Source organism: Halobacillus amylolyticus (genome assembly GCF_022921115.1).
Classification (GTDB): Bacteria; Bacillota; Bacilli; order Bacillales; family Halobacillaceae; genus Halobacillus_A; species Halobacillus_A amylolyticus.
On record NZ_CP095075.1, the window covers coordinates 2,498,357 to 2,613,699 of the forward strand.

A 115,343-nucleotide genomic window follows, 5' to 3' on the forward strand; every position below is an offset into this window, starting at 1 on the left:
CCCCACTTTGAGAAATGTAAACAAACAATGGCTTTTCAGAAAGAAGCGGCATGTTGTAAGAAAACTCACTAGCAACATGAACTTCTACTGGGACATTTGCCAATTTTTCAATAAACTGTTTACCTAAAAGACCAGCGTGGTAGCTTGTGCCTGCTGCAATGATATAAATACGGTCACATGCTTTCATCGCTTCGCGGATCTCTGGATCTAGTTTGATTTCGTCGTTGTCGTTCTGATACTCTTGGATAATTTTGCGAATAACGAACGGTTGTTCATCGATTTCTTTGAGCATGAAGTGAGGATATGTGCCCTTTTCAATGTCTGTGGCATCGATTTCAGCTGTGAACGGTTCACGAGACACCTTTTCACCGTTAGGGTCTAAAATTTCTACTCCGTTACGACGGAGGATGACTGTTTCTTTATCCATCAGCTCAAGGAATTGGTCTGTAACATGAAGTGCAGCCATTGAGTCACTAGCTACGACATTAAAGCCGTCGCCAAGGCCGACAAGCAATGGGCTCTTGTTCTTCGCTACATAAATGGTTTCGCTGTCTTCACTGTCCATAAGGGCAATCGCATAAGAACCTGTCAGCAGTTCAACAGCTTTACGGAAAGCTGCCGCCACGTCGTTAAGGTCGTTATTAAGAACTTCAATCAACTGAACAATAATTTCTGTATCTGTTTCACTTTGAAGTTCCACATCAGCTAGGTACTGATCGCGAACATCCATATAGTTCTCGATTACCCCGTTATGAACGATTGTGAATCGCTCTGTCGTACTTTGATGCGGATGCGCATTCTCTCGGCTGGGAGCACCGTGTGTCGCCCAGCGAGTGTGCCCAATTCCCATCGTTGCATGGACGTTCTCATTTACCGCTTCTCTTAATGCAGCAATCCGCCCTTTCACTTTTGAAACATTTACACCGTCTTTATTAAGTGTTGCAATTCCGGCAGAGTCATAGCCTCGATATTCAAGTTTCTCTAATCCGTTCAGCAAAATTTCCTTCGTATCTTTTTGTCCGATATATCCTACAATTCCACACATAGTTGTTATCCTCCTAAGGAGAAAGGAGTAAACGACAACCTTTAATAAGGGGCAGTCGATTACCCCTTTCCCGTTACCATTTTTTGTTTCACTTTGTACATGTGGTTTGGACAAAGAGTCGCCTCTCTGGTTTAACACATAAACGTGCGGTTGAAGTGAAGCAACCGGGAGATATCCGCCGAAAGATCGATGATTCTCCTCCTCGTCAACTGTGTCTCTTCGCTCGATCACAGCCCTGGCGCTTTATGAACAAATTACCTTACGTTCCTCCTTCATGTAGTTGAATAACGGTCTTGCTTCAATTTAACGAGTACAGGAAACCTGCTTCGCTAAATCTCTCAAGCCAATCTTCATTTTACCCGACATCGGCTGATTTGGTCAATTATTATTTTAGTTGTTGCCCTATTGTTAATCGTATGTAATAAAGTATGCGCAGGAGGTAAACCTGTGCCTCCTGCGCAAGAGCTTTCGTTATTCTTTCATTCCTAATTCCTGTTCAACGACTTGAACAACCTTTTGAACATACCCTTCACATTGTTCTTCTGTCGGTGCTTCGACCATGATACGGACAAGCGGTTCAGTTCCAGATGGACGTACGAGCACACGGCCACTCTCACCCATTTCTTCTTCGACAACTTGGATCGCTTCTTGAATACGTGGATGGGTTTGAACCCGCTGCTTATCAATAACGCGGACATTTTTCAGAACTTGAGGAAATTTCTCCATTTCATTTGCAAGTTCTGATAATGGTTTTCCGGTTTCTTTTATTACATTGACAAGCTGAAGGGCTGTCAGCATGCCGTCACCTGTTGTGTTGTGATCTAGGAAAATGATGTGTCCAGACTGCTCACCGCCAAGGTTATAGCCGCCACGGCGCATTTCTTCCATCACATAACGGTCACCTACTGCTGTTTTATCACTCTTCATACCTTGAGCTTCAACCGCTTTGTAAAAGCCAAGATTGCTCATGACTGTTGAGACTACAGTTGAATGATTTAATGTTCCCTTTTCATTCATATATTTAGCACAAACATACATGATCCGGTCACCGTCAACGATGCTGCCTTTTTCATCGACAGCGATTAAGCGGTCGCCATCGCCGTCAAAAGCTAGTCCTATATCTGCATTCTTATCCTTGACGAGTTGCTGCAGTGATTCTGGATGCGTTGATCCAACATTTTTGTTAATGTTCAATCCGTCTGGAGAGGAACCAATAGATGATATATCTGCTTCCAGATCCGCAAATAAGTGGGAAGCTAGTGATGATGTAGCCCCGTTCGCACAATCAAGAGCAATATGCAATCCTTCAAACTCGAAATCTACGGTTTGCTTCAGATGCTGCATGTATTTCTGACCACCTTCGAAGTAGTCATTGATCTGACCAAGGTCGGCCCCTGATGGACGAGGTAATGTATCCTCTTCCCCATCGATCAGTGCTTCGATCTCCTGTTCCTGAGCATCTGTTAATTTAAACCCGTCAGGACCGAAGAATTTAATTCCATTATCCTCAACGGGGTTATGTGAAGCGGAGATCATGATACCCGCTTCAGCTTGAAGAGCTTTTGTTAAGTAAGCTACTCCAGGAGTAGAAATGACACCCAGGCGCATGACTTCTGCACCAATTGATAGAAGTCCAGCAGCAAGTGCTCCTTCAAACATTTCACCTGAAATACGTGTATCTCGTCCGATTAATATTTTCGGTCTTTGGACGTTTTTAGTCAGTACATAGCCGCCAAAACGTCCCAGTTTAAAAGCAAACTCAGGTGTAAGCTCTTTGTTTGCAACACCACGGACTCCATCTGTTCCAAAATATTTACCCATAACAGCAACCTCTCTTTCCTAATCCCCTATTATTCGTTCTCCATTTATCTATTGCGCTTGTTGGTCTACAATTATTTCAACTTCTATTTTTTTAGGATCAACACTATTGACTCCCTCTGGCAACGGAATTTCAATTTCCGCTGTCTGATCCCCAGAAATCTCTGTCACATCGACTGGTATGTCACTTAAGGTATCTATCTGAGCAAGCACATCCTTAGGACCACTGATCACCACTTCCTCCGTCTCTGTCGTGATAGAATCAATAATAACCCCTTCAGGTGCTCCTCCTTGTGGTGTAACTGAAACCGGTACCGTCTTCTTTGGTTTGGTAAGAGGGACGGTTACCTCAACCGTTGATGGATCTAACAAGACATTCAGCTCATTCCCTTGTGCATCATAGACTTTCACGGGTGCTTCCACATCTTCAATTGTACCCTCAGCTGATCCGACATCAATAATCGTTTGGACAAGAGCAACACGGTCAATCACGCTTGCTGACCCTGTGATGGTGACCTGTTCTGGATCAACCTTGGCTTCCCCTATCACATATTCATTTTCAATCTCATTCTCATTAATATAGTCCACGTTCACCCCAACATCCTTGCTGTCTTTCTCCTCGATTGTCACTTCGACTTCTTTGGGGTCAATATTGACAGTTAGATTGCTCGTTATCCCTGTGTGTTGAAGAGATACTTCGTGTGTACCGGGTCCTAAATCAGTTAAATCAGCATATACCGTGAAGCTCTGTTGCCTGACGACAGGGGTTATGGCACTGTTCGAACCCTCAACAGTGACCACAACGTTCTGAGGCAATCCACTTACAACATATTGCTCGCTATCAAAACGAACTTCAATGGGAACGTTATTCATAATTTCCATCTCGGAAGAACCTTCACCTAACCATTGATCTTCTGAATCCATACTGTCATCAATATTAATAGAAACCCATAAGAGCACGGCTAAGAGCAATGAGATAATTCGAATGAACCACCGATTCCTAAATAAATTATCCATTCTTTTTCCCCCTCCAGTTCCATGATTTTGAGGCAGGGGTTTTGGATCCAAAGTCAAGCTCATTTCTCAGAATACTTTCTAGCGTTTCTTGATTCAAGTCTCTGTGTAGCTCACCACTTTTTGTACAGGAAATCGCTCCGGTTTCCTCTGATACGACAATCGTAAGGGCATCCGTCACTTCACTGATTCCCATTGCCGCCCTATGTCTCGTGCCTAGTTCTTTTGAAATAAACGGGCTTTCAGATAAAGGTAAATAGCAGGCAGCCGCCACAATTTCATTATCTTTAAGTATCACTGCCCCATCATGGAGCGGAGTGTTTGGTATAAATATGTTTGTTAAAAGTTCGTTCGACAAGTGCCCGCCGACAGCAATTCCCGTTTCAACGTAATCACCCATCCCTGTTTCACGTTCAATCGTAATTAAAGCACCAATACGCCGCTTCGCCATATAATTGCACGACTTAATAATCGATTGAATCGACTTTTCCTTATCTTCCTCTTCTGCGGACGTCCGGCTAAAGAAACTGCCGCGCCCTAGTTGTTCAAGAGCTCTCCTTAGTTCGGGCTGAAACAAAATAATAATACCAAGAAAACCCCAAGTCATTGCTTGTGACATCAGCCACCTTAGTGTGGTCAGTCCAGTTAAGTTACTCAATAACCATATACCGAGTATCACGAAGATCCCTTTCAACAGCTGAACGGCCTTCGTTCCTTGGATAAGCATGATTAATTTATATACAACAAACCAGACAAGGGCGATATCAATTGCTATTAATAGATAATCTAATACATCATTTCCCCCATCAAGCATGCCTACACTTCCTTTTATAAAAAATTGCCATAGCCTATGTTATTATATCATACTTTTACTTTTGAAAATATTATAAGACTGGTTGACATAGGAAATTCCGTTAAAATACGGGTAGTGGAAGCCTAACTAAGATCCGCTGGTCACGCTACGACTAAGCCCGAGGCGATGTACCAACACTAAACTACCTCCCCCATACGGTGGACCAGAAAAACCACTATGAGCCATTCATAGTGGTCACTGTCATTGCTTATTCAAAAGAAAAAAGATCTGTTGTGAACTTTTTCATATGATACCACATCCACTCAAACACTTGGTTAACCTCATGTATCTCCCCGCTGACATACGCCTGATATTTCTTCCCGTTCGTAATATCACCAATACCGGTATCCGTTACGATATCACCGTTAATTAATGTGATATCGCCGTTAATTTTACCATCGACTTTGAGATCGCCATTGCGAACGACTAAATCACCATCGACAGTCACTCCATCAGGCACGATAACCGTATTATTTCGAATCACTAAATCATCTTGCTTAGATACGGTAACTTGATGGTCCTGATTCCAGGCGGAGAAGATGCCACTAAACATTAATATAAAAAATACAGCAGCCGCTGTAATCATTGGATGCCTTTGTAACCAGCGTACGTAATTCCTTCTCTTTTTCTCTTTAGGAAGGCTGGACATCACACTGGCAGTGAAATTTGAAGGTGCCGTTACAGGTCCGGCATTTTTCACCAATGTAATCGAACGTTTCAGCTCATGGAAATGGTTCTGACAGGATGGGCAAGCTTGTAAGTGATCACGCAGTCGTCTCTCTTCTTCTTTAACTAAGTCACCATCCAAATATTTATGCATAAGCGCCACAGCTTCTTTATTGCAATTCAATTCCCTCAACTCCTTTACACATGTCGAAGCCTCTTACGCAAGGCTTCCCTGCCCCGGTGAACTCTTGTCTTAACCGTCCCTACAGGAATGTCCAGAATCTCCGCAATCTCCTGAAGCGCCAGTTCATCTAAATATCTTAATACAATGACACTACGGTACTTAGGGGGCAGGGCCAGAATCTCACGGTGAATGTAGCTTTGTAACTCTAAACTCTCCACCTCTTCCTCTGGCGACGCTTGATCAATCGCCAATTGAGAATACATATCTAATCCATCCGTTCCTCTCACCTCAGCATCGAGATAATAGTCAGGCTTCTTTTTCCTAATTCGATCGATCGTTAAGTTAGTTGCGATACGATATAACCAGGTAGAAAATTTTCGCCGCTCATCAAACGTATGAATATTCGTATATGCTCGAATAAAGGCCTCTTGAGCAAGGTCTTCTGCTTCATATGCATTCCCAATCATCCGATAACAAATATAGTAAACTTTATTTTGATAAAAGGATACTATATCCTCGAAAGCTGATTGGTCACCTTTCCTTACTGCTTTAATCTTTTGTCTAATCATCGTTTCCATTTACTATACCTCCGCCATTTGCGGTTGTTTTTCTAATACGAATGACAATACCTAAAGGTTTCAAAAGTTTGATAAAAATTTTCCTTTAACTAATAATATGTTTATTATATATTAAAAAGGGTAGTAGAAAAAATAAATGAAAGTTTTTTCCAAAGGAGGCGGGGAGAATGGGATACGAAGTCAAATTACTTGAAGAAATCGAAGCTTGTAGAAAGGAGATGAGTAGACTGGCCTGTGAAAATTCACTAACCTCTGAAAGTGTTATACGGATTAGTGTAAAGCTTGATTGCTTATTAAATGAGTTTGAGAACATAAAACAAAAGCAACTCACCCCACAAGAGGTAAGCTGCTCCTAATTCCTCAAATTACTTTAAACTCTCTCCAAATAATGACCCCATTAAGCCTACTGCCATATTTGCAGTTTTATTTTTCTCATCCAGAATTGGATTCACCTCTACAAACTCTGCGGATGTGATCATTTCGGATTGGTACAACATCTCCATAGCCAAGTGGCTCTCCCGATAACTTAATCCACCCATTACCGGTGTACCTACACCTGGTGCTTCATCAGGGTCCAACCCATCTAAATCCAAGCTCAAATGAACACCATCTGTATGGTCCTTTAAGTAAGCGATAGATTCTTGAACGACCTGTGTCATCCCCATACGATCTACTTCATGCATGCTATATACTTTAATGCCTTTTTCCTTAATCAGTACTCTTTCTCCCTCATCTAGAGAGCGAGCGCCAATAATCACAATATTTTCAGGTTTAATTTTTGGCTCATAATCAAGAATACCTGTTAGCTTTTCATGACCAATACCAAGGCTGACCGCTAACGGCATCCCGTGAATATTGCCTGATGGTGAGCTGTCACCCGTATTTAAATCTCCGTGAGCATCATACCAAATCACACCTAAATTATCATAATGTTTCGAGAGGCCAGCTAATGTACCCATTGCGATACTATGATCACCGCCTAGGACGAGTGGAAAATTCCCCTTTTCCACTACTTCATCCACAGCAACAGCTAAACGATGGCTGCCCTCTGTAATTTCATTTAAATTACGAAGGTTGTCTAACTTATTATCGTCCTTTTTACTTGGAAGTGGAATATCGATATTGCCTAAATCCTCAATCGTGTACTTTAAATTCTCCAGACGCTCAACGACTCCAGCATAGCGGATGGCGCTCGGCCCCATATCGACGCCCCTGCGCATTTGGCCTAGATCCATCGGTACGCCAATAATTGAAAGTTGTTTATTCATAATAAGTTTCCTCCTTTATTCCTTACTTTAATTGTAGATGGTTTCATATGAATGACTCAACTGAACATCTTTCTGCATATATATACGTTATTTGCCCAGTGTAAGCCAGTCTAATGCATGAATAATATCTTCAGCAATGAAGTTAATGGTCGGACGCTTATCTAATTGCTTCCACTCTTTAAGAGATTCCTTACCCGATCCTGTTTGCACGAGGATACTCATACATCCAGCTTGCCAAGCAGCCATCATATCCTTCAAACGATCGCCAATTACAAAACATTCGCTCGGAAGTAACCCATGATCACGACAAGCCAGCTCAATCATACCTATCATTGGTTTCCGGCAATTGCATTGATCAACCGGGAGGTGCGGGCAGACATATACTCCATCCAGGCCAAACCCATACAACTCTTCACGGAAGCTTTCCATTGTGGCCAGCCCCTTAGCGATGCCAGGCTGATTTGTGAAAGAAAAAAGTTTGATACCTTCCACTTGCACTATCTGTAGTTTCTCCTGCACCCCTGGATATAAACTAAAATCCCCTGGATATTCGATTTGGTCTGAACCGCCGAGGGTACCATCACGATCTAAAAAAATAGCTTTCATTTATGCTTCCTCCCTTGTTAAAGCTATCACACATATGATGAACCATCACAATTATGATATTTTACTCTGGTGTGTGCATAACTTTCAGAAAGTACACGGTTACGTGTAAGATCAGAATCATTCCATATTAAATTGGTTATTTGATAAAGCTAAAGCAGGCTGGGCACTACTGTTGAAAAAAAAAGCTGACATCTATTATGACGTCAGCTTCTAAATTATATGTATTGGTGGAGCCTAGCGGGATCGAACCGCTGACCTCCTGCGTGCAAAGCAGGCGCTCTCCCAGCTGAGCTAAGGCCCCAATGTTATATATAAAAATAAATGTTAAAAAAACGGACGTTGCAAAAAGCAATATCCGTTTTTGATGAGCCATGGAGGGCTCGAACCTCCGACCCTCTGATTAAAAGTCAGATGCTCTACCAGCTGAGCTAATGGCTCTAGTAAAAAGAGCTTTTTGATTTTCTACAAATAAAAAAAGCCTTACTCGCTATTAAAAAATAAAATGGCTGGGCCAGCTGGATTCGAACCAGCGCATGACGGTACCAAAAACCGTTGCCTTACCGCTTGGCTATGGCCCAACATTATATAATCTAGTATGTACCAGTTCACATATCTTATACCTATAAATACTCAATAAAAAAGTAAAATGGTGGAGGGAGCAGGACTCGAACCTGCGAACCCGATGGGAGCGGATTTACAGTCCGCCGCGTTTGGCCAACTTCGCTATCCCTCCACATAATAATGGACGTTTATGGTGCCGGCCAGAGGACTTGAACCCCCAACCTACTGATTACAAATCAGTTGCTCTACCAGTTGAGCTAGGCCGGCAAAAATGGTGGAGGATGCAGGGCTCGAACCTGCGACCCCTTGCTTGTAAGGCAAGTGCTCTCCCAGCTGAGCTAATCCTCCCATTCGAAATTTAAAATGGTGACCCGTACGGGATTCGAACCCGTGATACCGCCGTGAAAGGGCGGTGTCTTAACCACTTGACCAACGGGCCATAAAATACTTCTTCAGAGCTTCCAGCCGGACTTGAACCGGCGACCCCTTCCTTACCATGGAAGTGCTCTACCACTGAGCTATGGAAGCAAGTGGCTCCACCGGTAGGATTCGAACCTACGACCGATCGGTTAACAGCCGATTGCTCTACCACTGAGCTACGGTGGAATAATATGATTTTAAAACTTGACGTGGCCGCGTCCTACTCTCACGGGGATCGACCCGACTACCATCGGCGCTGAAGAGCTTAACTGCTGTGTTCGGCATGGGAACAGGTGTGACCTCTTCGCTCTCGCCACCACATCATAGGTTATGAGGTGAACCCTCAAAACTGGATAAGACATCCAAGACCAACATCATATTCTAACGTTTGACAATCTAGCTCCGACTCCCAAGTCCTCATGTTCTAAGCGATCTCTCTTCAAGGCTGAAAAACCAAAGCCTTTACGTGAGCTCACTTAGCCCAGCGGACGTAAACGGTCGTCTCCGCTTTTTAATATAGATAAGCCATCGATTGATTAGTATCCGTCAGCTTCACGTGTCACCACGCTTCGACCTCGGACCTATCGACCTCATCGTCTCTGAGGAATCTTACTTACTTGGCGTAAGGGGAAATCTCATCTCAAGGGGGCTTCATGCTTAGATGCTTTCAGCACTTATCCCGTCCACACGTAGCTACCCAGCGATGCTCCTGGCGGAACAACTGGTACACCAGCGGTGTGTCCATCCCGGTCCTCTCGTACTAAGGACAGCTCCTTTCAGATTTCCAACGCCCACGACGGATAGGGACCGAACTGTCTCACGACGTTCTGAACCCAGCTCGCGTACCGCTTTAATGGGCGAACAGCCCAACCCTTGGGACCGACTACAGCCCCAGGATGCGATGAGCCGACATCGAGGTGCCAAACCTCCCCGTCGATGTGGACTCTTGGGGAGATAAGCCTGTTATCCCCGGGGTAGCTTTTATCCGTTGAGCGACGGCCCTTCCATACGGTGCCGCCGGATCACTAAGCCCGACTTTCGTCCCTGCTCGACTTGTAGGTCTCGCAGTCAAGCTCCCTTGTGCCTTTACACTCTGCGAATGATTTCCAACCATTCTGAGGGAACCTTTGGGCGCCTCCGTTACTCTTTAGGAGGCGACCGCCCCAGTCAAACTGCCCACCTGACACTGTCTCCGAACCGGATCACGGTCCTGGGTTAGAATGTCCGTACAGCCAGGGTGGTATCCCACCAGCGCCTCCACCGAAGCTAGCGCTCCGGGTTCTCAGGCTCCCACCTATCCTGTACAAGCTGTACCAACATTCAATATCAGGCTACAGTAAAGCTCCACGGGGTCTTTCCGTCCTGTCGCGGGTAATGCGCATCTTCACGCATAGTATAATTTCACCGGGTCTCTCGTTGAGACAGTGCCCAAGTCGTTGCACCTTTCGTGCGGGTCGGAACTTACCCGACAAGGAATTTCGCTACCTTAGGACCGTTATAGTTACGGCCGCCGTTTACTGGGGCTTCGGTTCAACGCTTCGCGCAGAGCGCTAACGCATCCCCTTAACCTTCCAGCACCGGGCAGGTGTCAGCCCCTATACTTCGCCTTACGGCTTCGCAGAGACCTGTGTTTTTGGTAAACAGTCGCTTGGGCCTTTTCACTGCGGCTCCTCGGCAGAGGAGCACCCCTTCTCCCGAAGTTACGGGGTCATTTTGCCGAGTTCCTTAACGAGAGTTCTCCCGCTCACCTTAGGATTCTCTCCTCGCCTACCTGTGTTGGTTTGCGGTACGGGCGCCTCTTTCCTCACTAGAGGATTTTCTTGGCAGTGTGAAATCAGGAGCTTCGGTACTTAAATTCCCTCCCCATCACAGCTTGACGTTGCCGAGCGGATTTGCCTGTCTCGACCGTCTTACTGCTTGGACGCACACATCCAGTGGTGCGCTCTCCTTATCCTCCTGCGTCCCCCCGTCGTTCAAACGGAAAGGAGGCGGTACAGGAATATCAACCTGTTGGCCATCGCCTACGCCTTTCGGCCTCGGCTTAGGTCCCGACTAACCCTGAGAGGACGAGCCTTCCTCAGGAAACCTTGGGCTTTCGGTGAAAGAGATTCTCACTCTTTTTTCGCTACTCATACCGGCATTCTCACTTCTAAGCGCTCCACCAGTCCTTACGGTCTGACTTCGCAGCCCTTAGAACGCTCTCCTACCACTGATCCGTTCGGATCAATCCGCAGCTTCGGTGGTGTGTTTAGCCCCGGTATATTTTCGGCGCAGAGTCACTCGACCAGTGAGCTATTACGCACTCTTTCAATGATGGCTGCTTCTAAGCCAACATCCTGGTTGTCTAAGCAACTCCACATCCTTTTCCACTTAACACACACTTTGGGACCTTAGCTGGCGGTCTGGGCTGTTTCCCTTTCGACCATGAACCTTATCACCCATGGTCTGACTCCCAGAACAAAGTCGTTGGCATTCGGAGTTTGACTGAATTCGGTAACCCGGTAGGGGCCCCTCGTCCAATCAGTGCTCTACCTCCAAGACTTTCTATTCTGAGGCTAGCCCTAAAGCTATTTCGGAGAGAACCAGCTATCTCCGTGTTCGATTGGCATTTCACCCCTACCCACACCTCATCCCCGCAATTTTCAACTTGCGTGGGTTCGGGCCTCCAGTCAGTGTTACCTGACCTTCACCCTGGACATGGGTAGATCACACGGTTTCGGGTCTACGACCGCCTACTGCTTCGCCCTATTCAGACTCGCTTTCGCTGCGGCTCCGCTGCTTTAGCTTAACCTTGCAGACGGTCGTAACTCGCCGGTTCATTCTACAAAAGGCACGCCGTCACCCATCAATGGGCTCCGACTACTTGTAGGCACACGGTTTCAGGATCTTTTTCACTCCCCTTCCGGGGTGCTTTTCACCTTTCCCTCACGGTACTGGTTCACTATCGGTTACTAGGGAGTATTTAGCCTTGGGAGATGGTCCTCCCGGATTCCGACGGAATTCCTCGTGTTCCGCCGTACTCAGGATCCACTCCGGAGAAAAGAAGATGTCGACTACAGGGCTCTTACCTGCTCCGGCTGATCGTTCCAGATCGATTCATCTATCCTCTTTTTTTGTAACTCCAAAGGAGTGTCCTACAACCCCAGAAAGCAAGCTTTCTGGTTTGGGCTGATTCCGTTTCGCTCGCCGCTACTTGGGAAATCGCGTTTGCTTTCTCTTCCTCCGGGTAATGAGATGTTTCAGTTCCCCGGGTCTGCCTTCCCTTACCTATGTATTCAGTAAAGGATCCTGCTCCATTACGAGCAGGGGGTTTCCCCATTCGGAAATCTTCGGTGCATAGCCTACTTACGGCTTCCCAAAGCATATCGGTGTTAGTCCCGTCCTTCATCGGCTCCTAGTACCAAGGCATCCACCGTGCGCCCTTATTCACTTAACTATTATCGTCGTGAAAAGACGTTAAAAAATTGATGTTTGATGTCTTGTCATTCCGTGTCGTCCTCTATCAGAAGAAGATCGCCACGTTCTGATTAATCTTATCCAGTTTTCAAGGTTCATCCCGTTTATAGGGTTACTTATAAAACACAATAGTATCTTTGTGTTTTAAAGGTTTATATATGGTGGAGCCTAGCGGGATCGAACCGCTGACCTCCTGCGTGCAAAGCAGGCGCTCTCCCAGCTGAGCTAAGGCCCCGTTGAAGAATGGTGGGCCTGAGTGGACTCGAACCACCGACCTCACGCTTATCAGGCGTGCGCTCTAACCAGCTGAGCTACAGGCCCATTCATCAAGATCATATTCCTTTGATCTCTCAAAACTGAACAACCAACCATGTACGCCTTCCGTATGCGGCAGCTTCCCGGTGTTCTCGTAAGAGAAAGGGGTTGCCTTGCATAGTTCCTTAGAAAGGAGGTGATCCAGCCGCACCTTCCGATACGGCTACCTTGTTACGACTTCACCCCAATCATTGGCCCCACCTTCGGCGGCTGGCTCCAAAAAGGTTACCCCACCGACTTCGGGTGTTGCCAACTCTCGTGGTGTGACGGGCGGTGTGTACAAGGCCCGGGAACGTATTCACCGCGGCATGCTGATCCGCGATTACTAGCGATTCCGGCTTCATGCAGGCGAGTTGCAGCCTGCAATCCGAACTGAGAATGGTTTTATGGGATTTGCTACACCTCGCGGCTTCGCTGCCCTTTGTACCATCCATTGTAGCACGTGTGTAGCCCAGGTCATAAGGGGCATGATGATTTGACGTCATCCCCGCCTTCCTCCGGTTTGTCACCGGCAGTCACCTTAGAGTGCCCAACTTAATGCTGGCAACTAAGATTAGGGGTTGCGCTCGTTGCGGGACTTAACCCAACATCTCACGACACGAGCTGACGACAACCATGCACCACCTGTCACTTGGTCCCCGAAGGGAAGACCCTATCTCTAGGGCGGTCCAAGGATGTCAAGACCTGGTAAGGTTCTTCGCGTTGCTTCGAATTAAACCACATGCTCCACCGCTTGTGCGGGCCCCCGTCAATTCCTTTGAGTTTCAGCCTTGCGGCCGTACTCCCCAGGCGGAGTGCTTAATGCGTTAACTTCAGCACTAAGGGGTGGAAGCCCCCTAACACCTAGCACTCATCGTTTACGGCGTGGACTACCAGGGTATCTAATCCTGTTTGCTACCCACGCTTTCGCACCTCAGCGTCAGAGACAGACCAGAGAGTCGCCTTCGCCACTGGTGTTCCTCCACATATCTACGCATTTCACCGCTACACGTGGAATTCCACTCTCCTCTTCTGTCCTCAAGTTCCCCAGTTTCCAATGACCCTCCACGGTTGAGCCGTGGGCTTTCACATCAGACTTAAGGAACCGCCTGCGCGCGCTTTACGCCCAATAATTCCGGACAACGCTTGCCCCTACGTATTACCGCGGCTGCTGGCACGTAGTTAGCCGGGGCTTCCTCGTTAGGTACCGTCAAGGTACCGCCCTGTTCGAACGGTACTTGTTCTTCCCTAACAACAGAACTTTACGATCCGAAGACCTTCATCGTTCACGCGGCGTTGCTCCGTCAGACTTTCGTCCATTGCGGAAGATTCCCTACTGCTGCCTCCCGTAGGAGTCTGGGCCGTGTCTCAGTCCCAGTGTGGCCGATCACCCTCTCAGGTCGGCTACGCATCGTTGCCTTGGTGAGCCGTTACCTCACCAACTAGCTAATGCGCCGCGGGCCCATCTGTAAGTGATAGCGAGAAGCCATCTTTTACCTTCCCCTCATGCGAGAGAAAGGATTACCCGGCATTAGCCCCGGTTTCCCGGAGTTATTCCGATCTTACAGACAGGTTGCCCACGTGTTACTCACCCGTCCGCCGCTCATTCCACAAGCGTCACCCCCGAAGGGGATCTGCTTGCTTCCTGCGCTCGACTTGCATGTATTAGGCACGCCGCCAGCGTTCGTCCTGAGCCAGGATCAAACTCTCCATAAAAGTTGAGAATGACTTGCTCATTTGCACACCGAATGTGCTTGTTTGAATTCTCTCTATATAATAGATAGAATATGTTGACGTACTGGTTGGTTCGTTCAGTTTTCAAAGATCAAAATGTTTTGTTTGTCGTTTTAGCGACAAGAACTAATTTACCATGTCTGCGTTATAAAGTCAATAACTTTCTCAATAAAATTATTTCCTTTTGAAAGACAATATTGCGTGTGCTGTCTTTCCCGACAACGTTTAATAATATAGCATAGAATGAAAAGGTAGTGCAATAACTTTTGATAAATTTCTTGTTTTTTCTTTGAACTCCTTCCAAAAATGCTTAAGTAGAAAGGTAAACCATTTATAAAATTCGAAAGGAATTTCCGAGTTTTATCCTAGAAAAAAGCATCTTTAAGTGGCTAGCATCAGCTACAGTAGTGGAAATAACCCAGCATCCTTTAGATAATTACGAGGCCAAACCACTTCAACAGCTGTCTTTCCCTTCGTCTTTAAATAATTCAATGAATCAATGGACTATCCCTTTAAATCCCAACTATATCAGTTCTGCTTTTTCTTCTTCGGCATATATTGCAAGCATTCCTCCTGGCTTGCAAACCTCCTAAATAACTGGAACAAAACCTCATATCTGTTTCCCATAGCACTTTTTATCTCAGGATCAATCCGGTGGTCACCAAGATCGAAGATAATTTCTTCCATTTCCCTTTTTAATAAGTACTCCATCTCTTCCTGTTCCTGGTCGTTAATTATTACACCATACATTGCACAGTCTCCTCTCATACATGACTCCTTTTATTTTTACCCTGTTTTAAGGATTTATAGCATAGTTTGTCCAATTTTTTCATAGGTATGGAACATATAGAGGGAAAAGGAGCTGCTTTAACGTGAGTTTTTATACATGGCGAATGGAGAAAGTAAAGCGTTATGGAGTCGTCATATTCCTAGCATTATTTTGTGCCATATTAATGTGGATTGGTCAAATGGGCCAGCTACCTGTTTTTTCGAATGATGGGGAGCCAAAAGCTTTATCACAGGGAAGTGAGGAACAGCCGTATATCGCGTTGACGTTCAATATTAGCTGGGGAAATGAAAAGGTGAATGATATTTTGGACAAACTTGAGACTCATCAGACAAAAGCTACCTTCTTTCTAAGCGGCAGTTGGGCCGAGCGGCATCAGGATATTGTCGAGGCTATCCACGAAGATAAGCATGAAATAGCCATGACGGGATACGAATATGAAAGCTATACAGAGATGGAACCTGAAGAAATAAGAAGGGATATTCAAAAAGCGAAGGAAGTCTTTGAAAAACTTGGCTTTGAAGATATAAATTATATAAGACCCCCTCACGGCCATTTGAACGAAGAAATATTAGCAGCAATTGAACAAGAAGGACTTGAAACTGTTCAATGGAGTCTAAACCCTCGAGATTGGGAAAATCCAGGAACTAACACTATTATCGATCAAATTATGGGAACAGGATCAAAAGGGGATATTATTTTGCTTCATGCTTCTGATTCTGTCAAACAGACGGCTAAAGCACTCGAAGTGATCATCCCAGGGCTTAAACAAAAAGGTCTTGAATTTGTTACCATTACAGAATTAGTCAGTGGCGGGAAAGCTAAGATCACTCAGGAATAATAAAAGCGGCCCAAACTCTGGGCCGCTTTTTTTCTATGCTGATTTATTACTGGATGTTATTCGATGTAACAGCAGGAGCTGGTAAGCATTGCAAGCGATTAACGGAATGATCATCAGCCATACGTAGTCGCTCCCACCTGCACGTAGAGCTGGGACCCATTCAACTGTTGTGACAACGACCATAAAAAACAAGGCAGGGACAAATGCCTTTGAATTGGTTTCTTTCGATTTCACTCTAGCCACTGCAAGCGAAATGGCGAGCAAACCTATGGCGGTCCATAGGAAAGGCCAAACTGCCGCTCCTTCCGCTGCACGATAGCGGAAATAGACAAGGTCAAAAAGCGTAAAGGCAACCAAAAATAATTGAATGGATGGCCACATTCTGCGGAAAACACCCAGGCCAAACTGATTAACCGTTAAGTAAGCGAAAAAACCCATTTGGCTGATGACACTGAATATTAGCCCAAAACCAAGGAAAAATAACAATACTCCAACGAGTTCAAATAACTGAAATGGCTGTAAAACTCTGGTGTATGATTCTGATTTAAGTATAAAACTGGTCAGCAATGTTAAAACGCCGCCGATTAACAGCGTTGTCAAAAACATTCTCACCCATTTTCGACTAGTCACGTTGTTTCCCCCTAAATTGCATTAAATTACCCTCTCGTATTTTATCATGAAGCTTATGATTTTTCTTCAAGCTCGCATATTTTTTTAGCTGAATGCAAATAATAAAGCAAGGAGAATAAAGGAAAGGGGACATAAGTTATGTCCATATTACGCTTTATATGTCCCGTTATACTCGTTGTTTTCTTAGCCGCTTGTGGAGGCAGTCCTCAAGCCAGCGGGGAAGCGGATTACGAAACCACTAAAAAAATGATGGTTGATATATTAAAAACAGATGACGGTAAGAAGGCGATGACTGAAGTTCTTAAAGATGAAAAAATGCAGCAGTCAATGGCATTGGACTCCGAAGTCGTCAAGCAAGCCGTAAGTGAAACCCTTCTTTCGGAAAAAGGTAAAGAATTTTGGGGTCAACTTTTTACAGACCCGAAATTTGTTCAAGAATTCAGCAAAGTAATTGAAGAGGAACAAAAGAAATTAATGAAAGGCTTAATGAAGGACCCTGAATATCAGAAGTCACTCATTGAACTTTATCAAAACCCCGAAATGATGGAACAAATGCTCGAAGTAATGAAAGGCCAAAAATTCCGAGCCCATTTAGAAAAAACGATTCAGGAAACTTTGAACAGTCCGGTTTTCCAGGCGAAAATGACTGAAACGCTACTTCAAGCCGCAGAGCAAATGAAGAGCGGTGAAAAACCCGGTCAAGGTGGACAAGGGAAGTCAGGTGGCGGTTCAGGTTCAGGCGAATAGGCAGAAAAAAGCACGCCGCCTTTTAAAAAAGGCGGCGTGCTTTTATTTAGTACTTATCAATAACCTTTGCAGCCATGTTCCGATACACGACACCAATTGGATGATCGGTTTGGTAGACAGATGGTGCAAATACTTCTTCTTCCTCAAATGGTTGCTGCAAAGGAATGTGACCTAAAATATCTGTTTTCAGCTCATCGGCAAGCTTAGCTCCGCCGCCGCGGCCAAAGACAAACTCCTTATTACCTGTCTCTTTACTCTCAAAGTAAGCCATATTCTCTACAACGCCCAAGATTTCATGCTCTGTTTTTATAGCCATTTGGCCCGCTCGAGCCGCTACGAATGCCGCTGTAGGGTGTGGTGTTGTAACGATGATTTCCTTTGAAGAAGGTAGCATAGCATGGACATCTAGAGCCATATCACCAGTTCCAGGTGGCAAGTCAAGAAGAAGGTAGTCTAGATCCCCCCACTCCACTTCTTTGAAAAAGCTTGTCAGCATTTTGCCAAGCATAGGCCCACGCCAAATAATAGGGGAGTTATCCTCCACAAAGAAACCCATAGATACGATTTTCACACCAAAACGCTCAACGGGAATGATTTTTTCACCACGAACGACAGGGCGCTCTTCGACTCCCATCATATCTGGAACACTGAACCCGTAAATATCTGCGTCAATAATTCCGACCTTTTTGCCAAGACGTGAAAGGGCAATAGCAAGATTAACAGTCACCGTTGATTTCCCTACGCCGCCTTTTCCGCTGGCAATGGAAATAAACTTCGTACCTGTCTTGCCATCAAGCAACGAAGCTTCCTGACCCTCTTCAGCAGCTGGCTGAAACTTTTCAATTACATCATCTGACAGCTGATCAAAACGGAGCCCTACAGTTGCCGCTCCCCCGTTTTTAAGGGCGTTGACAATTGTTTGCTGCAGCTCCATTTGCTCTGCTGTATTGGTTTTAGCAATTAAAACCTTAACACTTACGTGGTTTTTCTCTTCTTTAATCTTTATCTCTTCGACTCCACCGGTTTCTTCCAACGTTTTATGTAAAAACGGATCTTCGATTGGATGGAGGATATTCAGTACCTCTTCCTGTGTAAGCACATGCGTCACCTTCCTTAGAAATGTTTCGACAGTGCAAGTATAACATATCTGAAACGCTTTCTAAGTGATTTGCTTACTCCTCAGGATCATTAGGGTATTCAAGCTCTGTAACGTAACGTAGAATGCCCCTATACACAGATGCTGCCATCTTTCTTTGATACTCTTCACTTTCGAGTAACGTTCGTTCTTCTGGATTGGATAAAAACCCCGCTTCAACCAAGGCACCAGGTGCTTTCGTATGCTTGAGCAGATAGATATTAGTCAGTCCCATGGCTTTCCGAGCTGTATTATCGAGGTTTGTTTCTATTTCCGATTGAATAAATTTAGCCAGACTTTCACTTTTGTCACTTTTCGGATTGTAAAAGGTTTGCGCCCCGCTCCACTTTTCTGAAGGGATGGCATTTAAATGCAAACTCAAGAAAAAATCCGCTTCTTTATCTTTGATAAAATCAACGCGTTTTCTAATATCCTCTGCCTTACGACGCGACAAACTACCTGCATCATCAGAAGAAAGGTCATTATCATCCTCTCTTGTTAAGTAAACAATGGCCCCTGCTTCTTGAAGATAATCTCGTAAGTACTGAGAAAGTTTGAGCGTGATATCCTTCTCTTCTGTTCCATTCTTCCCTACCGCCCCACCATCCGGAGCTCCATGGCCAGGATCAAGTATAATTACCTTTCCAGAAAGTGGCGAAGACCAGGTTTGCCACGCGTCTTTAACCTCCTGTGCAGGATAGGAAATTAAGCAAACAACCCCGACTACCGCTAGTAACCATCCTATCGTCTTCATGCGCCGTATCATAACTCTTTCACTCCCTTACATCTCCTACCTAACTATATGGGACAAGATATGTATATATGTATAGAAAGATAGGTCATCGTCATTCACTTATCCTATAATTAGTAGTAGAGTAACTATTTACCTAATCCCTTTTTCGTGTATTTTTTAATTTTTCAAAAATTAATGATACATATGTGGTATAGACATCTATATTGTCGGTACTTTATGATGAGAATAAGCGACTGAAAACCCTTTCAACTCGCTTAACATCAAAATAGAAAGGAGGCACATATGAAAACAAGAACGTCTCAGTTAACCATTTTGACTATGCTGTCTGCCACACTGCTGTTTACGACAAATACGGAAAGGAGCTTGGAAGCAAGCGAAAAGGACAAGCCTACGATTGAAAAGCACGAAAAGAAACAAGTCCAAGAACGGGCTCATCCCGTGTTTTCTTGGGGAATTCCGGTCCATCTTCACCCGTCTTACACCCGGGTTCAATTAAAGGGCTGGCATGATGAGAACACCTTTGAAAGAAATTGATTCGGTTATGGAATCGATGATCAACAAAGAAGTAATGCCTGGTGCTGTCACATTTGTGGCCCGTCGCGGTCAGATCGTTCAGCATGAAGCATATGGACACGCCGTTCTCTATGAAAATGACCAAGGGGAGAATGTGGATCATCCGATTGCCATGCAGCCTGACACCATTTTTGATATTGCCTCTCTAAGTAAAATATTCACGACAACTGCAGCCATGAAGCTTTATGAGCAAGGTCTATTTGAGCTGGACGACCAAGTAGCTGATTACATTCCCGAGTTTGCTCAAAACGGAAAGGGACATGTAACGATCAGACAGCTGATGACTCATACTTCAGGGTTCAAAGCATGGGTTCCCCTTTATACCATTGGAGATAGTAAGGAAGAACGCCTGCAGTATGTTTATGCCTATCCATTAAATAACCCACCAGGATCTACATACACCTACAGTGATCTAAATATGATTACGTTAGCCTCTATTATTGAACGTATTTCAGGCCAGAGCCTTGATGCTTTCGTTAAGGAAAACCTCACGGAACCTCTCAACATGACGAATACCATGTACAACCCTCCCAAAGGATTAAAACAACAAATCGCAGCAACTGAATATCAACCGTGGACCGACCGCGGTCTTGTTTGGGGAGAAGTCCATGACGAGAACGCCTGGTCGCTCGGAGGTGTCGCTGGACATGCTGGCGTATTCTCTACAGCCCATGACCTTGCGAAGCTTGGCCATATGTTTTTAAACGATGGACGTTATGGCGACAAGCAAATTCTCAAAGCCGAGACAGTTGAATTGTTAATGAAAAATCAAATTCCTGAATTCCCTGGTAATGAGCATGGCTTAGGCTGGGAGCTTGCCCAGGGATGGTATATGGATGCCTTATCAGAAGCCTCCTCTATCGGACATACCGGCTATACAGGGACTTCGATCGTCATCAATCCGAACAACGAGACCGTAGCGGTTTTATTAACGAATCGGGTCCATCCTACTCGTGATACAGTTTCAACCAACCCTGCACGTCGGCAATTCGCTCGAAAAGTAGCTGATGCCATCCCTGTCAACATGCCAACGAAAGAAGAAGCTTGGTTCTCTGGATACGGCGATCAGTTGAATCGAACGTTAACGGCAAAGGTTTCCGTTGAGGAAGAAGCTACCTTATCCTTTGATTCATGGTACCGCATCGAACAAGGTTATGATTTTGGTATTATTGAAGTTTCCAATGACGGGGAGAACTGGTCCCAAATCAATGAACCATTCACAGGCTCAAGTATTTCCTGGAAGTCACAGCAAATGTCCATTCCTGCTGGTACAAATTATGTCCGCTTCCGCTATAAAACAGACGGAAGTACAAATGGAAGAGGTTGGTATGTTACGAATTTGAGGTTTACGAGAGAGAATAGTGAACCGTTACAAGTAAATAGTACTAGTAGTCAATGGAAACAAAGAAATTATTAAATCGAAAAGGAGTGGAACGATTTGAGGAAGCGAATACGTAACCCATTTACGATGCTCATTATTATATTCGCCTTACTGGTCCCACTTATGCCAAGTACGGCAGCTGCAGACAATCATGCAGGTGTAAAAGATGTTATTTTACTTGAAAATGTCCCAGAGGTTGAGAGTTCTATCGTGGATAACGAAGTCCACCTTACCGCCTTACACATTTATGAAGACGGTCATTTTGAAATTGCAGACGACGAAAAGCTGACGTGGTCCACTACGAATAAAAACGTTGCCGTAGTCGATGGTGGTGACGTGACTTTATCCGGTCATAACGGACGAACGTTTATTACCGTTTCGGACGGAACTTACAGAGACCGGATTGCTATTGATCACAAACCAGCTAAGAAGCCTGACAAGAAAAAGCCTTCTTTTGAAGGAAAAGTCGTTAAACAACAGGGCGATCGCTATGAAATCATTGAGCAAGCAATTGAAGGTATGACGATTAATGAAAAAATAGGTCAGATGCTCATGCCTGATTTTAGAAACTGGGAAGGAGAAAACGTGACGGAAATGCTGCCAGAGATTGAGCAGATCGTAAAAGATTATCATCTCGGCGGTGTGATCCTTTTCCGTGAAAATGTTGTGACAACAGAACAAACAGCCAAGCTTGTTGCCGATTATCAAGCAGCTGCTGAAAAATACGGATTACTAATGACAATTGATCAGGAAGGTGGTATAGTTACTCGTTTGCAGTCAGGCACAGATATGCCTGGTAACATGGCCCTCGGGGCAACGAGATCAAGCGAGATATCCTATAATGTCGGTGAAGCAATCGGCGAAGAATTAAATGCATTAGGGATTAATATGAACCTTGCACCTGTATTAGACGTCAACAATAATCCTGATAACCCTGTCATCGGTGTTCGCTCTTTTGGCGAATCGCCTGAACTAGTAGCCGAACTAGGTGTCGCTTATACTGAAGGACTTCAAAGCACAGGAGTAGCCGCAACAGCGAAGCACTTCCCTGGCCATGGTGACACGGCAGTTGACTCCCACCTCGGTTTACCAGAAGTGCCTTATGATAAAGAACGCTTAATGGAAGTGGAACTGTATCCATTCCAACAAGCGATGGACGCTGGCATTGACGCTATTATGACAGCCCATGTTACCTTTCCAAAAATTGATGACACGAAAGTAATCTCTAAAAAGGACGGATCAAAAATCTCTTTACCAGCCACACTCTCTCCCAAAGTGCTGACTGGATTAATGAGAGAAGAAATGGGTTATGAAGGCGTAATCATTACCGATGCCTTAAATATGAATGCCATCACAGAGCATTTTGGCTCCGTCGACGCTGTGATTAGAGCCGTTAAAGCAGGAACGGATATTATCCTCATGCCTGTAGGCCTTGAAAAAGTTGTTGATGGTTTACTTGAGGCTGTGGAGACAGGAGAAATCAGCGTTGATCGAATTGAACAATCTGTTGAGAGGATTTTAACACTTAAATTGAACCGCGGTGTGATTAAATCCGAAGCTACTCCTGATATGAATGAAGTTTTAGCAAATGCCAAGGAGGTCGTTGGCTCAGATGCCCATAAACAAGTTGAACAAAAAGCTGCTGAAAAATCAATCACTCTTGTGAAAAATGACGATGTCCTGCCACTTGGCCCAGCAGTCGATGAAAAAATAGTTGTCGTTGGTCATTCGTATAGTAACAGTTTATATCAAGCCGTTCGTAATCATCATGAAAACACCGGGTTGATTCAAGCATCCGGTCCACTAAGCGAAGAGCAGCTGAGTCAGTTGGAAAGTGCTGAAGCGATTGTAGCCGGAACCTATACGTATAATGTCAGCGGCCGCTCAGAGAACAGCTCACAAATGCAATTAGTAAATCAACTTATTGAGGATCTTGACACACCAGTCATTGGCGTGGGAATCCGTAATCCATACGATATTATGGCCTATCCAGAGATCGATGGATACTTGGCTCAATATGGATTCAGACAAGCAAGCTTTGAAGCAACAGCTGCTACACTATTTGGCGAGAATAACCCGACTGGATTACTGCCTGTTACCATTCCTGGGGGAGATGGGAACGCCCTCTATCAATTCGGTCACGGTCTATCGTATTAATTTTTAAAAACATCGGGGCTGGATGACCTCATACTCGATGTTTACAAAATGAAATGGGGAGAGTGAGTAACTGTGAAAAAGAAGCCTTTCATCTTCATGCTAATGTTCATTTTGATCCTTTCTACCTTTTCTGCCGTTTTTGCAGATAAGGGTGGTAATAATGGGAAACAAAAAGGGAAATATAAGAACTTCAAGCTCGGTGTAGAAGTTTTACTTGAAGAAGAGAAAGAATTGATTGAAGGCAAACGCGTCGGATTGATTACCAATCCAACCGGCGTCGATCAAGAGTTAAACAGTATAGTAGATCTTCTGCATAATGACCCAGATGTTAATTTAACAGCTTTATACGGACCAGAGCATGGGGTACGCGGCAGTGCACAAGCTGGTGAATACGTTGAATACTATATCGATGAAAACACAGGTGTCCCCGTTTATAGCTTGTATGGTGAAACGAGAAAACCAACTCCTGAGATGCTAGAGAATATCGATGTTCTATTATTTGATATTCAAGATGTCGGCACTAGATTTTACACATACATTTATACCATGGCTTATGCTATGGAAGCGGCGCAGGAAAATGATATTCCATTTATCGTGCTTGATCGTCCGAATCCACTGGGCGGTGAGAAAGTAGAAGGTCCTGTGCTCGATCCAAAATACAAGTCATTTATAGGGAATTACCCTATCCCACTCCGTCACGGTATGACTGTCGGGGAGCTTGCTAAACTATTTAACAAGGAATTTGACATTGGGGCGGATTTAACGGTCGTGGAGATGAATAAGTGGAAACGAAGCATGTACTTTGACGAAACACCATTACAGTTCGTTGCCCCGTCACCAAATATGCCAACCTTTGATACGGCCTTAGTTTATCCAGGTGCTGCCTTAATTGAAGGGACAAATGTTTCAGAAGGGCGTGGAACAACGAAACCATTTGAACTGATTGGTGCACCGTTTATTAACAGCACAGAGCTTGCAGCCACTTTAAACGAAAAAGGTCTACCAGGTGTTACGTTTAGAGCTGCGTCGTTCACACCGCAATTCTCTAAACATCGCGGCACGTTAAGTCATGGCATTGAAATTCACGTGACAGATAAAGATGCATATGACCCAATCGTAACTGGACTGCACATTGTGAAATCCATTCATGACCTGTATCCAAATGATTTCGAATTCCGCGCAGAAAATAGCGAGGGGATCTCCTTTTTCGATAACTTAATTGGAAATGGCTGGGTCCGTGAAGCGATTGAAAATGGTCAGTCTGTTGAGAAGATACAAGAGAGATGGCAAGAAGGTTTGGGTGAGTTCAAAGAAGTACGCGAAGAATATTTACTCTACAAATAGTAATCGAGAGGACAACCAGCATCGCCTGGTTGCCCTTTTTTTATGTAATAAAACCCCACCTCAGGTCATCCATAATTTGGATGACCTGAGGTGGAAGTAAATGGAACAAAAAAGCCTTTTTCCCAAATAGGGAAAAGGCTTTTGTAGTTGAGATATTATTAACGCTTAGAGAACTGTGGAGCACGACGTGCACCTTTAAGACCGTATTTCTTACGCTCTTTCATACGTGCATCACGAGTTAATAGTCCCGCACGCTTAAGTGGTGTACGGTATTCTGGGTCTGCTTGAAGCAGCGCACGAGCGATTCCGTGACGGATTGCACCAGCTTGACCAGTGAAACCTCCACCATCAACATTTACATAAACATCATAGTTACCTTCAGTCTCTGTAACAGCTAGAGGCTGCTTCAGAATCATACGAAGTGTTTCATATGGGAAAAAGTCTTCAGCATCACGTTTGTTTACTACTACACGACCAGTTCCTGGAACAAGGCGAACACGAGCTGTCGACTTTTTACGACGTCCAGTACCGGAGTATTGTACTTGTGCCACTATCGATTACCTCCTTTAATTATCCACGAAGTTCGTAAACTTCTGGTTGTTGTGCTTCATGCTTGTGCTCAGATCCAGCGTAGACATGAAGTTTTTTACCCATTTTGCGTCCTAGGCTTCCTTTAGGTAGCATACCTTTAACTGCAAGCTCTAGCATTTGCTCAGGATATTTTGTACGCATTTCGTTAGCTGTACGAGATTTCAAACCACTTGGGTGGTTAGAGTGACGGTAATAAATCTTATCATTGATTTTGTTACCAGTTAGTTGGATTTCTCCTGCATTGATGATGATGACATGGTCACCAGTGTCAACGTGTGGTGTATACGTTGGTTTATTTTTACCGCGAAGGATCGCAGCAACTTCGCTTGCCAAACGGCCAAGTGTCTGCCCTGCAGCATCCACAACGAACCATTTGCGTTCCACGTTGTTTTCATTTGCCATGAAAGTTGTGCGCATATCGGTTTCCCTCCTGAATTCGTAATTTCACAAAGCTCAATTTTTAAATTTATCTCAAATACGATTAGTTTCCGGGGCTAACCGTGGTATAGAAATAAAATGCCATAGCATATCATATAACACTCTACATCCCTATGTCAAGTCTTCGCACACCAGGAATCGTTGTTTTTTTAAAGAAATGCGGAGGCACCTTGTTCATACTCGCCAAGATATTAGCTATTAAGTCCAGCCAAATGGTTTTTGCATATATTTTTCAGTAATTGCGTAAAATTTCCGTTATTTGCGTATTTCACGGGATTATTGCACGAAAATCACCATTAATTGCATATATGAGCGATTTAAGATGCCTAAGTTCAATACTCTACCTTCCATAAAAACAGTCCATGAGGAGGCGCTGTCCTCCCAGCTGCTTTCCGATCCCTAGCCGCGATCATCTTCTCCAGTTCGTCAGGCGTGCGATCACCAAACCCTACCTCAAGAATCGTTCCTACTAGAATTCGAACCATATTATATAAAAAGCCGCTTCCTTTGAAAATAAATACGAGCTCGGATCCATGCCGCTCAATTACCGACTTAGTAATGGTGCGAACTTTGCTTCCTTTGAGATCTGTACGCGGAGAACAAAAGGAAGTGAAGTTATGCTCTCCTTCGACAAGCTTACAAGCCTCACGCATTGCCGTAACATCTAGTGGCTTTCTAATATGATAAGTATAAAGCCTGCGGAATAGATTCGGCTCCTGATCATTCCACACATAGTAGCGGTATTCCTTAGCTGTCGTATCATACCGTGCATGGAAGTCGTCCGTCACAGGTTCTACCTCCGCTACACGTATGTCTGCCGGAAGCATCGGACCTAGCGCCCTTTTCCAGTTCGATTCTGGAATGTTCAAACTTGTATCAAAATGAATAACTTGGCCGATCGCATGTACACCAGCATCCGTACGACCAGATGCAGTAATCTTCACTCTTTCGCCTTTGTGCATCTTGGTTAGGGCCTTTTCGATTTTCTCTTGAATCGTTATACCGTTTGTCTGGACTTGGTAACCTGCATACGCTGTCCCATCATATTCTACTCTACACTTCAATCGCTGCATTTTGATCTCCTCCACACTAGTTCCTTGTTAAAAATAGACCAACAATAATGAGAGCGAATAGAACATAGATATAATAGTCGACGCGGCCGATTTGGAGCTCTCTCAGCTTTGTCCGGCCTTCGCCTCCTTTATAACCCCTTGCCTCCATCGCCATAGCGAGCTCCTCAGCACGTTTAAAGGCGCTAACGAACAATGGTACTAAAAGTGGAATAATAGCCCTGATACGGTCTTTAAATGCCCCTGTGCGGAAATCCACGCCACGGGAGGCTTGGGCTTTAGAAATTTTCTCGGTTTCCTGCATGAGTGTCGGGATAAATCGCAACGAAATCGACATCATCAAAGCCAGCTCGTGTACAGGGAAACGTACCTTTTTTAATGGCCCTAGCAGTTGTTCAATAGCATCTGTAATTTCAATCGGGGTCGTCGTCAAAGTAAGTAACGAGGTGACCATAATTAGAAGAAAAAACCGCAACGAAATCGAGGCCCCTTGTACAATGGCACCTTCATAAAGCTCCCATCCGAATATCGTTGTAAGTACGTCCCCTTCCTTCGTCACAAAGATATGGAGCAGGAAAGTAAACGCAATTAAGAACCATACCGGCTTCAACCCTTTTAAAATGTAGCGAATAGGAATACGAGTAGCAATGGCACTTCCAATCGCAAATAAAGTTAATAGTCCATAGCTCAGAACAGAATTAGCAAAAAATACGATCACAACGAAAAAGAATATGATGGCAATTTTCGAACGAGGATCCAGTCGGTGTACAATGGAATCCCCCGGAATGTACTGGCCAATAATCAATGAACTACTCATGATCGCGGCCCCCTCTCACTATGTGAGCCAATTCCTTTGCTAACTCTGTTATTGATTGTCCCTTGTACGGTATCCTTTGATTGAATTTCATCTCTACTTGACTTAAAAAATGAATCACTTCCGGAACATCAAGCTGGACCTTATTCAGTGCTTCCTTTTCTTGAAAAATCTCGAGGGGCGGCCCGTGCATAAATACTTCCCCTTTATTCAAAATGATCACGTGATCTGCATACGCCAAAGCATCCTCCATACTATGGGTAACAAGCACCGTTGTTAGCCCTTTCTCCTTATGAAGTCTTGCAAACATGTCCATGATTTCCCTTTGCCCTCTAGGGTCGAGCCCCGCTGTAGGTTCATCCAGCACGAGCACTTCTGGGTTCATTGCGAGCACACCAGATATGGCCACGCGGCGCATTTGTCCACCACTCAAGTCAAACGGAGACCGTTCCAATATTTCCTCAGAGAGGTGAACAGATGAAATGGCTTCATTCGTACGACGTTTAATCTCCTCTTGCTCTACACCAAAGTTCATCGGCCCAAAGGCGATGTCCTTCTCTACTGTTTCTTCAAACAGTTGATGCTCGGGATATTGAAAAACAACACCCACTTTTTCTCGCAATTCTCTGAGTCGCTTATTTTTCTCTTCTGCCTTAAGGTGATAATCCCCAATCGTTACTTCCCCTTCTGTCGGCTGAATGAGCCCATTTAGGTGCTGAATCAATGTTGATTTCCCCGAACCCGTATGGCCGATTACCGCAACAAAAGCGCCAGAATCGATGTTAAAGGACAGCTTGTTTAGTGCCCGATGCTCAAATGGACTATTTGGCTGATAGACATAGCTTACTTCATTGAATTTAATGTCCATAGTTCCTCCAACAGCTCCTTGTGATTGAGTGGCTCACGTGTAAGTTCAATACCAACAGATTTCAGCTCATCCGCTAGTTTGGTTATAAAAGGAGTATCTAAGCCAATTTCAGTTAACTGTTCTTTTTTTGCAAAAATAGTACGCGGGGAGCCTCTAACCAAATTTCACCCTGGTTCATAACAATGACACGTTCAGCCTGAATCACTTCATGCAAGTCATGAGTGATGGTGATTAAAGAAAGGTTTCTCTGTTGTTGAACATCAAGAATGGTATTCAAAATTTCCTTCCTGCCTTTAGGATCCAACATCGCCGTTGCTTCATCTAAAATAATGTACTTTGGTGAAACGGCAAGAACGCTCGCTATCGCTACACGTTGCTTTTGCCCTCCAGACAAACGATGTGGCTCTTGACGTTGAAAATCGTTCATCCCAACGGCCGTAAGACTCTCTTTGATTCGCTCAAGCATCAGCCCTCTAGGCATACCATGGTTCTCCATGCCGAAGGCCACATCATCACGAACCGTTGTTCCGACGAACTGGTTATCAGGGTTTTGAAAAACCATCCCAACGTTCTTTCTTACATCCCATACGGTATCTGCTTTGACAGTTTGTCCATCAACAATAATTTCTCCCTCTTGGGGAAAAAGCAGCCCATTCATCAACTTAGCAATCGTTGATTTCCCTGAACCATTATGCCCTATAATCGCCACCCATTCGTTTTCTGCGATAGTAAAGCTGACGTTTTTCAACACCCAAGGCATATCTTCTTGGTAGCGAAAAGAAACATTTCTAAACTCGATCTGACTCAGACTCACAAGGTTTCCCCCTCTGCTCGACAATTCTATTTCCCGGGAAATACATTTCAACATTTCCCGATTGAAATCGACAAACGATACATACTACTGGTATAAAAAGAAAGCTGGGCAAAACGCAGTGCCACGAGGGTGGAAGCCCAACTTAGATTGACGCACCTTGACCAACAGCGTACACCCAAACGCCTAACAGGGTCATAGAGGTGATTAATTTAACCTGAAGCTTGGACTCTACCCGGATAATTACCAAGCTGGCCTCAGATTTAAATAATTTCTTATTTCTTCAAGCATAAAAAAAGGGCTGGAGTTAACCTCTCAGTGAGAGTCCACCCTGCCCTTTTGTATCCATCACAAATGGTTGAAATTAAACTAGTTCAATGATTGCCATCTTAGCACCGTCACCTTTACGCTCGCCTAACTTAAGTACGCGAGTGTAACCACCCTGGCGTTCCTCATAGCGTGGTGCGATATCAGAGAACAGCTTTTGCAGGGCTGTTTGGTCTCCTTCTTCATTCGCATCTGCACTGTAAAGGAATGATTCAGCCTGACGACGGGCATGAAGATCTCCTCGTTTGCCTAGTGTAATCATTTTCTCAACAACGGAACGAAGCTCTTTCGCTTTAGCTTCTGTTGTTTCGATACGTTCATGAACGATCAAGTCTGTCGCTAAGTTACGAAGAAGCGCCATACGTTGATCAGTAGTACGTCCTAACTTTCTAGCCATGGATTATCCCTCCCTTATCGGAATCTCTTAGATGTGATCGATCAATTAGTCTTCTTTTCTCAAACCTAGTCCGAGTTCTTCCAGCTTATGCTTCACTTCTTCAAGAGATTTACGACCAAGGTTACGGACCTTCATCATGTCATCTTCAGACTTATTCGCAAGCTCTTGAACAGTGTTAATACCTGCGCGTTTTAAGCAGTTATATGAACGAACGGAGAGATCGAGTTCTTCAATCGTCATCTCTAGAACTTTTTCTTTTTGGTCCTCTTCTTTTTCAACCATGATTTCAGCTTTTTGCGCTTCATCAGTAAGGCCTACAAAGATATTAAGGTGTTCCATATAGATCTTAGCTCCAAGAGAGATCGCCTCTTCAGGGCGAATGCTGCCATCAGTCCATACATCTAACGTCAGTTTATCAAAGTTTGAAGTTTGACCAATACGTGTGTTCTCGACTTGATATGTGACACGAGAAACTGGTGTAAAGATTGAGTCAACTGGAATCACACCAATTGGTAAGTCTTCGTGATTGTTCCCTTCAGCTGGACGGTATCCCCGACCACGTTCAGCCGTAATCCGCATACGTAGAGTTGTTTTGCTATCCAACGTTGCAATATGAAGATCCGGATTCAGAACTTCTACATCACTATCATGCGTAATGTCTGCAGCTGTTACTTTCCCTTCACTTTGCACATCAATTTCTAAAGTCTTCTCTTCATCAGAGTAAATCTTCAAAGCTAGTTTCTTTAGATTCAAAACAACTGTGGTTACATCCTCAACAACACCTTCGATGGTTGAGAATTCATGAAGCACCCCATCAATTTGAACTGATGTTACGGCAGCGCCAGGAAGTGAGGATAATAGGATACGACGCAAGGAGTTACCTAGTGTTGTACCATATCCACGTTCAAGCGGTTCGACGACAAATTTACCAAATGTGGAATCATCGCTGATCTCAACCGGTTCGATTTTTGGCTTTTCAATTTCGATCATATAAACAAAACCCTCCTTCAAAACGTCGAAACCCCGGTTAGACGTGGTCTAACCGAAATTCCTCAGGTAGGCAGTCCCAAATAACAAGACAACTACATATTTACTGTCTAATGCGGTGCTATTTAAAAGCTATCATAACCCATTATAGACAGGGTGACAAATTCTATTCAGAATTATTATACGCGACGACGTTTTGGCGGACGGCAACCGTTGTGTGGTACTGGAGTCACGTCACGAATTGCAGTGATCTCAAGACCAACGGCTTGTAGTGAACGAATCGCTGCTTCACGACCAGCTCCTGGACCTTTAACAGTAACTTCCAATGATTTCATACCATTATCCATTGCATCTTTTGCTGCAGCCTCTGAAGCCATCTGGGCTGCGAATGGAGTCGATTTACGAGAACCTTTGAAGCCTAGCACACCAGCACTGCTCCAAGCGATTACGTTACCTTGAACGTCGGTGATCGATACGATCGTATTGTTAAAAGTAGAACGGATGTGTGCCACACCAGTCTCTATATTCTTTTTCACGCGACGCTTACGACTACGAGTGTTTCCTTTACGTGCCATGTAGTTTAACCTCCTTCTTTTCTAAATTATTTACGTTTGTTAGCCACGGTACGACGTGGTCCTTTACGTGTACGGGAGTTGTTTTTTGTCTTTTGTCCACGAGCTGGAAGCCCACGGCGGTGACGGATTCCACGGTAGGAACCAATCTCAATTAGACGTTTGATATTAAGGGAGTTTTCACGACGAAGATCCCCTTCAACATTGTGGTTGTCAATAGCTGTACGAATCTTACCTAGTTCGTCTTCAGTTAAGTCACGAACTCGAGTATCTTCGGAAACGCCTGCTTCGGCTAAAACTTCAACAGCTAGTGGCTTACCAATACCATAGATATAAGTTAGGGATACGACTACGCGCTTATCACGAGGAATATCTACACCTGCTATACGTGCCATTGGATACGTGCACCTCCTTCTTTAATTAACCTTGTTTTTGTTTGTGTTTAGGGTTTTCACAGATTACCATTACTTTACCTTTACGACGGATAACCTTGCATTTCTCGCAAATTGGCTTTACAGAAGGCCTTACCTTCATCATCCATACCTCCTTTTATAACGGAGCTTTCGTTCTATTATTTATAACGGTACGTAATACGTCCTCTTGTCAGATCATAAGGGGAAAGTTCCACCGTTACTTTATCTCCAGGCAGGATTCGAATGAAGTGCATTCGAATTTTACCTGAAACATGAGCTAAAACGGTATGTTCGTTTTCAAGCTCTACCTTAAATTGGGCGTTGGGAAGAGTTTCAACGACTGTTCCTTCCACTTCAATTACATCGTCTTTCGCCATCGAGTTGATCTCCCTTCTTCAAATCAGTCACTTCTTCATTGACATATTTTGATACGGCAAATCGAAGCTTGCCATTCGTGACGCGACCAGTTTCCAGAAGGCTGTTTTGGACTTCCGGAGAGATGAAATCCATAAGCTCTACATGCTGCAGATTCTTTTTCTTTGGTCGATCATACTTACGCTTCTCTCCATCGGCAAGCAGCAAAAAGCGGCCATCCAGTATATCTATTACAACCGCATACTGTCCTGCCTCACGTCCTTGCACAATGCGAACAACTTGACCTATTCGTGGACTCGACTCAGATTCATTCAAACACGATCACCTTCACTTAGGATTTAGTTAAGACTTCGTAACCTTCTTCCGTAATCGCAATGGTGTGTTCGAAATGAGCACACATTTTACCATCTCGTGTCACTACCGTCCAACGATCCGCAAGAGTCTTTACGTATCGAGTCCCTGCATTGACCATTGGTTCTACAGCCAAAACCATTCCTGGTTTCAAGCGTGGACCTTTATTAGGTGGACCGTAATGAGGAATTTGTGGATCCTCATGAAGATCTTGCCCAACACCATGGCCCACATATTCGCGTACAATCGAAAAACCTTCTGTTTCGACATAACTTTGAATGGCATGGGATATATTAGAAAGGCGCTCACCAGGCTTTGCTTCATCAAGTCCCTTTAACAACGAGGTTTCGGTTACTCTCAGCAAACGCTCTGTATTTTCATCAACAGTGCCGACTGGATAAGTCCATGCCGAATCACCATGATAGCCTTTATATTTTGCACCAATATCAATACTAATGATATCGCCCTCGTTTAAAATCCGGTCACCCGGGATTCCGTGGACGAGCTCTTCATTGACCGATGCGCAAATACTACCACGGAATCCATTATAACCTTTAAAAGAAGGGATTGCATCCATGCTGCGTATGAATCGATCAGCAATTCGATCTAATTCACCGGTTGTTACACCAGGCTGGATGCTTTTCCTCATTTCTCGGTGCGTTAAGGCAACAATCCTGCCAGCTTCACGCATAATTTCTAATTCCCGTGGTGTTTTGCTAATAATCATCTCACAAGGCCTCCGAGCTTTTTATCAATGTCTTGAAAAACGAGATCGATATCACGATCACCATTATAAGTGACTAAATATCCCTTGTCTTGGTAGAAGTTTAGAAGTGGCTGTGATTGCTCAACATTTACTTCCAAACGTTTTTTTACGGTCTCAGGCTGATCATCTTCACGTTGAATTAACTCTGACCCGTCATGATCGCACTTCCCTTCCTCTTTAGGAGGGTTGAAAGCAATATGATAAGTGGCCCCGCAAGTCGGGCATACTCTTCGTCCAGTAAGGCGTTCGATGAGTTGGTCTTTTGGAACATCAATATGAAGAACATAATCGACTGATTCGTTCATATCTTTTAACAAATTCTCTAGTGCTTCCGCCTGGGCAATCGTTCTAGGAAATCCATCAAGCAGAAAGCCTTTTTGACAATCGGGTTTACTTAAACGCTCACGAACAATCCCGATAGTTACTTCATCTGGGACTAGTTCACCTTTGTCCATATATGATTTAGCCTCTTGGCCAAGCGTTGTTCCTTCTTTGATAGCTAAACGGAACATATCTCCAGTTGAGATATGAGGGATGTTATATTTTTCGACTATCTTCTCTGCCTGTGTGCCCTTACCTGCACCAGGAAGACCCATCAGAATTAAATTCAACGTTTTCCCTCCGTCTCATATTCATTATCGTTACTCAAACTACTTAATAAAGCCTTTATAATGACGTTTCACAAGCTGGCTTTCGAGCTGTTTCATCATCTCAAGGGCTACCCCTACAACAATAAGCAAGCCAGTTCCTCCAATTTGTACCGTAGGCGGCAGCTCTGCTGCTGCACCTAAAATAATAGGAAGAATAGAGACAGCTGCTAGGAAGATGGAACCTACGAAGGTTAAGCGATACATGACCCTTGTAAGGTATGTCTCTGTGTTTGCACCAGGACGAATACCAGGGATATAACCGCCTTGCTTCTTCAAATTCTCTGCCATTTGCTCTGGATTCACCTGAACAAATGTATAGAAATACGTGAAGGCAATAATTAACGCAACATAGATAATCATTCCAGGCCAATTCTGATAATCAAAGATATATTGAATCACAGAGGCTACTTCATTACCTTCAAAGAATCCGGCAACGGTTCTAGGAGCGATAATGAATGAAATGGCAAAGATTACCGGGATAACCCCTGCAGCATTTACTTTAATAGGCAGGTGGGTTGAATGACCGCCTACAGGTGAACGGTTTACTAATTTCTTAGCGTATTGGATCGGAATCTTACGAAGTGCCTGTTGGATGAAAATGACTCCAACCACAACAGCAACGATAACTAATGCGATGATCGCGATGATTACTAGGTTAATAAACAGCTGTTCTCCAGCACCAGAGATGTACTGATCATACAGCTGATTAATGCCTGTTGGGATCGCGGCAACAATTCCGGCAAAAATCAGAATGGATATACCATTTCCGACACCGTGAGAGGTGATTTGCTCACCAAGCCACATCAAGAAAGCTGTTCCGCCAGTTAATACAAGAGCAATGACAGCGTATGTTAGCACGCCCGGACTAGTGATTAATTGACCACCAGCCAAAGTATTAAATCCGATTGACATTCCAATTGCTTGAACAAAGGCTAGTCCAATCGTTCCGTAGCGGGTAAACTGAGCTAATTTTCGACGGCCTACATCACCTTGACTTTTCCATTCCGCAAACTTAGGTACTACATCCATCTGTAGCAATTGCATAATAATAGAGGCAGTGATGTACGGCATAATTCCCATTGCAAATATAGAGAAGTTTTGCAGTGCACCGCCCCCAAATGTATTTAGGAATCCGAATGCATTTTGTTCATCCATGAAGTTGATCGCATCCTGATTCGTAAATGGTACGGGTATGAATGTACCCAGGCGAAAAACAATGAGCATCAATAGTGTGAAGATAATTTTCCGCCGAATATCACCCACGCGCATAAAATTGGAGATTGTCCGGAACATTAAATCACCTCAGTTTGACCGCCCGCTGCTTCAATAGCCTCTTTTGCTGAAGCAGAGAACTTATGAGCTTTCACTGTAAGTTTCTTCTCGACAGAACCTTTACCCAAAACTTTAATGCCAGCTTTTTCTTTGCTGACTACGCCAGTTTCAAGTAGAAGCTCAGGAGTAACCTCAGTGCCTTCTTCAAAACGGTTAAGAGCATCAAGGTTAATAATCGCAAATTCCTTACGATGAATGTTCGTAAACCCACGCTTAGGTAAACGTTGGAATAGCGGCATTTGACCGCCTTCAAACCCTGGGCGTGTTTTGCTGCCAGAACGCTGCCCTTGACCTTTGTGACCACGACCTGATGTTTTACCATTACCAGACGCCATTCCGCGACCAACACGGTTACGTTCTTTGCGAGATCCAGCTGCTGGTTTCAGTTCATGCAGTTTCATGAGAGCACCTCCTTATTTATGATTCTTGACTTATACTTCTTTAATCGATACAAGGTGAGATACCTTATTAGCCATACCTCGGATCGCTGGGTTATCTTCAATTACGACAGATTGACGAATCTTGTTTAGACCAAGCGCTTTAACAGTCGCGCGCTGATCTTGTGCTCTGCCAATAACACTGCGCGTGAGGGTAATTTCTAACTTTTTAGCCATTTTATTTCCCTCCTTATCCTACAGTTCTTCTACGGACTTCCCACGAAGTCGAGCAACATCTTCTGCGCGTTTAAGCCCGTCAAGCCCACTCAGCGTAGCACGCACCATATTAATTGGTGTGTTTGAACCAAGTGACTTAGAAAGGATGTCTTGAACGCCTGCAAGCTCGAGTACTGCACGTACAGGACCACCCGCGATAACTCCGGTACCTTCTGCTGCTGGCTTCATAAGAATGCTGCCTGCACCAAAGCGTCCTGTGATTTCGTGTGGAATTGTCGTACCTTTAATTGGTACTGAAATAAGATTCTTTTTCGCATCATCAATAGCTTTCTTAATCGCGTCTGGTACCTCTTGCGCCTTACCTGTACCAAAACCGACATGACCATTTTTATCTCCTACTACAACCAATGCAGCAAAACGGAAGCGACGTCCACCTTTTACAACCTTTGCAACACGGTTGATCGTTACTACACGTTCTTCTAGATCCAATTTATTAGGGTCAATGTTTGTTAGCATATATGTCCCTCCTTTAACGATTAAAATTCCAGGCCGGCTTCGCGAGCCGCGTCTGCTAGAGCTTTTACACGTCCATGATACAAGTAACCGCCACGGTCGAACACAACGACTTTATAACCGTTGTCTTTCGCACGTTCAGCGACCAATTCACCGACTTTTTGAGCTGCTTGAACGTTTCCAGTATTATCAAGACCAAAGTCTTTTTCTGTAGTAGAAGCACTTGCTACGGTAACTTGGTTAGTATCATCAATCAATTGTGCATAGATGTGTTTGTTAGAGCGATAAACGTTTAAACGTGGGCGCTCCGCTGTACCGACTACAGTCGTACGAACACGCGCATGACGCTTTTTACGTACGGCATTTTTATCAGCCTTCGTGATCATCTGGGTCACTCCTTTCTATTCCTTACCTTAGAACCTTATTTAGCTGTCTTACCTTCTTTTCTGCGAACACGTTCGTTTTCATAACGAATTCCTTTGCCTTTATAAGGCTCTGGAGGACGGATAGCACGGATTTTTGCTGCTACAGCTCCGACAAGCTCTTTGTCGATACCTTTAATAGTTAGCTTTGTGTTTGATGGAACGTCGATCTCAATTCCGTCACGCTTCTCAACTTCTACAGGGTGAGAGTAACCGGCGTTAATAACAACAATATCTCCCTGCTTTTGAGCACGGTAACCAACACCGATAATCTCAAGGTTTTTCTCATATCCTTTAGATACGCCCTCAACCATGTTTCCGATCAGGCTGCGAGTTGTACCATGAAGAGCACGATGTTCTTTATGGTCGCTTGGACGAGCTACTGTAAGAACGTTATCTTCAATCTTCACCGTAATATCTTCGTGGAATGTACGAGTTAGTTCACCTTTTGGACCTTTAACAGTGATTGTATTATTATCCTGAATAATTTCTACACCTTCAGGGATTTCTAATGATTTTAATCCTACGCGAGACATTCATTTGCACCTCCTGTCTTATCTATTTCAATTACCAAACGTAAGCTAGCACTTCGCCACCAATGGCCTGTTCACGAGCTTCTTTGTCTGTTAGTACACCTTTTGAAGTAGAAACAACGGCAACACCAAGTCCGTTTAGAACTTTTGGAAGTTCTTCGGCTTTAGCATAAACACGTAGTCCTGGCTTACTGATACGCTTTACCCCAGTGATGACACGCTCTTCATTTTGACCGTATTTAAGGAAGATGCGAAGGACGCCTTGTTTGCTATCTTCTACAAATTCATAATCACGTACAAAACCTTCACGCTTTAGGATATCAGCAATTTCTTTTTTAACTTTGGAAGCTGGAAGTTCAAGCTTCTCGTGACGAACCATATTCGCGTTACGAATACGAGTAAGCATATCTGCAATTGGATCTGTCATAGTCATAACTCATATACCTCCTTCCCTATATCGGGTTTACCAGCTGGCTTTTTTGACACCAGGGATTTGTCCTTTATATGCAAGTTCACGGAAACAAATACGGCAAAGCTTAAATTTGCGAAGTACGGAATGAGGACGTCCGCAACGTTCACAGCGAGTATATTCGCGTACTTGGAACTTTTGCTTGCGTTGTTGTTTCGCGACCATTGATTTTTTAGCCACAATTTTCCCTCCTTATGGTTAGCTCATTATTTCTGGAACGGCATACCGAATTGAGCTAATAGTTCACGTGATTCCTCGTCAGTGTCCGCCGTTGTGACGATAACGATATCCATGCCACGCACTTTATCTACTTTGTCATAATTAATTTCTGGGAAAATTAACTGTTCTTTAACTCCTAGTGTATAGTTTCCACGACCATCGAAGGCTTTCTTTGAGATCCCGCGGAAGTCACGCACACGTGGTAAAGATACAGAAACTAGCTTTTGGAAGAATTCATACATACGTTCTCCACGAAGTGTAACCTTCGCACCAATTGGCATTCCTTCACGTAAACGGAAACCTGCAATAGATTTCTTCGCTTTTGTGATCACTGGTTTTTGCCCGGAGATTAATGATAACTCTTCGACAGCTGAGTCAAGTGCTTTCGCATTTTGTACAGCATCGCCAACACCCATGTTAATTACAATTTTTTCGACCTTAGGTGCCTGCATAATAGAATCGTAATTAAACTTGCTCATCATAGATGGCACAATTTCTTCTTGATATCTTTTCTTGAATTCGTTCATCAAGTGGCCCTCCTTTCGTCACTGGATTATTTATCTAATGCTTCACCAGATTTTTTCGCGATACGAACTTTCTTTCCGTTCTCAACTTTATAACCAACACGTGTTGGTTCGCCGGACTTCGGATCAACCGGCATTACGTTGGAAACGTGAATTGGCGCTTCCTGAGAAAGGATTCCGCCTTGTGGGTTATCTTGTGAAGGTTTAGCGTGTTTTTTTACTTCGTTCACACCTTCTACAAGAACACGGTCTTTCTTAGGGAAAGCTTGAAGGATTGTACCTTGCTTGCCTTTGTCCTTACCGGAAATAACCATAACTTTGTCACCTTTTTTCACGTGCATGCTTCGCGCACCTCCTTACAAGGCTTTTCATTTCAAGGTTTTTATAATACTTCTGGGGCTAATGATACGATCTTCATGAATTTAGCATCACGAAGTTCACGAGCTACTGGACCAAAGATACGAGTTCCGCGTGGCCCTTTATCATCACGTACGATTACTGCCGCATTTTCATCGAAACGAATGTAAGAACCGTCTTTACGACGCATCCCGCTCTTTGAACGAACAATAACGGCTTGAATAACTTCACCTTTTTTGACAACGCCTCCTGGTGTTGCTTGTTTCACAGTAGCGGTGATAATATCACCGATGTTAGCAGTCTTGCGACCAGATCCACCCAAAACCTTGATGGTTTGAATTTCACGTGCACCAGAGTTGTCGGCTACTTTCAAACGAGTCTCCTGTTGAATCATACACTGTAACCTCCCTTCGGAATCCTTCCGAGCGAACTAAATTAGATAATAACAGACTCTTCTACGACTTCTACAAGGCGGAAGCGCTTTGTCGCTGATAACGGGCGAGTTTCCATAATGCGTACAACGTCACCGTTTTTAGCTTGATTGTCTTCATCGTGAGTCTTGAATTTTTTTGAATACTTTACGCGTTTGCCATAAAGTTTGTGGAACTTATAAGTTTCAACCAGAACAGTAATGGTTTTATCCATTTTGTCTGATACTACACGGCCAGTGTAAACTTTACGATTGTTACGTTCACTCATGTGAGGGTGACCTCCTCTCATTTATTAGTTATTTACGCCTAGCTCACGTTCACGAGCAACAGTTTTCATACGTGCGATCGATTTGCGAACTTCGCGAATACGAGCAGTGTTCTCAAGTTGACCTGTTGCCAGCTGGAAACGCAGGTTAAAAAGTTCTTCTTTTAACGACTTAACTTTTTGTTCAATTTCGGCAGTGGTTAATTCACGGATTTCATTAGCCTTCATTGATTTCACCACCAATTTCTTCACGTTTTACAAATTTAGTGCGGATCGGCAGTTTATGTGAAGCAAGACGAAGAGCTTCGCGTGCAACTTCTTCTGATACACCCGCAATTTCAAATAAAATTTTCCCTGGTTTTACTACAGCTACGAAACCTTCAGGAGCTCCTTTACCAGAACCCATTCGTACTTCGAGGGGTTTAGCAGTATAAGGCTTATCCGGGAAGATTTTAATCCATACTTTACCGCCACGCTTCATGTAACGAGTCATTGCGATACGCGCTGCCTCGATTTGGCGGGCTGTGATCCATGCAGGATCGATTGCTTGTAAACCATATTCACCGAAAGCAACGGATGTACCACCTTTAGCACGTCCTCTTAAGCTAGAACGGTGTTGACGACGATATTTAACACGTTTAGGCATTAACATAATGCTTTTCCCCCTTCCTATTTGTTGTTTTTAGTTGGAAGGACTTCTCCACGATAGATCCACACTTTAACACCAAGTTTACCGTATGTGGTGTCAGCTTCTGCAGTTCCATAATCGATATCTGCACGAAGAGTGTGAAGTGGTACTGTTCCTTCACTGTAATATTCTGCACGAGCGATATCCGCACCACCAAGGCGTCCAGATACTTGTGTACGAATACCTTTCGCTCCTCCACGCATCGCGCGTTGGATTGTTTGTTTCTGTGCACGACGGAAAGATACACGGTTTTCCAATTGACGTGCGATATTGTCAGCTACAAGGGTAGCGTTAAGATCGGGTTTCTTCACCTCAATGATATTGATGTGAACACGTTTACCAGTAAGATCATTGAGTGATTTACGAAGTGCTTCAACTTCTGAACCGCCTTTACCGATAACCATACCTGGCTTACCAGTGTGAATAGTGATGTTTACACGGTTAGCTGCACGCTCAATTTCAATTGTAGATACGGCAGCATCTTTAAGACGTTGTTCAATATATTCACGAATCTTAATATCTTCATGCAACAAGTCAGCATAGTCTTTGCCAGCGTACCACTTAGACTCCCAGTCACGGATAACGCCAATACGAAGACCTACCGGATTAACTTTTTGACCCACTGATTATCCCTCCTTCTTTTCTGATACAACCACTGTAATATGGCTGGTACGTTTGTTAATTTGGCTTGCACGTCCCATGGCACGAGGGCGGAAACGTTTAAGAGTTACGCCTTCATTTACAAACGCTTCGGAAACATATAAATTATCCGTGTCCATTTCATAATTGTGTTCAGCATTTGCAATCGCAGATTTTAGCAACTTCTCAACAATTGGAGATGCGCCGCGCTGTGTTAAGCGCAATGTCGCGATCGCTTCACCTACGTTTTTTCCTCGAATCAAATCGATAACTAAACGAGCTTTACGAGGAGCTATACGAACGGTTTTAGCAACTGCTTTAGCTTGCATTAGAGTGCCTCCTCTCTCCATTAGCGTTTTGTTTTCTTATCGTCGCCAGAGTGTCCCTTAAACGTACGGGATGGCGCGAATTCACCGAGTTTATGACCAACCATATCTTCAGTCACGTAAACGGGTACGTGTTTGCGTCCGTCATAAACTGCGATTGTGTGTCCGACAAAGTTTGGGAAGATGGTAGAACGACGAGACCATGTCTTAATCACCTGGTGTTTACTATCTTCGTTCAACTTCTCAACTTTTTTCATTAAATGATCATCTACAAAAGGTCCCTTTTTTAGGCTGCGGCCCATTGATAAACCTCCCTTCGCGATTGAGAGACGGGTTTTATTGCCCGTCGTTCAATCCCGTTATTTTTTACCTCTTTTACGAACAATATATTTATCAGACGGTTTGTTACGCTTACGCGTTTTGTAACCAAGCGTTGGCTGACCCCATGGGGATACTGGAGAAGGTCTGCCGATTGGTGCACGTCCTTCACCACCACCGTGAGGGTGATCGTTAGGGTTCATAACAGAACCACGTACAGTTGGGCGCTTACCTTGCCAACGAGAACGTCCGGCTTTACCAACACTGATAAGTTCATGCTCTAGGTTACCTACTTGACCGATTGTTGCACGGCAAGTACTTAGTACCAGACGAACTTCACCAGACGCAAGACGTACTAGGGTATATTTTTCTTCACGGCCAAGGATTTGGGCAGATGCACCAGCAGAACGTACAAGCTGTCCTCCGCGTCCTGGCTTAAGTTCAACGTTGTGTACTACAGTACCAACTGGGATGTCTTTCAAACGAAGGGCGTTACCTGGTTTAATATCAGAGCCTTCACCTGAAATGATTTCGTTACCTACTTTAAGTCCTTTCGGAGCCAAGATGTAACGTTTCTCACCATCAACGTAGTTAATTAGTGCAATGTTAGCGGAACGGTTCGGATCGTATTCGATCGTAGCAACGCGTCCTGGTATTCCATCTTTATCACGCTTAAAGTCGATAATACGATAGTGACGCTTGTGACCTCCGCCTTGATGACGAACTGTCAACCTACCCTGGTTGTTACGTCCACCGCGTTTGTGTAGTGGAGCCAATAGGGAGCGTTCAGGTTTGTCAGTTGTAATTTCAGCAAAATCAGATACTGACATATGTCGACGACCGTTAGTAATTGGTCGGAACTTTTTAATCGCCATCTTTTTTCCCTCCTTCACTCATTGGATTTATTATTTATACTTCGAAAAATTCTAGTTCTTCACTGTCTTCAGTCAGAGTAACGACTGCTTTCTTACGGTCAGAACGGTATCCACCGTAGCGACCCATACGCTTGAACTTACCTTTAAGGTTCGCAGTGTTCACACCAGCAACCTTTACACCGAAAATCTCTTCGACTGCTGTCTTGATTTCCGTTTTGTTTGCTTTCGTGCTCACTTCAAACGTATATTTCTTTTCTCCCATAAGGTCAGCAGAATGTTCGGTAATGACAGGGCGTTTAATAATATCACGTGGTTCCATTATGAGAGCACCTCCCCTGCTTTTTCAGCTGCTTCCTTGGTTAGGATAAGCTTGTCATGCGTTAGTAAATCTAACACACTTACATCATCAAAAGTTAATGTCTTAACTGTAGGAAGATTGTTAGAAGATAGAACAGCATTCTCGTTCTTATCTGCCGTAACAATTAGAGCTTTTTCATTAACGTCCAAAGCTTTAAGCATGCTAACTACTTCTTTTGTTTTAGGAGCATCAAAAGATAGACTCTCAAGAACAACAATGTTGTTTCCTTGTACTTTAGAAGAGTAAGCAGATTTAAGAGCTAAACGACGTGCTTTTTTAGGCATTTTATAGCTATAGCTACGTGGTGTCGGACCGAATACGGTTCCGCCGCCTACCCACTGTGGTGAACGGGTTGATCCTTGACGCGCACGACCAGTACCTTTTTGGCGCCATGGTTTACGACCGCCGCCACTTACTTCAGAACGGTTTTTTACTTTGTGTGTCCCTTGACGCAATGAAGCGCGCTGTGACACAACAGCTTCATGTAAAACATGAGTATTGGGTTCAATTCCAAAAACGGCATCGTTCAACTCGATATCTCCGACCTGGGAGCCGCTTTGGTTCAATAGTGCTACTTTAGGCATGACATATCCTCCCTTCCTTTAATTATTTGCTAGCCTTTATTGCACTCGTAACTTTAACGTAAGATTTTTTCGGGCCAGGTACATTACCTTTGATCAATAGCAGGTTACGCTCAGCGTCAACGCTAACGATCTCAAGGTTTTGCAATGTGATTTGCTTTCCACCCATTTGTCCAGGAAGTTTCTTTCCTTTAAATACGCGCATTGGGTCAATAACTCCCATTGCACCAGGGCGACGGTGGTAACGAGAACCATGGGTCATTGGACCGCGGGATTGATTATGGCGCTTAATTGCACCTTGGAAACCTTTCCCTTTAGATGTTCCTGTTACATCAATCGTTTCACCAGCTTCGAAAATATCAACCTTAACCTCTTGACCTAGTTCATAGTCATCAAGGTTAGTATTACGGAATTCACGAATGTAGCGCTTAGGTGTTGTGTTTGCCTTTTCAGCATGACCTTGGTCAGCTTTCTTCAAACGGTTTGACTTCTGATCAGCAAAACCTAGCTGTAGTGCTTCATAGCCATCATTCTCGGTAGTTTTCTTTTGAAGAACTACGTTTGGCTCAGCCTGTACAACTGTTACTGGAATTAACTCACCGTCTTCAGAGAAGATTTGAGTCATGCCGACCTTGCGTCCTAAGATTCCTTTCGTCATCCGTTACACCTCCTATTATAATTTCAATTTAATTTATAATTTTATTTCGATATCCACACCAGAAGGCAGATCAAGACGCATTAGCGAATCTACTGTTTGCGGTGTTGGATTAACAATGTCGATTAGACGTTTGTGTGTACGCATTTCGAACTGTTCACGAGCATCTTTATACTTGTGAGTGGCACGAAGTACAGTATAGATTGACTTCTCAGTTGGAAGCGGGATTGGACCAGATACGTTTGCTCCAGAGCGCTTCGCAGTGTCTACAATTTTTTCAGCGGACTGATCTAGAACACGGTGATCATACGCTTTTAAACGAATACGAATTTTTTCTTTTGCCATTATTTTCCCTCCTTCTTCGCCCATTTATAAAATAGACATTCTCCGCGAAAATTCCTTGACCTCACTAGCCATGGCAAAGGGGCCGGGTGTGTCAACAACCTTTCGCATCATCGCCTTTTATGACCAACATTATTCATTATATAGAAGAAATGTGGTCAACGCAAGGGTGAATTCATAAAAAATAAATTATGAACACCTCAGAGTATTATACATACATTACGTACATAATTCAACCCTTCATATAAATAAACATTATTATATCGTGCTTTTCTTATAAAGCTGATCGAAGTTCTCATTTTAATAGAATATTTTTAGCTTGTTATGAAATCGAATCAATTTCATGAAGAAGGAGGCCCGGGAAAGCGAGTCCTTTCCCAGCCACCTCGAGCCCTCATACCGTAACGGGCCTAAGTGTCTCGGAGCTGAGTCTTCAGGAGAAGGGGGCGATGTGGAGCAACACGGATAGAAAGTGATCAAACTTCTTTATAAAACTGAAACTAAAATCTGCTGGATAAGAACCCATTTGAACCTTTTCGGAAAAGAGCCTTATATTCTGCCAGTCTTTTGCGTTTTAAAAGTGCGATTATGAAATGGATTCATTCATATATAAAAACAAAAAATCAGGTAACGACCTGCGGCCGTTACCTGATTAGAAAAAAGTAATCATCTATTACTTAGTAATTTTAGATACAACACCAGAACCTACAGTACGTCCACCTTCACGGATAGAGAATCTAGTTCCATCTTCAATCGCGATTGGAGAGATCAACTCAACTGTCATTTCGATGTTGTCGCCAGGCATTACCATTTCAACACCTTCTGGTAGTTGAATAACGCCAGTTACATCAGTTGTACGGAAGTAGAACTGAGGGCGGTAATTTGAGAAGAATGGAGTGTGACGTCCACCTTCATCTTTAGATAGTACATAAACTTCAGCTTGGAAGTTAGTGTGTGGTGTAATAGAACCAGGCTTAGCTAGTACTTGACCACGGTTGATATCTTCACGGTTAACACCACGAAGAAGTGCACCAATGTTATCGCCAGCTTCAGCATAGTCAAGAAGCTTACGGAACATTTCTACACCAGTGATCGTTGTTTTACGAGCACTTTCTGCCATACCAATGATTTCGATTTCGTCGCCGACTTTAACCTGGCCACGCTCAACACGACCAGTAGCAACTGTACCACGGCCAGTGATTGAGAAAACGTCCTCAACTGGCATCATGAATGGCTTGTCAGTGTCACGATCTGGTGTTGGGATGAACGCATCAACTTGTTCCATGAGGTCGAAGATGGCTTGCTCGTATTTTTCGTCCCCTTCTAGTGCTTTAAGAGCAGATCCACTTACAACTGGTGTTTCGTCACCATCGAAGTCATACTCAGAAAGAAGGTCGCGCACTTCCATTTCAACTAGTTCAAGTAGCTCTTCGTCGTCTACCATGTCTGTTTTGTTAAGGAAAACTACGATTGCTGGTACACCAACGTTTTTAGAAAGCAGGATATGCTCACGAGTTTGTGGCATTGGGCCATCAGCTGCAGATACAACTAGGATGGCTCCGTCCATTTGTGCAGCACCAGTGATCATGTTTTTAACATAGTCAGCGTGACCTGGGCAGTCAACGTGTGCATAGTGACGGGATTCAGTTTCGTACTCTACGTGTGCAGTGGAGATTGTGATTCCACGTTCACGTTCCTCTGGAGCACCATCGATCATATCGTAAGCCATCGCAGAGCCTTCACCGGATTTCTTGTGAAGTACAGTTGTGATTGCTGCAGTTAGTGTTGTTTTACCGTGGTCAACGTGTCCAATAGTACCAATGTTTACGTGGGACTTGGACCGGTCGAATTTTTCTTTACCCATTGTATATTTCCTCCTTTAAATAAATAACAGTGTTATTTTGAAATTAATTTTATATATGAAGCCATAGGAAGAACTCTATCTTCCTATGCTTACATTACAAGTTATACTTTAACTTAACAAAAAAATCAATTATGCACCAGCATTTTTCTTGATGATTTCCTCAGAAATACTCTTCGGAACTTCTTCGTAGTGGTCAAAGTGCATCGTGTACGTTCCACGTCCTTGTGTGTTTGAACGGAGAGATGTTGCATAGCCAAACATTTCGGATAGCGGTACGAATGACTTAACAACCTGAGCAGTACCGCGAGTTTCCATACCTTCAACACGTCCACGACGGGAAGTTACGTCACCCATGATATCACCCATGTATTCTTCAGGAATAACAATTTCAACTTTCATCATTGGTTCAAGAAGAACTGGTTTACATTTGTTTTTTGCCTCTTTAAGTGCCATTGAAGCAGCAACTTTAAAGGCCATTTCATTGGAGTCAACATCGTGGTAAGACCCATCATATAAGGTTGCTTTGATGTCAACCATTGGATAACCGGCAAGTACACCATTCTCCATAGAATCTTTAATTCCAGCTTCTACAGATGGAATGTATTCACGCGGTACAACACCACCAACGATTTTGTTTACAAATTCGTATCCAGCGCCTTCTTCGTTCGGCTCAAATTTAACCCAAACGTGACCAAATTGTCCACGTCCGCCGGACTGACGTACGAATTTACCTTCAACTTCTGCACTACCACGGAATGTTTCGCGGTAAGCAACTTGCGGAGCACCAATGTTCGCATCCACTTTAAACTCACGACGCAGACGGTCAACGATGATGTCAAGGTGAAGCTCACCCATACCACCAATGATTGTTTGGCCAGTCTCCACGTTAGTTTCCGTCCGGAACGTTGGATCTTCTTCAGCAAGTTTACCAAGTGCTATAGACATTTTGTCTTGATCAGCCTTGGATTTAGGCTCAATCGCAACATCGATAACCGGTTCAGGGAATTCCATGGACTCAAGAATAACTAGACTCTTTTCGTCACATATTGTATCCCCTGTACCTGTGTCTTTAAGTCCGACAGCACCGGCAATATCTCCTGCATATACTGTTGAAATCTCTTCACGAGAGTTAGCATGCATTTGTAGGATACGTCCTACACGCTCACGCTTATCCTTTGTAGAGTTCTTAACATATGAACCAGAGTCAAGTGTACCTGAATACACTCGGAAGAAGGTTAGCTTACCAACGTAAGGGTCTGTTGCGACTTTAAAGGCCAATGCAGAGAATGGCTCTTTGTCGTCAGCCTTACGAACAACTTGTTCTTCCGTTTGTGGCACGTGACCTTCAATTGGAGGTACGTCTAATGGTGATGGAAGATAGTCAATAACTCCATCGATCAAAAGCTGAACACCTTTGTTTTTAAAAGCAGATCCACAGAATACTGGATAAAAATCCACAGTAAGAGTTGCTGAACGGATAGCTTCCTTAAGCTCTTCTGTAGTGAATTCCTCTCCTTCTAAGTACTTCATCATCAAGTCTTCATCAAGTTCAGCCACAGCTTCAATTAGCTTGCTGTGATACTCTTCAGCTTGTTCTTTGTACTCATCAGGAATCTCGCGCGCTTCTGCACGAGTTCCAAGGTCATCCATGTAATAGTATGCTTCCATTGTTACTAGGTCGATAATTCCTTCGAAGTCATCTTCAGCACCAATTGGAAGTTGAACTGCTGCAGCATTTGCTCCAAGGCGGTCTTTCAATGTCCCTAAGGAATAAATGAAATCTGCACCAATTTTGTCCATTTTGTTTACAAATACGATACGTGGAACACCGTATGTTGTTGCCTGGCGCCATACTGTTTCAGTTTGTGGTTCAACACCAGACTGAGCGTCAAGTACGGCTACAGAGCCATCAAGCACACGCAAGGAACGTTCAACCTCTACTGTGAAGTCTACGTGTCCTGGAGTATCAATGATATTAATACGGTGGTCTTTCCACTGAGCAGTTGTTGCAGCGGAAGTAATGGTTATTCCACGCTCTTGTTCCTGCTCCATCCAGTCCATTTGTGAAGCTCCTTCGTGAGTTTCACCAATTTTGTGGATTCGTCCTGTATAGAAAAGAATACGCTCGGTAGCAGTCGTTTTACCGGCATCAATGTGTGCCATAATTCCGATATTACGAGTCTTTTCCAAGGAGAACTCTCTAGGCATGATTTTTTCTCCTTCCTGATTGAAAGTTTCTTCCGCAGATGATTACCAACGGTAGTGAGCGAATGCTTTGTTTGCTTCCGCCATTTTGTGCATATCTTCACGGCGCTTAACTGCAGCACCTGTATTATTAGCTGCATCTAGAATTTCGTTAGCTAGGCGCTCTTCCATTGTTTTTTCTCCGCGTAGACGCGCATAGTTCACAATGAAACGCAAACCTAGTGCTTGACGACGTTCAGGGCGAACCTCAACGGGTACTTGGTAGTTAGAACCACCCACACGGCGAGCACGAACCTCTAGTACTGGCATTACATTTTTCATCGCTTGTTCGAAAGCTTCCATAGCTTCATTTCCGCTACGTTCTTGAACAAGTTCAAATGATTTATAAAGAATCTTCTGTGCTTTACCGCGCTGACCATTCACCATGATTTGGTTGATTAGGCGAGTAACAAGCTTAGAATTATACATCGGATCTGGTAACACATCACGTTTAGCTACTGGACCTTTACGTGGCATATGTTCCCCTCCTTTCCTTAATGGTTAGTTTTAAGACGCATATCGTTCGCATCTATTATTTTTTAGGTTTTTTTGTACCGTACTTAGAACGTCCTTGCATACGACCGTCAACGCTTGCAGTGTCTAATGCACCACGCACGATGTGATAACGCACACCAGGTAAGTCCTTAACACGTCCGCCACGGATAAGAACAACGCTGTGCTCTTGTAGGTTGTGGCCGATACCAGGAATGTAGGCATTGACTTCTAATTGGTTAGTTAGACGAACACGTGCATATTTACGAAGTGCAGAGTTCGGTTTCTTAGGTGTCATCGTGCCTACACGCGTGCAAACACCACGTTTTTGTGGAGAAGACTGATCTGTCATACGCTTTTTATAGCTATTATAGCCTTTGTTCAAAGCTGGAGAGTCAGACTTTTTACTTTTACTTACGCGTCCTCTACGTACTAATTGATTTATAGTTGGCATAATTAATATCCTCCCTTCAAGGTTTTTCAAATCCCACACATCCAGGTGGTTCATAAAAAGGCAAAAAACAAAGCTTTCGCGATTGAACGCCAAAACTTTATTGCTTTATCGCCACTGTAGCAGCTCCAACATCAATACCACACGCATTCCCTAACTCCTCCATCGAAGCAACCTTCGTATGAGGAATATTCATTTGTGCAGCTAGTTTGACTACTTTCATTGTCATAAACTGATCAGCATCATCAGCTGTGATGACGTGGTTCACTTCGCCATTTTTCATAGCTTTAAGTGTTTGTTTGGTTCCAATGACTATACCAGATTTAGCCTGTGCTACTTTTTCATAAGACATCTTCATATCCTCCAAAGTAACAAGGATAAACGGAAGCACCTTGCTTATATTATCACTACCCAAAATTCATGTCAACTGCATTTTTGATAGTTTTTGAAAGAAGATGCTTCCCTTCCATTTATCCTGTGTTAATTGTTATGACTTTATGGCTGTGTTACTTCTTCAACTGTTTCAGTTTCTTCTTTAGCTTCAGACTGTGCCTGAATCTTGCGGTATCTCGTCATACCCGTACCGGCTGGAACCAGTTTACCAATAATAACGTTCTCCTTCAGTCCGAGTAATTCATCACGCTTACCTTTGATCGCCGCATCTGTCAGGACACGAGTTGTTTCCTGGAAGGACGCTGCAGATAAGAAGCTGTCTGTTTCAAGTGATGCTTTGGTAATACCAAGAATAACTGGACGGCCGACAGCCGGCTGGCCACCTTCCATAAGAACTCTCTGGTTCGCTTCCTTGAATTGGTGAATCTCAAGAAGTGATCCAGGCAGTACATCCGTGTCCCCAGAGTCAAGCACTCTAACTTTACGCAGCATTTGGCGAACCATAACTTCTACGTGCTTATCGGAGATCTCAACCCCTTGCATACGATATACCTTTTGAACTTCTTTAAGAAGGTATTCTTGTACACCGTCTAATCCTTGAACACTCAACAGCTCTTTCGGATCAATGGAACCCTCAGTCAGTGCTTCACCGGCTTCGACTTCGTCACCTTCAGTAACTCTTAGTCTAGAGCCATATGGTGCTGTATAGGAACGGGTTTCTACAGATCCTTGAACAACGATTTCTTGTTTTTCTTTCACTTCGTTGATTTCTTGAACGGTACCCGCAATTTCACTTATAACAGCCTGACCTTTTGGATTACGTGCTTCTACAATCTCTTGGATACGCGGAAGACCTTGCGTAATGTCATCCCCTGCTACACCGCCTGTGTGGAAGGTACGCATTGTAAGCTGTGTACCTGGTTCACCGATGGATTGTGCAGCAATGATACCCACTGCTTCTCCAACTTCGACTTCGTCACCTGTCGCAAGGTTACGTCCGTAGCATTTTTTACATACGCCGTGTTTCGTATTACAAGTAAACGCTGAACGAATCACTACTTTTTCAACACCTGAGTCAACGATTTGTTTCGCGGCATCTTCGAAGATTACCTCATTACGTTGGGCAAGTACTTCGCCAGTTTCAGGGTGCTTAACTTTTTGGAAAGCTGTCCGTCCGATTAGACGATCGATCAATGGCTCGATCGTTTCCGTTCCTTCTCTCAGAGAACTTACAGGGAGACCACGGTCAGTTCCGCAATCATCTTCACGAACGATAACATCTTGAGCCACGTCAACAAGTCGACGAGTCAAGTAACCCGAGTCAGCTGTTTTCAGTGCTGTATCGGCAAGGCCTTTACGTGCACCGTGGGTAGAGATGAAGTATTCAAGTACTGTTAATCCTTCACGGAAGCTTGATTTAATCGGCAGTTCAATGATTCGGCCAGCCGGGTTGGCCATCAAGCCACGCATACCGGCAAGCTGAGTGAAGTTTGATGCGTTACCACGAGCTCCGGAGTCACTCATCATAAAGATTGGGTTACGCGGATTCAATGACTGCATCAGGCGGTCTTGAATATCATCTTTACACGCTGACCATATTTCAATGACGCGATCATAGCGCTCTTCTTCTGTAATGAGACCACGACGGAACTGTTTGAGTACTTTATCTACTTTAGCTTGTGCTTCCTCCAGAATTTCTTGTTTCTCGGGAAGTACAACGACGTCAGATACACCGACGGTAATACCAGCTTTTGTAGAGTAAGCAAAACCAAGATCCTTCATGCGGTCAAGCATTTTAGATGTTTCACTGATAGAGAAGCGTTTAAATACCTCTGCGATAATATCTCCGAGAATCCCTTTCTTGAATGGAAGAACTTCCTCGCGACTAGCGATCTCTTTCTTAATGTCCGTTCCTTTTTCAACAAAGAAGCGATCCGATGTTTTTACCTCCAGATTCTCCTGAGTAGGTTCATTCATATAAGGGAATGAGGTCGGAAGCATTTCGTTAAAGATCAACTTCCCAACTGTAGTGAGCAATAATTGTTGTTGCTGCTTTTCAGTAAACGTTTCATTTTTTAATGAGCTGGCTTGAACAGCTACACGTGTATGCAAATGTGTGTACCCATTTTGATAGGACATGATGGCTTCGTTCAGATCTTTAAAGACCATCCCTTCACCAACAGCATTAGCACGTTCAAGAGTAAGGTAATAGTTCCCTAGCACCATATCCTGTGAAGGTGTAACAACTGGCTTCCCATCTTTAGGGTTAAGGATGTTTTGAGCAGCTAGCATTAAAATGCGAGCCTCTGCTTGTGCTTCAGAAGACAATGGTACGTGAACAGCCATTTGGTCACCATCAAAGTCAGCATTATAAGCTGTACATACAAGCGGGTGAAGGCGGATTGCACGACCTTCTACAAGTGTTGGTTCGAATGCCTGAATTCCGAGACGGTGCAATGTTGGTGCACGGTTCAGTAAGACAGGGTGTTCTTTTATAACGTCTTCAAGAACGTCCCATACTTCAGGGTGTATACGTTCAATCTTACGTTTAGCTGATTTAATATTGTGGGCTAGACCGCGTGAAACAAGCTCTTTCATAACAAACGGTTTAAACAGCTCAAGAGCCATTTCTTTCGGCAGGCCACATTGGTACATTTTCAGGCTTGGTCCTACAACGATTACAGAACGTCCTGAATAGTCAACACGTTTACCCAGTAAGTTTTGGCGGAAACGACCTTGCTTCCCTTTAAGCATGTGAGAAAGGGATTTAAGCGGGCGATTCCCTGGACCAGTAACCGGACGACCACGGCGACCGTTATCGATGAGAGCATCGACGGCTTCTTGCAGCATACGCTTCTCGTTCTGTACGATAATCGTTGGTGCTCCAAGATCTAACAGACGCTTCAGGCGGTTGTTACGGTTGATTACCCGACGATAAAGGTCGTTAAGGTCGGACGTAGCAAAACGACCACCATCAAGCTGGACCATCGGACGTAACTCAGGTGGTATAACCGGAAGCACGTCTAAGATCATCCACGATGGGTCATTTCCTGAGTTACGGAAGGACTCTAGCACTTCAAGACGCTTAATCGCCCGGGTACGACGCTGCCCTTGAGCTGTTTTAAGCTCTTCTTTCAGTGTATCTACTTCACCATTAAGATCAATATCAAATAGAAGCTTACGAATCGCTTCTGCCCCCATGGCGGCTTGGAATCCTTGCCCAAACTTTTCACGGTACGAACGATATTCTTTCTCAGAAAGCAGCTGTTTCTTGTCTAACGCTGTTTCACCTGGATCCGTTACAATATATGCTGCAAAATAGATGACTTCTTCCAGTGCACGTGGTGACATGTCAAGAACAAGTCCCATACGGCTTGGAATACCTTTGAAATACCAAATGTGTGAAACAGGGGCAGCTAACTCTAAGTGTCCCATACGCTCACGACGCACTTTCGCTTTAGTTACTTCAACACCGCAGCGGTCGCAAACAACGCCCTTGTAACGTACGCGCTTGTATTTTCCACAGTGGCATTCCCAGTCTTTCTGCGGCCCGAAAATTCGTTCACAGAATAAGCCGTCCTTCTCAGGCTTCAACGTACGATAGTTAATTGTTTCTGGTTTCTTAACCTCACCATAGGACCAAGAGCGGATCTTGTCCGGCGAAGCCAAACCAATTTTCATATACTCAAAGTTATTTACATCTAGCAAGGGGCCTACCTCCCTTTCAGTATCCAGGTTCTACCCTAAGCTCAGAACACAATCTCGCCTATTGTTCTTCCATGTTCAAGTTCTCGGATTCTTTCGTTTGCTCTTCTTCAATATCTCGCATTTCGATTTCTGTCTCATCACCAGATAGAATTTTTACATCCATACCCAGACTTTGAAGCTCCTTAATAAGAACTTTAAAGGATTCTGGAACACCCGGCTCAGGAACGTTATCACCTTTAACGATAGCTTCATAAGTCTTCACACGACCAACTACATCATCAGACTTGACCGTAAGAATTTCTTGAAGTGTATAAGCAGCACCGTATGCTTCTAATGCCCATACCTCCATCTCACCGAAGCGCTGACCGCCGAATTGCGCTTTACCACCAAGCGGCTGCTGCGTTACTAGAGAGTATGGTCCAGTAGAACGAGCGTGTAATTTATCATCAACCATGTGTGCCAGCTTGATCATGTACATGACACCAACAGATACACGGTTATCGAATGGTTCACCTGTACGTCCATCATAAAGGATGGTTTTCGCATCACGCGACATTCCTGCTTCTTCTAGTGTTTCCCACACATCTTCCTCACGAGCACCATCAAATACTGGTGTAGCTACACGAGTTCCGAGCTGGCGAGCAGCCATTCCCAGGTGCAATTCAAGTACTTGGCCGATGTTCATACGAGATGGAACCCCTAGAGGGTTAAGCATGACATCAACAGGTGTTCCGTCTGGTAAATATGGCATATCTTCTTCAGGGAGAATCTTAGAGATAACCCCTTTGTTACCGTGACGTCCAGCCATTTTATCCCCTTCAGAAATTTTACGCTTCTGAACGATGTAAGCACGAATCAATTGGTTTACACCTGGAGGTAGCTCATCACCGTCTTCACGGTTGAATATCTTCACATCAAGCACAATTCCGCCTGCACCGTGTGGTACACGAAGGGAAGTATCACGAACCTCCCGTGCTTTTTCACCGAATATTGCATGTAGGAGACGTTCTTCAGCAGACAGTTCCGTAACCCCTTTAGGTGTTACTTTTCCAACTAGAAGGTCCCCATCACTCACTTCAGCTCCAACACGGATAATGCCGCGTTCATCCAAGTCGCGAAGGGCATCTTCGCCGACGTTAGGGATGTCACGTGTGATTTCTTCTGGTCCAAGCTTCGTATCACGAGCTTCGGATTCATATTCTTCTATATGAATGGATGTATATACATCATCTTTCACAAGACGTTCGCTCATGATGATAGCATCCTCATAGTTATAACCATCCCATGTCATAAAGGCGACTAGCGGGTTTTGACCTAGTGCAAGCTCACCCATATCCATCGATGGACCGTCAGCAAGAATTTCACCTTTTGTTACACGGTCTCCTTTAGAAACGATTGGACGCTGGTTGTAGCAGCTTCCTTGGTTTGAACGAATAAACTTCTGTAAGCGATAACGGTCTAGGTCACCCTCTACCTCTTTACCATCGACTTCAGAAATACGGCGTACCAGAACTTCTTTCGCCTCAACGCGTTCAACAATACCTTCATGATGACAAATGACAGCAGCTCCGGAATCTTTTCCGGATACATATTCCATTCCAGTACCGACGATTGGTGCATCGGGCTTAAGCAATGGTACTGCTTGACGCTGCATGTTTGCCCCCATTAGGGAACGGTTAGAGTCATCGTTTTCCAAGAAAGGAATACACGCAGTTGCCGCGGAAACAACTTGCTTCGGTGATACATCCATGTAATCAAGACGATCACGGCTAACAACTGTGTTTTCCCCGCGGAAACGAGAAATAACTTCTTCATCTTGGAAAGAACCGTCGTCATCAAGTTTCGCGTTAGCTTGTGCGACAACATAGTTGTCCTCTTCATCTGCGGTCAAATAGTCAATCTGCGCTGTAACCTTATTGGTCTCTGGATCAACACGCCGATAGGGGGTTTCAATGAAACCAAATTCATTAACTTTTGCATAGGAAGACAAAGAGTTAATTAACCCAATATTCGGTCCTTCCGGAGTCTCGATCGGACACATACGGCCGTAGTGGGAGTAGTGTACGTCACGAACTTCAAAACCGGCGCGTTCACGCGTTAAACCGCCGGGTCCTAGTGCTGACAAACGACGTTTGTGTGTCAGTTCAGCAAGCGGGTTCGTTTGGTCCATAAACTGTGAAAGTTGCGAGCTTCCAAAGAACTCTTTTATCGATGCAATTACCGGCCTGATATTAATCAATTGCTGCGGTGTAATAGAAGATGTGTCCTGAATGGACATCCGTTCACGAACCACACGTTCCATACGGGATAACCCAATTCGGAATTGATTCTGAAGCAATTCCCCTACTGAACGTAGACGACGGTTACCTAAATGGTCAATGTCGTCCGTTCCCCCAACAGTGTGGAGTAAGTTGAAGAAATAGCTGATGGAAGAGATTATATCTGCTGGCGTAATGTTCTTCACACCACGATCGATATTCGCGTTTCCAATCACGTTAATAGAGCGTTCACCTTCTGGATCAGTTGGATCTACAATCTTGACAGACTGAACACGGATTGGCTCTTCAAGCACACCATCAGATGGGTCTAACAGACGCTCACTTGTCGTTTCCTCTTCGTTATCGAAATGAGGTATTAATTTATCTAACAAACGGCGGTCTATTTTAGCACCTTTTTCTGCTAGTACCTCGCCTGTCTCTTCATCTACTAGCGTTTCTGCTAATGTTTGATTAAACAAACGGTCTTTAATGTGAAGCTTTTTATTCATTTTATAACGACCTACGCGTGCGAGGTCGTAGCGTTTCGGATCAAAGAAGCGTGAAACGAGCAAGCTCTTCGCATTCTCTACTGTAGGCGGTTCGCCAGGGCGTAGACGCTCATAAATTTCGAGTAATGCTTTCTCACTATTCTCTGTGTTGTCCTTTTCTAACGTGTTTTTCAAGTATTCATTATCACCAATCAGATCGGTGATTTCTTGATCTGTTCCAAAGCCTAGAGCACGTAATAACACGGTAATTGGAAGTTTACGAGTTCGGTCGATGCGGACGTGAACAACATCTTTGGCATCCGTTTCAAACTCAAGCCATGCTCCGCGGTTTGGAATTACCGTAGCGGATACGCCTCTCTTACCATTTTTATCAATCTTTTTATTGAAATATACACTTGGAGAGCGAACAAGCTGTGAAACGATAACACGCTCAGCACCATTAATAATAAAGGTACCCGTGTCTGTCATTAGCGGGAAGTCTCCCATAAATACTTCTTGTTCCTTCACTTCGCCTGTTTCATTGTTTAGAAGACGAACTTTCACACGAAGCGGTGCATTGTATGTTACGTCTCGATCTTTTGACTCATCTACTGGATACTTTGGCTCGCCAAGACTATAGTCTACAAACTCAAGTGATAGGTTACCGGTGAAATCTTCAATTGGTGAAATGTCTTTAAACATTTCCTTCAAACCTTCTTGTAAAAACCAATCATAAGATGCGGTTTGAATCTCAATTAAATTTGGTAACTCTAATACTTCACTGATGCGTGCATAACTTCTGCGTTGGCGGTGTCGTCCGTATTGAACTAGTTGACCTGTCAACTGATTCACCCCTCAAATCAAGCAATTTTATAACGAAAAAAGGGTTCGGCAAAGACATGCCGAACAGGCTTGCGGTTGATCTTGCCACAAGCACTATTGTAAACATCCTTGTAAGCGGATGGTGTTTCTTCATTTCTCTCTAACGTTAGACAAAAAAGAAAAAGGGTTTTCAACCAAAAACCTCATTTCATTTTGCATGTTCGATTTACCATTCTATCCTTCTATCAAAAAATTATTCAATTTAATGAAAAAAGACTTGACAACACAAAGGTCATATTGGCATTTTTCAATACTAGCACAAATCAATAGAGCAGTCAAACCTTTTTTGCCTTCAATATATAGTAGCCCTTTCGCTTTACGACGACTTCTACACGACCAAACAATTCACCCAACTTTTCTTTGGCTGACGGGGCGCCTTGTTTCTTTTGGATTACCACCCACAGCTCACCCTCATCTACAAGGGCTTCATGTGCACCTTCAAACATGGCGTGTACCGTTCTCTTCCCCGCACGGATCGGCGGATTTGTCAAAATTGCGGCAAATCGATTTTCTTTAATGCTAGAGAAACGATCACTCTCTTTAACAGACACATTTGCTAATTGGTTTTGTCTGGCGTTCTTTCTCGATAGCTCTAAAGCTCGCTCGTTCACGTCCACCAGCCATATGTGACGTTCACTGAAATCTTTGGCTAACGATAAACCGATTGGTCCGTATCCGCAACCAAGATCAAGCAGATCACCATCAACAACTGGCATTTCAAATGCCTCGATGAGAAGCCGTGAGCCGAGATCTACTTCTCCTTTAGAGAAAACAGCATGGTCGGTTGTAAAAGTTAGAGACGTTCCTCTTAACAAAAACGACCATGTACGTTCATCACTTTTAGCATTTGTATACTTTGAATAGTAATGCTCTGACATACGGAACACCTTCTTTTGATGGTAGATAGAGTTTTCGAAGACTCTGCTTCACTTTTAAGAAAAAGAAGATAAAGAAAGCTCGCCGATAGTCAGCGAGCTTTACTTAAAACAGGTACGATTACTTAAGTTCTACAGAAGCGCCAGCCTCTTCAAGCTTAGACTTCATTTCTTCAGCTTCTTCTTTAGCTATGCCTTCTTTAATAGCACCAGGTGCATTGTCAACTAGATCTTTTGCATCTTTAAGGCCAAGACCAGTGATTTCGCGAACCGCTTTAACAACTTTAATTTTAGAGCTGCCAGCAGATTCTAGTACTACATCGAACTCAGTTTGTTCTTCTTCAGCTTCGCCACCTGCAGCAGCACCGCCAGCTGCAACTGGAGCTGCAGCAGATACACCAAACTCTTCTTCAATTGCTTTAACTAGGTCGTTAAGCTCAAGAACGGACATCTCTTTGATCGCTTCGATAATTTGTTCATTAGACATGAGAAATTTCCTCCTTAGATTTTATATAATCATTTATTCTGCTAAAACGAGCGCTGGATTACGCGCTTTCTTCTTCTTTTTGATCCGCAATTGCTTTTGTAGCGTAAGCGAAGTTGCGAATAGGCGCTTGAAGCACGCTTAGGAACATAGATACAAGGCCTTCGTAATTTGGAAGGGTTGCAAGTTCTTTGATTTGCTCAAGAGTCGCTACTTGTCCTTCAATCACGCCGCCTTTAAGCTCAAGGTTATCGTGATCTTTGGCAAAGTTGTTAAGGATTCTCGCTGGAGATACAGCGTCATCCTCACTAAACGCAAGAGCTGTAGGCCCAACTAGAACTTCCTCAAGTTCTGCAAGCTCAGCATCTCGTACAGCACGGCGAGTCATTGTGTTTTTGTACACTTTGAAGTCTACACCAGCTTCGCGAAGCTGCATACGAAGTTCTGTTACTTCTGCTACATCAAGACCGCGGTAATCTACAAGTACTGCAGATTTACTATTACGGAACTTGTCAGCAATTTCAGCAACAACCTGCTGTTTCTGCTCGATAATTTTGCTCATCGTTCCACCTCCTATTGACTTTTCATCATACCGTTTCTGGTGCCAAGGTCTATAAAAGGTTGACACAAAAAAGCACCCCCACTAGACATGGAGGTACGTATGTCAGAACAGGATTCTGTCCTGTCTATTCACACACCTCGGTAGGAAAATTAAGCGATTAATCGCACCTACTGTCTACGGTATAACGTATTCGATTTATACAACGTTTCTAATTATAAGAAATTAGAAACGGAAAGTCAACATTAAATTATTACTTAACGTAGTTTGAAATATCAACTTTGATGCCAGGTCCCATTGTAGAAGAAACGGCAGCATTACGCATGTAAACCCCTTTAGCAGCCTGAGGTTTAGCTTTCACCAGCGCATCTGTGATGGCATCGAAGTTTTCTTTAAGCTTCTCTGCATCGAAAGAAGACTTACCAATTGGCACATGGATGTTAGCCGCTTTATCGACACGGTATTCTACTTTACCTGCTTTGATTTCGTTTACCGCTTTTTCTACTTCAAACGTAACGGTTCCTGTTTTAGGGTTTGGCATAAGTCCTTTAGGTCCTAGAACTCGACCGAGTTTACCAACTTCAGCCATCATGTCAGGAGTAGCGACAACGACATCAAAGTCAAACCAACCTTGATTAATTTTGTTAATAAGGTCTTGTTCTCCAACGTAGTCTGCACCAGCAGCTTCTGCTTCCTTCGCTTTATCACCTTTAGCGAAAACAAGAACGCTTTGTGTTTTACCAGTACCGTGCGGAAGCACCATAGCTCCACGAATTTGTTGGTCCGCTTTTTTCGGATCAACGCCTAAACGAAAAGCAGCTTCAACGGTTTCATCAAAGTTTGCTTTAGATGTTTCTTTCACAAGATTAATTGCTTCTTGTGCATCATATGATTTTGTACGATCAACAAGTTTAAGAAGTTCTTGTTGTTTCTTTGTTTTTTTAGCCATTTTATTTCCTCCTCGTTGTGGTTTTAACGGATTAACCTCCCACGAATAAAGGTTGCGATAGCAAGGAAATTTCCTTTCTCGCAACCTTTAACTCCATCAGAGTGACGCTGTGGGATTAGTCTTCAACTGTGATTCCCATACTGCGCGCTGTACCTTCAACCATGCGCATTGCAGCTTCAACGTCAGCAGCATTTAAGTCAGGCATTTTCGTTTCCGCGATTTCGCGAACTTGATCACGCTTAACGGCAGCTACCTTGTTACGGTTCGGCTCACCTGAACCTGATTCAATACCTGCTGCTTTCTTCAGAAGAACGGCAGCCGGCGGAGTTTTTGTAACAAATGTAAATGAACGGTCTTCAAAAACCGAGATTTCAACCGGAATAATCATACCCGCTTGATCTTGCGTTTTAGCGTTAAACTCCTTACAGAAACCCATGATATTGATACCTGCTTGACCTAGCGCCGGTCCTACTGGTGGTGCTGGGTTAGCTTTACCTGCTGGGATCTGAAGCTTAACAACCTTGATAACTTTTTTAGCCACGAGACACACCTCCTTAAAGTCCGTGATGTGGTAATAGGGTTTACCCCTCCCACTCATCTCAAATATGCATCAACGCCCCTCTTTAAGAGGCACATAAAGAACATAAGAATTTTAGCATCTATTTAAATATAATGCAAGAGGGAGTAGTAATTTATAGTTTCTCAATCTGAGAAAAGTCTAACTCAACCGGCGTTTCCCGGCCAAACATATTGACGTGAACCTTCACCTTCTGCTTATCGACATCGATGTGTTCAATTGATCCCGTAAAGTTTGCGAAAGGACCTTCCGTAACCTTCACACTTTCTTTCACCTCGAAGTCTATCTCTGCAGATGCAGGCTTGTCCATACCCATGCGCTTGAGCACCGTCTCCACTTCTTCAGGCAAGAGAGGGATTGGTTTAGAGCCAGAACCAGTGGACCCAACGAATCCAGTGACACCTGGTGTATTACGAACCACATACCAGGAGTCATCCGTCATCACCATTTCAGCTAGTACATAACCAGGAAAAACTTTTTTCTTGGCGACTTTACGCTTTCCGTTCTTAATTTCAGTTTCTTCATCCTCGGGAACAAGAACTCGGAAGATCTTATCCTCCATTCCCATAGATTCAACACGTTTCTCTAAATTGGCTTTTACCTTGTTTTCATAACCAGAATAAGTGTGAACCACATACCATCTTTTTTCCATTCATACAGGACAAGTGGCTTGCCCTTCCCTCCCTTATCGTAAATATTAAAATTAAAAAGCGGACAAGATCATGCAGGCAAAGCGCATAAGCAAACTATTCTGCAACAGCACAGGATTGCTTGTGTCGCGAAGGCCTGTTCCTTGGATCGGAGATTATTATCCGCTTTCTTAAACCAACATAAAAAACCCGTTAAACGGGTTTTTGCTGCAAGGCTATTATATATTATATCACAGTTAAGACTGTACTATTATTTAGAAATGAGTTCAAGTACCTGAGAGATTCCTAGATCAACGACCGCAAAGAACACAGCAACAAAAGCCACGGTTCCTAAGACGGTGATGGTGTACCTCGTAAGTTCGCGCCCCTTAGGCCAGCTTACCTTACGCATTTCACGAGCGACGTTCTTGAAGAATTTAAACATGCGACACTACCTCCAAACTTATGCCTACCGGCTTCATCCTATTTCGTTTCGCGATGCAGTATATGGGTTTTACACGTTTTGCAAAACTTACGAACCTCTAAACGTTCGGATTGATTTGATTGGTTTTTATGAGTACTATAGTTGCGACTTTGACATTGGACGCAAGCTAGAATAATTTTCGTAGTCATCGTTAATCACCTCACACTAGAGGTTTAATCACTTCCATAAATGTAGCACGCTTCCATGCACGTGTCAATTATACCTTATAGCGTAATTTCGCTCATTTCCAAGTACTTTTCTAACTTCCTTTTAACACGCTGAAGAGCGTTATCGATAGACTTCACATGTCGCTTCAGCTCAACGGAAATTTCCTGATAAGACTGTCCGTCCAAATATAGCGCGAGCACTTTTTGCTCTAATTCGCTTAATAATTCAGAAATTTTTTCTTCCATATCGCCAAACTTTTCTTTGTTAACCATAAGTTCTTGCGGGTCGATCGCCTTAGAACCAGCGATCACGTCTAATAGTGTCCGATCGGATTCTTCATCAAAAATAGGTTTATCTAAAGAAACATAGGAATTAAGTGGAATGTGTTTTTGTCTTGTGGCGGTCTTAATTGCGGTAATAATTTGACGGGTGACACATAATTCTGCGAAAGCTTTGAACGAAGATAATTTGTCCTCTTGATAGTCACGAATGGCCTTATACAGGCCGATCATCCCTTCTTGGACGATGTCTTCTCGATCTGCACCAATAAGAAAATAAGTCCGAGCCTTTGCGCGAACGAAATTCTTGTATTTATTAATTAAATAATCCAAAGCCTGAATCTGTCCCTGGTTAATTCGTTCAATGATTACTTCATCATCCAGTTTGTCAAGATCCAGCTCCTTGATGCCTGCCTCAGTTTGTCCGATGCTCACTCAGGATCCCTCCGACCATGGTACCTAAATATAGAAATATTATACAGTAAGCGCTTCAGAAGCGTCAACAGCTCCTAATTATTTATCCCCTCTGCGCCACTTCTCAAAAATATCACGTATCTCTTTGTTTATCGGAATCTTGGGCTGATATTGAACCCTTTTATGGGACTCTACATCTTTTTTTATTTCGCGTTGTATATTCGTGACTTCAATGTGTAACTCTCTTGCTGATTTTCTAAAAGCACCTTGGGCAAAAATTGTACGCTGCTCTGCATAATCTGACGTAGCCACGTACACTTTTGTCCGTACATCCGTTAAACTCCCAGCAAGTTTTTCAATCCGCTCATCAGCCGTTTCGTTTTCTTTTGTATAAATCACTTCTACCTTAAAATTATTTTGCTTCTTTCCAAGTCCTCTCACATGATACGCATCGAATACAATAATCACTCGGTCACCAGTGTACGCCTGGTATTCAGCCATTCTTTCAATCAAAAGGTCCCTAGCCTGACTAAGGTCTCGTTCCTTTAAACCTTTAAGCTCCGGCCAGGCTCCAATGATGTTATATCCATCGACTAGTAAGACTATCATCCCTACTCACCAACAGGGTGACGTTTTCTATAAACTTCATACATCAATAATGAAGCAGCAACCGACGCGTTCAAGGAGGTGACTTGTCCAGCCATAGGCAGCCGTACCATCCAGTCACACTTCTCTTTCGTTAGGCGGCTCATCCCTTTCCCTTCACTACCAATGACAAGAGCGATGGCCATGTTTCCATCCAATTGCCGGTAATCCTCTGTGCCTTCAGCATCCGTTCCAACTACCCAAACGAACCGCTCCTTCAGTTCATCTATCGCACGGGAAAGATTGGTTACTCGGGCAACCGGGATATATTCAATTGCACCGGTGGATGTTTTGGCGACCGTAGCCGTTAAACCAACAGACCTGCGCTTAGGTATAATGACGCCATGTGCCCCGCTTGCATCTGCCGTTCGTAAAATCGATCCCAGGTTGTGAGGGTCTTCAATCTCATCTAAAATAATGAAAAAAGGGGTCTCCCCTTTTTCTTCAGCTCGGGCGAACAAGTCATCGATGTTACTATATTCATAAGCAGCTACAGCAGCAGCCACCCCTTGATGATTTCCGTCAACGAGCTGATCTATTTTCTTCTTTGGGACACGTTGGACAATGATTCCATTTTCTTTCGCAAGCTGTTCAAGCTTCTTTAAAGCTTGGTGCTGAAGCTGATCTGAGGCGAACACTTTATTGATTGAGCGTCCTGACCTTAATGCTTCCTGTACGCTGTTCTTGCCGATAATCCATTCATCATTCATTACTTTTGCTCCTTTCTTCAACGAGCTCAATGGCGCTTGCAATCAGTTCATTTAGACGCTCCTCATGACCCGCTAAATAGTGATAGCCAAGGACTGCCTCAAATGCCGTCGAATATCGATAGGTTTGCACATTCGTATTCTTCGGCACGGTCCCAGACTTTGCGTTGCGGCCGCGCCTGAGTACGGCTGCCTCTTCTTCGGTTAAAAATTCCCCATCCTGCCATGCTTGTACAACTTTCGCCTGTGATTTAGCTGACACAAATCTAACAGCCGCCTTATGCAGTTCCTGTGGTTTGATTTCACCTTTTTCAAGCAAGTGCTTACGGACATATAATTCGTAAACCCCGTCTCCCATATAGGCAAGAGCGAGGCTTTTCATTTGTTTCACATTCGTTAATACCATCGTCAGCCCCGCTTCCAGCGTGTGCCCTGGGATGTGTCCTCCAGGATAATATTACGTTCCTTCAACTCATCACGAATTTGGTCAGCACGCTCAAAATCCCTATCTTTACGAGCCTGTTTCCGTTCAGCAATTAATGCATCTATTTCCTCATCAAGCAACACAGCCTCCTGGAAAATTTGCAGACCTAGAACGCTGGTCAGCTCTGTCAATACATGTTGATACTCCTCAAGCACGGCCTCATCCGTCTGGTCTGACTGCAAATAAAGATTAGCTGATTTTGTTAAATCAAACAGTACAGAAATCGCGTTGGCTGTATTGAAATCATCATCCATTTCTGCAATAAACTGTTGTTTATGATGTTCAATTTGCTCCATCCATGAAGCCGTATCCTCTACCAGGTTTAAACTAGATTGCTTGCGGTGTTGAATGTTTTCATATGCATTGCGAATCCGATCGAAGCTATTTTTAGCCCCTGCTAAAAGCTCATTACTAAAGTTAATCGGGTGGCGGTATTGTACACTAAGCATAAAGAAACGAATAACCTGGGGATCATGCTTCTGAACAAGATCATGGGCGAGAACAAAGTTCCCTAGAGACTTAGACATCTTTTCATTTTCAATATTGATATACCCATTATGCATCCAGTACCGGGCAAAGGATTCGCCGTTATTTGCTTCAGACTGGGCAATTTCATTTTCATGGTGAGGAAACGTTAGGTCCTGCCCGCCCGCATGGATATCGATCGTGTCCCCTAAATACTTTTGAGCCATGGCGGAGCACTCAATATGCCAGCCTGGACGTCCTTTCCCCCACGGGCCTTCCCAGGAGATTTCTTCAGGTTTCGCCTCTTTCCAGAGAGTAAAGTCAAGTGGGTCTTCCTTCTTCTCCCCTACCTCAATCCTAGCGCCTGAACGAAGCTCATCAATCGATTGATGGGACAGCTTCCCGTATTCATTAAAAGAACGTGTTCGGAAATACACATCCCCTTCTGACTCATAAGCGAAGCCTTTTTCTATTAATCCTTTGATAAAAGCAATGATTTCATCCATGTTATCCGTTACACGAGGATGGTGTACTGCTTCTTTCACTCCCAGCGCACCAACATCCTCTTTATACGCCTCTATGAAGCGATTAGCGATATCCGGAACCTCTTCGCCCATTTCATTTGCTGCCTTAATTAATTTGTCATCAACATCTGTAAAGTTGAGCACATATTCGACATCATAGCCTCTATATTCGAAATATCTACGCACCGTATCAAATACGATAGCCGGACGAGCATTACCGATATGAATATAGTTGTAAACAGTCGGACCGCAAACATACATTTTTACTTTTCCCTCTTCCAGCGGTTGAAAAGCTTCTTTTGCTCTCGTTAGTGTGTTGTAGACGTTAATGCTCATTGTGCTTGACTCCTTCCACCTCATCTAATTGATTACGTAAACGTTCGATTTCCTTTTCCATTTGATTAAGTCGATCATACACCGGATCAGGAAGCTTGTGATGGTCTAGGTCCTTCTTGCGGATTTTCTTTCCATCTTGGATAACCACGTGACCCGGGATACCGACCACTGTTGAATTATCAGGCACCTCATGCAGCACGACTGACCCTGCCCCGACCTTAGAATTTTCCCCAATCGTGATCGATCCTAATACTTTCGCTCCTGTGGCAACGAGTGAATTATTCTTTAGAGTCGGATGCCGTTTTCCTTTCTCTTTCCCTGTTCCACCTAACGTCACGCCTTGAAATAACGTCACATTATCGCCTATTTCACATGTTTCACCAATCACAACCCCCATCCCATGGTCGATAAAGAAACGACGGCCGATTTTAGCACCTGGATGGATTTCAATGCCTGTGAAAAAACGGCTGATTTGAGAAATGACTCGGGCAATAAAGAAAAACTTCCGCCTATAAAAAGCATGGGCTATTCGATGTGCCCATATCGCGTGCAAACCAGAGTATGTCAAAATGACTTCTACGTACGAACGAGCTGCTGGATCCTGATCAAAGACTACATCGACATCCTCTTTAAACATTTTCATAAGCCCCATCCCTTGCCCCTCCTTTATATTAAAAAGCATATGGGTATCCCCTTCTGCAGCTAGATATCTTAGAAAATCTATTTCCCTAAATAAAAAACGCGTCTCTGTGCTCGAATAGCACAGAGACGCGTTACGCGCGGTTCCACTCTGTTTTGGGATTCATTCATCCCCACTTAAGTCCTGATAACGGCAGGTACCGCTGAAAGCCTACTTTGTTCGGCGTCAGACTCCGAGGTGCATTCAGAAGTACGTCCTTAAAATCACTTTCAGCCTAAGGTGATTCTCTCTGCCTAAGGGTGTGACTCCTTACTTCTCCTCTTCAACGTTTCCTATAGGTATCTTTACTATATGATAAAAGATTGTGTTTGTGAATCGTTTAAGCTTGAAGCTGATTTAAGACATCGTTCAAACGAATCGTGACCGTTTCGATACCCAGAAGGTGAATAGCGTCAGGCAGCTCTGGTCCGTGTGTTTGGCCAGTTGTTGCTACACGAATCGGCATAAACAATTTCTTCCCTTTATGGCCTGTTTCTTTTTGGGTTGCTTTAATTTGGGCCTTGATGTTCGCTGGTGAGAAATCTTCAAGTTCCGTAAGCTTCGTTTTAAACGTATCCAGTACTTCTGGTACTTGATCTCCTTTAAGTACGTCCATTGCCGCTTCATCATACTGGATTTCCTTTTTGAAAAAGAGTTCCGTAAGTTCAACGATTTCAGCACCATAATCCAATTGCTCTTGGTAAAGCCCAATAAGCTCACGGGCCCAAGCCCGATCATCCTCAGACATATTTTCAGACAAACGACCCGCTTCAACAAGATGAGGGAGTGTCAATTCAACAACTTGGTCAAAATCTGATGCCTTCACATATTGATTGTTCATCCACTTCAGTTTTGCCGGATCAAAAATCGCAGGGGACGTAGATAAGCGATCAGCATCAAATTGTTCAATAAGCTGATCTTTTGTGAAAATCTCTTCCTCTCCTACTGGTGACCAGCCAAGCAGAGTAATGAAGTTGAATAGTGCTTCAGGTAAATACCCGAGTTTGTTATACTGTTCAATGAATTGCAGGATATGCTCATCACGCTTACTTAGTTTCTTACGGTCTTCATTCAAAATAAGGGTCATGTGGCCAAATGTTGGCGGTTCCCAGCCTAATGCATCATATACCATCATTTGCTTTGGTGTATTAGAGATGTGCTCTTCACCGCGAAGCACGTGGGTAATTTCCATTAAATGATCATCGATAGCAACAGCGAAATTGTAGGTCGGTGTTCCATTCTTCTTAACAATAACCCAATCGCCAAAATCACTGGATTCGAAGGAAATGTCCTCCCGTACGAGGTCGTTAAATTTGTATGTTTTGTTTTCTGGTACACGAATACGAATACTTGGCTGACGGCCTTCCGCTTCGAATTGCTTAATTTGTTCTTCTGACAAATCACTATGAGCACCAGAGTATTTAGGCACTTTTCCCCGAGAACGCTGTGCTTCTCGCTCTAAATCAAGTTCTTCTTCCGTCATGTAACATTTGTAAGCATGCCCTTTTTCAAGAAGTTCAGCTACATATTCTTTATATAAATCAAGACGCTCCATTTGGCGGTATGGACCATAATCGCCACCGACATCAGAACCCTCGTCCCAGTCAATTCCGAGCCATTTCAAGTAGTTCAGCTGACTTTGCTCGCCACCTTCTACGTTTCGTTTCGCATCCGTATCCTCTACACGAATAATGAACTTACCTCCCGCATTTCTTGCAAAAAGGTAATTAAATAAAGCAGTCCGGGCATTACCAATGTGTAGATTCCCAGTTGGACTTGGTGCATAGCGCACGCGTACTTCGTTCGTCATACATTTGTTCTCCTTTCCAAATTCCCGTTAAACCGAGCGTAATCCTTTTCTTATTTTATCACTTTTCACCTAAGATTGTTGACTATTTTGCAGAAGAACAACAGCCTGGGCGGCAATCCCTTCTTTCCTTCCAGGAAAACCGAGTTTCTCTGTAGTTGTGGCTTTCACATTTATTCGTGATTGTTCTGTTGCTAATAAACGGGCAATAGTCTCACGAATGTCATCAATATAAGGCGCCATTTTCGGGACCTCTGCGATCACCGTACAATCAAGATTCCCTAGGTCATAGCCTTGTTCTTTTACAACATTCCATACATGCTTCAAAAGTTGACCAGAGTCGGCGTCTTTGAATTCAGGGTCCGTGTCTGGGAAATGCTTGCCAATATCCCCTCCTCCAATTGCTCCAAGACAGGCGTCAGCAATCGCATGGAGCAACACATCAGCATCGGAGTGACCGATCAGCCCTTTTTCATGGGGAATTTCAACACCGCCGATAATACATTTACGTCCTTCTGCTAATTGGTGCACATCAAATCCTTGACCTATTCGAAACATAGCCTGATCCTCTGCCTTTCCTGTTTGATTACCGCCTGCATAAGCCTCTGCTTTTGTTAAATCTTCCGGAGTCGTTAGCTTAATATTGTCATAACTTCCTTCAACAACCTCAACCTTCTTGCCCAAACGCTCCACTAGAGAAGCATCATCCGTACCGTCATATTTTTCAATCCGGGCTTGTTCATGGGCATCCAAGATTAATGGATAGTCAAAGCCTTGCGGGGTTTGGGCCGCCCACAACAACCTTCTCTCAAGCGTCTGCAGGTACCCCTCGTTTTTTCGTTTAATCGTATCCGTCACCGGTACAGCTAACAAAGCTGCTCCGTTATCACGCACCACTTCCGCCAGCTTATGTAAATTCTCATGTTTTACAAAAGGACGGGCCCCATCATGAATAAATACAGGAAGTTGGGTATGCTGAATTGTTTGCAGGCCTGCATATACGCTGTCCTGTCGCTCTGCCCCCCCATTTACCAGGGTAATGGCCGCCGCAAAATCATATGCTTTGATAAGTTCCTTCATTTGTTCATGCTCTTGGTGATTTGTTACGAGTATAATTTCCTTACAGCAATGATCTGATACAAAAACCGCAAGTGTATGTATAATTAATGGTTTATTATCAATCATTAAAAACTGTTTATTCTTACCGGCAAGCATCCTCTTCCCTTGGCCGGCTGCTAGAATAACGGCTGTATAATTCGTCATTTTTACCATCCTAATCAAGAAAAAGCGCGAAAGGCAGGTGTCCCTGAAGATGCTAGACATTCCTATGCGCAAAAACTTAATATTTTTGTTGAAACAACAAAAGCGATAACATACCGTTATCACTTTTGTTTTTCTCTATTTGTTTATACCGTTTTTATAAAGCTTTTTCAAGTGATTTTGGCTTAGCAAAAATCATGCGGCCTGCAGATGTTTGAAGGACACTAGTCACGACGACCTCAATCGTCCTGCCAATGTACTCCTTCCCTTCTTCAACTACAATCATCGTTCCATCATCCAAATAGCCAATTCCCTGTTTTTGTTCTTTGCCGTCTTTAATAATCTGAATCGTCATCTCTTCACCTGGAAGAACAACTGGCTTAACCGCATTTGCTAGATCATTAATGTTTAGGACCTGGACGTTTTGGAATTCACATACTTTATTAAGGTTGAAGTCATTTGTAACGACAATGCCGCCCATAACCTTAGCAAGCTTCACAAGCTTACTGTCCACCTCCTGAATTTCCTCAAAATCCCCTTCATAAATCTCCACCTTTACAGGTAAATCTTTTTGGAGACGATTTAAAATATCTAGTCCACGTCGACCGCGGTTACGTTTGAGACCGTCCGAAGAGTCGGCAATATGCTGAAGTTCTTCCAAAACAAACTGTGGAATCACAATCGTGCCCTCAAGAAAGTGGGTTTCACATATATCAGCAATTCGTCCATCAATGATCACACTTGTATCTAAAATTTTCTCTTTCGGAATCATTGAACGGTCCACAACGCCCGCCTCTGCAAGCTCTTCTTCACTCGTTTTTTTATCTTTCTTGTTGGCAATGGTAAGCAAGTTTAAGAACTCGTCCTTCCTCTTAAACCCTACCTGAAAACCGAAGTAACCTAGCAGGAACGTTATGAAAATCGGTAAAACTTGGTTAACAATTTGAATCTTAATATCTTGTAATATGTTATTGACTAAATAAGCAATGAGCAGCCCGACAATTAATCCAAGACTCCCAAATAGCAAATCAGCAACAGGGGCGCGTACGAGTGCATCCTCTACCCACCTTAAAAAATTAACAATATAATCTACAACCCAAAATGTTAGTAAAAATAAGATTAGTGCTCCTAAAACGGCCCCGACTACGGATTGAATCCATCCTTGCCATGTAACATTCATCATCGAGAGTAATTCGGGGATATAAAGATAACCAAGCGTCCCCCCGGTTACAACAATAAATAACTGAACAATTCGTCTAAGCACTTCATTCACCTCCTTGATCACATTATGACCAAATTCACGGATTATTAATCGATAAAAACATAAATGATGATTCCTAAACTAGCACAAATTCCAAATACAGTCAATTTAAAAACTAAAATTATATCATGCAACCTATTACCCTGTCAAATTTACTCATATGTGCCGATCAACAAATAATTGCTCCTGAATCCGCTCAAGACCATCACGAATCTTTGTAGCTCGAATTTCCCCTACACCATCCACTTCAACTAGTTCTTTTACGGAAGCTTGAACAATCTCGTTTAACGTACCAAATCTCTCTACAAGATGTTCGATGATTACAATGGGAAGTCTTGGAATGCGATGCAATATTCGATATCCCCTCGGATAGATAGGATCAGTCATTTTTTTAGCAGATGAATAACCTAACAGCTTCAGCACCTGTTCATCTGATAATAATTCTGCGTTTGCCCCTTCCTGCATTTTTCGCAGGATATAATATGGTTCATAGTCCGGACGCTTACTATAATCCTTCAATAAAAACTTTGCATCCTCTTCAATGTTTGAAACAAGCTCTGTAAGCTGCAGTTGAATTAAGCGGCCTTCTGTTCCAAGTTCGTTTACGTAGTTCAAAATTTCTGTTTTAATCCTTAAGACCATTTCGATGCGGTGAACGACCTGAACGACCTCTGAAAAAGAGACCATATCTTCAAATTCCATTGCACCTAAATTCGTCACACTTTGATCTAACACATTTTTATATTTTTCAAGCGTCTGAATCGCTTGATTTGCTTTTGTCAAAATCACACCAATATCTTTAAGTGAATACCGTAAAGGACCTTTATAAAGAGTAATTACATTTCTCCTCTGGGAAATCGCAATAACCAAATGGCCGGTTTGTTTCGCCACTCGCTCCGCCGTCCTGTGGCGCATACCCGTTTCGGTTGAAGGAATATCAGGATCAGGCATTAACTGTGCATTGGCATACAGGATCTTTGCACCCTCATCATTCAAAATTAATGCTCCATCCATTTTAGCCAGTTCATATAAATGGGCGGGGGTAAAACGTGATTGAATATGAAACCCGCCATCGACCAGCTCTTGAATCGTCTCACCGTACCCTACAACAATAAGCCCGCCCGTCTTGGCACGTAATACATTGTCTATGCCGTCACGAATCGGTGTACCAGGCGCAACAAATTTAAGAATCTCTCCGATGCCGTTATCTTTTGTTTCTTGTAACTCCATTTACCGCTCCCCCAATATGACCTGCATGGCTTCTTGGACAGTATTGACACCGATTACCTCAATCGCCTGTGGCGGTGTCCAGCCATCTAAATTTTTCTTTGGAATAATCACTCGTTTAAAACCGAGTTTATTCGCTTCCTGAACCCGTTGCTCGATACGGGCTACTCTTCTAATCTCACCCGTTAAACCGACCTCACCTACAACCACATCATCCCCATTCGAAGCCTGATTACGGAAGCTTGAAGCAATACTCAGGGCAACCGCCAAATCAATTGCAGGTTCGTCCAGCTTGACTCCACCTGCTACCTTTATATAGGCATCCTGATTCTGAAGCAGCAAGCCTGCCCGCTTTTCTAAAACGGCCATTAATAAAGGCACACGGTTCGTATCAAGCCCTGTAGCCATTCTTCTAGGGTTCCCATAGGATGTGGGTGAGATTAAAGCCTGGATCTCAACTAAGACAGGTCTTGTGCCTTCCATAGAGGCTACGACAATCGATCCCGCTGCTCCTTGAGACCTTTCCTCGAGAAAGATCTCCGAAGGGTTCAGAACCTCCTCTAGGCCCTTCTCTTTCATTTCAAAAATCCCCATCTCATGTGTACTGCCAAAACGATTTTTTTGGAATAACCTAAAGTTGTTTTTTTATATATGCCCGATATTTTAAACGGTTAGTTACTCCTAAACTTAAGCATCCATATGAAGCCCATCTGAATCACATTATATTTTTGATATCTATAATAGCTAGTATTCTTAAAAAAAGAAGTGATACCCTCATTAATTAATACGTTAAAGGAAGGAAAAAGGTTTCACCATAATTAATTTATATCATACTTATTTAGATATGCATCTAAAATAACCAAAATGTAAGAGGACTGAAACACTGTGTTAAATTTTAGTTCACAAAAAATACAATAAAATTGTTCAATGACATATAAATTAATTGGGAGCTTTTGAATTCCCCTATGTATATAATAATATAGACCAATTATGGAATTAAGCGAAATGTCTTGCCTTAATGGGGTGATATCGAAAATGAGAAGTTTAAGGAGAAAAGTTACTTGTGATTAAAAAAGAAATCATTACTAGGGAGATCCAGGAACACTTGCCGAACTCTTATATAGAAGCAGCTGAGTCCAACTATCCTTTCGAATTAAACCTATATATCTTCACGTACACTTAAATAGAAAGGGGCGCAATCCAATTACTGATGAACTGCGCCCAATATATCTATTTATACCATTCATTCTTAATTTTCCCTATATCAAGTTCCTTCCACTTATCTTTCCATAATTGCCAATAAGGGATATCACTAGATGATGGGGGTGATTGACATTCGTCAACTTGTACTATTGTTGGAAGCACAATTGATTCCCCAATTAGTAAAGCCTCACCAGCTCTTAATGAAGGCATTTTTTCTATAAGATTCCCCATTGTGTCAGGTAACAGCTTTTTTACATAATTTTGATCGTTTGGGTTTGTTAATCTCATAGCTATAAAGTTGTTACATTGGGAAAAAATAGTCTCAGATATCTCTGAGGGCCTTTGACTAGCAAGAAGGAGTGTTACTCCATATTTTCTTCCTTCTTTAGCTATCCTTTCAATTGATTTTTTAGAAGACCTGTACTTGGATAACTCACTGTTAGGTACATATTTATGCGCTTCCTCGTAAACAAGAAGCACAGGAACATCATTATTTATACTCTGTTGAGGGTCATCTTCAGTTCTTAACCTTTTATAATAGTATCCGTACTCAAATATAATTCTTGAAATTAAAGAGACAGTTATACTTAGAACCTCAAATGGAACACCACTTAAGTCAAAAACAGTAACGTTAGATTTCGCTTCCTTTTTATATCCCAATAAATTTTCTAATGTTTCTTCAAACGTAATTTGTTTTGAAGGGTCTCCAAGCAAGAAATCAAATCTCTTATCATTAATTTTGTTTTCTAAGCGATTAATAAAATTAATTAGCTTACCAGTAACCCCTCCATTGGAAGTGCCCTGAGGTGTTAATTTTTCAAAAAAGAGCTTATGACGGTTTTCTTCATTGTCTATAAAGATTTCTCCCTCAGAATCCTTCCACTGGATCACATTATCCTTTTTCCTTTCATTATTTCGATTTTCAACATACTGTAATACTTCATTTAAATCAAAGAAAGTTGGGGAATCGAAATGTATTTTTTCCCTGTCAGCCGCATCACGATTTAGTTTAAGCTTTCTGTTATTTACTACTGCCTCTTTAAATACATTTCTCTGATTGTGATCGTTCGCTTCTGTATCGAGGAATAACTCTTCCAACTCTTCACTATTTAACAACCAGTAAGGCAGTGTAAGATTAGAAATATCGATAAAGTTTGCTTCTGGAAATGCTGACCTGTATTCAGAGTGGATATCAAAAAGTATTATGTGAGAGTTATTCAGTTCAAAATTTCCGTCTTTCTCGTTTATGGCATTCTGTAAAATGGTTGAAAGTGTGTGTGACTTCCCAGACCCTGTTGAGCCGACTACTGCAATATGCTTATTAAAAAATTTGTTCCCATCAACAGGAACACTAATATCATTATTGGTTGATAAAGATGAAAAATTGAATTTCACATTATCTGGAATTGATTCGGTGTAAATTTTTCTAATATCCTCTTCAGTTGCTGGTTCTACCTTTTTGGGAGGGATAGCTAGTGAATCACCACCTCTAATAAATTCACCGTCTTTAATTAATCCCATTGGGTTAGCTTCAATTATATATTTTCTCTGACCTTCATCACTAACCTCAATAGAGAAATTTTCAATAATAGCGATTAAAACCGCCTTATCATTGTCAAAAACTCTAAGATACGAACCTACTTTCAGGGTTTCATCAGCCACCCTAAAATCCTCTAATTTGTCTACAGATATCTTTACTTTATTTGGAAAAACCGAAATAACCTCAGCATTTATTTTTTCATTTACAGACACTATATGACCTCCTTTATTTCCTTAATATCTTGAAGTGGAATTTTGATGTGTTTCGCACTAATGTCACCGGAATTAAAATATGGCTCCTCCTGATAAAACTGATAAACCTCTTTAGTTGTACTTATTTCATCAAGTGTCATTTTTATATGTTCAATATCATTAATAATTTTCACATTAATGTTATTAGCGGGACCTGCGGTAACACACATAGACCTAGGTGAAAAAGGTGCACCGTGAAAATCAAACCCGTCTATGAAATTAAACCCCTCTGAGTGTAAATCAATCTTTAAATTAATTAACTCTTCAGCCGAAATATTATGTATATAAATATATGGACAAAACGTGGTAGGATTTCTCCTTGATAGATTTGACCACCTTTTTGATATCAAGAAGATTAATTCCTTTATTTCTAATCTTTCATAGGTAGAACTATTCACTTCAATTAAAAAAAACCTTTCATATGGCGAGGTGTTTAAAGTTGATGGGAAATACTGGTTTCTTAAATTCCTTAAAAATTTCTTTCTTCCTTTGAAAAGTACAAACCATTCATTAAAAAGGATTTCTTTTGTATCTATTCTTCTCAGGAATTCACTCTTACTAACTGTCCTACCGGATGGCTTTGTTGATATTTCTTTTATAAGTTTAATTGCATTGTTGTAATAAAAGTGTTCAGCCTCAAACTTAGTACAATCAAAGTGCTCTTTGATCGAATCTATTACTTGTTCCCATTGTTCATTGTATTCTTTAGCGTGAATATCGATATTAAGTTTATTTAGGAATTCTCTTAAATCATCATCAGACAGTGCCAAATCCTCGTGATGGCAAGACTTAATTCGGTCTTTCGTGTATGTAAGGAAATTGTCTTTTAGAAAGTCAATATCAATCGGTAAAGTTAGCTTATGCTGACCACTTTTATAGTGACCGTATAAATGATAATCTAAGCTCGGTCTTTTGCCGCTTTTAACATCTTTAAAGTGAGTAAGCATTAATCTTATCGGCTTTGCAATAACAGAGTGATTATATTCTGTCTTAGCATAGTATTTACATTGGATGGCCACATCTTTTTCTACTGTCTTTATATCAACATCCTCAATTCCTTCAATTGTAATAGAGTCGTCTACATTACTTAAACCAAGTAATTGTGCAATTGAATAGTCAAATTGGTAAAAGTATCCTCTTATAGTATCTGTTGCTTCTCTAGTACTCATATTTCCCCCCAAATTAAACCTTCTTACCACTTTTTTCTACATACTTCCTTAAAAGTCCTTCTTTTACTCTATGAAAATTTAGCTTTTCTTGATGGAAAGATTAGTTTATATGTTACCAAAAAAAAGGACTTTAGTTATAATAGTTTTAGCTAACGTTTGAATGGAGGGAATTTTACTTGAAATTAAAGACATTTATAGAATTGAGTAATAAATTTTTCACTGATTATTTCAAATCTATCTTCAAAGGGGTTATCACTAAGCAAATTACTCTTCAAGATGAAGGAAACCTTTTATTCCCAAATATTGCCCTTTATACTGAAACAGATGATCACTTTATTTTAGAACTATTTGGGGCAACCAAAGGCTTTACTAATTTGAACACAAAAAAACATAAAGAGAAATCAACTCAAAGGTATCTATATCAATTTGATACTGAGTCTCATCATAAAGGGAATGGAGTCTTAAATTTTAATGGGGATAACATAGAAATACGAGACTTTCTTGTCTCAACCCCCTACGATGTTAAAGAATTAGATAGGCGATTTAAATTCCATAACAGATGGTCAACAAAATTCATTAAAGAAAGTAGTGAAAATGGAGCTTTAATAAGCTTCGGGGATGATTTTGGTTCGGCTTTTATTGAAAATTGTGTTCTTGTTAATAGGTTTAATGAATTTTATCGTGTTAAGCAGATTACATCTATGATAATTGTAGATAAGAGCAAATCAGCTCACAAATATAAGCGACTGTTAAATAGCAAGTTAAAATGGCCTGTTAACTCAACTAATGAACTATATGGGGTAAGATATAAGCAAGGTGAAAAGCTAGAAAAGGAGTTAATTTCTAGCCAATTTATTAATACATTTCTTGTTCCTGGTCTAAGAGAAACGACAATTGGAGATTTTTTGAATGAAAACCCTTCTTTTCTAAAAACAGCTTTAACTTGTGAGGGCTTTTTATATGAGAAGGAGTTTGAGTGGAAGAAAGGAAACCCTGATCCAAGTGAAAAATTTATAAATCCTGATTTTATGGTTAAAAGAAGTGATGGATTTTATGACATTTGTGATTTAAAAACACCGAAATTAGACAAGGAAAAATTAACTACACGGACCCATAAAAGACGCGGTTTTGTTACTTATATTGATGAAGGGACATCTCAGTTAGCAAATTACAAAGAGTATTTTGAGTTTGATCTTAATAAGGAATATGCTCAACAAATATATGATGTAAGGGTAAAAGAACCTTCTTTATATTTGATTGTAGGAAACTACGAAAACTTAGATGCAGAAGAGCTTAGAGAAGCCTCGAGGAAATTAAGCAAAGACTTTAAAATTATAGACTTCGACACACTTAATTCATTATTTTTAAATAAAAGGTTTAATGAATGAAATAAAATCAACAAACAGCAAATTCTTTTGCAGCAAGATGCGTTAAAGAGCTGTGGTACCAGTCACTCATTAAATATTCTTCTTATACAACTCCACCTCAAAAAACCTAAACTCATTTTGTAAACTAGGAATTGATTTGTTGTTTGTCTTGCAAGTGTTTATTGCTAAACTAAGCTTACTAAATGAGGAAAGCTGATATTCAGCATATTGAAAGAAGGTGTAGTTATTTATGAAGGAAAGGCTCTACGAGAAGCTTAATGACTACAAACGTGCCAGGGCTAGACTTCACGAGGCAACCCAAATACAGCTAGAAGACGATATTGTGTATGATGGTGTCATACAACGTTTTAAGTTCACATTTGAGTTAAGCTGGAAGCTTATGAAGATGTTCTTGGAGTACACAAGGATAACGGAGGTTAGAAGTCCTAGAGAAGCGATAAAAGAATCTTATAGATTTGGATTAATTGAAAGTGGAAAACAGTGGATTGATATGATGGTAGACAGAAACAAAACTTCAAATCTTTATAATGAGGAGCAGGCAAAATTAATGTACGAAAAAATTAAAAGTATTTATAGCCATCTACTCACTAATTTGTGTGATAAGTTGGAAGAAGAAATGTTAAAGTTAGAATGATCTTTATGGGAAAAATCATTTAGATGAGGCCACGGTTCGAATTAGACCATATCTTTTATCTATGTATACTAGGAGCATAAAAGCCCAACCCCTATAGAGGTTGGGCTTTTATTGTTAATTTCTTATTCCACTTTGTCTGTGGTTGGTTTATAACCATCCAACTTCGGTTCAAAAACACTGTTATCAATGGGAACATTTATTTCGAGTTTTTCGGTATACAAATAATTCACAACCTCATTATCGGCATTGTAAGTTTCATATTTCACTAGTATTCCTGTATCTTTATCTACCCAAAACCGAAATGTTGAAGACTTATGCTTAACTGACGCATATTCGTTCAACGTGCCACTGAGGACAACTGTGTTGTGCTCAAGCAATATTTCATTTTGTTTCTCAATTTCCCAATTACTCAAATTCCTAGTATAGTTAGAGGCAATTTCATAAGGAAAAAGGGAACTCTTTGCTGATCCTATAGGTGGGCGACCTCGATACGACGTTACATTGTTCCCCTGCTCATCTTTACTAAATGCTTGGTCCATACCAAGTTTTTCTCCACTTATATCAATAAGGTGTCGAACCTTTTCAAATGTTTTGTTTTCACTAGAGACTTCCCAAATGAATTTGTCATTGTAGTAGTTATACTCAACTTTCTTTTCCCTTTCAGATCCATATCTAGTAACCTTGCTGTATCCTGCAAACGGATTAGACAAGCTTAGTTGATACTCTACATCATATGTGGTGTCTGCAATATGATATTTAAATTTTCCCTTAGCAGTTTGGAAGTGACCTACAGAATTAAGCATCTTGGTGAGGATATCTTCTTTAGTCATATCATCGTAATTCTCTTCCTTATCTGGTGGAATATACATAGTCTCAGGTTCTTCAGTGTTTTGGTTTTCTTGCTGCCCTCCATTAAAAACCCCGTTTTGAGAAGTTATAAAATAGCCTAGCCCAAACAAAGTTAGAAATAAAACACTTAAACTAAGAACAATATTATAAGTCTTAGTGATTTGAAAGATATTTGATGTCTTTTTCTTCTTAATATGATTAAACACATACTTTTTATTTTCATCCTCAAAATGCATACCTTTAAAAATGGAGTGATCCATTTTTGTCTTTAAATTATTTAGTTTATTCAAGCTTATCCCCTCCAAGAACTTTCTTAAGCTTCTGTCTTGCCTGGTAGAGTCTTGATTTAACAGTATTTTGATTGGTTTTTATTAGATGTGAAATTTCTCTAATATTTAAGTCTTCATAATAATGCAAGATGACCACTTCGCGTAGTTTGACGGGTAATTCTAAAACCTTTATCGATATAAAATGGTTTTCCTCGTTCTTTAACAAATTCGTTTCGGGCGATGAACTTCTGTTTTTTTCTTTATAAATGAACGTATCTAGCAATAATATATTTTTCAGGGACCAACTTTTTAGTACATCTTTGCATTTATTAATCGTTATTCTATACATCCAGGTTTTGTAGGATGAATCGTGTCGAAAAGTCTCTATCTTTTTATAACATTTAATAAAAACCTCTTGGGCGACATCCTCGGCCATTTGCTTATCTTTAACATATGTATAAGCAAGTCGAATTACACTGTCCCCATACTCGTCCATTAACGAGCTGATAACTCTATCTTTATCCAAATTGTCAGTTGATTCTTGTTCATAAATAATTGCCTTTTCTGATTTATCAAGCAATCGCTTTCTCCCCTTTTTCAGCCTTTTTAGTGTTAAATCCCTAATGTTAACTTTTTAGACGAAGCAACTTGCATAACAGTTGTAATTTAAATTAAAGTTTTCATCAAACAGCAGGTGTTAAAAATTAGACTGAGAAGGCGTTCCTTAAAAAATGAAAAGTGCTTAACTTAAATAGTAATCGGGAGGAGGGTATAATAATAAGATAAATGGTAGAAGGGTGATTAACTCACATAAAGTTAGACAGTTTGTTAATTTATCTTCAGCAATAGGGCCATATTCTGGAATAACGTATTGTGCAAATGAGGGAAATTTGAAATAATTGGTATTAAGAAATAGGGTTAGTTTTAATTGAAAGTTAAAACTTTTTAATCTTGATCTCGTCTCACATTATAAAGGAGTTCTTTAATAAAATGTAGAAGGGCTACTTAGTTATTAAAGGAAGGGGTTTGGAAATGAAAAAAGCAGCAGCAGTGCTATTTGCAATCTTTCTTTTTATGGTCAATCAATCGTCTTTTGCCTTTCCGGTAGAAACTAATTACTCTGGTAAACAAGGTAAAGAGCAAAATCATTCACAAGTTTGGGTAAAAGATTATGACACAGAAATCCAGGTTATAGCACCTCAGACGAAAAACCAAAAAGAAATTACTAAACAAGAAGAAGTTGTGGAGATAATTAACACTATAAACTCTGCATATGATGTCAAAACTAATCCCGAACAACGCATTAAGTTAGGTGTATTGAAGTTCAATGAACTCGATGCTATACAGGTTTATCTTTCCAAAGACAAGTCATCAGTTTACCTACACTCTGATAAGGGTGCAAAGGTAATTACATCAAAAGACTTTTATCAATTATTTCAACCATCAATAGAAGCTGAACCTCTTCCACCAGGATATGAACCTAAAGCTTTTCCTCCATTACCAAAAGGAGAGGGATTAGATTCAGAAGACGTAGAAAAGTTGAATTGATCTTTCCTCAATAAAGGGCGCTTTTCTTTAATAAAGATCAGCGTCTAAATTTCGTTTGTAGGGCCATTTTGCGGAATAAAACATAAAACTTTTAGGGGTGATAAAATGGGCAGAGATAACGAAACACCTGAAGAAAGAAGAGAGAGGCTAAGACAAAAAGAATTAAACAATCCTTCCAGTAGTACACACGGGAGCGTTCTTTCTGATTTAGTCGGTGGTTTAGGATGGAAAGGTACTGGAATACTTATTCTTGTATTAATATTAGCTGTTATAATATATGCCATTTTCTTCCGCTAAAGGGGCGCAATTCTTGAACAAAGGATTGCGCTTTTATTAATTTATCGGGCCAAATGTGGAGTAACGCTTAATAAGTAATTTGGATATTTATGTTAAAATATATTGAGGTTACCAGGAACTGTACTTAACCAACCTAGGTGAAGTTAAAAAGCTAATACGCTCGGGGGACATATATGGTTTGTAGTTGGAAAACTTGCTCTGCAGATATCAAAAATTAAGTAGGATTAGTTAGGGTGATTTTTATTGAATTAATTATTAACGTATTACTTGGTGTTGGTATTGTTATATTCTTATTATTTTCCTTTGTGGCCTATGTTACTTTTAAAGATAGAAAATAAAAATACGGGACTACAAAAACAAGAAGAATAGAGCTAGTAATATGAACTAAGGGGAAATTGCAATGCAGGATTTATGGTTATTATTAAAGTATATATTTTTAGGTTTATTTCAAGGTTTTACGGAACCTATTCCCATTTCATCCAGTGGCCATCTTGTTATTCTTCAAGAATTGATTGATATGGAAAATAAAGGATTAGACTTCCTAATCCTTGTAAACTTTGGATCATTGATCGCTGTGCTAATAATTTATCGCAACGATATTATGAGATTAATACAGAATGGAATAGGATATATTTTATCGCGAGATTCCAAACTGAAGGATGACTTTTACTTTATTATTTACTTAATTATCGGAACAATTCCAGCAGGTGTACTTGGAATTTTATTTGGGGATTTTATAGAAGCAGAACTTAATGAAGTGTGGATTGTTGGAGTTACGTTGCTTATTACAGGTCTTGCTTTATGGATCATCCGAGATCTTAGAGGAAATAAAAATGAAGGGAGTCTCACCTGGAAGGATGCTCTGTTAGTGGGGTTAGCTCAAGGGGTGGCTTTGATACCGGGGATTAGCCGTTCAGGGGCTACGATTGTCGCAGCTATGTTATTAGGAATGAAACAAGAAACAGCCCTTCGTTTTTCTTTCCTTTTATACATCCCTGTAAGCTTAGGAACTATGATTCTTTCTATTGACACATTCATAGAAAGGAATTTGTCACAAGTCTGGGCTTTATACACTATTGCTTTTATCGCTTCTATAATCGCATCGTACGGAGCACTAAAATGGTTTATGAATATAATGGCTCAGGGTAAGCTGAAGTATTTTTCCTTTTACTGTTTTATCATAGGTGGACTCGTGCTACTGTTCATATCATAACCAATTTATTATTTAAATCTCAGTACATAGTAGTTGTGTTATTAAAGAATAGGGCGCGTTTATCAAATAACGTGTCCTTTTTACATTTAAGGGCCAGATAATGGAATAATTTCTTGTGACAAATATGGAAATTTGAAATAATTGTTGTTAAGTTAAAGGGCAGGATTGTCTAAGATAGAAATTGTTTAATGGGGGTGTTATTTATAGAAAGAGATACAGAAAAGCAAATATTAGAGGAATTAAAAAACATAAATCAATCTTTACAGGATATTAACGAAGGGAACAATGATGAAAAGTCACCTCTAATTTTTGATATTGTAAAGTCTCTGCTGATAGGAGTTCTAATTGTAGGCCCTGCCATTGCAGTAGTGATGGTGTTTTTCCAAGTATTAGGAATTTGGATGTTCAATTAAGGGGCGCCAAAAGAACCAGAGGGCTAGTGCATTAATGTGTATAATTCCATCGGTATTTATATTCTTTGTTTCAATTTATACTTTAATAAGCTAATAGGTATTCTTTTGCCACATAATCAATGTTCCGTAATAGGGGCGCGTTTATCGAATAACGCCTTCCTTTTTACATTTAAGGGCCAGATTGTTGAAGATCGGAAAGGATATTATTCAGGAAGCTGAAGTTGAAATTATACAAATGTTATTCAATTGACAGATATTTAGTTGGTCTGGAAAAGATAACGATTAATAAGAATATTTTGTCGTCTAAGACATCTCTTATTGAAGGGGGTCAGATCAATTACTATTTATAGAGGTGACTCGATTTATATACGACCAATGGAAACAGGGGACATTGATTCACTACTTGATCTCCGAATTAACAACCGCAGTTTTTTTGAACAATTTGAAACAAAGCCACCTGAATCTCATTACACCACTGAAGGGCAAGAATCGGTCATAAAAGAACTGGAACAGGATTGGAAAAGTGAAGTTCGCTTTGGATTCGGGATTTTTCTAAATAAAACAGATCAGCTTATAGGGAGAACGACTCTTGGAAATGTTGTAAGAGGTCCACTTCAAAGTTGCTATATTGAGTACTATACCGACCAACAATACAACGGTAACGGGTACACCTCCGAAGGAGTACAACTAATAGTACAATTTGCATTCAAAAAAGCCAAATTACATCGTATAGAAGCAGCAGTTAAACCTAATAATTTGGCATCAATGCGTATATTAGAGAAGGTTGGATTTAAATACGAGGGGGTAGCTAGGGAGTATCTAAGAATAAATAATCATTGGGAAGATCATTGTAAATATGCCTTAATTGAATCAGATTACTTTTCAAAACCGTCATACTTAGCTAGTCAGTCCAACAGTACAAACGAGTTAATAGCTGCTATGAAAAAGTCTGTTAACACAAACTACAAAAAAGAGTTGCAAAGGTATATCGAAGCACATAAAAAACCTAAATTATAAAAATAAAAAAATCGTTATGAGCTTTTTTATTGAAGTGATATTCATACGATACCGCCGGTGCTCCATTTAATTACTTATTAGGATATAATAATCGTTCTGTATCCTTTATAAGGTCAGTCGGATTGATATTTAATGCGTTGGCTAAATTAAATATAGTAACGATAGTTGGATTTCTTTTACCTCTTTCTAACAAACTAATATAAGTCCTATCTAAATCGCTAAGTTGTGCTAATTTTTCTTGTGATAAGGATTGTTCTCGTCTTATTATCTTCAGAGAATGACCAAAAGCTTTTTCAATTTCCATTATGTTTCCTCCACAATTTCTTTAAGTTCATACTCAAAGAATTGAGGGGCTGAGTCTACGGACTATAGTCTACAAACTAATATAAGTGTGATAGAATAGCGTAAAGATTTATTTTATTATTGTGCTTTGGAAATTCTGGAGGAAAAAAAGATGGATGATTTTGATACTATTATTAGCGACTTGGAATTACCGAATGAACTAAAAGATTTTCTTATTTCTAGTAAAAGCATTAGAGAATATATAAACAAACCACTACTCAAAGATGTTGAAGACCTATATATTTTTTATAAATCTTTTTATGTATTCGATAAGTCGGAGTTTGGTGCTCAATCTATTGCTGCCATAAAGCGATGTAAAGACCAAAGCACTTTTTACTATTATTTAAAGAAAATTTTAGATTCAGATTTAGAATTTCAATCCAAAAATAGCTTAAATAAAGAGGAATTGAACTATATTAAGTTAGAAAGAGGACTTTTAAACGATATTATTAAAGACTCTACATCCATATTTATACACATTGTGAACAAGATCTATAATAAAGAGGAAAATATTGATATGATACAAACATATAAGGCAGTTGGGAAACTAGAGTTAATTAATCAGATAATAGAAGACCCATATTATAAAGACCTCTTAGAATCTGGAAAAATTGTTATTAATGAAGCAACAACAGCATAAATAAGGGAATGAATAAACTGGTTCAGGTGTAATCATTTTTAATCCCTAATTTCAGACAAACAAAATGAAACTTGATTTTTACCTCTTTTAAAAATTCCCGTTACAAGAAAAAAGGACAGACCTTTTTAAGAGGATCTGCCAAAAAGCATTATATAAGCCCCTTAACGGTTCTAAGAGGAAACTAAAGTCTACTATGAAGGTTCTGAAGTAAAAGAAAATACTTCTTATCTGTTATGATTCTCTCGCAAGTGTTTTAAAAGAGCTGATTCGCCACTCGTGTCTCTTGATTGCTTGATATAATCGTGCCTTCTCTCTAGGTAAGCCTTAACCTTTTTTTGCACTTCACTTAACTCTTGTATTAATCCTTTTCTAATTCTGAGAGCGTCTATTATGATCGGGGTTTGTTTCTCGTCTGCATTACTGATTAACCTACCAAAATTCATATTTTCAGATGAACTACCACTAAAAAGTGCTGCAGCGAAATAAATTAACTCCTTATAAGAACTTGAAAAAGGAATCTCATTCCTTGTCTCTTCTGTTTTATCCCATTGGTGAAACCAGGATAGGAAGTGACCTCCTTCAGAAATATCTTTCTTCATTATTTCATATAGCTTTCCAAATAGCTCCGGGCAAGCGATTATATACATACCACTTAAATACTCCCTGTTATCCCCGATGTCACCTTTAAATTGTATTTCTATTAATGCCTTAAGGTTATCTTCGTGTTCATCCGAAATATAATAAACTTGATCAAGAATCTTAATCACCTTAACCTTTCTGAATAGGCTTCTCTAGAACTTTATTGAATTATTAAAAACGAATTTAATTTTTATTCTTTTTATATTCTCCTTCAATGCCTTTAAATAGGCCACTCAAAATCAGAAACAAGATGTCCCCTCTAAATGTAGTTAGATCCCAGTCAATAGCCTCATGTAACCGTCAAGTGATTTTGAACACTTTTTGATCATTAATTCTGAACAGTTTCTGACTGAAATAATGACTTTCGATATTTAATTCGGTGACTTGGCCCATCGAAATGAAGAACTTCAGAACGGTGAAGAAGACGATCCAAGATGGCTGTCGTAATTCCTTGATCACCAAGGAGCTCTCCCCATTCCTCCGGTCCTTTATTTGAGGTCAGGATAATTGAACTTTGCTCATACAGATGATTTACTAAATGGAAAAATAGATTCGCTTCGTTTTGATCCATCGCCATATACATCAAGTCATCAATGATGACCAAATCAGCGTTTCTTATTCGCTTTAACTGCACTTGTGATTTGCGAAGATATTCTTCACTTTTCAATAAAGGTACCAGCTCTCCGATCGACACAAAAGAGACGCGAAGACCGTTATAAATGGCTTCTAATCCAAGTCCGATGGCGATGTGTGTTTTACCTACACCTGGCGGTCCCAGAAAGATTAAATTATATGATTCTTCCAACCAAGTAAGCTCTTTTAGCTGTTTGATCTGTCTTTCACTTAACGACGAGATCTCCTCGATATCAAACTCCTCAAGAGTCTTTTGATACGGGAATTTCGCCCACTTCAAGTGTTTATCAATCATTTTCTCTTGTCTTCTTTTCTCCTCATATGTGAGGAGTTCCCTCAGGAACTCTTGATAAGTCCAAGAATGTATTTGGCAAGAGAAATATGTATAAAACGGCAACCCTTTTTGTAGCCACTTACCAACGTTCCATTTTTACTCTTTGTTAAACATGGATTCCCTTAATCTATGACTGTCACCTTTGAATAGCACAAGGTGTGAATGGTGGATCAAGCGGTCGACAACAGCTTCCGTTAAGATCGGATCACCAAAGACATGATTCCACTGACCAAACTGTAGATTGGTTGTGATGATAAGACTACGCTTTTCATAGCACAAGGTAATCACCTGAAAAAGGAGTTCAGCCCCTTGCTTATGCAAAGGAATGTAGCCCAGTTCATCGAGGATAAGCAAATCTAGTTTCTCAATCTGCTTAAACAGTTTATTCGTGGTTCCTTTTTCATGGGCATCTAAGAGGTGATTCACGAGGGAAGCCACAGTGTAGAACTTTACACGCTTTCCCTGATTCCGAATCGCGTTCAACCCAATTATCGTTGATAAGTAGGTCTTTCCGGCTCCAACCCCTCCATAGAAAATCATATTCTCCTTAGCCTCGATAAACGTTCCCTCTAAAAGTGACTCCTGGTTCAACTCTTGACCTAACTCAATCTCTGTCCAGTCAAAAGGTTTGCCAAATAACTCTGGCAGGGTTGCCGCCTTTAATAGAAGGTTAACTTTTCGCTCCTCTCGCTGTTCAATTTCTTTCTCGAAGAGCTTAAGCAAAAATTCCTCTTGAGTTGCGGCTTCCACTTCATGATAGTGCTCGCGGACCCAACTTAGCTTCAGTCTCTTCGCATACTCTTGAATTAAATCGTTCATTCTAAGTGCCCCCTCTCTTGTGAAAAGAAGACATCATACTGATTCATGCCTCTAGATGCCAGAGGCATTTCTGGAACCGAATGTTTCATGTTTAGCGTTTCGCGATACCCTCGCCCATGAACGATTTGATGATAGACTTGGTGGATCGTTTCTGACGAAGGATGACCAAACTCCGATGCGACTTGAAGAGCTTCTTCTGCCTTCTTAAAATCATGATCCTTCAGGATCTTGGAAAGGAGGTCCAGCGCTTTTTTCTTTTCTACCTTGGTACAATCTTGTAAATAACGTTGCCAAATTACCGGAAGTTGATCATAGAATGTTGTATATTTTAGAGCTGTAGGCCGCCTAGCCATCAGAGTAAGGTAGGGTTGCCAATTCATAGATTTGGCATCCTCATAATATAAACGATCATGTCGGACAATAACTTCGTGATCATCGGTTAAAATATCAATTCGATTATAGGTAATCCCTACAAGCGTTTTCTGTTTAGCGAACCTTGGAGATGTAGAATACTTTTTCGTATCTACCTTTACATAACCAAATTTGTCCGCTGTCAAGGTCTCGTACCGAATGCATTGATACTCCTTGGCTGGAAGAACTAGTGACGCGTTTTTATCTTCCTCATGTAATCTAGCAATCTCTTTTTTCTTTTCATAATGAGGACGATGACGGTCTGCTTCTATCTCCTGCCATAGCACATGGTTCAGATCCTCGACGTCATAGATGGTCCGCTCTGGTAGAAAGAAATTATTCCTCGCATATTTCACCATCGCCTCCACGTGACCTTTTTCGTTTCCGGAACCTGGATTACAAAATTCATAACCGAAACCATAATGAAGGGCGAATTGTTCAAATCCTTCCGTCAAATCTCGTTGCCCATGTGATAACACCTTTTTCACTGCTGGTGATAGATTATCAAATCGAATGGTTCTTGGCACACTGCCGATGTGATGAAAGAATCGCTTCATTCCCTCAAGGAAACAATCTTGGTTCTGTGATTCAAAGACCTGAACATAAAAAGCGTTACTATACGGATACGAAAGAACAAGATATGGAAGATCAACGATCTCTCCCTTCTTCTTAAAAGGTCCCTCCCCAAAGTCAATTTGTGCTTCTCCTGGTTTAGCTTCTAATGGAATAGCTGCCTCATCACTTTCTTCTAGAAGCTCCCTTTTTCGATGAGAGACATAGGATCGAACTGTTCGATCAGAACCTTTAAAATGGTATTCCTTCTCTAGTAACTGCCAAATACGTTTGGCAGTTCTACGATACTTTCTTTTCTTATTCAAATCTTCTTTTAACCATTGATCTACGATATTCTTTACAGGATCCATCACCGGTGAGGGCTGAGTCTTTTTCTTTTGCCCTTTAGGTTGAAATTCTTCTTGGTCCGCATATCTTTGAACGGTTCGATAATCAGTGTTTGTTCTTCTAGCCACTTCCGCATAGGAATGCCCTTTTGTGTTTACTTCTTGTCTGATATACTTAATATCGGTCACTTGTAACATCTCCTTAAAACTACCTCCTGCCTTAATTGGGTCCAACAGGAGTGTATTTAATTTAAGGAATGTTCGCAAGTGGCTTTTTTTCATGTAGGCCCCCGCGGGGGCCTACATGAAAGGCATGCCATCTCCTACATTTCTAGTGTGCCATAAACAGTCCAAGAATGAGCTTCGGCCTTCCGGAGAAAGGTCGGAAGCTCTTTGGACATTTCGGACAGTCTTAAGTGATTAAGCTGATCCTGCAAGTTTTTAACCGAATACTCCATCTCAGGCACCCCCTAAGATATCCAGATAACTATCCAAATCTCTTAACCTTGCTTTCTCTTTAAAATGGGCAGGGGGTGGAGACATATCCGGTATTTGTGATGGTACGCTATTCGTATCCATGATCTGAACTCTATGCAAGTGCTCGGCTACGTCATAAAAGTCATTGGCACTCCATAGCTCCTGGTCAATACATTGCTCCAGGGCTGGATGGATGAACGCAGGAAAACATTTGATGGTTTTTTGTATAATTTGCAGCTGATCCCTGACATACCTGGGATAGCGTTTCGATATTTCTTCAAGAAAGAGATTAATCTTACTTTCCTCTTGAAATGGCTCTTTGACAGTGTCTTTATAGGCGTTAATTCCTCTTGTTCGATCTCTGGTGTGATGCTTATTCTTAATCAGTTGCCCTTTCCCTTTGGAAAGGGCGTGAATAGCTATCGGAGTATCTCCCCGTGTCTTTTCAATGATCAACTCGTTCTGGTCGATTCGTATGTAGACCTTGTTATCCCCATGAGGCTGATAAGTTCCCAAAGGGACGGAATAACGATTAGAGAGATACTTTACGATATTGTTCTTATGGACCGTTCTTGTTATACTTGAACCACGGTTACTCTCGAAAGAGAGTAGGGTAGAGACTTTTCGTAAGTGTGGCTTTTCCAGGGCAAACACTTCGACAGGTCTCTTTTTTGTTGTATTGTGAACTTGATAGTTTCCTTTCTTTTCAAGCCACCTCATGCATTGTTCATTCCAGGAGCTAATATTATGGAAGAGGCGGTGCTTCGCAAAATTCCTTTTAAGGAACTTGACCACATTTTCAACTTTACCCTTTGATTCTGGATCAGCAGCTTTACATAGATAAACGGAAAATCCTCTTTGCTGTTTGTACGCTTGGAACTCTTCTGTAAAGATAATATCTCCACCATTTTCGCTTACGGTCATTAACTTATCCTGGTCATAAACGATCTCTTCTGTTCTTCCTCCATAAAACTCAAAGGCGTTCTCATGAGAACGCAACACATCACGTGTAGTAAAAGGATGTTCCTGCCATTCCGCATACTTATATCGCGAATGAGAGAGGACAAAGGCAATGACATAAACTTTTCCCCCTTTCCCTTCAGCCTTTTCAACTTTCGCTTCTCCAAAGTCCACCTGCAATTGGTGACCGGGGGGTAATTCCTCTATTTCTTCGTACGTTCGATACGTCAACGTTTTTGGTATGTGATACTTATCTCTCAATTCCCTCACATACGTTCGGACGGTGCTTTCCCCTACGTCTGAAAAAGAACATCGTTCTTCCAGCCAGTATGAAATTTGAGAGGCTGATAAATCCGGGTGTTCTTTCAACCATGAAAGAATTTGTTTCTGGTAAGGATCCAGTTTTCTTGATCTGGTTTTCAAAATCTCCACCCACTCCAATGCTTCTTCAAAGTCTTTATCTAGGTATTCATAAACTGTCGTTCTAGATAGGTTACATTTCCGGGCAATGGCTGCCACTCTAAATCCTTGCTTTTTTAATTGATGCACTTCCACAATGGTTTCTAATTTGTTCACCTTCCTGATCCTCCACTTCATCCGTTAACATTCATACCTATTTATTTTAACGGATGGGAGGTGATTGGGGATCAAAAAGTGTTCAAATTTATCAATCAAAATCTGTCTAGTTTAGTCTAGCAGTTACACCTCACCATAATAAAAGAGTACATAAGGTAAAACTAAAATAAAGAGAAACATTTTATTTGAGATAGCGTTATATGGTAAATCCTCTTTAAATTCTTCTATAGCATCTGAAGCTTTTTCGTCTTGATAGATGGATTCCTGCAAAGAATCAAAGTCAATCTCATCAAATCTACTAGAGGAGAATTGGGGGACTATGTTGACTTTATTTTGAATAGCTTCTGATTTCAGAGCTCTCATCTGAGAACTAATAACTCCAGGTGAAAAAACTCGCAATTGCCTACTTATTTTAACTGGGTCAAAGGTTCTCAGTTGCTCACTTATATTTACTAGACCGATACCTCGCAGTTTACTCATATTCACTGGATCAATGGCCCGCAGTTGCTCTCCTATATTCATTGATCCAATGCCCAGCTGTTTGCTCATATTTAGTGGCCTAATGGCCCGCAGTTGATTACTCATACTCGCTCGGTCAATAACCTGAAGCTGTTTACTCATATTTACTGGATCAATGGCTCTCAATCGCTTACTTATATTATTCACTCGATCAATAGCCTGAAGTCGCTTGCTTATATTTACTGGGTCAATGGCCTGAAGTCGTTTACTTAAATTTGCCTGATTAAAAGATTGCATTTGTCTAACCAAATTTACCGGATCATAATTATATGACATCTAGACCTCCTAATTGTAAACTAACAATCTTATCGCTGATAAAATTCATAGTTATTAATACAGCCCTAAAATGGCAACTCATCTATAAATGTCTTTTGTATTACATCCATAAGCGTACGACAGGGAAGTACATTTATACTTTTAAATGCGGAAGTGTCTCGGACAGCATCACGGGCAACAAAAACTCTCTTAAATCCCATTCTTTCGAGTTCTTTTATCCTAGTTTCTATGGTAGGTACCTTTTTTAGTTCACCCGTCAACCCTATGTCAGCCACAAAAACAGTATCATTGGGAATACCCTTATCTTTGTAGGAGGAAACAATACTCATTATTACAGCCAAATTTGAAGATTGTTCTTTCAAACGAATACCACCGGTAGTCTTGATTACAACATTTTTCGTTATGAGTTCAATTTCAGCTCTTTGTTCTAAGATAGAGACAAGAGTGTTTAAATGATCCCTGCGCATACACTCCCCAATCCTGGCAGGGTAAGGAGTAAAGGTGGTTGATACAAGGCTTTCCACTTCAACAATAATGGGCCGTGTTCCTTCTTTAATAACTGTTAAAGCACTACCACTAACAAGTTCAGCCTCATCTCTTTGAGTCATAAAATACTCAGAAGGGTTTTTTATATCCCTTAAACCATCCTCTTCCATACTAAAAAAACCTATCTCACCAGTACTTCCATATCGATTCTTCGATGCTGATAGCTGTTTTAGTTCTTCTCCATTTTCACCATCTAGAATAAGTACTGTATCCACTAAATGCTCTAAAGCACGTAATCCTGCCAACTCATTGTCCTTTGTCATTTGACCTACCATAAACGCAGCACGTGGATTGTTTGGGTTCTTTGCCACTTTTAAAATTGCATTAGCACATTCCATAGTTTGGGTTGGGCTTCCAGGCCTTGAATCAAACTCCTCAAGCATAAAGGTTTGAATACTATCAATGATAATAACGTCAGGATCAATGTCTTCAATAATCCCTAGAACATTATTCATATTTGTATCAGAATAGATCCAAATATCTTCTTCAATATCCCCAAGAATTCTTTCTGCTCTTTGTTTAATTTGACTTTCACTTTCTTCCCCAGAAGCATAAAGGACCTTATAACCTTGCTTTGCTACATCTTGGCTTACTTGTAGTAGCAATGTAGATTTACCTGCACCAGGTTCAGCTGTAATAATGCTTAGGGAATCCTTAACTATTCCATCACCCATTACTCTGTTGAATTCACTTATATTTGTTTTTAACCTGTCACTCTTCACAGAACTAGTTTCTGAAAGCCTTTTAACAGGTGTATTTCTTTTTGAGGCTTTATATCTATCACCCGATTGTGTTCCACCAATTTCTTGCTCTTGCAAGGATCCTCTAGCTTGACAAGAGTTACAAAAGCCTTGCCACTTTGGATGTTGATGTCCACAATCTGTACAAACAAAAACATTTTTTTTCTTCTTCACTGTGTCACTTCCTCAGTCGAATATATCATCATATTGTTCCAATAATTTTTCTATATTTTTCCCATTCGTTTCATCTAATTCTTTTATGCTTTCTTGACTGTTATTCACTAACTCATCTTCGGAGTTTTCAATTACATACAGCTCAGTGGAATTTAATGCATCGATAAGTTGTCTTTCTTCTTTGATATCTAAGGCCTCTTTATAAGCTTTAATCTCTTCTTTCATTTTGTTAGCATCAAGTTTTAAATTTTTATTTTTCTTTTTGTATTTATCTTTTGTCTCAATAGCATCCGCAAGTTTCACTTCTAACTCTTTGACTTTAAATTCTGCGTCAATTGTTCTGTCATAAAGCTTTTTATGCATTACTTGAAGGTTGTTTAAGTAGAATGCTAATCTATCAGGATTTGAACCATTGCTTTTAATAAATTCTTTAACATCTAATGTAGCAAAATAACTATTATCAGCGGCATATTCAATAGATTCTTCTTGAAGGGACTCATTATATTCTCTAACTTTATCACTAATTTCCTTTTTTCTGGAGAAGTGATAATATTTTATACCCTGGATATGAAGTTCCTTGTCAGCGTATCGTGCTAAGCTGCTAAATGTCATTTTCTCACCTAAATGCTTTTTATCCTGAAAAAACTTATGAATAATATCAAACAACTCATCCGTCGTAAATTTCAGTTCATTTGCCAAGGCTTACCTCTCCCTGAAAATAGTGCTCGCTTAACATTGTTGCATTCTGATTGGCCATCATTTTGATTCGATTCATCTTTAGTCTATAATCCTCATTGAAGTTCTGATTTTGGCTGTATCTCATTACCAGCTCTTTAAGAGCTAATGATTCGGTAGAGATCGAATTTTGGTTCTTCGATATCTTATCCCTAATACTTTGTTCGGCCATTGTTTCATTTGGATGGAAATAAGGGCATACGTAACAATCGTTATCTACTTTCATACAATCCTCAAATTGCTCTTGCTGAGAAGAGCATTTACCTTTTTGAATATCTATATGATTTTCTGCTGCATCCTCATAATTAGAATCAAAAACCTTTTTAAAAGATACTTCGGAATGTTTCACCCGTCTAACATCAATTATAGAATTACCTTCATCAACTTGCTTTTTCTTAGCCATTCTTTTAGCCATATTGTAGGTATAGCATTCTACAAATTTGTCTACGTGGCTATAGTAATGATAACTGCTCGAAATGGAGCTATGCCCAGAAATTTGTTTTATCAGAAGAGGTTCAACATCATTCAGTACCATATTTATAAAAGCAAAATGACGTGTATCCATCAAGTTAGTAAATTCAATTTGGAACGAATATATATCATCTTTCGTCCCTTTAGGAACTATTTCATAGTTGAATTTACCACCTACAACTTCATTATAAAAACACTTGAGTAAATGATTAAGGTGGGACATATGAAAAAAGTCAAGAAACTTAGATCTATTTCTTTTTATTCCTTTATAATGTAAATGTTTAAAATATGCTCTATACGAAAGAAGATATCGCCTTTTTCCTGAGAACTGGTAACCTTTGTAGTAAAAATCAGGAATCATATCATATTCATCAACCATATCACGATACTCTTTTATTAAACGATAGAGTTTTTGATTAATTCTTATTTCTTGTAACTCATAGTCTTCTTCCACTTTATGCTTTATCTTAGATGAACTTCCTTTTAATTTTGTTCTCCTCACCACTAGAAAGTAACCACCATCCTTTTTCTTTAAGCAATCATATGGAGTTAGGGCAAATTCTGCAACTCGTATAGGTATTGTTGTGGTGATTTCCCACCATAATCTAATCGGGAAAAATTTTTCTTTTTCTTCAGAGCTACAAGTTTCCCAAAATGTATCTAACACAAATCCTAATTCAAAAACACTTCTAAAATTCCCTATTTCCCTTTGGTTAAAAGATCGGGTATTTAAATTATGTTTCCAATAGGAGTCAGACTGAAAATAAAGGAGGTCTAAGTATTCCTCAACGTTATTGAAAGGTGAGTAATCCAGAAAATCAATCAAGGATGTTAGATGAGTATAGTACTGATTATTTTCTTCAATCCTTTTAATACTTAACTCCTTTTTCAATTCTATGTCGAAAAAGTTTGTTTCAGTTATCACCTTTTTCAGTAGATTTAACAAGTCACAAAGACCTTCGATCGCATTGTTATCAAGTTTTAATAAAATAAAAGCCTTTAAAGCATTGATAATATCTTTATAGGTAGGTAATTTAAGACTCTCTTTAACTTTTTGATACTGAACCTCGTCAATATCAAAATTAAATACTCTTTCATTTTTTTCATTGTTTAGTTTCCAGACTCTATCTTCAAATGAGGATGCTTGTATAACTTCCTTTCTACAAAATAAGTTAAAAGTTTCTATTACATCACTATTCTTCATTGAATAATAATCAGTCAGTTGTACAACAGCAATGTTAGATTCTTTAATACTTTGTTCAACGTACATACAACTTCACCCCATTATCATTTTCTGTTGGAGATCTACTATTTCTTGCTTAGAAACTTTAATAAATGAACGCGTCCTATCCTTTCCAAAAAAGGAAATTGCCTCTTGTAAAACAGGTAGATACACATAAAACAAAGTATGGGTATAGCGTTTTTTATCAAATTCATACTGGGCATTTCTAAGGTTGTCGAATAGTTCAGTAAGCCTTTTGTTGAACTCTATTAAAAAGTAGGTTTCATTCATAGCATATTCACATCCTATACAATTCTCCCTTGAAGGATAAATACACCCCGTTCTATTAATTGTTTTGAATAAACATTGGGAATACTCCATTTTAGAAGGAGTTTCCCCTAAACTGATTTTTTGTAATACACCTTTGATATCCTCTTTTTTACTTTGAATCAAATCCATATAAACCTGATTTATACGGCTGCGATACTCCGTTATCCCTTTAACTAGCATTTCTATTTGAGATGGTTTCATATCTATTAAACTTTGTAGTTGTTTGTTCTGGTTTTGCATATCTAATGTTTCGTATTGTGTATCGTTTTCATTAGTAAACATTTTTAACAGTAGGTGTGACATAAAACCGAAACTACCTCTTTCCAAGAGTGCCTGGGTTATTTTATCCACGTCACTATCCCTATTAATAGACTCAAGGTAAGTCTGGGTGGTTTGAGCAATACCCTTTGCATCTTTACGATGCCCTCTTATGATAGCTGCTAAATCATAACCTTGGCCCCAATTTTGAGATGAACTTACATTCTGCACTGTATTTAAGTATGTTTTATTTGCACGATTGTTAAGAAAAGTACCATCTCCAAAAATCTCATTATACCTATTACCGAAGAAATTAGTATGATTATTTCTCTTAGTTACAATATTAGTCAGTATGGTAGTATCATTAACTCTACTTAATTTTGTATCCTTTGCTTTAACCCTATGCGCCTCGCATAAAGCTATAAGCATTCCAATTTTATAAACATAGCTTTCTCCAATAGCCAACTTTAAGTGTTGCTTACTTTTCTTACGTGTCTTTTGGGGTTTTATATCAAATACCTTAACTTGCAATAGAACGTTATTTACTACTTTCTGAGCCATTTCCGTTGTAAAATTTCTAGATTTAATACATCTTATTACGCCCCCAGCACTCATACCCAATACAGACTCTAAAGAGGGCATAGGTATCTTCAACAGGTCACTCGTTCTCCAAGCACAAATGTAGTGCATAGCACAATAAAGCCACACCATAGCATTTGTACGGTAATTTACTGCATCCTCTATCAGTTCTTCATCGTTTGCAAATAAAATTAGTCCAAACTTTGTCCACTGATCGAATGAGTAGCTTGAGATGTCCCTTTTTTCGGCATTTTTAAGTAGAGATACTTTAATCGTTTCCTCGTATTTTGTTAAATAGTTGGTTTTACAATAATCTAAAAAATAGGAGAATTCTCGTCTCGCTACCTTTTGTGAGATGCTTTGCATTAATTTAAGAAGTTCATCCGTATTATGGTTCATAATCTCCTTTTCTAAATGGGGTATAATTGCTCGATAAGTGTTTACCTGATTTGTGTAAACGTATTTGCTTCGAGTTTTCTTGAAACGGCCAATTAAAAATTCATTATATGCTTTGAGGGTTTCGGGAATGGGGAAAGAAGGTTGTACATCTTCAACCTCTATTTGAAACTTATCAAATAATGAGGATGCATTATCTAACCTCTTTTTTCGTGTAAGGTGCTGTTCAATAATTGATAAATCCTTTACATATAAAAGGTCTGCTGGTGCTAAAGGATTTTCTTCACCTGGGATAACCTTGATAGATAATTTTTTTAACAATCTCGAGAACGTGGTTTGGGGAACGCCATAATAACTTCTAGCATCTCCTTTGAGTATTGTTTCTTCTTTCAGCTTTTTGGTTTTATTTATAGCCTCTTTATCAAAGTACCACATACCTCTTACCTTTTCTGCATTTGAAAGCTTAGCAATTCTATCTGTGTTGCCTAAATCAAACATCTTTTGTACTTCCGCTTTTGTATAATAGTCCTCTTTATTAAAGTTGTTTATGCTATCGTAGTAGTCCTTAATTATACTTAAATCTTCCTTGCGAATATAAATGTTATCCAAGTCGTTTGTAGAATACAACAGAACGTCATTTTCCGGACAAACATTGAAAATATGCTTTAAAGCCTTTAGGTAAGTTACAAGACTATTATAGTAATTGGTTTTTATAAATTCGCGCAAAAAATTAAAGTCATAAAAACCGTTGAAATCGATTGTATTAATTACGTTTATAAGTGATTTGTTTTCAGCAAGGAAATCACTTATTGTTTCGCTTCCTCGTTTCACCACTTTATATTTATTCTTTATGACTTGGATGAGTTCAAGCTTATCCGCTTTATAGAAACGATAGTCCTTTCCATTTATTGGGTTAGAGGTTAATTCAAAGTTATTTATTATATAGTATTTCAAAGTACTAGGTTCAAAATTATCGTGATTCATTTCATCCCTTACAATCGATAATAACTCTCTAAAGCTATATGTATCCTTTAAAAGAGAAGATATATTATCAATTTCTTTTTTGCCTAAATATGTTTTATGGCCAAATTTATAATTCTTAAGCCGACCTTGGGAAATGAGTGTTTTCAATTGCTGAACTCTTGCATTTAAAACTTCGCTCGCTTCTTTTAGAGAATAATACTTCTCTACTTCGGATTCATTATTCATTACTCAAACCTCCTAGGGGGCCTTGACCTAGAGAATATCTTTAAATACCTTTTCTTGTACAAACTTTATCTTTTCATCAATAACTGGGTTTTGAGCATAATAACTAATAGCTGAATCTAATGAACTATCTCCTCGCCAGTATGCCACTTCTATAGGGTTTCGAGTTGTCTCTAATTCTGCTATAAATTGGGTAAAAAAATGCCTAAGTATATGTGTACCTATTCTCCCTGACATAAGCAATTTTGCTTCGCTTGAGCTTTTAAAGTCAGCTTTTTTGCTGAGCCGTTCTAAGGTTAAATTCATAATTTTTTTAAATGAACTGGAATAACTGCTATCTAGCATAGCATCACCATCACGATTGAGAAACACAGCCCCATAAGGATGCTTAACATTATTGATTAAACCCATATGCTGTATATATACATCTTGAAATAAATCTAAAAAAATAGGATGTACGGGCTGAATGCGCTTTCTTTTTATTCCGCCGACATCTTTACCATCAGTTCTTAACTGAACTTTTTCTTTTAGATTAACTGTAAACCAACCTAACTTCTCACCATATACACGGTAGTTAATTGAATTCCTTGACACATTGCAGACTTCCCCTCTCCTCAATCCACCAAAAGCCTGTAAACATATTGCAAGCTTTAGGTGACGATAGTAATGAAGATCACAAGTTTTTAAAATTTCTTGTAGTATGTAAGCAGGGATATGTTTAATACGTTGGGGAGGAATATAATTGGAAGATATAATTGTGAACAGAGATTTTGTAGCAGCATATGATTTACTTCTAAACTTTCTTTGTTGGGTAGAGTAAATATTAGAGTTAATTAGAAAGTCTCTTTCCTTTATGTAACTCATCCCTTTTATCTCGTTAAATATGTATCTATAAAATCGGTTTAATACTTGTTCTGCTTTCTCTACAGTCGATTCCGTCTTCTTTTTGTTGCCTATCACTCCTTGACCGTAATCTCTTAAAAAATGATTTCCATATTCTATTGTTAAATCCTTAATATCCTTAATTTTATACTTGTTACTTTTTTCAAAAAATATATAGTTTAAAAACCTTACAACAATCTTAGCGTGATATTTTAATGTATCCAAACTTGCCGAGTTCAGTTCCTTGATAAAATAATTACTGTATCCTGTTACTTTCATTGACTTACTTGAATTACTTCTTAATACGATAAACATAAAATGACGTAATAAACCTTCATCTTCTACTATAGTTAATACCTTTTGTTGAAACTCAACTTTATTACATTTATGTATTACTCCCGCATCCCCAACTAACGTCAAATTATCTTCCACAACAGTCCCTCCAAACGTTTAAAAATTATTAACTTCAATCTCATCCCTTAACACTAACAGTTTAACTGTTTAATATTTTCTAAAATTTAGACACTTTAATAATACAACATAACCCCTGTCAGATCAAAGGATTTTTGATAATACTTTTTTATATAACGTTTACCATCTATACGTTTAAAAACATTCGGTTCTTAACACTGCGTAAAATGCGAAAGGTATGATGTCTTTCTCCTTCAAAATAAAGGACAGCATCGACCATATGTTCAAGTAACCGCGGCCCCGCAATTGAGCCTTCTTTTGTCACATGACCGACAATAAAAATCGGGATGCCTTTACTTTTTGCTATTCTCATCAGCTGGCTTGTGCATTCCCGTACTTGCGATACACTTCCTGGGGCCGAAGTGACATCCTCTTTAAATATAGTTTGAATGGAATCAATCACTACAAACTTTGGATCAATCGCTTCTATTTGACTTACCACATCATGCAGATTGGTTTCTGATAGTACATAAAGCTCTTCGGACTGAATTCCGAGGCGTTCAGCACGCAGCTTTGTTTGACGAGATGATTCCTCACCTGAAATATATAAAACAGGGAGTTGTTTATTAGCAATTTGCGCGGAAACTTGGAGAAGTAATGTTGACTTCCCAATTCCCGGATCACCACCAATCAAAACCAAAGATCCAGCAACAATACCTCCGCCGAGCACTCGGTTTAATTCAGGCATATCTGTAGCAAGACGCGGTTCTTTCTCTGATTTAATCGCTGTAATCTTTTCAGGCTTAGCCGATGATGAAGAATTGGTTTGAAATACATGCCGAGAGTTTGAGGCTGTGGCTGATACTTCCTCCACTAGCGTATTCCACTGATGGCAGCCTGGACATTTCCCCATCCATTTCGGAGTTTCATAACCACATTCCTGACATACAAACTTTGTCTTTCTTTTTGCCAAGGGAATCGTCCCCTCTCTTACTATTCTATACGATAAACATTGTGAAAAAGTTTCATATTGGTATCAATTATATTAAACTCTTCTTACTAAAAGCATAGACGATACAGAAAAAAATCGGAAGGCAAATACCTTCCGATTGTAAAACATTCATATTTTCTTCAAATTTACAGCCTTATTTTGCTTCTTGTTGAACATGAACCGTAAATTCCTTATCGTCATTTACGTCAATTTTAACCTTTTGGCCTTTTTGAATCTTCTCTTTTAACAACTCTTCAGATAAAAGGTCCTCAACGTTTTTCTGAATGGAGCGGCGCAAAGGTCTTGCCCCGTACTCCGGATCGAAGCCTTCTTCTGCAATATGCTCGATAGCTTTTTCAGTTAAAGTAAAGTCGATCTCTTGATCTAATAATCGTTTTCTTAAATGTTCTGCCATCAAGGTTACGATATCTTTCATATGCTTCTTCTCTAGAGAGTGGAAGACAATCGTTTCATCAATTCTATTTAGGAACTCTGGACGAAATGCTTTCTTCAACTCATCAGTGACTTTAGACTTCATATCCTTGTAGTCCTGACCTGAATCGTCCATAGAAAATCCAAGATATTTATTTCTCTTAAGTTCTTGCGCACCAACGTTAGATGTCATGATCAGAACGGTATTGCGGAAGTCAATAACACGTCCTTTAGAATCAGTTAAGCGGCCGTCCTCAAGCACTTGTAGAAGAATGTTAAATACTTCAGGGTGGGCCTTCTCAACTTCGTCCAGCAGGATAACAGAATATGGTTTATTCCGTACTTTCTCAGTGAGCTGACCACCTTCATCATAACCCACATAGCCTGGAGGTGAACCTACAAGTCGAGACGTGCTGTGCTTCTCCATATATTCGGACATATCGATACGAATCATTGCATCTTCTTCACCAAACATACTCTCAGCCAACGCACGAGCAAGTTCAGTTTTACCTACACCTGTAGGCCCTAAGAAAATAAATGAGCCAATCGGACGTTTCGGATCTTTTAGACCCGCGCGAGCACGACGAATCGCTTTAGATATCGCTCGAACTGCTTCTTCCTGACCAATGATGCGGTTATGAAGAGTATCCTCTAAATGCAGCAGCCGCTCACTCTCATCCTTTGTCATTTTTTCCACAGGAACACCTGTCCATGTCGATACAATGGATGCTATATCCTCAACAGTGACCTCTGAATCCTCTTGGCCTTGCTTTTCTTTCCATTCATCCTTAGTCTGATCGAGTTCATCACGTAAATGCTGCTCATTATCTCTTAGTGATGCCGCCTTTTCAAATTCTTGACTTTGCACGGCTGCATCTTTTTCTTTCCGCACTTCTTCAAGCTTCTGTTCAAGCTCTTTTAAGTTTGGCGGTGCTGTATAAGAGCGAAGGCGAACTTTTGATGCCGCTTCATCAATTAAGTCAATCGCTTTATCCGGAAGGAAGCGGTCAGAAATATAACGATCTGAGAAACGAACTGCAGATTCAATAGATTCATCTGTAATTGACACTCTATGGTGAGCTTCATAACGGTCACGCAGCCCTTTTAAAATTTGAACAGATTCTTCGAGTGTTGGTTCACCTACTTGAATCGGTTGGAAACGGCGTTCAAGCGCTGCATCCTTCTCAATATACTTTTTATATTCGTCTAGCGTTGTGGCACCAATACATTGCAGTTCACCGCGTGCAAGGGAAGGTTTTAGAATATTAGAAGCATCAATCGCTCCTTCCGCACCACCTGCACCAATTAAAGTATGGAGTTCATCAATGAATAGGATGATATTCCCCGCCTGGCGAATCTCCTCCATTACCTTTTTCAATCGGTCCTCAAATTCTCCACGGTATTTCGTGCCTGCCACAACGGTCCCCATGTCCAGTGTCATGACTCGTTTATCGCGCAAAATCTCTGGTATTTCATTGTTCATGATTTGTTGGGCTAAGCCTTCAGCAATCGCCGTTTTACCTACACCAGGCTCCCCGACAAGGACCGGGTTATTCTTTGTACGACGACTTAACACTTGGATGACTCGCTCTATTTCCTTGCTACGCCCAATCACTGGATCGATGTTGCCTTCTTTAGCAATAGCAGTTAAATCACGTGCCAGTGAATCAAGAGTCGGTGTATTCGCATTGGCTGGCTGGGCACCACCACTGCCGCCACGGCGGTTCTGACCGCCAGTTGATTCATTATTGCCAAGGAGTTGTAATACTTGTTGGCGGGCCTTATTTAAGCTGACACCTAAATTGTTTAACACACGAGCTGCAACACCCTCTCCTTCACGAATAAGGCCAAGCAGAATGTGCTCTGTACCCACATAGGAATGACCTAGCTTGCGGGCTTCATCCATCGATAATTCGATCACTTTTTTTGCACGTGGAGTATAGTGTATCGTTTGTGATACTTTTTCACCTTTACCAATTAATTTTTCCACTTCTTGCTGAATCTTACTTGACTCGAGGCTTAAAGCTGTTAAAGATTTAGCAGCAATTCCCTCTCCTTCACTTACTAATCCTAATAAAATATGCTCTGTTCCAATGTTATTATGACCTAATCGAACCGCTTCTTCTTGTGCTAAAGCAAGTACCTTTTGTGCGCGTTCAGTAAATCGTCCAAACATCATGGATACAACCTCCTTGCATTTATTCTTTATTTTCTAATTGTAGTCTTTCACGAATGAGTGAAGCCCTTCTAATATCTCGCTCGGACGGGGACAATGTTTCTTTCGCATACTGCTGTAGAAATCCAGGTTGTGTTAGTACCATCAACTCATTGAGGATGGTTTTTGGCACATGATCGATAAATCCAAGATCAATACCCAGCCTAAGGTCGGATAAACATTTAGCGGCCTCTTTAGACTCTATGATTCGACCATACTTTAAAACACCATACGAGCGAAAAATTCGATCCTCAAGCTGTATGCCTGAGCGATGCATCAATGCTTGTCTTGCCCTTCGCTCCTGATCAATCAGTTGTTTTACTACACTATGGAGATCCTCTACGATATCTTCTTCAGATTTCCCTAGTGTTATTTGGTTTGATATTTGAAAAATACTGCCTACTGCCTCACTGCCTTCCCCATAAATTCCTCGAACGACTAAACCAAGCTGGTTAATGGCAGGGGTCATTCGGTTAATCTGCTGGGTCATGGCGAGAGCCGGAAGATGCATCATCACCGATGCCCTCATCCCGGTACCCACGTTTGTAGGGCAAGCAGTAAGATAACCGCGTTTTTCATCAAACGCATAATCAATCTTCTCCTCCAGCCAATCATCAAGCTGTGAAGCCTGCTCTAAAGCCCTATCAAGTTGGAACCCTGGAAAATATAACTGTATGCGAATATGATCCTCTTCATTAATCATAATCGATACCTGCTCATTTTGAGAAATTAGAGAAGCAGAGTGTACTGAGTTGTTCGTTAAATGCGGACTAATCAAATGCTTCTCTACAAGAACCCTTTTCTCAATCGGCTGCAGATCATTCATTTTAACTATTTCAAAATTTTTATAATCCCTAAACGACTCGTTGCGAAATTCTCCATTGAAGAAATTTAATACTTTTTCCAGATTATCTTCGGAAGAAATCGTCGGAAACGGAATGCTTGAGAAGTTACGCGCTAATCGAATACGGCTGCTTAAAACAATATCACTATCCGGGCCATCTTGTTTCATCCATGGACTAATGGCTTCATTCATGAATTGCTGTAATGACATTAGCTCTCCCCCTCCTCTCTTTGCTGGAGTTGGTCATCCAAAGAGCGAATCTCATCTCTAATCTTGGCCGCTTCCTCGAATTCTTCTTGTTCGATTAACCGCACAAGCTCAGATTTATATTGATCCATTTGACGCCTAAGATGCAAGTTACCTCCTTCACGCCTAGGGATCTTTCCATCATGGCGTGTATTTTCGCTATGCACACGGCGGAGAATTGGATTTAGTCGTTCGTCAAATGTCTCATAACATTTTGCACAACCAAACTTTCCAGCTCTGGCAAATTCCTGAAAAGTTAACCCACATGTCGGACATTTAAGCTGTTCTTTTTGCTGCTGAGCATCCATTTGCTGACCATTAAAGGATTGTTTTGGTTCGTAATTAAATAGTCCTGTCAATAAATCGTTCAATGTAAAGCTTTCTTCATGGTCATGCATATATCCTTTTTCTTTCGCACATTTTTCACAAACATGGACTTCGGTCTTTTCTCCGTTCATTAACTGTGTTAAATGAACGGTGGCAGGACGGTTATGGCATCGTTGGCATTCCATAACATTCTCTCCCTTCTATGTTAGCTTGTATATTTCAGGGTGAATAGCATAGCCGTAAGAATCCTTGAACGGACCTCGTCCCTTAGAGGAAGGGGGAAAGCGAGAACTTCACGATCCATTGCACTGACCATCATACGTGCTTCACGGCTTGTGATACTGTTATTTTCAAGTAACCTCTCGATAATATCTATCGCTATAGATTGAGAAACCTTTGGATGGATGAGATGTATAATATCATCAATCATCTGTGCTTCAGATCGATGTTGAATACGGCGTATCCGAATATAACCGCCGCCCCCGCGTTTACTTTCAACTATATATCCTTTTTCCACAGTGAAACGTGTTTTAATCACATAATTAATTTGTGAAGGTACACATTGAAACCGATCAGCAATCTCACTTCGCTTAATTTCAATGGCTTTCTTCTCATTATCATTTAAAATATTCTTTAAATACTCTTCTATGATGTCGGATATATTCCGCATCTTCCCTCCCCCTCTTTTGACTTTGACTATCTTTGACTATAATTTTATTATACTCATTTTAAACACATTCGCAAATAAAATGTTTGTGTGTTTACACCTCTCATCATTCCCTAATCGGGTAAAGGTTAAAACAAAAAAACTATACGATTTCTCGTATAGTTTTCTTTATCTTCTTTGTTCAACCTGTAAGACATTATCGACTTTTGATAACTGTTCAAGTAAGGAAGTATCATTAATCTCCTGTCCCTTAGTAATTTGAATAAGAATGTTTTTTGTTCGATTATTTAAATTTTCTATCTCCACTTTTTGAAGTGAAATACCTTGCTCATCAAAGATTTCAAGTAACTTACTTGCTTCAATTCTTTCGTCTGCCAGGAGTACGTAGGAATTCTTGAAATAGCCACTAAAGTACTTTTTCTCTAGATTATTTAAAAAGATAAGGCTCAGTAGCACTAAAATTGTAGCAAGTACGGCAACATCATACATACCAGCTCCAACAACTAATCCCAATCCAGCAACCGTCCAAATAGAAGCAGCTGTCGTAAGCCCACGGATCGTCATCCCGTTAACAATAATTGTCCCAGCTCCTAAAAAGCCAATACCACTAATGACGTAGGAAGGGAGGCGTGATGGGTCAAAACGGACATTATCATGATTACTAATAAATTCTTCAAACCCATATAATGATAAAAGCATCATAAGACAAGCACCGATACCGACTAGTATATGGGTGCGAAACCCTGCGGAATGATTTTTCAACTCCCGTTCAAACCCTATAATCCCTGATAAAAGTAAGGCAATAAATAAGCGAATAAAAAATAAATCTAAGTTATCGTTAAATAAATCAAAATCATCCATACCAATACCACCACCCTTTGTTCAGGAAATAATGTGTCTACTTATATTATTATATAGTAAAAAACCGGAAGCATATGCTTCCGGTTTAACTACAATATAATGACGTGGCCGCGTCCTACTCTCACGGGGATCGACCCGACTACCATCGGCGCTGAAGAGCTTAACTGCTGTGTTCGGCATGGGAACAGGTGTGGCCTCTTCGCTCTCGCCACCACATCATGGGTTATGAGGTGAACCCTCAAAACTGGATAAGACATCCAAGACCAACATCATGTTTTAACGTTTGACAATCTAGCTCCGACTCCCAAGTCCTCATGTTCTAAGTCATCTCTCTTCAAGGTTGAAAAACCACAGCCTTTACGTGAGCTCACTTAGCCCAGCGGACGTAAACGGTCGTCTCCGCTTTTTAATATAGTTAAGCCATCGATTGATTAGTATCCGTCAGCTTCACGTGTCACCACGCTTCGACCTCGGACCTATCGACCTCATCGTCTCTGAGGAATCTTACTTACTTGGCGTAAGGGGAAATCTCATCTCAAGGGGGCTTCATGCTTAGATGCTTTCAGCACTTATCCCGTCCACACGTAGCTACCCAGCGATGCTCCTGGCGGAACAACTGGTACACCAGCGGTGTGTCCATCCCGGTCCTCTCGTACTAAGGACAGCTCCTTTCAGATTTCCAACGCCCACGACGGATAGGGACCGAACTGTCTCACGACGTTCTGAACCCAGCTCGCGTACCGCTTTAATGGGCGAACAGCCCAACCCTTGGGACCGACTACAGCCCCAGGATGCGATGAGCCGACATCGAGGTGCCAAACCTCCCCGTCGATGTGGACTCTTGGGGGAGATAAGCCTGTTATCCCCGGGGTAGCTTTTATCCGTTGAGCGACGGCCCTTCCATACGGTACCGCCGGATCACTAAGCCCGACTTTCGTCCCTGCTCGACTTGTAGGTCTCGCAGTCAAGCTCCCTTGTGCCTTTACACTCTGCGAATGATTTCCAACCATTCTGAGGGAACCTTTGGGCGCCTCCGTTACTCTTTAGGAGGCGACCGCCCCAGTCAAACTGCCCACCTGACACTGTCTCCGAACCGGATCACGGTCCTGGGTTAGAATGTCCGTACAGCCAGGGTGGTATCCCACCAGCGCCTCCACCGAAGCTAGCGCTCCGGGTTCTCAGGCTCCCACCTATCCTGTACAAGCTGTACCAACATTCAATATCAGGCTACAGTAAAGCTCCACGGGGTCTTTCCGTCCTGTCGCGGGTAATGCGCATCTTCACGCATAGTATAATTTCACCGGGTCTCTCGTTGAGACAGTGCCCAAGTCGTTGCACCTTTCGTGCGGGTCGGAACTTACCCGACAAGGAATTTCGCTACCTTAGGACCGTTATAGTTACGGCCGCCGTTTACTGGGGCTTCGGTTCAACGCTTCGCGCAGAGCGCTAACGCATCCCCTTAACCTTCCAGCACCGGGCAGGTGTCAGCCCCTATACTTCGCCTTACGGCTTCGCAGAGACCTGTGTTTTTGGTAAACAGTCGCTTGGGCCTTTTCACTGCGGCTCCTCGGCAGAGGAGCACCCCTTCTCCCGAAGTTACGGGGTCATTTTGCCGAGTTCCTTAACGAGAGTTCTCCCGCTCACCTTAGGATTCTCTCCTCGCCTACCTGTGTTGGTTTGCGGTACGGGCGCCTCTTTCCTCACTAGAGGATTTTCTTGGCAGTGTGAAATCAGGAGCTTCGGTACTTAAATTCCCTCCCCATCACAGCTTGACGTTGCCGAGCGGATTTGCCTGTCTCGACCGTCTTACTGCTTGGACGCACACATCCAGTGGTGCGCTCTCCTTATCCTCCTGCGTCCCCCCGTCGTTCAAACGGAAAGGAGGCGGTACAGGAATATCAACCTGTTGGCCATCGCCTACGCCTTTCGGCCTCGGCTTAGGTCCCGACTAACCCTGAGAGGACGAGCCTTCCTCAGGAAACCTTGGGCTTTCGGTGAAAGAGATTCTCACTCTTTTTTCGCTACTCATACCGGCATTCTCACTTCTAAGCGCTCCACCAGTCCTTACGGTCTGACTTCGCAGCCCTTAGAACGCTCTCCTACCACTGATCCGTTCGGATCAATCCGCAGCTTCGGTGGTGTGTTTAGCCCCGGTATATTTTCGGCGCAGAGTCACTCGACCAGTGAGCTATTACGCACTCTTTCAATGATGGCTGCTTCTAAGCCAACATCCTGGTTGTCTAAGCAACTCCACATCCTTTTCCACTTAACACACACTTTGGGACCTTAGCTGGCGGTCTGGGCTGTTTCCCTTTCGACCATGAACCTTATCACCCATGGTCTGACTCCCAGAACAAAGTCGTTGGCATTCGGAGTTTGACTGAATTCGGTAACCCGGTAGGGGCCCCTCGTCCAATCAGTGCTCTACCTCCAAGACTTTCTATTCTGAGGCTAGCCCTAAAGCTATTTCGGAGAGAACCAGCTATCTCCGTGTTCGATTGGCATTTCACCCCTACCCACACCTCATCCCCGCAATTTTCAACTTGCGTGGGTTCGGGCCTCCAGTCAGTGTTACCTGACCTTCACCCTGGACATGGGTAGATCACACGGTTTCGGGTCTACGACCGCCTACTGCTTCGCCCTATTCAGACTCGCTTTCGCTGCGGCTCCGCTGCTTTAGCTTAACCTTGCAGACGGTCGTAACTCGCCGGTTCATTCTACAAAAGGCACGCCGTCACCCATCAATGGGCTCCGACTACTTGTAGGCACACGGTTTCAGGATCTCTTTCACTCCCCTTCCGGGGTGCTTTTCACCTTTCCCTCACGGTACTGGTTCACTATCGGTTACTAGGGAGTATTTAGCCTTGGGAGATGGTCCTCCCGGATTCCGACGGAATTCCTCGTGTTCCGCCGTACTCAGGATCCACTCCGGAGAAAAGAGGATGTCGACTACAGGGCTCTTACCTGCTCCGGCTGATCGTTCCAGATCGATTCATCTATCCTCTTTTTTTGTAACTCCAAAGGAGTGTCCTACAACCCCAGAAAGCAAGCTTTCTGGTTTGGGCTGATTCCGTTTCGCTCGCCGCTACTTGGGAAATCGCGTTTGCTTTCTCTTCCTCCGGGTAATGAGATGTTTCAGTTCCCCGGGTCTGCCTTCCCTTACCTATGTATTCAGTAAAGGATCCTGCTCCATTACGAGCAGGGGGTTTCCCCATTCGGAAATCTTCGGTGCATAGCCTACTTACGGCTTCCCAAAGCATATCGGTGTTAGTCCCGTCCTTCATCGGCTCCTAGTACCAAGGCATCCACCGTGCGCCCTTATTCACTTAACTATTATCGTCGTGAAAAGACGTTAAAAAATTGATGTTTGATGTCTTGTCATCCCGTGTCGTCCTCTATCAAAAGAAGATCGCCACGTTCTGATTAATCTTATCCAGTTTTCAAGGTTCACATTGAAAGATCGTTTGATCTCTCAAAACTGAACAACCAACCATGTACGTCTTCCGTATGCGGCAGCTTCCCGGTGTTCTCGTAAGAGAAAGGGGTTGCCTTGCATAGTTCCTTAGAAAGGAGGTGATCCAGCCGCACCTTCCGATACGGCTACCTTGTTACGACTTCACCCCAATCATTGGCCCCACCTTCGGCGGCTGGCTCCAAAAAGGTTACCTCACCGACTTCGGGTGTTGCCAACTCTCGTGGTGTGACGGGCGGTGTGTACAAGGCCCGGGAACGTATTCACCGCGGCATGCTGATCCGCGATTACTAGCGATTCCGGCTTCATGCAGGCGAGTTGCAGCCTGCAATCCGAACTGAGAATGGTTTTATGGGATTTGCTACACCTCGCGGCTTCGCTGCCCTTTGTACCATCCATTGTAGCACGTGTGTAGCCCAGGTCATAAGGGGCATGATGATTTGACGTCATCCCCGCCTTCCTCCGGTTTGTCACCGGCAGTCACCTTAGAGTGCCCAACTTAATGCTGGCAACTAAGATTAGGGGTTGCGCTCGTTGCGGGACTTAACCCAACATCTCACGACACGAGCTGACGACAACCATGCACCACCTGTCACTTGGTCCCCGAAGGGAAGACCCTATCTCTAGGGCGGTCCAAGGATGTCAAGACCTGGTAAGGTTCTTCGCGTTGCTTCGAATTAAACCACATGCTCCACCGCTTGTGCGGGCCCCCGTCAATTCCTTTGAGTTTCAGCCTTGCGGCCGTACTCCCCAGGCGGAGTGCTTAATGCGTTAACTTCAGCACTAAGGGGTGGAAGCCCCCTAACACCTAGCACTCATCGTTTACGGCGTGGACTACCAGGGTATCTAATCCTGTTTGCTACCCACGCTTTCGCACCTCAGCGTCAGAGACAGACCAGAGAGTCGCCTTCGCCACTGGTGTTCCTCCACATATCTACGCATTTCACCGCTACACGTGGAATTCCACTCTCCTCTTCTGTCCTCAAGTTCCCCAGTTTCCAATGACCCTCCACGGTTGAGCCGTGGGCTTTCACATCAGACTTAAGGAACCGCCTGCGCGCGCTTTACGCCCAATAATTCCGGACAACGCTTGCCCCCTACGTATTACCGCGGCTGCTGGCACGTAGTTAGCCGGGGCTTCCTCGTTAGGTACCGTCAAGGTACCGCCCTGTTCGAACGGTACTTGTTCTTCCCTAACAACAGAACTTTACGATCCGAAGACCTTCATCGTTCACGCGGCGTTGCTCCGTCAGACTTTCGTCCATTGCGGAAGATTCCCTACTGCTGCCTCCCGTAGGAGTCTGGGCCGTGTCTCAGTCCCAGTGTGGCCGATCACCCTCTCAGGTCGGCTACGCATCGTTGCCTTGGTGAGCCGTTACCTCACCAACTAGCTAATGCGCCGCGGGCCCATCTGTAAGTGATAGCCAGAAGCCATCTTTTACCTTCCCCTCATGCGAGAGAAAGGATTACCCGGCATTAGCCCCGGTTTCCCGGAGTTATTCCGATCTTACAGGCAGGTTGCCCACGTGTTACTCACCCGTCCGCCGCTCATTCCACAAGCGTCACCCCCGAAGGGGATCTGCTTGCTTCCTGCGCTCGACTTGCATGTATTAGGCACGCCGCCAGCGTTCGTCCTGAGCCAGGATCAAACTCTCCATAAAAGTTGAGAATGACTTGCTCATTTGCACACCGAATGTGCTTGTTTGAATTCTCTCTATATAATAGAAAGAATATGTTGACGTACTGGTTGGTTCGTTCAGTTTTCAAAGATCAAAATGGTGGAGCCTAGCGGGATCGAACCGCTGACCTCCTGCGTGCAAAGCAGGCGCTCTCCCAGCTGAGCTAAGGCCCCAAATTATAATGGTTAGAGAATGGTCGGGAAGACAGGATTCGAACCTGCGACCCCTTGGTCCCAAACCAAGTGCTCTACCAAGCTGAGCTACTTCCCGTAAAATAATGGCGCGCCCGAGAGGAGTCGAACCCCTAACCTTCTGATCCGTAGTCAGACGCTCTATCCAATTGAGCTACGGGCGCAAATAATATTATGGTGCCGAGGGCCGGACTCGAACCGGCACGGTAGAAACCTACCGCAGGATTTTAAGTCCTGTGCGTCTGCCAATTCCGCCACCCCGGCTTGACAAGTTTGTTAGGTCTTTTAAATCTTATTAAGTATTATGGAGCGGAAGACGGGATTCGAACCCGCGACCCCCACCTTGGCAAGGTGGTGTTCTACCACTGAACTACTTCCGCATATAATGCGGGTGGAGGGACTTGAACCCCCACGCCGTGAAGCACTAGATCCTAAATCTAGCGTGTCTGCCAATTCCACCACACCCGCAAATCATGGTGAGCCATGGAGGGCTCGAACCTCCGACCCTCTGATTAAAAGTCAGATGCTCTACCAGCTGAGCTAATGGCTCTTAATAAAAAGTGAATCTCATACGTTTAAAAATGATGCTCGTCTTGTTGCAAATTAAGGCAGTGAAACTGCTCGTTCATATATCATTTTAAAAAGCGATCAATGGTGCCGGCCAGAGGACTTGAACCCCCAACCTACTGATTACAAATCAGTTGCTCTACCAGTTGAGCTAGGCCGGCAATCATGGTGGAGGATGCAGGGCTCGAACCTGCGACCCCTTGCTTGTAAGGCAAGTGCTCTCCCAGCTGAGCTAATCCTCCGGATTATGTAATAAAGCTTGGCGGCGTCCTACTCTCACGGGGATCGACCCGACTACCATCGGCGCTGAAGAGCTTAACTGCTGTGTTCGGCATGGGAACAGGTGTGACCTCTTCGCTCTCGCCACCAAACCTTATTAATTTTCAAGGACAAGATATATTATATTGCCCTTTCAGGGAAATTTCAAGAGTTTTTTTGAAAACCCTCAAAACTGGATAAGACATCCAAGACCAACATCATGTTTTAACGTTTGACAATCTAGCTCCGACTCCCAAGTCCTCATGTTCTAAGCGATCTCTCTTCAAGGTTGAAAAACCACAGCCTTTACGTGAGCTCACTTAGCCCAGCGGACGTAAACGGTCGTCTCCGCTTTTTAATATAGTTAAGCCATCGATTGATTAGTATCCGTCAGCTTCACGTGTCACCACGCTTCGACCTCGGACCTATCGACCTCATCGTCTCTGAGGAATCTTACTTACTTGGCGTAAGGGGAAATCTCATCTCAAGGGGGCTTCATGCTTAGATGCTTTCAGCACTTATCCCGTCCACACGTAGCTACCCAGCGATGCTCCTGGCGGAACAACTGGTACACCAGCGGTGTGTCCATCCCGGTCCTCTCGTACTAAGGACAGCTCCTTTCAGATTTCCAACGCCCACGACGGATAGGGACCGAACTGTCTCACGACGTTCTGAACCCAGCTCGCGTACCGCTTTAATGGGCGAACAGCCCAACCCTTGGGACCGACTACAGCCCCAGGATGCGATGAGCCGACATCGAGGTGCCAAACCTCCCCGTCGATGTGGACTCTTGGGGAGATAAGCCTGTTATCCCCGGGGTAGCTTTTATCCGTTGAGCGACGGCCCTTCCATACGGTACCGCCGGATCACTAAGCCCGACTTTCGTCCCTGCTCGACTTGTAGGTCTCGCAGTCAAGCTCCCTTGTGCCTTTACACTCTGCGAATGATTTCCAACCATTCTGAGGGAACCTTTGGGCGCCTCCGTTACTCTTTAGGAGGCGACCGCCCCAGTCAAACTGCCCACCTGACACTGTCTCCGAACCGGATCACGGTCCTGGGTTAGAATGTCCGTACAGCCAGGGTGGTATCCCACCAGCGCCTCCACCGAAGCTAGCGCTCCGGGTTCTCAGGCTCCCACCTATCCTGTACAAGCTGTACCAACATTCAATATCAGGCTACAGTAAAGCTCCACGGGGTCTTTCCGTCCTGTCGCGGGTAATGCGCATCTTCACGCATAGTATAATTTCACCGGGTCTCTCGTTGAGACAGTGCCCAAGTCGTTGCACCTTTCGTGCGGGTCGGAACTTACCCGACAAGGAATTTCGCTACCTTAGGACCGTTATAGTTACGGCCGCCGTTTACTGGGGCTTCGGTTCAACGCTTCGCGCAAAGCGCTAACGCATCCCCTTAACCTTCCAGCACCGGGCAGGTGTCAGCCCCTATACTTCGCCTTACGGCTTCGCAGAGACCTGTGTTTTTGGTAAACAGTCGCTTGGGCCTTTTCACTGCGGCTCCTCGGCAGAGGAGCACCCCTTCTCCCGAAGTTACGGGGTCATTTTGCCGAGTTCCTTAACGAGAGTTCTCCCGCTCACCTTAGGATTCTCTCCTCGCCTACCTGTGTTGGTTTGCGGTACGGGCGCCTCTTTCCTCACTAGAGGATTTTCTTGGCAGTGTGAAATCAGGAGCTTCGGTACTTAAATTCCCTCCCCATCACAGCTTGACGTTGCCGAGCGGATTTGCCTGTCTCGACCGTCTTACTGCTTGGACGCACACATCCAGTGGTGCGCTCTCCTTATCCTCCTGCGTCCCCCCGTCGTTCAAACGGAAAGGAGGCGGTACAGGAATATCAACCTGTTGGCCATCGCCTACGCCTTTCGGCCTCGGCTTAGGTCCCGACTAACCCTGAGAGGACGAGCCTTCCTCAGGAAACCTTGGGCTTTCGGTGAAAGAGATTCTCACTCTTTTTTCGCTACTCATACCGGCATTCTCACTTCTAAGCGCTCCACCAGTCCTTACGGTCTGACTTCGCAGCCCTTAGAACGCTCTCCTACCACTGATCCGTTCGGATCAATCCGCAGCTTCGGTGGTGTGTTTAGCCCCGGTATATTTTCGGCGCAGAGTCACTCGACCAGTGAGCTATTACGCACTCTTTCAATGATGGCTGCTTCTAAGCCAACATCCTGGTTGTCTAAGCAACTCCACATCCTTTTCCACTTAACACACACTTTGGGACCTTAGCTGGCGGTCTGGGCTGTTTCCCTTTCGACCATGAACCTTATCACCCATGGTCTGACTCCCAGAACAAAGTCGTTGGCATTCGGAGTTTGACTGAATTCGGTAACCCGGTAGGGGCCCCTCGTCCAATCAGTGCTCTACCTCCAAGACTTTCTATTCTGAGGCTAGCCCTAAAGCTATTTCGGAGAGAACCAGCTATCTCCGTGTTCGATTGGCATTTCACCCCTACCCACACCTCATCCCCGCAATTTTCAACTTGCGTGGGTTCGGGCCTCCAGTCAGTGTTACCTGACCTTCACCCTGGACATGGGTAGATCACACGGTTTCGGGTCTACGACCGCCTACTGCTTCGCCCTATTCAGACTCGCTTTCGCTGCGGCTCCGCTGCTTTAGCTTAACCTTGCAGACGGTCGTAACTCGCCGGTTCATTCTACAAAAGGCACGCCGTCACCCATCAATGGGCTCCGACTACTTGTAGGCACACGGTTTCAGGATCTTTTTCACTCCCCTTCCGGGGTGCTTTTCACCTTTCCCTCACGGTACTGGTTCACTATCGGTTACTAGGGAGTATTTAGCCTTGGGAGATGGTCCTCCCGGATTCCGACGGAATTCCTCGTGTTCCGCCGTACTCAGGATCCACTCCGGAGAAAAGAAGATGTCGACTACAGGGCTCTTACCTGCTCCGGCTGATCGTTCCAGATCGATTCATCTATCCTCTTTTTTTGTAACTCCAAAGGAGTGTCCTACAACCCCAGAAAGCAAG

At 42.1% G+C, this 115,343-nt stretch carries 107 protein-coding genes, 20 tRNA genes, 8 rRNA genes, 5 pseudogenes and 2 other annotated features (2 of these 142 running past the window's edge); of the genes and pseudogenes, 14 read left to right on the forward strand and 126 right to left on the reverse strand.

Translation table 11 applies throughout. The features are described from left to right. The 6 genes from glmS to sigW all read right to left on the reverse strand — a co-directional run. Nucleotides 1–1,045, reverse strand: partial view of a glutamine--fructose-6-phosphate transaminase (isomerizing) gene (gene glmS / locus MUO15_RS12845; protein ID WP_245029725.1) — the 5' portion only. Its footprint begins 758 nt before the window's first position; only the first 1,045 of its 1,803 coding nucleotides appear in the window; the start codon lies at nt 1,043–1,045; its stop codon lies off the left edge, out of view. Between the two features lie 471 nt (nt 1,046–1,516). Then, nucleotides 1,517–2,866 carry a phosphoglucosamine mutase gene (gene glmM, locus MUO15_RS12850; protein WP_245029727.1) on the reverse strand — a complete coding sequence of 450 codons (1,350 nt, stop codon included), beginning with the start codon at nt 2,864–2,866 and terminating at the stop codon, nt 1,517–1,519. Between the two features lie 48 nt (nt 2,867–2,914). Beyond that, nucleotides 2,915–3,880 carry a CdaR family protein gene (locus MUO15_RS12855; protein ID WP_245029729.1) on the reverse strand — a complete coding sequence of 322 codons (966 nt, stop codon included), beginning with the start codon at nt 3,878–3,880 and terminating at the stop codon, nt 2,915–2,917. Beyond that, nucleotides 3,873–4,691, reverse strand: a complete 819-nt coding sequence (cdaA, locus tag MUO15_RS12860; protein ID WP_245029731.1) for a diadenylate cyclase CdaA — start codon at nt 4,689–4,691, stop codon at nt 3,873–3,875. Before cdaA ends, MUO15_RS12855 begins: the two co-directional genes overlap by 8 nt. A 247-nt stretch (nt 4,692–4,938) precedes the next feature. Then, a complete protein-coding gene (locus MUO15_RS12865) occupies nt 4,939–5,580 on the reverse strand; it encodes an anti-sigma factor family protein (protein WP_245029733.1) in 642 nt (213 codons plus the stop codon). Between the two features lie 14 nt (nt 5,581–5,594). Beyond that, nucleotides 5,595–6,158 carry an RNA polymerase sigma factor SigW gene (gene sigW / locus MUO15_RS12870; RefSeq protein ID WP_245029735.1) on the reverse strand — a complete coding sequence of 188 codons (564 nt, stop codon included), beginning with the start codon at nt 6,156–6,158 and terminating at the stop codon, nt 5,595–5,597. Between the two features lie 167 nt (nt 6,159–6,325). On the opposite strand from sigW, the gene MUO15_RS12875 reads away from it, so the two are divergent. After that, on the forward strand, nt 6,326–6,514 hold the full coding sequence (locus MUO15_RS12875; protein ID WP_245029737.1) for an aspartyl-phosphate phosphatase Spo0E family protein: 189 nt from the start codon (nt 6,326–6,328) through the stop codon (nt 6,512–6,514). 9 nt (nt 6,515–6,523) lie between these two features. Here the strand turns inward: MUO15_RS12875 and rocF are convergent, their stop codons facing one another. The 17 genes from rocF to MUO15_RS12960 all read right to left on the reverse strand — a co-directional run bounded on the left by rocF (nt 6,524) and on the right by MUO15_RS12960 (nt 15,247). Then, nucleotides 6,524–7,426 carry an arginase gene (gene rocF, locus MUO15_RS12880; RefSeq protein ID WP_245029738.1) on the reverse strand — a complete coding sequence of 301 codons (903 nt, stop codon included), beginning with the start codon at nt 7,424–7,426 and terminating at the stop codon, nt 6,524–6,526. 87 nt (nt 7,427–7,513) lie between these two features. Further along, a complete protein-coding gene (locus MUO15_RS12885; protein ID WP_245029739.1) occupies nt 7,514–8,032 on the reverse strand; it encodes an HAD-IIIA family hydrolase in 519 nt (172 codons plus the stop codon). Between the two features lie 225 nt (nt 8,033–8,257). Beyond that, nucleotides 8,258–8,333: transfer RNA gene (locus MUO15_RS12890), tRNA-Ala, on the reverse strand. A 64-nt stretch (nt 8,334–8,397) separates the two neighbouring features. Continuing rightward, a tRNA-Lys gene (locus MUO15_RS12895) sits at nt 8,398–8,470 on the reverse strand. Between the two features lie 65 nt (nt 8,471–8,535). Beyond that, a tRNA-Gln gene (locus MUO15_RS12900) sits at nt 8,536–8,610 on the reverse strand. Nucleotides 8,611–8,679: 69 nt separating this feature from the next. Further along, nucleotides 8,680–8,765, reverse strand: a tRNA-Tyr gene (locus tag MUO15_RS12905). 19 nt (nt 8,766–8,784) lie between these two features. Next, a tRNA-Thr gene (locus MUO15_RS12910) sits at nt 8,785–8,860 on the reverse strand. Nucleotides 8,861–8,865: 5 nt separating this feature from the next. Beyond that, nucleotides 8,866–8,941 (reverse strand) — tRNA-Val (locus MUO15_RS12915). Between the two features lie 16 nt (nt 8,942–8,957). Further along, nucleotides 8,958–9,032: transfer RNA gene (locus tag MUO15_RS12920), tRNA-Glu, on the reverse strand. Between the two features lie 17 nt (nt 9,033–9,049). After that, a tRNA-Thr gene (locus MUO15_RS12925) sits at nt 9,050–9,121 on the reverse strand. A gap of 3 nt (nt 9,122–9,124) precedes the next feature. Next, a tRNA-Asn gene (locus MUO15_RS12930) sits at nt 9,125–9,199 on the reverse strand. Nucleotides 9,200–9,220: 21 nt separating this feature from the next. Further along, nucleotides 9,221–9,334: ribosomal RNA gene (rrf, locus tag MUO15_RS12935) — 5S ribosomal RNA — on the reverse strand. Between the two features lie 195 nt (nt 9,335–9,529). Beyond that, nucleotides 9,530–12,449 (reverse strand): 23S ribosomal RNA (locus MUO15_RS12940). Between the two features lie 179 nt (nt 12,450–12,628). Then, nucleotides 12,629–12,704: transfer RNA gene (locus MUO15_RS12945), tRNA-Ala, on the reverse strand. Nucleotides 12,705–12,713: 9 nt separating this feature from the next. Further along, nucleotides 12,714–12,790, reverse strand: a tRNA-Ile gene (locus MUO15_RS12950). Between the two features lie 123 nt (nt 12,791–12,913). Continuing rightward, nucleotides 12,914–14,479, reverse strand: a 16S ribosomal RNA gene (locus MUO15_RS12955). Together the 16S, 23S and 5S rRNA genes with 11 tRNA genes alongside form the textbook arrangement of a ribosomal RNA operon. 546 nt (nt 14,480–15,025) lie before the next feature. Then, complete coding sequence (locus tag MUO15_RS12960; protein WP_245029740.1) at nt 15,026–15,247, reverse strand: hypothetical protein; 222 nt, start codon at nt 15,245–15,247, stop codon at nt 15,026–15,028. A gap of 122 nt (nt 15,248–15,369) precedes the next feature. Between MUO15_RS12960 and pdaB the strand changes: the two genes are divergently transcribed. Further along, nucleotides 15,370–16,125 carry a polysaccharide deacetylase family sporulation protein PdaB gene (pdaB, locus tag MUO15_RS12965; RefSeq protein ID WP_245029742.1) on the forward strand — a complete coding sequence of 252 codons (756 nt, stop codon included), beginning with the start codon at nt 15,370–15,372 and terminating at the stop codon, nt 16,123–16,125. Between the two features lie 33 nt (nt 16,126–16,158). Here the strand turns inward: pdaB and MUO15_RS12970 are convergent, their stop codons facing one another. Further along, nucleotides 16,159–16,755 (reverse strand): KinB-signaling pathway activation protein, encoded by a 597-nt coding sequence (locus tag MUO15_RS12970; RefSeq protein WP_245029744.1) that lies wholly within the window; start codon nt 16,753–16,755, stop codon nt 16,159–16,161. Between the two features lie 138 nt (nt 16,756–16,893). On the opposite strand from MUO15_RS12970, the gene gerD reads away from it, so the two are divergent. After that, nucleotides 16,894–17,502 carry a spore germination lipoprotein GerD gene (gerD, locus tag MUO15_RS12975; RefSeq protein WP_245029746.1) on the forward strand — a complete coding sequence of 203 codons (609 nt, stop codon included), beginning with the start codon at nt 16,894–16,896 and terminating at the stop codon, nt 17,500–17,502. Nucleotides 17,503–17,548: 46 nt separating this feature from the next. On the opposite strand, the gene MUO15_RS12980 is transcribed toward gerD, so the two are convergent. Further along, a complete protein-coding gene (locus tag MUO15_RS12980; protein WP_245029748.1) occupies nt 17,549–18,601 on the reverse strand; it encodes an Mrp/NBP35 family ATP-binding protein in 1,053 nt (350 codons plus the stop codon). 73 nt (nt 18,602–18,674) lie between these two features. Then, on the reverse strand, nt 18,675–19,403 hold the full coding sequence (cwlD, locus tag MUO15_RS12985) for an N-acetylmuramoyl-L-alanine amidase CwlD (protein WP_245029750.1): 729 nt from the start codon (nt 19,401–19,403) through the stop codon (nt 18,675–18,677). Nucleotides 19,404–19,673: 270 nt separating this feature from the next. Between cwlD and MUO15_RS12990 the strand changes: the two are divergent. The 3 genes and pseudogenes from MUO15_RS12990 to MUO15_RS13000 all read left to right on the forward strand — a co-directional run bounded on the left by MUO15_RS12990 (nt 19,674) and on the right by MUO15_RS13000 (nt 24,846). Continuing rightward, nucleotides 19,674–21,381, forward strand: a pseudogene (locus MUO15_RS12990) (serine hydrolase). A 51-nt stretch (nt 21,382–21,432) separates the two neighbouring features. Then, nucleotides 21,433–23,502, forward strand: coding sequence for a glycoside hydrolase family 3 protein (locus tag MUO15_RS12995; RefSeq protein ID WP_396266354.1), 2,070 nt, complete (start codon nt 21,433–21,435; stop codon nt 23,500–23,502). Nucleotides 23,503–23,598: 96 nt separating this feature from the next. Beyond that, nucleotides 23,599–24,846, forward strand: coding sequence for an exo-beta-N-acetylmuramidase NamZ family protein (locus MUO15_RS13000; RefSeq protein ID WP_396266355.1), 1,248 nt, complete (start codon nt 23,599–23,601; stop codon nt 24,844–24,846). Nucleotides 24,847–25,004: 158 nt separating this feature from the next. Here MUO15_RS13000 and rpsI read toward each other — a convergent pair whose 3' ends face one another. The 65 genes and pseudogenes from rpsI to MUO15_RS13325 all read right to left on the reverse strand — a co-directional run bounded on the left by rpsI (nt 25,005) and on the right by MUO15_RS13325 (nt 76,492). Next, nucleotides 25,005–25,397: a 30S ribosomal protein S9 gene (gene rpsI, locus MUO15_RS13005; protein WP_163528039.1), complete on the reverse strand. Its 393-nt coding sequence runs from the start codon at nt 25,395–25,397 to the stop codon at nt 25,005–25,007. Between the two features lie 19 nt (nt 25,398–25,416). Continuing rightward, nucleotides 25,417–25,854, reverse strand: a complete 438-nt coding sequence (gene rplM / locus MUO15_RS13010; protein WP_245029752.1) for a 50S ribosomal protein L13 — start codon at nt 25,852–25,854, stop codon at nt 25,417–25,419. A 353-nt stretch (nt 25,855–26,207) separates the two neighbouring features. Next, nucleotides 26,208–26,948, reverse strand: a complete 741-nt coding sequence (gene truA, locus MUO15_RS13015) for a tRNA pseudouridine(38-40) synthase TruA (protein ID WP_245029754.1) — start codon at nt 26,946–26,948, stop codon at nt 26,208–26,210. Between the two features lie 16 nt (nt 26,949–26,964). After that, nucleotides 26,965–27,762 (reverse strand): energy-coupling factor transporter transmembrane component T family protein, encoded by a 798-nt coding sequence (locus tag MUO15_RS13020; protein ID WP_245029756.1) that lies wholly within the window; start codon nt 27,760–27,762, stop codon nt 26,965–26,967. After that, complete coding sequence (locus MUO15_RS13025; RefSeq protein ID WP_245029758.1) at nt 27,755–28,627, reverse strand: energy-coupling factor ABC transporter ATP-binding protein; 873 nt, start codon at nt 28,625–28,627, stop codon at nt 27,755–27,757. Before MUO15_RS13025 ends, MUO15_RS13020 begins: the two co-directional genes overlap by 8 nt. After that, nucleotides 28,603–29,441 (reverse strand): annotated as a pseudogene (locus tag MUO15_RS13030) (energy-coupling factor ABC transporter ATP-binding protein). The gene MUO15_RS13025 and the pseudogene MUO15_RS13030 overlap by 25 nt, the downstream one beginning before the upstream one ends. 361 nt (nt 29,442–29,802) lie before the next feature. Next, nucleotides 29,803–30,162 (reverse strand): 50S ribosomal protein L17, encoded by a 360-nt coding sequence (gene rplQ / locus MUO15_RS13035; protein WP_244751059.1) that lies wholly within the window; start codon nt 30,160–30,162, stop codon nt 29,803–29,805. 45 nt (nt 30,163–30,207) lie between these two features. Further along, nucleotides 30,208–31,152: a DNA-directed RNA polymerase subunit alpha gene (locus MUO15_RS13040; protein ID WP_245029760.1), complete on the reverse strand. Its 945-nt coding sequence runs from the start codon at nt 31,150–31,152 to the stop codon at nt 30,208–30,210. 176 nt (nt 31,153–31,328) lie between these two features. Beyond that, nucleotides 31,329–31,724, reverse strand: coding sequence for a 30S ribosomal protein S11 (gene rpsK, locus MUO15_RS13045; RefSeq protein WP_245029762.1), 396 nt, complete (start codon nt 31,722–31,724; stop codon nt 31,329–31,331). Between the two features lie 26 nt (nt 31,725–31,750). Then, nucleotides 31,751–32,116, reverse strand: a complete 366-nt coding sequence (gene rpsM, locus MUO15_RS13050) for a 30S ribosomal protein S13 (RefSeq protein ID WP_245029764.1) — start codon at nt 32,114–32,116, stop codon at nt 31,751–31,753. A 25-nt stretch (nt 32,117–32,141) separates the two neighbouring features. Continuing rightward, the gene (gene rpmJ, locus MUO15_RS13055; RefSeq protein WP_003156543.1) at nt 32,142–32,255 is read right to left on the reverse strand and encodes a 50S ribosomal protein L36; all 114 of its coding nucleotides are present in this window, start codon (nt 32,253–32,255) and stop codon (nt 32,142–32,144) included. A gap of 37 nt (nt 32,256–32,292) precedes the next feature. Continuing rightward, complete coding sequence (gene infA, locus MUO15_RS13060) at nt 32,293–32,511, reverse strand: translation initiation factor IF-1 (RefSeq protein ID WP_244751055.1); 219 nt, start codon at nt 32,509–32,511, stop codon at nt 32,293–32,295. Then, entirely contained in the window at nt 32,489–32,824 is a 336-nt protein-coding gene (locus MUO15_RS13065; protein ID WP_245029766.1) for a KOW domain-containing RNA-binding protein, read from the reverse strand. Before MUO15_RS13065 ends, infA begins: the two co-directional genes overlap by 23 nt. A 16-nt stretch (nt 32,825–32,840) precedes the next feature. Next, on the reverse strand, nt 32,841–33,587 hold the full coding sequence (gene map, locus MUO15_RS13070; RefSeq protein ID WP_245029768.1) for a type I methionyl aminopeptidase: 747 nt from the start codon (nt 33,585–33,587) through the stop codon (nt 32,841–32,843). Continuing rightward, on the reverse strand, nt 33,584–34,237 hold the full coding sequence (locus MUO15_RS13075) for an adenylate kinase (protein WP_245029770.1): 654 nt from the start codon (nt 34,235–34,237) through the stop codon (nt 33,584–33,586). Before MUO15_RS13075 ends, map begins: the two co-directional genes overlap by 4 nt. Nucleotides 34,238–34,276: 39 nt before the next feature. Further along, complete coding sequence (gene secY, locus MUO15_RS13080) at nt 34,277–35,569, reverse strand: preprotein translocase subunit SecY (protein ID WP_245029772.1); 1,293 nt, start codon at nt 35,567–35,569, stop codon at nt 34,277–34,279. Then, the gene (rplO, locus tag MUO15_RS13085) at nt 35,569–36,009 is read right to left on the reverse strand and encodes a 50S ribosomal protein L15 (protein ID WP_245029774.1); all 441 of its coding nucleotides are present in this window, start codon (nt 36,007–36,009) and stop codon (nt 35,569–35,571) included. Before rplO ends, secY begins: the two co-directional genes overlap by 1 nt. A 30-nt stretch (nt 36,010–36,039) precedes the next feature. Further along, nucleotides 36,040–36,222, reverse strand: a complete 183-nt coding sequence (gene rpmD / locus MUO15_RS13090; RefSeq protein ID WP_245029776.1) for a 50S ribosomal protein L30 — start codon at nt 36,220–36,222, stop codon at nt 36,040–36,042. 18 nt (nt 36,223–36,240) lie between these two features. Beyond that, a complete protein-coding gene (gene rpsE, locus MUO15_RS13095; RefSeq protein WP_245029778.1) occupies nt 36,241–36,738 on the reverse strand; it encodes a 30S ribosomal protein S5 in 498 nt (165 codons plus the stop codon). 20 nt (nt 36,739–36,758) lie between these two features. Further along, nucleotides 36,759–37,121, reverse strand: coding sequence for a 50S ribosomal protein L18 (gene rplR, locus MUO15_RS13100; protein ID WP_245029780.1), 363 nt, complete (start codon nt 37,119–37,121; stop codon nt 36,759–36,761). A gap of 35 nt (nt 37,122–37,156) precedes the next feature. Next, entirely contained in the window at nt 37,157–37,693 is a 537-nt protein-coding gene (rplF, locus tag MUO15_RS13105; protein ID WP_245029782.1) for a 50S ribosomal protein L6, read from the reverse strand. Nucleotides 37,694–37,724: 31 nt separating this feature from the next. After that, a complete protein-coding gene (gene rpsH, locus MUO15_RS13110; RefSeq protein ID WP_204710840.1) occupies nt 37,725–38,123 on the reverse strand; it encodes a 30S ribosomal protein S8 in 399 nt (132 codons plus the stop codon). A 30-nt stretch (nt 38,124–38,153) separates the two neighbouring features. Beyond that, a complete protein-coding gene (locus MUO15_RS13115) occupies nt 38,154–38,339 on the reverse strand; it encodes a type Z 30S ribosomal protein S14 (protein ID WP_008592548.1) in 186 nt (61 codons plus the stop codon). Nucleotides 38,340–38,365: 26 nt separating this feature from the next. Further along, nucleotides 38,366–38,905 (reverse strand): 50S ribosomal protein L5, encoded by a 540-nt coding sequence (gene rplE / locus MUO15_RS13120; protein ID WP_245029784.1) that lies wholly within the window; start codon nt 38,903–38,905, stop codon nt 38,366–38,368. Between the two features lie 26 nt (nt 38,906–38,931). After that, nucleotides 38,932–39,243, reverse strand: coding sequence for a 50S ribosomal protein L24 (rplX, locus tag MUO15_RS13125; RefSeq protein WP_245029786.1), 312 nt, complete (start codon nt 39,241–39,243; stop codon nt 38,932–38,934). 41 nt (nt 39,244–39,284) lie between these two features. Further along, nucleotides 39,285–39,653, reverse strand: coding sequence for a 50S ribosomal protein L14 (rplN, locus tag MUO15_RS13130; RefSeq protein WP_244751044.1), 369 nt, complete (start codon nt 39,651–39,653; stop codon nt 39,285–39,287). Nucleotides 39,654–39,694: 41 nt separating this feature from the next. Next, complete coding sequence (gene rpsQ, locus MUO15_RS13135; protein WP_244751043.1) at nt 39,695–39,958, reverse strand: 30S ribosomal protein S17; 264 nt, start codon at nt 39,956–39,958, stop codon at nt 39,695–39,697. A gap of 24 nt (nt 39,959–39,982) precedes the next feature. Continuing rightward, on the reverse strand, nt 39,983–40,183 hold the full coding sequence (rpmC, locus tag MUO15_RS13140) for a 50S ribosomal protein L29 (RefSeq protein WP_008636054.1): 201 nt from the start codon (nt 40,181–40,183) through the stop codon (nt 39,983–39,985). Next, entirely contained in the window at nt 40,173–40,607 is a 435-nt protein-coding gene (gene rplP, locus MUO15_RS13145; RefSeq protein ID WP_244751042.1) for a 50S ribosomal protein L16, read from the reverse strand. Before rplP ends, rpmC begins: the two co-directional genes overlap by 11 nt. A gap of 17 nt (nt 40,608–40,624) precedes the next feature. Continuing rightward, nucleotides 40,625–41,266, reverse strand: a complete 642-nt coding sequence (gene rpsC / locus MUO15_RS13150) for a 30S ribosomal protein S3 (RefSeq protein WP_245029788.1) — start codon at nt 41,264–41,266, stop codon at nt 40,625–40,627. A gap of 3 nt (nt 41,267–41,269) precedes the next feature. Continuing rightward, nucleotides 41,270–41,611 (reverse strand): 50S ribosomal protein L22, encoded by a 342-nt coding sequence (gene rplV, locus MUO15_RS13155; protein ID WP_245029790.1) that lies wholly within the window; start codon nt 41,609–41,611, stop codon nt 41,270–41,272. A 20-nt stretch (nt 41,612–41,631) separates the two neighbouring features. After that, a complete protein-coding gene (gene rpsS / locus MUO15_RS13160; protein WP_244751039.1) occupies nt 41,632–41,910 on the reverse strand; it encodes a 30S ribosomal protein S19 in 279 nt (92 codons plus the stop codon). A gap of 57 nt (nt 41,911–41,967) precedes the next feature. Next, a complete protein-coding gene (gene rplB / locus MUO15_RS13165; protein WP_245029792.1) occupies nt 41,968–42,801 on the reverse strand; it encodes a 50S ribosomal protein L2 in 834 nt (277 codons plus the stop codon). A gap of 34 nt (nt 42,802–42,835) precedes the next feature. Further along, on the reverse strand, nt 42,836–43,123 hold the full coding sequence (rplW, locus tag MUO15_RS13170) for a 50S ribosomal protein L23 (protein ID WP_245036022.1): 288 nt from the start codon (nt 43,121–43,123) through the stop codon (nt 42,836–42,838). Next, nucleotides 43,120–43,743, reverse strand: a complete 624-nt coding sequence (gene rplD, locus MUO15_RS13175; RefSeq protein WP_245029794.1) for a 50S ribosomal protein L4 — start codon at nt 43,741–43,743, stop codon at nt 43,120–43,122. Before rplD ends, rplW begins: the two co-directional genes overlap by 4 nt. Before the next feature lie 22 nt (nt 43,744–43,765). Then, entirely contained in the window at nt 43,766–44,398 is a 633-nt protein-coding gene (gene rplC / locus MUO15_RS13180; protein ID WP_245029796.1) for a 50S ribosomal protein L3, read from the reverse strand. A 33-nt stretch (nt 44,399–44,431) separates the two neighbouring features. Beyond that, on the reverse strand, nt 44,432–44,740 hold the full coding sequence (rpsJ, locus tag MUO15_RS13185; protein WP_079525128.1) for a 30S ribosomal protein S10: 309 nt from the start codon (nt 44,738–44,740) through the stop codon (nt 44,432–44,434). A 670-nt stretch (nt 44,741–45,410) separates the two neighbouring features. Further along, nucleotides 45,411–46,601 carry an elongation factor Tu gene (gene tuf, locus MUO15_RS13190; RefSeq protein WP_245029798.1) on the reverse strand — a complete coding sequence of 397 codons (1,191 nt, stop codon included), beginning with the start codon at nt 46,599–46,601 and terminating at the stop codon, nt 45,411–45,413. Between the two features lie 129 nt (nt 46,602–46,730). Next, the gene (gene fusA / locus MUO15_RS13195; protein ID WP_245029800.1) at nt 46,731–48,809 is read right to left on the reverse strand and encodes an elongation factor G; all 2,079 of its coding nucleotides are present in this window, start codon (nt 48,807–48,809) and stop codon (nt 46,731–46,733) included. A gap of 42 nt (nt 48,810–48,851) precedes the next feature. Beyond that, complete coding sequence (rpsG, locus tag MUO15_RS13200) at nt 48,852–49,322, reverse strand: 30S ribosomal protein S7 (RefSeq protein WP_245029801.1); 471 nt, start codon at nt 49,320–49,322, stop codon at nt 48,852–48,854. Between the two features lie 55 nt (nt 49,323–49,377). Continuing rightward, nucleotides 49,378–49,791 (reverse strand): 30S ribosomal protein S12, encoded by a 414-nt coding sequence (gene rpsL, locus MUO15_RS13205; RefSeq protein ID WP_245029802.1) that lies wholly within the window; start codon nt 49,789–49,791, stop codon nt 49,378–49,380. A 97-nt stretch (nt 49,792–49,888) separates the two neighbouring features. Further along, nucleotides 49,889–50,140 (reverse strand): ribosomal L7Ae/L30e/S12e/Gadd45 family protein, encoded by a 252-nt coding sequence (locus MUO15_RS13210; RefSeq protein WP_245029803.1) that lies wholly within the window; start codon nt 50,138–50,140, stop codon nt 49,889–49,891. Between the two features lie 143 nt (nt 50,141–50,283). Further along, on the reverse strand, nt 50,284–53,889 hold the full coding sequence (gene rpoC / locus MUO15_RS13215) for a DNA-directed RNA polymerase subunit beta' (protein WP_245029805.1): 3,606 nt from the start codon (nt 53,887–53,889) through the stop codon (nt 50,284–50,286). 58 nt (nt 53,890–53,947) lie between these two features. Continuing rightward, nucleotides 53,948–57,478 carry a DNA-directed RNA polymerase subunit beta gene (gene rpoB, locus MUO15_RS13220; protein WP_245029807.1) on the reverse strand — a complete coding sequence of 1,177 codons (3,531 nt, stop codon included), beginning with the start codon at nt 57,476–57,478 and terminating at the stop codon, nt 53,948–53,950. Between the two features lie 314 nt (nt 57,479–57,792). Beyond that, on the reverse strand, nt 57,793–58,395 hold the full coding sequence (locus MUO15_RS13225; RefSeq protein WP_245029809.1) for a class I SAM-dependent methyltransferase: 603 nt from the start codon (nt 58,393–58,395) through the stop codon (nt 57,793–57,795). A gap of 118 nt (nt 58,396–58,513) precedes the next feature. Next, complete coding sequence (rplL, locus tag MUO15_RS13230) at nt 58,514–58,879, reverse strand: 50S ribosomal protein L7/L12 (RefSeq protein ID WP_245029811.1); 366 nt, start codon at nt 58,877–58,879, stop codon at nt 58,514–58,516. A gap of 58 nt (nt 58,880–58,937) precedes the next feature. Beyond that, nucleotides 58,938–59,438 (reverse strand): 50S ribosomal protein L10, encoded by a 501-nt coding sequence (rplJ, locus tag MUO15_RS13235; protein WP_244751026.1) that lies wholly within the window; start codon nt 59,436–59,438, stop codon nt 58,938–58,940. 57 nt (nt 59,439–59,495) lie between these two features. Then, nucleotides 59,496–59,636 (reverse strand) — a sequence feature (ribosomal protein L10 leader region). Nucleotides 59,637–59,688: 52 nt separating this feature from the next. Beyond that, complete coding sequence (gene rplA, locus MUO15_RS13240) at nt 59,689–60,384, reverse strand: 50S ribosomal protein L1 (RefSeq protein WP_245029813.1); 696 nt, start codon at nt 60,382–60,384, stop codon at nt 59,689–59,691. A 115-nt stretch (nt 60,385–60,499) separates the two neighbouring features. Further along, nucleotides 60,500–60,925: a 50S ribosomal protein L11 gene (rplK, locus tag MUO15_RS13245; protein WP_244751024.1), complete on the reverse strand. Its 426-nt coding sequence runs from the start codon at nt 60,923–60,925 to the stop codon at nt 60,500–60,502. Between the two features lie 151 nt (nt 60,926–61,076). After that, a complete protein-coding gene (gene nusG / locus MUO15_RS13250) occupies nt 61,077–61,613 on the reverse strand; it encodes a transcription termination/antitermination protein NusG (protein WP_245029815.1) in 537 nt (178 codons plus the stop codon). Between the two features lie 248 nt (nt 61,614–61,861). Next, a complete protein-coding gene (secE, locus tag MUO15_RS13255; protein WP_245029817.1) occupies nt 61,862–62,035 on the reverse strand; it encodes a preprotein translocase subunit SecE in 174 nt (57 codons plus the stop codon). 38 nt (nt 62,036–62,073) lie between these two features. Continuing rightward, nucleotides 62,074–62,223 (reverse strand): 50S ribosomal protein L33, encoded by a 150-nt coding sequence (gene rpmG / locus MUO15_RS13260; RefSeq protein WP_245029818.1) that lies wholly within the window; start codon nt 62,221–62,223, stop codon nt 62,074–62,076. A gap of 75 nt (nt 62,224–62,298) precedes the next feature. After that, nucleotides 62,299–62,955, reverse strand: a complete 657-nt coding sequence (sigH, locus tag MUO15_RS13265) for an RNA polymerase sporulation sigma factor SigH (RefSeq protein WP_245029819.1) — start codon at nt 62,953–62,955, stop codon at nt 62,299–62,301. 78 nt (nt 62,956–63,033) lie between these two features. Then, on the reverse strand, nt 63,034–63,543 hold the full coding sequence (locus tag MUO15_RS13270; protein ID WP_245029820.1) for an NYN domain-containing protein: 510 nt from the start codon (nt 63,541–63,543) through the stop codon (nt 63,034–63,036). Between the two features lie 2 nt (nt 63,544–63,545). Then, nucleotides 63,546–64,289 carry a 23S rRNA (guanosine(2251)-2'-O)-methyltransferase RlmB gene (rlmB, locus tag MUO15_RS13275; RefSeq protein WP_245029821.1) on the reverse strand — a complete coding sequence of 248 codons (744 nt, stop codon included), beginning with the start codon at nt 64,287–64,289 and terminating at the stop codon, nt 63,546–63,548. Next, a complete protein-coding gene (locus MUO15_RS13280; RefSeq protein ID WP_245029822.1) occupies nt 64,282–64,692 on the reverse strand; it encodes a Mini-ribonuclease 3 in 411 nt (136 codons plus the stop codon). Before MUO15_RS13280 ends, rlmB begins: the two co-directional genes overlap by 8 nt. Nucleotides 64,693–64,694: 2 nt before the next feature. Next, nucleotides 64,695–66,095, reverse strand: coding sequence for a cysteine--tRNA ligase (gene cysS, locus MUO15_RS13285; protein WP_245029823.1), 1,401 nt, complete (start codon nt 66,093–66,095; stop codon nt 64,695–64,697). Beyond that, complete coding sequence (gene cysE, locus MUO15_RS13290; protein WP_245029824.1) at nt 66,085–66,747, reverse strand: serine O-acetyltransferase; 663 nt, start codon at nt 66,745–66,747, stop codon at nt 66,085–66,087. The genes cysS and cysE overlap by 11 nt, the downstream gene beginning before the upstream one ends. Nucleotides 66,748–66,856: 109 nt before the next feature. Next, nucleotides 66,857–67,070: a binding site (T-box leader), on the reverse strand. Between the two features lie 44 nt (nt 67,071–67,114). After that, a complete protein-coding gene (gene gltX / locus MUO15_RS13295; protein WP_245029826.1) occupies nt 67,115–68,584 on the reverse strand; it encodes a glutamate--tRNA ligase in 1,470 nt (489 codons plus the stop codon). A 69-nt stretch (nt 68,585–68,653) separates the two neighbouring features. Beyond that, entirely contained in the window at nt 68,654–69,904 is a 1,251-nt protein-coding gene (locus tag MUO15_RS13300) for a bifunctional 2-C-methyl-D-erythritol 4-phosphate cytidylyltransferase/2-C-methyl-D-erythritol 2,4-cyclodiphosphate synthase (RefSeq protein WP_318036161.1), read from the reverse strand. Between the two features lie 94 nt (nt 69,905–69,998). Then, nucleotides 69,999–71,105, reverse strand: coding sequence for a PIN/TRAM domain-containing protein (locus tag MUO15_RS13305; protein ID WP_245029827.1), 1,107 nt, complete (start codon nt 71,103–71,105; stop codon nt 69,999–70,001). 153 nt (nt 71,106–71,258) lie between these two features. Beyond that, nucleotides 71,259–72,332 (reverse strand): DNA integrity scanning diadenylate cyclase DisA, encoded by a 1,074-nt coding sequence (gene disA / locus MUO15_RS13310; protein WP_245029829.1) that lies wholly within the window; start codon nt 72,330–72,332, stop codon nt 71,259–71,261. Then, nucleotides 72,333–72,950 (reverse strand): annotated as a pseudogene (locus MUO15_RS13315) (magnesium chelatase domain-containing protein); the annotation flags it as partial. 609 nt (nt 72,951–73,559) lie between these two features. After that, nucleotides 73,560–75,284: an anti-phage-associated helicase HerA gene (gene herA, locus MUO15_RS13320; RefSeq protein ID WP_245029831.1), complete on the reverse strand. Its 1,725-nt coding sequence runs from the start codon at nt 75,282–75,284 to the stop codon at nt 73,560–73,562. Further along, entirely contained in the window at nt 75,284–76,492 is a 1,209-nt protein-coding gene (locus tag MUO15_RS13325; RefSeq protein WP_245029833.1) for a DUF4297 family anti-phage-associated protein, read from the reverse strand. Before MUO15_RS13325 ends, herA begins: the two co-directional genes overlap by 1 nt. A 176-nt stretch (nt 76,493–76,668) precedes the next feature. Between MUO15_RS13325 and MUO15_RS13330 the strand changes: the two genes are divergently transcribed. Next, a complete protein-coding gene (locus MUO15_RS13330; protein WP_245029835.1) occupies nt 76,669–77,880 on the forward strand; it encodes a Shedu anti-phage system protein SduA domain-containing protein in 1,212 nt (403 codons plus the stop codon). A 229-nt stretch (nt 77,881–78,109) separates the two neighbouring features. Then, a complete protein-coding gene (locus tag MUO15_RS13335; RefSeq protein ID WP_245029837.1) occupies nt 78,110–78,514 on the forward strand; it encodes an HI0074 family nucleotidyltransferase substrate-binding subunit in 405 nt (134 codons plus the stop codon). Nucleotides 78,515–78,636: 122 nt separating this feature from the next. Here MUO15_RS13335 and MUO15_RS13340 read toward each other — a convergent pair whose 3' ends face one another. Continuing rightward, a complete protein-coding gene (locus MUO15_RS13340; protein WP_245029839.1) occupies nt 78,637–79,653 on the reverse strand; it encodes a hypothetical protein in 1,017 nt (338 codons plus the stop codon). Further along, nucleotides 79,646–80,212: a sigma-70 family RNA polymerase sigma factor gene (locus tag MUO15_RS13345; protein ID WP_245029841.1), complete on the reverse strand. Its 567-nt coding sequence runs from the start codon at nt 80,210–80,212 to the stop codon at nt 79,646–79,648. Before MUO15_RS13345 ends, MUO15_RS13340 begins: the two co-directional genes overlap by 8 nt. A gap of 452 nt (nt 80,213–80,664) precedes the next feature. On the opposite strand from MUO15_RS13345, the gene MUO15_RS13350 reads away from it, so the two are divergent. The 5 genes from MUO15_RS13350 to MUO15_RS13370 all read left to right on the forward strand — a co-directional run bounded on the left by MUO15_RS13350 (nt 80,665) and on the right by MUO15_RS13370 (nt 84,120). Continuing rightward, nucleotides 80,665–81,180, forward strand: a complete 516-nt coding sequence (locus MUO15_RS13350; protein WP_245029843.1) for a hypothetical protein — start codon at nt 80,665–80,667, stop codon at nt 81,178–81,180. 105 nt (nt 81,181–81,285) lie between these two features. Further along, the gene (locus MUO15_RS13355) at nt 81,286–81,477 is read left to right on the forward strand and encodes a DUF6366 family protein (protein ID WP_245029845.1); all 192 of its coding nucleotides are present in this window, start codon (nt 81,286–81,288) and stop codon (nt 81,475–81,477) included. 400 nt (nt 81,478–81,877) lie between these two features. After that, nucleotides 81,878–82,690, forward strand: coding sequence for an undecaprenyl-diphosphate phosphatase (locus MUO15_RS13360; RefSeq protein WP_245029847.1), 813 nt, complete (start codon nt 81,878–81,880; stop codon nt 82,688–82,690). Between the two features lie 194 nt (nt 82,691–82,884). Next, on the forward strand, nt 82,885–83,103 hold the full coding sequence (locus tag MUO15_RS13365; protein ID WP_245029848.1) for a hypothetical protein: 219 nt from the start codon (nt 82,885–82,887) through the stop codon (nt 83,101–83,103). A gap of 318 nt (nt 83,104–83,421) precedes the next feature. Beyond that, entirely contained in the window at nt 83,422–84,120 is a 699-nt protein-coding gene (locus tag MUO15_RS13370; RefSeq protein WP_245029850.1) for a GNAT family N-acetyltransferase, read from the forward strand. Nucleotides 84,121–84,190: 70 nt separating this feature from the next. On the opposite strand, the gene MUO15_RS13375 is transcribed toward MUO15_RS13370, so the two are convergent. Further along, nucleotides 84,191–84,424, reverse strand: a complete 234-nt coding sequence (locus tag MUO15_RS13375) for a helix-turn-helix domain-containing protein (protein ID WP_245029852.1) — start codon at nt 84,422–84,424, stop codon at nt 84,191–84,193. Between the two features lie 150 nt (nt 84,425–84,574). On the opposite strand from MUO15_RS13375, the gene MUO15_RS13380 reads away from it, so the two are divergent. Then, nucleotides 84,575–85,102, forward strand: coding sequence for a hypothetical protein (locus MUO15_RS13380; protein WP_245029854.1), 528 nt, complete (start codon nt 84,575–84,577; stop codon nt 85,100–85,102). 224 nt (nt 85,103–85,326) lie between these two features. On the opposite strand, the gene MUO15_RS13385 is transcribed toward MUO15_RS13380, so the two are convergent. The 32 genes and pseudogenes from MUO15_RS13385 to MUO15_RS13535 form a co-directional block, all read right to left on the reverse strand. Next, nucleotides 85,327–85,869, reverse strand: a complete 543-nt coding sequence (locus MUO15_RS13385; protein WP_245029856.1) for a DUF2538 family protein — start codon at nt 85,867–85,869, stop codon at nt 85,327–85,329. 200 nt (nt 85,870–86,069) lie between these two features. After that, nucleotides 86,070–86,735 (reverse strand): annotated as a pseudogene (gene istB / locus MUO15_RS13390) (IS21-like element helper ATPase IstB); the annotation flags it as partial. A 69-nt stretch (nt 86,736–86,804) separates the two neighbouring features. Further along, nucleotides 86,805–87,527: an IS21-like element helper ATPase IstB gene (gene istB / locus MUO15_RS13395; RefSeq protein WP_245029858.1), complete on the reverse strand. Its 723-nt coding sequence runs from the start codon at nt 87,525–87,527 to the stop codon at nt 86,805–86,807. Continuing rightward, complete coding sequence (istA, locus tag MUO15_RS13400) at nt 87,524–89,035, reverse strand: IS21 family transposase (RefSeq protein ID WP_245029860.1); 1,512 nt, start codon at nt 89,033–89,035, stop codon at nt 87,524–87,526. Before istA (MUO15_RS13400) ends, istB (MUO15_RS13395) begins: the two co-directional genes overlap by 4 nt. A 125-nt stretch (nt 89,036–89,160) precedes the next feature. Beyond that, nucleotides 89,161–89,295, reverse strand: coding sequence for a hypothetical protein (locus MUO15_RS21690; protein ID WP_256464130.1), 135 nt, complete (start codon nt 89,293–89,295; stop codon nt 89,161–89,163). A gap of 1 nt (nt 89,296) precedes the next feature. Continuing rightward, nucleotides 89,297–90,871 carry an IS21 family transposase gene (gene istA, locus MUO15_RS13405; RefSeq protein WP_245029862.1) on the reverse strand — a complete coding sequence of 525 codons (1,575 nt, stop codon included), beginning with the start codon at nt 90,869–90,871 and terminating at the stop codon, nt 89,297–89,299. A 102-nt stretch (nt 90,872–90,973) separates the two neighbouring features. Further along, nucleotides 90,974–91,645: a hypothetical protein gene (locus MUO15_RS13410; protein WP_245029864.1), complete on the reverse strand. Its 672-nt coding sequence runs from the start codon at nt 91,643–91,645 to the stop codon at nt 90,974–90,976. Nucleotides 91,646–91,710: 65 nt separating this feature from the next. Further along, the gene (gene radA, locus MUO15_RS13415; RefSeq protein ID WP_245029866.1) at nt 91,711–93,105 is read right to left on the reverse strand and encodes a DNA repair protein RadA; all 1,395 of its coding nucleotides are present in this window, start codon (nt 93,103–93,105) and stop codon (nt 91,711–91,713) included. 12 nt (nt 93,106–93,117) lie between these two features. After that, the gene (locus MUO15_RS13420) at nt 93,118–93,804 is read right to left on the reverse strand and encodes a hypothetical protein (protein ID WP_245029868.1); all 687 of its coding nucleotides are present in this window, start codon (nt 93,802–93,804) and stop codon (nt 93,118–93,120) included. After that, nucleotides 93,794–95,581 (reverse strand): hypothetical protein, encoded by a 1,788-nt coding sequence (locus MUO15_RS13425; protein ID WP_245029876.1) that lies wholly within the window; start codon nt 95,579–95,581, stop codon nt 93,794–93,796. Before MUO15_RS13425 ends, MUO15_RS13420 begins: the two co-directional genes overlap by 11 nt. A gap of 6 nt (nt 95,582–95,587) precedes the next feature. Then, nucleotides 95,588–98,305 carry a hypothetical protein gene (locus MUO15_RS13430; protein WP_245029878.1) on the reverse strand — a complete coding sequence of 906 codons (2,718 nt, stop codon included), beginning with the start codon at nt 98,303–98,305 and terminating at the stop codon, nt 95,588–95,590. A 27-nt stretch (nt 98,306–98,332) separates the two neighbouring features. Next, a complete protein-coding gene (locus MUO15_RS13435; protein ID WP_245029880.1) occupies nt 98,333–99,616 on the reverse strand; it encodes a site-specific integrase in 1,284 nt (427 codons plus the stop codon). Between the two features lie 184 nt (nt 99,617–99,800). Further along, nucleotides 99,801–100,568: pseudogene (radA, locus tag MUO15_RS13440) on the reverse strand (DNA repair protein RadA); the annotation flags it as partial. 172 nt (nt 100,569–100,740) lie between these two features. Next, nucleotides 100,741–103,197, reverse strand: a complete 2,457-nt coding sequence (clpC, locus tag MUO15_RS13445) for an ATP-dependent protease ATP-binding subunit ClpC (protein WP_245029882.1) — start codon at nt 103,195–103,197, stop codon at nt 100,741–100,743. Between the two features lie 19 nt (nt 103,198–103,216). Further along, nucleotides 103,217–104,287: a protein-arginine kinase McsB gene (locus tag MUO15_RS13450; RefSeq protein ID WP_245029884.1), complete on the reverse strand. Its 1,071-nt coding sequence runs from the start codon at nt 104,285–104,287 to the stop codon at nt 103,217–103,219. Beyond that, nucleotides 104,287–104,835: a protein-arginine kinase activator protein McsA gene (locus MUO15_RS13455; RefSeq protein ID WP_245029886.1), complete on the reverse strand. Its 549-nt coding sequence runs from the start codon at nt 104,833–104,835 to the stop codon at nt 104,287–104,289. The genes MUO15_RS13450 and MUO15_RS13455 overlap by 1 nt, the downstream gene beginning before the upstream one ends. A gap of 20 nt (nt 104,836–104,855) precedes the next feature. Then, nucleotides 104,856–105,320, reverse strand: coding sequence for a CtsR family transcriptional regulator (locus MUO15_RS13460; protein ID WP_245029888.1), 465 nt, complete (start codon nt 105,318–105,320; stop codon nt 104,856–104,858). A 165-nt stretch (nt 105,321–105,485) separates the two neighbouring features. Beyond that, nucleotides 105,486–106,178, reverse strand: a complete 693-nt coding sequence (locus MUO15_RS13465; protein ID WP_245029890.1) for an MgtC/SapB family protein — start codon at nt 106,176–106,178, stop codon at nt 105,486–105,488. Nucleotides 106,179–106,280: 102 nt separating this feature from the next. Further along, nucleotides 106,281–106,394, reverse strand: a 5S ribosomal RNA gene (gene rrf, locus MUO15_RS13470). Between the two features lie 195 nt (nt 106,395–106,589). Next, nucleotides 106,590–109,510 (reverse strand): 23S ribosomal RNA (locus tag MUO15_RS13475). Nucleotides 109,511–109,744: 234 nt separating this feature from the next. Then, nucleotides 109,745–111,311 (reverse strand): 16S ribosomal RNA (locus MUO15_RS13480). A gap of 115 nt (nt 111,312–111,426) precedes the next feature. Next, nucleotides 111,427–111,502 (reverse strand) — tRNA-Ala (locus tag MUO15_RS13485). 20 nt (nt 111,503–111,522) lie between these two features. After that, nucleotides 111,523–111,599 (reverse strand) — tRNA-Pro (locus MUO15_RS13490). Nucleotides 111,600–111,607: 8 nt separating this feature from the next. Then, nucleotides 111,608–111,684, reverse strand: a tRNA-Arg gene (locus MUO15_RS13495). Nucleotides 111,685–111,695: 11 nt separating this feature from the next. After that, nucleotides 111,696–111,784 (reverse strand) — tRNA-Leu (locus tag MUO15_RS13500). Between the two features lie 41 nt (nt 111,785–111,825). Beyond that, nucleotides 111,826–111,900 (reverse strand) — tRNA-Gly (locus tag MUO15_RS13505). Nucleotides 111,901–111,906: 6 nt separating this feature from the next. Continuing rightward, nucleotides 111,907–111,988: transfer RNA gene (locus MUO15_RS13510), tRNA-Leu, on the reverse strand. A gap of 6 nt (nt 111,989–111,994) precedes the next feature. After that, nucleotides 111,995–112,070 (reverse strand) — tRNA-Lys (locus MUO15_RS13515). A 102-nt stretch (nt 112,071–112,172) separates the two neighbouring features. Beyond that, nucleotides 112,173–112,248 (reverse strand) — tRNA-Thr (locus MUO15_RS13520). 5 nt (nt 112,249–112,253) lie between these two features. Continuing rightward, a tRNA-Val gene (locus MUO15_RS13525) sits at nt 112,254–112,329 on the reverse strand. A 15-nt stretch (nt 112,330–112,344) separates the two neighbouring features. Next, a 5S ribosomal RNA gene (rrf, locus tag MUO15_RS13530) occupies nt 112,345–112,458 on the reverse strand. A 247-nt stretch (nt 112,459–112,705) separates the two neighbouring features. After that, nucleotides 112,706–115,343, reverse strand: a 23S ribosomal RNA gene (locus MUO15_RS13535); it runs 281 nt beyond the window's last position.

Bases quoted from the DNA above. Each gene is read 5' to 3' on its own strand.
- rplD (WP_245029794.1), bottom strand. From the start codon at position 43,743: ATGCCTAAAGTAGCACTATTGAACCAAAGCGGCTCCCAGGTCGGAGAT.
- truA (WP_245029754.1), bottom strand. From the start codon at position 26,948: ATGCAGCGATTGAAGTGTAGAGTAGAATATGATGGGACAGCGTATGCA.
- rpmC (WP_008636054.1), bottom strand. From the start codon at position 40,183: ATGAAGGCTAATGAAATCCGTGAATTAACCACTGCCGAAATTGAACAA.
- rplX (WP_245029786.1), bottom strand. From the start codon at position 39,243: ATGCACGTGAAAAAAGGTGACAAAGTTATGGTTATTTCCGGTAAGGAC.
- MUO15_RS13375 (WP_245029852.1), bottom strand. From the start codon at position 84,424: ATGGAAATTGAAAAAGCTTTTGGTCATTCTCTGAAGATAATAAGACGA.
- MUO15_RS13450 (WP_245029884.1), bottom strand. From the start codon at position 104,287: ATGTCATTACAGCAATTCATGAATGAAGCCATTAGTCCATGGATGAAA.
- MUO15_RS13430 (WP_245029878.1), bottom strand. From the start codon at position 98,305: ATGAATAATGAATCCGAAGTAGAGAAGTATTATTCTCTAAAAGAAGCG.
- nusG (WP_245029815.1), bottom strand. From the start codon at position 61,613: ATGGAAAAAAGATGGTATGTGGTTCACACTTATTCTGGTTATGAAAAC.
- MUO15_RS12995 (WP_396266354.1), top strand. From the start codon at position 21,433: ATGCTCATTATTATATTCGCCTTACTGGTCCCACTTATGCCAAGTACG.
- disA (WP_245029829.1), bottom strand. From the start codon at position 72,332: ATGGAGTTACAAGAAACAAAAGATAACGGCATCGGAGAGATTCTTAAA.
- rplM (WP_245029752.1), bottom strand. From the start codon at position 25,854: ATGCGCACAACTTTCATGGCAAATGAAAACAACGTGGAACGCAAATGG.
- secY (WP_245029772.1), bottom strand. From the start codon at position 35,569: ATGTTCCGGACAATCTCCAATTTTATGCGCGTGGGTGATATTCGGCGG.
- MUO15_RS13355 (WP_245029845.1), top strand. From the start codon at position 81,286: ATGGGCAGAGATAACGAAACACCTGAAGAAAGAAGAGAGAGGCTAAGA.
- MUO15_RS21690 (WP_256464130.1), bottom strand. From the start codon at position 89,295: ATGGAGTATTCGGTTAAAAACTTGCAGGATCAGCTTAATCACTTAAGA.
- rplN (WP_244751044.1), bottom strand. From the start codon at position 39,653: ATGATTCAACAGGAGACTCGTTTGAAAGTAGCCGACAACTCTGGTGCA.
- rpsE (WP_245029778.1), bottom strand. From the start codon at position 36,738: ATGCTAACAAACATTGACCCTAATAAATTGGATCTAGAAGAACGTGTA.
- rplL (WP_245029811.1), bottom strand. From the start codon at position 58,879: ATGTCTAATGAACAAATTATCGAAGCGATCAAAGAGATGTCCGTTCTT.
- gerD (WP_245029746.1), top strand. From the start codon at position 16,894: ATGTCCATATTACGCTTTATATGTCCCGTTATACTCGTTGTTTTCTTA.
- rplO (WP_245029774.1), bottom strand. From the start codon at position 36,009: ATGAAACTGCATGAACTGAAACCAGCAGCTGGATCTCGCAAAGAACGT.
- MUO15_RS13460 (WP_245029888.1), bottom strand. From the start codon at position 105,320: ATGCGGAATATATCCGACATCATAGAAGAGTATTTAAAGAATATTTTA.
- fusA (WP_245029800.1), bottom strand. From the start codon at position 48,809: ATGCCTAGAGAGTTCTCCTTGGAAAAGACTCGTAATATCGGAATTATG.
- rplA (WP_245029813.1), bottom strand. From the start codon at position 60,384: ATGGCTAAAAAAACAAAGAAACAACAAGAACTTCTTAAACTTGTTGAT.
- istA (WP_245029860.1), bottom strand. From the start codon at position 89,035: ATGTTACAAGTGACCGATATTAAGTATATCAGACAAGAAGTAAACACA.
- clpC (WP_245029882.1), bottom strand. From the start codon at position 103,197: ATGATGTTTGGACGATTTACTGAACGCGCACAAAAGGTACTTGCTTTA.
- rpsQ (WP_244751043.1), bottom strand. From the start codon at position 39,958: ATGAGTGAACGTAACAATCGTAAAGTTTACACTGGCCGTGTAGTATCA.
- MUO15_RS13360 (WP_245029847.1), top strand. From the start codon at position 81,878: ATGCAGGATTTATGGTTATTATTAAAGTATATATTTTTAGGTTTATTT.
- rlmB (WP_245029821.1), bottom strand. From the start codon at position 64,289: ATGAATGATGAATGGATTATCGGCAAGAACAGCGTACAGGAAGCATTA.
- tuf (WP_245029798.1), bottom strand. From the start codon at position 46,601: ATGGGTAAAGAAAAATTCGACCGGTCCAAGTCCCACGTAAACATTGGT.
- infA (WP_244751055.1), bottom strand. From the start codon at position 32,511: ATGGCGAAAGACGATGTAATTGAAGTGGAAGGAACAGTCGTTGAAACT.
- rpsL (WP_245029802.1), bottom strand. From the start codon at position 49,791: ATGCCAACTATAAATCAATTAGTACGTAGAGGACGCGTAAGTAAAAGT.
- MUO15_RS12885 (WP_245029739.1), bottom strand. From the start codon at position 8,032: ATGAAAGCTATTTTTTTAGATCGTGATGGTACCCTCGGCGGTTCAGAC.
- cysS (WP_245029823.1), bottom strand. From the start codon at position 66,095: ATGAGCATTAACGTCTACAACACACTAACGAGAGCAAAAGAAGCTTTT.
- MUO15_RS13020 (WP_245029756.1), bottom strand. From the start codon at position 27,762: ATGAGTAGTTCATTGATTATTGGCCAGTACATTCCGGGGGATTCCATT.
- MUO15_RS13040 (WP_245029760.1), bottom strand. From the start codon at position 31,152: ATGATCGAAATTGAAAAGCCAAAAATCGAACCGGTTGAGATCAGCGAT.
- rplJ (WP_244751026.1), bottom strand. From the start codon at position 59,438: ATGAGCAAAATTATCGAGCAGAAACAGCAGGTTGTTGCTGAAATTGCT.
- rplV (WP_245029790.1), bottom strand. From the start codon at position 41,611: ATGCAAGCTAAAGCAGTTGCTAAAACCGTTCGTATAGCTCCTCGTAAA.
- rplP (WP_244751042.1), bottom strand. From the start codon at position 40,607: ATGTTAATGCCTAAACGTGTTAAATATCGTCGTCAACACCGTTCTAGC.
- MUO15_RS13300 (WP_318036161.1), bottom strand. From the start codon at position 69,904: ATGTCTAGCATCTTCAGGGACACCTGCCTTTCGCGCTTTTTCTTGATT.
- MUO15_RS13335 (WP_245029837.1), top strand. From the start codon at position 78,110: ATGAAGGAAAGGCTCTACGAGAAGCTTAATGACTACAAACGTGCCAGG.
- MUO15_RS13380 (WP_245029854.1), top strand. From the start codon at position 84,575: ATGGATGATTTTGATACTATTATTAGCGACTTGGAATTACCGAATGAA.
- map (WP_245029768.1), bottom strand. From the start codon at position 33,587: ATGATTATTAGCAAAACACCACGGGAATTAGAAATTATGCGTGAAGCT.
- istB (WP_245029858.1), bottom strand. From the start codon at position 87,527: ATGAACGATTTAATTCAAGAGTATGCGAAGAGACTGAAGCTAAGTTGG.
- MUO15_RS13000 (WP_396266355.1), top strand. From the start codon at position 23,599: ATGCTAATGTTCATTTTGATCCTTTCTACCTTTTCTGCCGTTTTTGCA.
- rpsH (WP_204710840.1), bottom strand. From the start codon at position 38,123: ATGACTATGACAGATCCAATTGCAGATATGCTTACTCGTATTCGTAAC.
- gltX (WP_245029826.1), bottom strand. From the start codon at position 68,584: ATGACGAACGAAGTACGCGTGCGCTATGCACCAAGTCCAACTGGGAAT.
- rpsJ (WP_079525128.1), bottom strand. From the start codon at position 44,740: ATGGCAAAAGAAAAAATTCGTATTCGTTTAAAAGCGTATGATCACCGT.
- istA (WP_245029862.1), bottom strand. From the start codon at position 90,871: ATGAAGTGGAGGATCAGGAAGGTGAACAAATTAGAAACCATTGTGGAA.
- MUO15_RS13025 (WP_245029758.1), bottom strand. From the start codon at position 28,627: ATGGACATTAAATTCAATGAAGTAAGCTATGTCTATCAGCCAAATAGT.
- glmM (WP_245029727.1), bottom strand. From the start codon at position 2,866: ATGGGTAAATATTTTGGAACAGATGGAGTCCGTGGTGTTGCAAACAAA.
- rplE (WP_245029784.1), bottom strand. From the start codon at position 38,905: ATGAACGAATTCAAGAAAAGATATCAAGAAGAAATTGTGCCATCTATG.
- rplQ (WP_244751059.1), bottom strand. From the start codon at position 30,162: ATGGCTAGAAAGTTAGGACGTACTACTGATCAACGTATGGCGCTTCTT.
- MUO15_RS13455 (WP_245029886.1), bottom strand. From the start codon at position 104,835: ATGGAATGCCAACGATGCCATAACCGTCCTGCCACCGTTCATTTAACA.
- MUO15_RS13465 (WP_245029890.1), bottom strand. From the start codon at position 106,178: ATGGATGATTTTGATTTATTTAACGATAACTTAGATTTATTTTTTATT.
- MUO15_RS13325 (WP_245029833.1), bottom strand. From the start codon at position 76,492: ATGAGTACTAGAGAAGCAACAGATACTATAAGAGGATACTTTTACCAA.
- rpsG (WP_245029801.1), bottom strand. From the start codon at position 49,322: ATGCCACGTAAAGGTCCAGTAGCTAAACGTGATGTGTTACCAGATCCG.
- cwlD (WP_245029750.1), bottom strand. From the start codon at position 19,403: ATGATACGGCGCATGAAGACGATAGGATGGTTACTAGCGGTAGTCGGG.
- rpsS (WP_244751039.1), bottom strand. From the start codon at position 41,910: ATGGGCCGCAGCCTAAAAAAGGGACCTTTTGTAGATGATCATTTAATG.
- MUO15_RS13425 (WP_245029876.1), bottom strand. From the start codon at position 95,581: ATGTACGTTGAACAAAGTATTAAAGAATCTAACATTGCTGTTGTACAA.
- rplR (WP_245029780.1), bottom strand. From the start codon at position 37,121: ATGATCACGAAGGCTGATAAAAATGCCGTACGTAAAAAGCGTCATGCG.
- MUO15_RS13210 (WP_245029803.1), bottom strand. From the start codon at position 50,140: ATGTCTTATGAAAAAGTAGCACAGGCTAAATCTGGTATAGTCATTGGA.
- MUO15_RS12855 (WP_245029729.1), bottom strand. From the start codon at position 3,880: ATGGATAATTTATTTAGGAATCGGTGGTTCATTCGAATTATCTCATTG.
- rpmG (WP_245029818.1), bottom strand. From the start codon at position 62,223: ATGACTACGAAAATTATTCTAGCTTGCGTCCAATGTCAAAGTCGCAAC.
- rpmD (WP_245029776.1), bottom strand. From the start codon at position 36,222: ATGGCTAAAAAGTTAGAAATTACCCTCACGCGCAGTGTTATTGGCAGA.
- MUO15_RS13350 (WP_245029843.1), top strand. From the start codon at position 80,665: ATGAAAAAAGCAGCAGCAGTGCTATTTGCAATCTTTCTTTTTATGGTC.
- rplC (WP_245029796.1), bottom strand. From the start codon at position 44,398: ATGACGAAAGGAATCTTAGGACGCAAGGTCGGCATGACTCAAATCTTC.
- rplB (WP_245029792.1), bottom strand. From the start codon at position 42,801: ATGGCGATTAAAAAGTTCCGACCAATTACTAACGGTCGTCGACATATG.
- rpsM (WP_245029764.1), bottom strand. From the start codon at position 32,116: ATGGCACGTATAGCAGGTGTAGATATTCCTCGTGATAAGCGCGTAGTC.
- MUO15_RS13270 (WP_245029820.1), bottom strand. From the start codon at position 63,543: ATGATAGTCTTACTAGTCGATGGATATAACATCATTGGAGCCTGGCCG.
- rpmJ (WP_003156543.1), bottom strand. From the start codon at position 32,255: ATGAAGGTAAGGCCTTCTGTAAAGCCAATTTGCGAGAAATGCAAGGTT.
- MUO15_RS13225 (WP_245029809.1), bottom strand. From the start codon at position 58,395: ATGTCAGAGCATTACTATTCAAAGTATACAAATGCTAAAAGTGATGAA.
- MUO15_RS12875 (WP_245029737.1), top strand. From the start codon at position 6,326: ATGGGATACGAAGTCAAATTACTTGAAGAAATCGAAGCTTGTAGAAAG.
- MUO15_RS12960 (WP_245029740.1), bottom strand. From the start codon at position 15,247: ATGTATGGTGTAATAATTAACGACCAGGAACAGGAAGAGATGGAGTAC.
- rocF (WP_245029738.1), bottom strand. From the start codon at position 7,426: ATGAATAAACAACTTTCAATTATTGGCGTACCGATGGATCTAGGCCAA.
- secE (WP_245029817.1), bottom strand. From the start codon at position 62,035: ATGTTTAAATTCTTCAAGAACGTCGCTCGTGAAATGCGTAAGGTAAGC.
- rpsK (WP_245029762.1), bottom strand. From the start codon at position 31,724: ATGGCACGTAAAGGAAACACTCGTAGTCGTAAGCGTCGCGTGAAAAAG.
- MUO15_RS13280 (WP_245029822.1), bottom strand. From the start codon at position 64,692: ATGGTATTAACGAATGTGAAACAAATGAAAAGCCTCGCTCTTGCCTAT.
- MUO15_RS13410 (WP_245029864.1), bottom strand. From the start codon at position 91,645: ATGTCATATAATTATGATCCGGTAAATTTGGTTAGACAAATGCAATCT.
- rplF (WP_245029782.1), bottom strand. From the start codon at position 37,693: ATGTCTCGCGTAGGATTAAAATCATTAGAAATCCCTGAAGGTGTAGAA.
- cysE (WP_245029824.1), bottom strand. From the start codon at position 66,747: ATGGGGCTTATGAAAATGTTTAAAGAGGATGTCGATGTAGTCTTTGAT.
- sigW (WP_245029735.1), bottom strand. From the start codon at position 6,158: ATGGAAACGATGATTAGACAAAAGATTAAAGCAGTAAGGAAAGGTGAC.
- cdaA (WP_245029731.1), bottom strand. From the start codon at position 4,691: ATGCTTGATGGGGGAAATGATGTATTAGATTATCTATTAATAGCAATT.